The following is a 104,100-nucleotide window of genomic DNA, read 5'->3' as shown; positions in this document are numbered from 1 at the left end:
CGGACACGTCGACGGTCGCGGTGCCGACGTTGAGCAGCTCCACGGCGTCGGGCTGACCGGTGCCGAGCACGTCGTCGTGCACGATCTCGTTGAGCACCACCGTGGGCGCGTCGGCAGGGACGGGCAACGCGGACGACGGCGCGGCGAGCGCCCCGACGGCGAGCACCGCCCCGAGGGCGGCGATCAGCGGGCGACGGCGAGACGTGGGCATGCGAGCGGACTCCCGGGTGCGTGGTGCGTGCTCGCGCTCCCCGGCGCGGGCTCTGTCCGCGATTGCACCGGGCGCCGACGACGGCCCGGTGACCCGTCCGCGACGGGCCGGCGTCCCGGGGGTGAACGGCGAGCGCCGACGAGCCCGGGTGCGCGGCTGGGGAGGGATCCGCCGCGGCACCCGGGCTCGTTCTCAGGGGCTTCACCACCCCCGGTGGGACCAGCGGCCTGACCTCCGCTGATCCGTCCGGACGGGGGCCTGACCTCCACCCGTCCGGAGCGCGGGGCGGGCGGCCTGACCTCCGCCGCCCCGCGAGCTGTGTGTCAGCCGTTGCCTCCCCCGCCGAAGCCCGGCAGCCCGGGGATCTGACCCGACTGACCCTGGTCGGACTGACCCTGGTCGGTCGAGCCCGAGCCCGTCGAGCCCGACGCCGTGTCGGTCTCGGGGCGGACGGCGAGAGAGACGTTGACGTCGATCGCCTCGCCGTTGCGCACCACGGTGAGGGTGACCTCGTCGCCGGCAGAGAACTGCCGGACGAACCCGGTCAGCGACTCGGCGCCGCTGACGGCCTTGGAGTTGATGCCGACCACCACGTCGCCGGCCTTGAGCCCGGCCTCGGCGGCGGGCGTCCCGCTGGAGACCGACTCGATCTTGGCGCCGGCGCGAGTGGTGCCGTCCGCCGTCGCGGTCGCGTCGGAGAGCGTCACGCCGAGGTAGGCGTGCTCCGCGGTCCCGGAGGAGATGAGCTGCTCGGCGACGTCCTTCGCCTGGTTGGCGGGAATCGCGAAGCCGAGTCCGATCGAGCCCGACTCGCTCGACGTCGTGGCGATCGAGGAGTTGATGCCGATCACCTCGCCGCTCGTGTTGAACAGCGGGCCACCCGAGTTGCCCGGGTTGATCGCGGCGTCGATCTGGATCGCGTTCGTCACCACGGGCGCGCTCGAGGCGCTGCTCTCCTCGCCCGTGGTGGAGACGGGCCGGTCGACGGCGGAGACGATGCCGGTGGTCACGGTGCTGGCGAGGCCGAGCGGGTTGCCCACCGCCATCACGTCCTCGCCCACGAGCACCTGCGAGGAGTCGCCCCACTGTGCGGCCTTGAGGTCGCTGGGCGGATCGGTCAGCTTGACGACGGCGATGTCCGTCGTCGGGTCGGTGCCCACGATCGTGGCGTCGAAGATCCGGCCGTCGGCCAGCGTCACGGTGATGCCGCCCGACGTGGCGCCCGAGACGACGTGGTTGTTGGTCACGACGTACCCGTTCCCGGCGTCGATCACGACCCCGGACCCGGCCGCGGTGCCGCCGCTCATCACGACCGTGATGGCGACGACGGAGTCGCGCACCTGCGAGGCGAGGGACTGCCAGTCGACGTCGGTGGTGGTGGACGCGGCCACCTGCGTGGTGGTGCCGAGGTCGGAGTACGCGCTCGGCGCGGCGCTCTGGTCGAACGCGCCGGTGGCCAGTGCCGTCCCGCCCGAGGCGAGGACCGCGGCCAGCATGGCCGCCGCGGCGACGGCCGGCCAGGAGCGGCGCGGCTTCGGGGTGACGGCTCCCGAGGTGGCGGTGGCGACGGCGGGCGCGCCGCTTGCGGCGCCAGGCGCCCCGGCGGCGCCGGGGAAGGCGGCGGACGCCGTGGACTCGGTGTACCCCGGCTCGGCCACGGACACGCCCGGCTGCCAGAACGCGGCGCCCTGCTGGGCCGGCGCCGCCGAGGCGGCGGCGGGGGCGGCGGGGGCGGTCTGCGCGGGGTGGGTGGCCGCAGCGGCGGGGGTCGACGGCGTCTCAGCGGTGGGCGCCGCGGGGTAGGACCCGGCGACGTTCGCGACACCCGGCACGGTGCGGCCGGCCGACAGGCGCACCGGAACGGTGTGCTCGCCCACGCCCGGCGCCTGACCCGGCGCCTGCTCGCCGGGGCGCGCCGCCGGCGGGTAGCTGGGTGGCTGCGGGGTGTTCTGCTCGCTCATCGGGCTCTCCGTATCGTCCGTGCGCCGTTCGTGATGGAGACAGTGAAGCGAACGGACCTGGTGCGTCCCTGGAGCAAACCTGTGAGATCTCTGGAGGGGTTCGGAGGCCGGACGTTCCCTCGGCGGGCGCCCTCGCGCAGAAGCACGGGGCGCAGGCCGGCGGGCGTCAGCCCGCGGCCGTGCCCGCGGCGGTGCCCGCGGCGGTGCCCGCGGCGGACCGCAGCCGCTCGAGCAGCCCGGCCCGCCGGGCGGCGGCCCCCACCCGCGAGAGCCGCACCTCGACGATCCCGACCCCGCGCACTGGCGAGCCGAGCACGGTGAGGAGCTGGTGCGCCGTCGTGACCTCGGTGTACGCGGCGCCGACCGCGTGGGCGTACGCGCCGACGTCGAGCGCCTGCGGCGTCGCGAAGACGCGCTCGTGCGCCGCGGCGTGCTCCGGGCGGCCGTGCTCGAGCGTCGCGAAGATCGACCCGCCGTCGTCGGCGAGCACCACGACCTGCAGGTCGATCGGCCGCTCGAGGCGCCCGCGCGCCAGGCCGCCGAGGTCGTGCTGCAGCGTGAGGTCGCCGAGCAGCACGCGGACCGGCCCGGTGGTCTCGGGCCGCGTGCCGGCGAGCGCGTGCCCGACGGCGGTGCTCACCGTCCCGTCGATGCCCGCCACCCCACGGCTCGCCACGACGCGGGCGCCCGCCACGCCCGCGAGGTCGAGCTCACGGATCGCCATGGACGCACCGGCGACCAGCACGCCGTCATCGGCGCGCACCGCGTCCGACACCAGCCGCGCCACGACCCAGCCCTCGAGCGGTCCGCCGGCCAGCGCGGCCGCGACCTCCGCGTCGAGCGCGGCGTCGACGGCGAGCCCGGCCGCCACCCACCGCTCTCCCCACGCGCGGTCGCCCCCCTCCCCGAGGGGAGCTCGTCCGCCGGCCTGCGGCGCCTCGCCGCCGGGCGTGACGTGCATGGCGTCTGGCACGTCGAACCACGCGCGGCTGGGGGGATCGACGATCGTGACCGCGACGTCCTCGCGGGCAAGCAGCCGCGTCACCTGCCGCGACAGCGTCGGCCGGCCGAGCACGACGGCGTGGCGCACCTGGGCGCCCAGCACGTCGAGCAGGACGGGGGTCGCCGGGAGCGGGCGCGCGGCGTCATTCCCCGGCCAGCCGGCGGCACGCGGCACACCGCCGAGCGGCCCCCGCGCGCCGGACGAGGGCTCCGCGAGCAGCGGTGCGTCGAGCGCGGCCGCGAGCTCGCGGGCCTGCGGGCCGGCGCCGTCGCCCGCGACCACCACCGTGCCCGGCGCGGCGACGACCGGGGCGAGCGCCGAGACCGAGGCGGCGCTCGCCGTCGGGCGCTCGTGCGCAGTGCCGTCCCCGCGATGCGCCGAGAACGTCTCGGCGACGGAAGCCCTCGGGACCAGGGGGTCGGCGAAGGGGACGTTGAGGTGCACCGGACCGGGCAGCGGGCCGAGGGCGCGTTCCAGCACGCGCCCGACGGCGGGCCCCGCCTCGCCCGGGTCGCTCACCTCGACCACGGCGCGGGGGCGCGAGACGCCGCCTGCGGCACCACCGGCGTCGCCGAACATCCCGACGTGCTCGGTGGTCTGGCTCGCGGCCTGCCGGACGAGCGCGGCCGGGCGGTCGCACGAGACGACGACGAGCGGCACACGCTGGTGGCCCGCCTCGACGAGCGCGGGGTGCAGGTTGGCCACCGCCGAGCCGGAGGTCACGACCACGGGGACCGGGCGCCGCGTCGCGACCGCGAGCCCGAGCGCCTGGAACCCGGCGCTGCGCTCGTCGACCACGACGTGCAGCCGCAGCGCGCCGGCCTCCTCCGCCGCGAGCAGCGCGTAGGCCATCGGAGCGCTGCGCGAGCCCGGCGCGAGAACGACGTCGCGGACGCCGCCGGCCACGAGTGCCGCGACCACCGTCTCGGCCAGGGCCTGCGCCACCGGGCGGTCCTCGGCGTGGCTCACCCGCCCACCGCCGCGAGGCGCGCCTCCCAGCGCGCGCGGGTCTCGCCGTCGGCCCCGAGGCTCGCGCCCGGGCGCGGCGCGACCTCGCCGGGTCGCGGCACCGGCAGCGCGCCGTCCACGGGCAGCAGCGGGTGCGCCGACACGTCGCGCGCGAACAGGTGCACGGTCGCGAGCCCGCACGCGTACGGCAGCTCGGGCAGCGCACCCGCGAGCGCCAGCCCCGCCGCGATGCCGACGCTGGACTCCAGCGCCGAGGACACCACCACCGGCAGCCCCACGGCCTCGGCGAGGTCGAGGCCCGCCCGCACGCCGCCGAGCGGCTGCACCTTGAGCACCACGACGTCCGCCGCCTCCGCGCGCCGCACCGCCATCGGGTCCTCGGCGCGCCGGATCGACTCGTCGGCCGCGACCGGCACCGACTGCCGCCGCCGCACCCAGGCGAGGTCCTCGACGTCGGCGCACGGCTGCTCCGCGTACTCCAGCCCGCCAGCCGCGCGGTCCAGGCGCGCGAGCGCCGTCACGGCCTCCTCGCGGTCCCAGCCCGCGTTCGCGTCGACCCGGATGGCGCCGTGCGGGCCGAGCGCGTCGCGCACCGCCTCGAGCCGGGCCTCCTCCTCGCGCAGGGTCTGGCCGCGCTCGGCGACCTTGACCTTCGCCGTCGTGCACCCGCCCGAGGCGAGCACGATCGCGTGGGCGCGCTCCGGGTCGACCGCAGGCACGGTCACGTTCACGGGGACGCGCTCGCGCACGGGCTCGGGCCAGCCGCGGTCGGCGGCCTCGAGGGCCGCGGCGAGCCAGGGCCGGCTCGTGCGGTCGTCGTAGTCCCAGAACGGGGAGAACTCCCCCCAGCCCACCGCGCCGCGCAGCAGCACGCCGTCGCGCACGTCGAGGCCGCGGAAGCGCGACGTCAGCGCCGTCGCGTAGACCAGCACGTCCCGGGGCACCCGGCCACCTTAGGACGCCGTGCCCGACGGCGAGCCCGCCGCCTCGCCGTCGGCCGCCGGCGAGGCGGGGGTCGAGGTCGCGGGGGGCCGGGCCCCGGAGGCGGACGCCGCTGCGGCGGGCGCGGGCGCGGGCTCGGGCTCGGGCTCGGGCATCTCGCTGCCGTCCTCGACGGCAAGCAGCCGGACCTCCTCGATCCGGTGCCCGTCGACGGCGGTCACCTCGAGGTCGTGCTCGACGCCGTCGGGATCGGCGACGCGCACGACGTCCCCGACCACGGCCACCCGGTCGAGGCGGTCCATGACCAGGCCGCCGACCGTCTCGTACGGCCCGTCCGGCAGCACGACGCCGGTGCGGTCCTCGACGTCCTCGATGGTCAGCCCGCCGCGCACCGTCACCGGGCCGCCGGCGGCGTTCGCCGGCTCGACACGGGAGCGGTCGTGCTCGTCGTCGATCTCCCCGACGAGCTCCTCGACGAGGTCCTCGAGCGTCACGATCCCGTCGGTGCCGCCGTACTCGTCGATGACGACGGCGATGTGGATGCGCCGCCGGCGCAGCACCGAGATCGCCGGCAGGAGCGCGTTCGTGCCGGGCAGCACGACGATCTCGCGGGTGAGGTCGCGCACCGTGCGGGCGGGCTCGCCCGCGACGTCCGCGACGAGGACCGCTCCCGCGTCGTCGTCGCCGCTCGTGCGGACCGCCTCGAGCGCGGGCGACGCCGCGTCGACGGCCGCGAGGAAGAGGTCGCGCACGTGCACGAAGCCGAGGATGTCGTCGACCCCGCCATCGCGGACGGGGTAGCGCGAGAACGGCTCCTGCGCCACGACCGTGACCGCCTGCGCGATCGTGAGGTCGGCGTCGAGGAAGACGACCTCGTGCCGCGGGCGCATCACCTCCGTGAGCGAACGCTCCGACGCCTCGAAGACGTCGCGCAGGATGGCGCGCTCGACGTCGGGCAGCCCCTCGTGGGCCGTGACGATCGAGCGCAGCTCCTCCTCGCTCATCTCCTCCCCCGACCGGCTCGGGTCGCCGCCGAGCAGCCTCACGAGCGCGTTCGTCGAGACCGACAGCAGCCAGATCACCGGCCGCATCAGGGTCGCGAACGAGTCCAGCGGAGGCCCGACGGCGAGCGCCAGCTGGGAGGAGCGCTGCAGCGCGAGGCGCTTGGGCACGAGCTCGCCGAGCACGAGCGAGAGGTAGGCGATGACGAGCGTGCACAGGATGAGCGCGGTGGTGCTCGCGGCCCCCGCGCTCAGCCCGAGCGCCTCCAGCCCCGGCGCGAGGTCCGGCGCGATCGTCGAGGCGCCGTACGCGGCGGAGAAGAAGCCCGCGACGGTCACGCCGATCTGCACCGCGGCGAGGAAGCGGTTGGGGTCCTCGGCGACGGCGGCGACGCGCTGCCCGCGGCGTCCCTTCCGCGCGAGCTGCTCGATCTGGCTCTCGCGCAGCGAGACGAGCGCGATCTCGGTGCCGGCGAAGATCCCGCCGACGAGGATGAAGATCAGGACGAGCCCGATGTTGGCCCAGGTCTCGGCGTCCATCAGCGGGCCGCCGCCGAGGTCGACCTGGGCGGGTGATGTCGGGGGTTGTCCATCCCTCCATTCGACGGCATCGGCGGCACGCTGCGCAACCGCGCCGACCCGAGCGCGACCGGGCCGGGTGCGGCGCTGGGTAGGTTGGCCGCGTGACCGACCAGCTGCCGACCCGCGTCTCCGACACCTTCGACCCGAGCCGCTGGCGCGTCGTCGAGGGGTTCGACCTCACGGACGTCACCTACCACCGGGGCGTGGACCGCTCGGGCGGGACGGTGCGCGACCTGCCCGTCGTGCGGATCGCGTTCGACCGCCCCGAGGTGCGCAACGCGTTCCGCCCGCACACCGTCGACGAGCTGTACCGCGTCCTCGACCACGCCCGGATGACCTCCGACGTGGGCACCGTCATCCTCACCGGCAACGGCCCGTCGCCGAAGGACGGCGGCTACGCCTTCTGCTCGGGCGGGGACCAGCGCGTGCGCGGCCGAGACGGCTACCGCTACGCCGTGACGGACGACGGCGGAGCGCCCGTGGGCGAGACGCGGGAGTCGGTCGACCCCGCCCGGGCCGGGCGCCTGCACATCCTCGAGGTGCAGCGACTGATGCGCACGATGCCCAAGGTGGTGCTCGCCGTCGTGAACGGGTGGGCCGCCGGCGGCGGGCACTCGCTGTTCGTCGTCGCGGACCTCGCGATCGCGAGCCGCGAGCACGCCGCGTTCATGCAGACCGACGCGAACGTCGGGTCGTTCGACGCGGGCTACGGCTCGGCGCTCCTGGCGCGGCAGGTGGGCCAGAAGCGCGCGCGGGAGATCTTCTTCCTCGCGCGGCGCTACAGCGCCGAGGACGCCGAGCGGTGGGGCGCGATCAACGAGGCCGTGGACCACGCCCGCCTGGAGGACGTGGCGCTGGAGTACGCCGCGACGATCGCGACCAAGTCACCGCAGGCGATCCGGATGCTCAAGTACGCGTTCAACCTCGCCGACGACGGCCTGGCCGGGCAGCAGGTCTTCGCGGGCGAGGCCACGCGGCTGGCGTACATGACGGACGAGGCCGCCGAGGGCCGCGACGCGTTCCTCGAGCGGCGCGACCCGGACTGGTCGGGCTTCCCGCACTACTACTGAGGCCCGCGGAGCCCCCACCGGGGCACCACCAGGCCACCGCGCCGTCCTGCGCAGCGCCGGGCTCAGCTGATCGTGACGTTCCCGCCGGCGTTCGGCACGAGCTCCACCCAGCTGTTGCCCGGGGCCAGCAGGATCGGCGTGCCGTCCTCCGCGGTGAGGACCACGGGGTCCTTCGTCCCGCCCTTGGACCACGTGCCCTTGACCGCCTTGCCGCCGCCGAGGACCCAGACCTCACCGGTCCCCTCGAGCACCGTCTCGGGCACCGGGGCGCCGGCCGGGTCGACCGTGCCGGTGTCGCGCACGTCGACCCGCATGATCACGACGTTCGTCGCCGAGAGCCGGACGCCGTCGGCCGAGATCGCGGCGTCGCCGATCTCGTTGCGCACCCACTTCCCGGTTCCGGCGTCCCAGTCCCAGCTCGGCTTCGCGGCCGGGAAGGTCGCGTCCACGTGGCTGGCGGGGGCGCCGGCGACCTCGGCGGAGGACTCGGCCGCGGTGGGCGCGAACACGAACTGCTGTGGCGGCGGGGCGGTGCGCTGGCCGTCGTCGGCCGCGTAGAAGTCGGCCATCGTGCCGTAGACGTTGTGCGGCGCGCGGCGGTCGCTCGCGCGGTACATCCCGTCCGCGCCCTCGTCGTTGCTCAGCACCTGCAGCCCGGCGTCGCGCATCTCCTGGACGAAGCCGCCCTGCCCGCCGGAGAACACGATCATCCCGCCGAGCGGCCCGGCGATCGCGGCGTCCATCGGACGCACCGAGCGGATCGGGCCGACGGTCGTCGGGATCGTGGAGTGGAACACCGCGTTGAACCGCGTCTCGCCCCCCTCGACCATCTGCTCCCAGACGACGTCCGCCTGCTCGAGCCCGATCTGGGGGCGCGCCTGGCGGGAGTTCTCGATCTTCACCGAGATCGCCGGCCGCACCTCCTGGCCGCCCTCGACACCGGTGAGCGGCCACGTGGGCGGGATCACGGGCGCGGGCGCCGCAGCCTTGTCGACCACGACGACCGGCGGCACGGTGGTCGCGGGGTCGGTCGGCCGCACCTGTTCCGCGGGGCCGCTGCACGCGGCCAGCAGAAGCGCGCCCACGGCGGCGAGGGCGCTGATCGGAAGTCTCACTCGCACGGCGCCCACTGTGCCACGGCGCTCGCGCCGCGCCTCCTAGGCTGGCCGCGTGCCTTCGTTCTCCGCGCCCGGTTCGGCGCACCGGGCGGACGGCCTGTCCGACGGCGAGCTCACGGCCGCGCTGGACGGGGACCGTCCGCTCGTGCTCGGGGACGCGGAGGTGGCCGCGCCCGGCACCGGTGCCCGTGGCCTCGCCCGCGCCCTCGGGGCCGCCGCGCTCGTGCCCACGTCGGGCTCGACGTCGGGCGTTCCCCGGGTCGTGGCGCTCACGACGGCGAACCTGCGCGCCTCCGCGAACGCGACGCACGAACGCCTCGGCGGCGCCGGGGCGTGGCTGCTCACGGTGCCGGACACGCACGTCGCGGGCCTCATGGTGCGGGTCCGCGCCCACCTGGCCGGGACACCGGTCGTCCACGCCGACGGCCCGTTCCGCCCCGAGGGTCTCGTCGCGGGGGTCCGGCGGCTCGCGGCGGTGGCGCCGGGCGGGCGCCGCTACGTCTCCCTCGTGCCCACCCAGCTGCGCCGGGTGCTCGCCGACCCGGCCGCCACCGAGGCGCTCGCCACGTTCGACACCGTCCTCGTCGGCGGCGCGGCCACGCCACCGCCCCTGCTCGACGCCGCGCACGCGGCGGGCGTCCGCGCCGTCACCACGTACGGCATGACCGAGACCGCGGGCGGGTGCGTGTACGACGGCGAGCCCCTGCGCGACGTCGACGTGCGACTCGGCGCCGACCAGCGCGTGCTGATCGACGCGCCCCAGGTCGCCCTCGGCTACGTCGCCGGAGGCGTCCTCGAGCCGTTCGACGGCACGTTCGCGACGGCGGACCGCGGCCTCCTCGCGGACGGTCGCCTGTGCGTGCTGGGCCGGCTCGACGACGTGCTCGTCTCGGGCGGCGTCAACGTGGACCCCGCGCAGGTCGAGGCCGTCGTGGCCGGGCTCGACGGCGTGGCCGAGGTCGCCGTCGTCGGCGTGCCCGACCCGGAGTGGGGACAGGCGGTCGTCGCCGTGGTGGTCCCGACGACCCCGACCCCCGGAGACCGCAGGGACCTCGCGGAGGCGGTGCGCGCCGTCGTGCGCTCGTCGCTGCCGCCGGGCTGGGTGCCGCGCCGCGTCCTGGTGCGCGATTCGCTCCCCCTGCGCGGACCGGGCAAGATCGACCGCCGGGGCCTGGCGGCCGAGCTCGCCGACCCCGCCTGACGAGAGGGGACGCGGATGGCCACGGCCAAGGACTGGGTCGAGGGCGCGCGACCGAAGACGCTGCCGGCGGCGATCGCGCCGGTCCTCGCGGGGACCGGGGCCGCGGCGGGCGTCGGCGGGTTCGACGGCGTCGCCGCGGTGCTGTGCGCGCTGCTCGCGCTCGCGCTGCAGGTCGCCGTCAACTTCGCCAACGACTACTCCGACGGCGTGCGCGGCACCGACGACGTGCGCACCGGGCCGATGCGGCTCGTCGGCTCGGGCGCCGCGACGGCCGGGCAGGTCAAGCGCGCGGCGCTGCTCACCGGCGCCGTGGCGGCCCTGCTCGGGGTGGCGCTGTGCGCGTGGACGGGGCGGTGGTGGCTGCTCGCCGTCGGCGCGGCGTGCCTCGTGGCCGCGTGGGGCTACACCGGGGGCCGGCGACCGTACGGCTACCTGGGCCTCGGCGAGGTCATGGTGTTCGTGTTCTTCGGGCTCGTCGCGACGGCGGGCACCACGTACGCCCAGGCCGGCACCGTGACGGTCGGCACCTGGTGCGCGGCCGTGGCGGTCGGGTCGCTCGCGTGCGCGCTGCTCATGGCCAACAACCTGCGCGACCGCGCGGAGGATGCGGTCGTGGGCAAGCGCACGCTCGCGGTGCGCCTCGGCGAGGACCGCTCGCGCCGCGTGTTCGGCGCGATGGTGCTCCTGCCCTACCCCGCGGCCGCGGTCGCGGCGCTGGCCGGGCTCGGCACGCCGGGTCTGCCGATGGCGCTCGCGCCGCTGCTCGTGCTGACGTCCCTACCGGTCGCGCTCGCGCTCGCCCGGCTCGTCCGGCACGGCGTCGCCGGTCCTGCGCTCATCGGCGTGCTGCGCGACGTCGGTCGGCTCGAGCTCATGGTGGCCGTCGCGTTCGCGCTCGGGCTGTGGTGGGGCGGCAGCGGCGGCTTCGGCAGCGGGTTCGGGGTCGGCTGAGTCGGGGCCGGCCGAGACGGGGCCGACTGAGTCGGGGCCGGCCGAGTCGACCACCGCGTCCTCGACCGACTCGTCCACCCCGGCGACCAACGGCTTCGCGGGACGGTTCGCCCGCTCGGCGAGCGCCCGGGCCGCCGCGTCGCGTGGACGCGCGAGCAGCAGGTAGGACACCGCCGCGGCCACGATCACCGACACGAGCAGCCACACCCAGCCACGCAGACCGACGAGGTACAGCACCGCGAGGCTGGCGACGAGGGTGAGCAGACGCAGCAGCGAGTAGCGCAGGAGGGGCACCGAGCCAGGGTAGTTCTCTGCCCGGCGACGTACCCTGAGGAGATGATCCGCCTGCTGATGTTCCTGGCTGTGACGGCGGCGGTGGTCTACGGCCTGGTGTGGCTCTCCCTCCGGCTCCGCGCCCGCGGCGCCGAGCCCACGCCGAGCCGCCCCGCACCGGACGACGACCCCGAGTTCCTCGCCGAGCTCGACCGTCGGCTGCGCCAGCAGCGCCGCGAACGGGCGCGCGCCGAGCAGGCTGCCGCCGAGCGCGGGTCCCGGACGGACGCGACGCACGACGGCGAGGCCGACCACGCGGGCACGGCGGGCACGACCGACGCGCCCGGCACCACCGGCACGGCGCACGCGTCCGGGACGGCAGGCGCGACGGGCACGGCAGACGCGACGGGCACGACGGACCCCGGCGAGGCGGACCGCGCGGACCGCGCGGACCGCGCCGACCACCCGGGCCACCCCGGCCACCCGGGCCGGCCCGACGACGACGCCACCGGCACCGCCCCCGGCGCGACCGGCGGCGACCCCCGCCCCGGAGTGTCCTGACGGGCGGCATCGGGGAGCTCGCCGAGAGCCCGCTGCACGCCGCGCTCAAGCGCGAGCTCGCGGGTCCGGGGTCGCGGTTCGAGGTGCCCGTGCAGCGCTGGGTGATCGACCTGGTGCGCGCCGACGGCGAGCTCGTCGAGGTCCAGACCGGCGGCTTCGGTCCGCTCGGCGACAAGCTCGACGCCCTGCTCGACACGCACCGGATGCGCATCGTGCACCCCGTGCCGGCTCGGCGCTGGGTGGTGCGGACCGACGCCGACGGACGCGTCCTCTCCCGCCGCCGCTCACCCCGACCCGCGGCCGCCACCGACCTGTTCCACCCGCTCGTCGCGATCCCCACGCTCCTGGGCCACCCGCACCTCGTCGTCGAGGTGCTGCTCGTGGAGGAGGAGCACGTGCGCGGCCCCGCGCCGGTCCGCACCTGCCGGCGGCGCCGCGACCCCGGCGAGCGCCGGCTCGTCGGGATCCTGGACCGGCACGAGCTGCGCGAGCCCGAGGACGTCCTCGCCCTCCTCGGCCCTCGCCTGCCCGCCGGCGAGTTCACGACGGCGGAGCTCGCCGTCGCCCTGTCCGTCCCCCTGGTCCTCGCGCAGCGCATCGCGTTCTGCCTGCGCTACCTCGAGCTGGCCGAGCAGGTGGGGCGCCGCGGGCACGCGCCGCTGTACCGGCGCTCCAGGACGGCTCCCGCTGCGCGACCGCCCTTCTGACCGTCCGAACCGGCTGCTCGGAACCGGCGGGTCAGACTCCGGAGTAGCTGTGCAGCGAGCTGAAGAAGAAGTTCACGACGTAGTAGTTCACGAGGATCGAGACGAACCCGATGATCGAGAACCAGGCGGCCCGCCGGCCCTCCCAGCCGCGCGTGGAGCGGGCGTGCAGGTAGGCGGCGTAGACCACCCAGATCACAAAGCTCCAGACCTCCTTGGGGTCCCAGCCCCAGAAGCGGCCCCAGGCGTGCTCGGCCCAGATCGACCCGGAGATCAGCACGAAGGTCCACAGCACGAACCCCACGGCGTTGATCCGGTAGGACAGCCGCTCGAGCGAGTCCGCCGTCGGCAGCTTGGCCGCGAGACGTCCCGCGGTGCCGCGGTGCTCGGCCCGGTCCTTGACCAGCTGCAGGACCGAGGTCGTCGCGGCGACGGCGAACACACCCATCGCGCTGGAGGCGATCGACACGTGGATCGCGAGCCAGTAGCTCTGCAGGGCGGGCTGCACGGCGGCCGGGTCGGTGTAGAGCACCGTGAGCGCGAGGAAGAGCGCCAGCACCGCGAGCAGCGAGATGAAGGTCCCGAGGTAGCGCACGTCGCGGCGCCGCTGAATGCCGAGGAACAGTGCGCTCGCCACGAACACCGCGACCATCGTGAACTCGTACATGTTCGCCCACGGCACGCGCCCGGCGGCAATGCCGCGCAGCACGATCCCGATGAGCAGGAACAGCGCACCGAGCACGAAGGTCGACATCCCGATGGCGGCGGCCCGACGGCGAACCTGCGTCGGCCCCGCGGCGTCACCCGAGCCCGTGGCCGGCTCGGCCGCACCGCCCGCGTTCGTCCTCGCCGCGCCGTTCACCGGCGTCGCGGGAGGCAGCGCGGCCGCGTCGGCGGTCGCGCTCCCGGCTGCCTCGGCGGGCGCACCGGCCGCGACGAGCTGCGGCTCGCGGACCCGGGACGGCGCGCTCGCGACGCGACGCGAGAGGTCGATCGCGAAGGTGACCGTGGCGATGAGGTAGCACGTCATCGCTGCCGTGACGAGGTAGAGGCTGAGCTGGCCGAGCTCGGTCATGCGGTGCTCCCAGGGGACTGCGTCGGCGGGGCGTCCCCCGAGCCGGGCCCGCTGCGCAGCGGCGTCAGCACGCGCTGCAGCTCACGGTCCAGGCCGGGGTCGTCGCCACGCGCGAGCGCGGCGGCGGTGACCACTGTACGGCCCGCGTCATCCGCGCCGACACGGACGAACACGCGCCGACGCGGCAGGAACAGCGAGCCCGCCAGCCCGCCCAGCGCGAGCAGCGCGAACGTGAGGACGAAGCCGAGCGTCGGGTCGTAGCGCAGGTCGAGCCCGACGTAGCGGGGCAGGTCCTCGAACGTGATCGTCCCGAGCCCGTCGGGCAGGTCCACGGTCTCCCCCGGGCGGACGACCACGCGCACGGGCTCGGTCGTCTCGGTGCCGTCGTCCGCCGTCGTCTGCTGCGTCACCTGGGTGAGTCCGTCGGTGTCGAGCTGGTAGACGTTCTGGGGCACGCCGTCGTCCAGGCCGAGGTCGCCGGACCAGACGTCGAGCACGAGCGCCGGGTCGTCGGGGTAGGGCGAGATCGAGAACGCGTTGGCGTCCGCGTCCACGACCGCCGTGGGCAGGAGCCAGCCGTTGAGGCCGATCTGCGTGCCCGTCGTCGTGTCCGCGACTTTGATGACGCCGCGGGACTCGTACGTCGCGTCGTTCTGCGGGATGAACGGGACGGCGCCGGAGAACGCAAGCGCGCCGCTGGCGTCGCGCACCTGCACCCGCGGCGCGAACCCGTTGCCCATGAGGTAGACGTTCGCGCCGCCGACCCGCAGCGGGTGGTTCACCTTGATCGTCGCGGCCGTGGGCTCGCCGTCGGGCTCGGTCACGGTGACGGACGCGGTGAAGTCCTTCGCGGCGCCGGTCGTCTCGTCGAACTCGGCGGTGAAAGAGTCCAGCTGCATCCGGAACGGGTCGAGGGAGTCCGCCGCGAACCACGTGCCGGCGTCGAAGGAGTCGTAGGCGATCCGTGAGTTCGCGAACGTCTCCCCCTCGACCACGATGACCTGCCCGCGGTAGTGCACGAGCGAGCCGTACGCCACCGAGACGAGCAGGCCCACGAGCGCGAGGTGGAACGTGATGTTGCCGGCCTCACGCAGGTAGCCGCGCTCGGCCGACAGCGTGACGACGCCCCTGGCCTCCTCGCGCCGCACGCGGTAGGGCTTCAGCGCCGTCGTCGCGGAGGCCACGACGTCGTCGCGCGTGCTCGTCGTGACGAACGCGTCCCGCACCGGGAACCGCGAGAAGCGGCGCGGCGCCCGGGGCGGCGGCTCCCGCAGGGTGCGCACGTGATCGATCGCCCGCGGCACGATGCAGCCCACGAGGCTCACGAACAGCAGCAGGTACACGGCCGCGAACCACGGCGAGGCGTAGACGTCGAAGAGGCCGAACCGCTCGAGCACGGGCGCGAGGTCGGGGTGGTCAAGGTAGTACTGCGCCACCTTCTCCGGCGTCTGCGGCCGCTGCGGGAAGAACGCACCGGGCAGCGCCGCGACGGCGAGCAGCAGCAGGAGCAGCAGCGCCACGCGCATCGACGTGAGCTGGCGCCACATCCACCGCAGCCACTCGCGGGCGCCCCACCGGGCGAGCTGGTCGCCCGTGGCGGTCGCGGTCGGGGTCAAGGTCGCGGTGGCGGTGTTGCTTGCAGGGGCAGACGGCGCTGCCGTGGCCGAGGCGCGCGCCGCCTCGCCGTCGCGAGCCTCGCCGTCGCGGGCTGCGCCGTCGGGCGTGCCGTCCTCGCCCGACTCCTCCACCTCCGGCTCGCCGGCCAGTCCCTCGGGGCGGTAGCGCATCACACCACCGTCCCGTACTGCGCCACCCACGAGCCCACGACGCCGATGAGTCGCCCCCACAGCCCGGTCACCAGCGCGAGACCCACCAGCACCAGCAGCGCGCCGCCGATCCGCATGATCGCGAGGCGGTGCTCGCGCAGGAACCGCATGGCCCGCGCCGAACGCCGGAACGCCAGTGCGATGAGGACGAACGGCAGCCCGAGACCCGCGCAGTAGGCCAGCGCGAGGATCGCACCGCGCGCGGGCGAGCCGGTGGGCAGCGCGAGGATCGTGATCGCCGCGAGCGTGGGGCCGATGCACGGCGCCCAGCCGAACCCGAACGTCACGCCGAGCAGCGCCGCGCCGCCGATGCCGGCGCGCGGGCCGACGTGCACGCGGGCCTCCCGCTGCAGCCACGGCAGCCAGCCGAGGAACGCCAGACCCATGAGGATCACGACGACGCCGAGCACGCGCATCACGACGTCGAGCCACGGCGTGAGCGCGGCGCCCACCTGCACGAAGACGAGTCCGAGCGCGACGAACACCACGGAGAAGCCCGCGACGAACGCCAGCACGCCGGCCAGCAGGCGGCCCCGCGCGGCGCCGGTGACCTGGCCGAGGTCCTGACCCGTCATCCCGCTCACGTACCCGAGGTAGCCGGGCACGAGCGGCAGCACGCACGGCGAGGCGAACGACACGAAGCCCGCGAGGAGCGCGACCGGGAGTGCCACGAGCAGCGGCCCGTTCAGCACGGTCTGGGCGAAGGCGTCGCCGATGCCGCTGAGGTCCATCAGCTCTCGGCGAGCGTGTCGTCGATGAGCCCGCGCAACGTCTTCCCGTCGGCGAGCCCCATGATCCGCGCGGCCGGCCGACCCTCGCGGTCGAGCACGACCGTGGTGGGGTAGGCGCTGAGCGGCACCACGCCCTCGAGCGCGGCGACGGCAGTGGCCGAGGAGTCCTGCAGGCTCGGGTACCCGACGCCGAAGCTCTCGTTGAAGGCCTCGACCCGGGCGGCGTCGTCGCGCGCGTTCACGCCGAGCACCTGCACGCCCTGGCCGGTGTAGTCGGTCGCGATCGCCGCGAGGTCGGGCGCCTCGACGCGGCACGGCGGGCAGTCGGCGTACCAGAAGTTGAGGACCACCACCTCCCCGCGCCAGTCGGCGAGGTCGACGGCCTGGCCGTCGAAGGTCTCCCCGGTCAGCTCGATCGCGTTCTGGCGGTCGGCCGGGGCCCAGGTGGTGAAGGAGCCGTCGCCCGCGTCGTAGCCCGCGTCCGCCACGGCCGGGGTGTCCGACCCCTGGGCCGAGCAGCCGACGAGGCCGCCGGCGAGGAGAGCGCCCACGGCAAGCGCGGCGAGCGCCGCCCCGCGCGGGTGTGCCGTTCGCCCGGCACGGGCCGTGCGGCTACGCACCGGGCACCGAGGAGGCACCGGGCAGGAGCGCGGCGGCGGGCTCGGCGTAGTCGTGCCCGACGAGGCGCGCGTCCTCGAACGTGAGGGAGGTGACGGACGCCAGCGAGCACTCCCGCGAGCGGGGGTCGTGCCACAGCGGCCGGCCCTGCAGCGAGCGTCGGACGGCCCAGATCGGCGACTGGTGCGAGACGAGCACGGCCTCGTGGCCGTCGGCCAGTCGGCGCGCGTCGGCGATCGCGGCGAACATGCGGTCGCGCTGCTCGGTGAACGGTTCGCCCCACGACGGCCGCAGCGGGTTCCACAGGTGCCGCAGCACCGACGGCGTCAGGAGCTCCCGGCCGCCCGCACCGGCGAGTCGGCGGCCCTCCAGCAGGTTGGCGGCCTCGATGAGGCGCTCGTCGGTCTCGACGTCGAGCGCGAGGGTCGCGGCGATCGGCGCCGCGGTCTCCTGCGCACGCTGAAGCGGGGAGGAGATGACGTGCGTCACGTCCGCGCCCGCGAACGCCTGGGCGACCGCATCGGCCATCGCGGCGCCCCGCTCGGACAGGCGGTAGCCGTCGAGCCTGCCGTAGAGCACGCCGTCCGGGTTGTGGACCTCCCCGTGGCGCACGAGATGGACGATGGTGCGGGACATGCTCCCTAGTGTCGCAGACGTCCCTGGGTGCTCCGGCCGGGTCGCTCCGGCCCGGTCGCTCACGGCTGCAGCACTCATGCCGAGCGCAGGGCGACGCACCGAGCGAGGACCCGACCGGTGTCGTTCCCGAGCGCGGGCCACCCAGCCACCCGGGTGGTCCGGTGCGCTAGCAGCCGGCGTTCCTGCCACTCCCACCGTCGACGCCGGCACCCTCGGCCCAGGCACCCTCAGTCCCAGCACCCTCACCTCCAGCACCCTCGGCCCCACCCGGCAACGCGTCGATCCCCGCGGCCTCGAGCACGGCGCGCATCGCGCCGCCGAGGTCGCGCAGCTGCTGCGCCGAGAGCACGTCGACGAGCCGGGCCCGCACCGAGGCCACGTGACCGGGCGCCGCCTCCTCGAGGCGACGCATGCCGCGCTCGGTGAGAGCGGCCTCGACCCCGCGGCCGTCCTTCGCCGCGGGGCGGCGGGCCACGAGCCCGGCGCTCTCGAGCCGCGCGACGGTGTGCGTGACGCGGCTGCGAGAGTGCGCCACCGAGTCGGCGAGCTCGGACATCCGCACGCGGTGCTCCGGGGCCTCGGACAGCCGCACGAGCAGCTCGTACTCCGCCATCGACAGCCCGCTCGCCGTCTCCAGGTCGGCCGAGAGCGCGCGCATGAGGAACGAAGCCCCCACGATGGTCGCGCGCCAGTCGCGCTGCTGCTCGGCGGTGAGCCACCGCGGCTCACCCGCCGTTCCCGACGCGCTCACCGGCGCTTCCTCGCCGTCGCGCGGGGTGTTCATGAGCCGATGGTACGGAGGTGGCGAGCCGTCTCGGTGCGCGATCCGCTCGCCGCGATTACTTGTCGAGACAAGCACATCTGTGATAGAAGTTGAGTGTTCAACCAACCAGACGTCTCACCTTGGAGCACCTCATGGGCATCCCCACCGGCACGTACGCCATCGACGCCTCGCACAGCGAGGTGGCCTTCACCATCCGTCACGCGGGCATCGCCAAGGTGCGCGGGCGCTTCACCGAGTTCTCGGGCGCCGTCGTCGTGGCCGACAACCCGGCCGACTCCACCGCGAACGCGACCATCGTCGCGAGCAGCGTGGACACCGGCAACGCGCAGCGCGACGGCCACCTGCAGTCCTCGGACTTCTTCAGCGTCGAGACCAACCCCGAGTGGACCTTCACCTCGACCGGCTTCGCCGGCGCGGGCGAGGACTTCACGCTCAGCGGCGACCTCACGGTCAACGGCATCACCAAGCCGGTCGAGCTCGAGGTCGAGTACAACGGCGCCGGCGCCGACGCGTACGGCAACGAGCGCATCGGCTTCTCGGCCAGCACCGAGATCTCCCGGACCGACTTCGACATCACCTGGAACGCGCCGCTGGAGGCGGGCGGCGTGCTGCTCGGTGACAAGGTGAAGATCCTCATCGAGGTCTCGGCCGTCAAGCAGGCCTGACCGCGCTGCGCCCGAAGGCGCGACAGCACCGCCGTGAGGGGCGGGTCCCGCGGGACCCGCCCCTCACGCGTGTCCGGACGTTCGCCGTCGCGCACGACGGCGAGCCGACGGCGCGGCACCCTGACCCGGCGTACGCCGTCACCGCGCGCGCACGACGGCGAGCTCGCCCCGCCCGGCCGCCTCACCCCCGCAGGGCCGCCAGCACCCGGGTGGCGTCCAGGCGCCAGTGCCCGCGCTCCGCGCCGTCGACGAGCACGACGGGCACGAGCTCGCCCCACGCCTCCTGCAGCTGGGGTGACGCGTCGACGTCGACGCTCACCCACCGCTCGCCGCTCGCCTGCGCGACCTGGCCGAGCACCTCGTGGGCCTCGGCGCAGAGGTGGCAGCCGGCGCGCTCCAGCAGGATGATCCGCACGTCGCTCATGACCACAGTCTGCGGCAGAACGCAACCCCTGCCCGAGCCCGGCACCTGGTCGCATAGATCACCCGGCGCATGAACTTTCCCCGCGACACGCAGGATCTTCACATCCTGCCGCGCAGATATCTCACCCGGTGGTTACGATCGTCCCCATGACGACGACACTCGGCGACACCCCCCTCGTGGCGATCGGCACGCTCATCCGCGGCGCGCGCCAGAACAAGGGCCTCACGCAGGCCCAGCTCGCCGAACGACTGTCCACCTCGCAGAGCGCGATCGCCCGCATCGAGCAGGGCAGCCAGAACCTCTCGGTCGACATGCTCGCCCGCATCAACGCTGCACTCGAGGCCGACCTGCTCCCGATCTCCTCCTCCCCCCGCCCCACGCACCTGCGGGTGAGCGGTGGGCACCGGCTCTCGGGCACCATCACCGTCAACTCCTCCAAGAACGCGGCCGTCGCCCTGCTGTGCGCCTCGCTGCTCAACCGCGGTCGCACCGTCCTGCGCGGCGTCGCGCGGATCGTGGAGGTCGACCGGATCGTCGCGGTGCTGCAGTCGATCGGCGTCCAGGTGACGTGGTCCCAGGACGGCCGCGACCTCGAGATCATCCGCCCGGCGGACCTCGACCTCTCGGGGATCGACGACGACGCCGCGCGCCGCACCCGCAGCATCATCATGTTCTTCGGCCCGCTGCTCGGCCAGGAGCCGACGTTCGAGCTCCCCTACGCCGGCGGCTGCGACCTCGGCACGCGCACGGTCGAGCCGCACATGATCGCGCTGCGCCCGTTCGGGCTGGACGTCACGGCCACCTCGGGCGAGTACCACGCTCGCGTGGCGAAGGACACGGGCGCGCCCGTCTACGTCGTCCTCACCGAGCGCGGCGACACGGTCACGGAGAACGCGCTCATGGCGGCGGCCGGCCGGGACGGCGAGACCGTCATCCGCAACGCCTCGCCCAACTACATGGTCCAGGACCTGTGCTTCTACCTCGAGCTGCTCGGCGTCTCGATCGAGGGCATCGGCACCACGACGCTCCGGGTGCGCGGACGCCGCGTGATCGAGGCGGACGTGGAGTACCACGTGAGCGAGGACCCGGTCGAGGCGATGAGCCTGCTCACCGCCGGCATCGTGACCGGCTCGGAGATCACCGTGGCGCGCGTCCCGATCGAGTTCATGGAGATCGAGCTCGCCGTGCTCGGCGAGATGGGGCTGCGCTACACGCTCTCGCCCGAGTACACCGCGCTCAACGGCCGCACCAGGCTCGTCGACATCACGGTCTCGCCGAGCGACCTCAAGGCGCCGATCGACAAGATCCACCCGATGCCGTTCCCCGGGCTCAACATCGACAACCTGCCGTTCTTCGCGCTGATCGCGGCGTGCGCCACGGGCCACACCACGATCCACGACTGGGTGTACGACAACCGCGCCATCCACCTCACCGACCTGACCCGGCTGGGCGCCGACGTGCGCCTGCTCGACCCGCACCGCCTCGACGTCACGGGCCCGACCCGCTGGTCCGGCGCCGAGGTGAGCTGCCCGCCCGCGCTGCGGCCCGCCGTCGTGATCCTGCTCGCGATGATGGCCGCCAAGGGGACGAGCGTGCTGCGCGGGGTCGACATCATCGCGCGGGGCTACGAGCAGCTGGCCGACCGGCTCATCGAGCTGGGTGCGCACATCGAGACGTTCCGGGACTGAGGGCGGTGCCGGGGCGCCCACGGGCGTCCCGGCACTCCGGACGCACGAAGGGCCGCCACCCGATCGGGTGGCGGCCCTTCACCGCGTCAGCGGACGCGACTCACTTCTTGTTGCGACGCTGGTGGCGCGTCTTGCGCAGCAGCTTGCGGTGCTTCTTCTTGGCCATCCGCTTGCGGCGCTTCTTGATGACGGAACCCATGGTTCACCTCGCTCGTTGATCGGATCGGGTCTCCACCGCGACGTGGAGCCCATCGATGAGCGTCGCGTGGAACGAAATCCCGGACAGTCTACTCCCGCGCCGAGCCGCGCGCTCACCAGCTCGGGTCCAGGCCGTGCAGCGGAAACACCGCGGTCCGGGTGGCGAGGATCGTGCGGTCGACGTCGTCGGCCGGGTCGTACCCCTCGGCGAACCGCTTGAGCTCCACCGCGAGACCGTCGCTCCAGTGCTGCGGCGCCGCGATCCGCAGCCGGCTCTCGACCTCCTCGACCCAGGCCCGTGGCAGCTCGGCGTCCAGGTCGGGCGCGGCGCCGGCGGCGATCGCGGTGAGCCCCGCCCAGACCCGCGGCACCACCTCGACGACGGTGTAGCCCCCGCCGCCCGTCGCGATCCACCGGTTCCCGGCGTGCGCGGAGGCGAGGTCGCGCATGAGCGCGGCGGCGGCGAGCTGGTGGTCCACGCTGACGCGCAGGTTCGTCATCGGGTCACCCATGTGGGAGTCCGCGCCGTGCTGGCTGACGAGCACGTCGGGCGCGAACTCCGCGAGGAGCGGGGCCACGATCGCCTCGACGGCGCGCAGCCACGCGTTCCCCCGCGTGCGCGCCGGGAGCGCGACGTTCACGGCGTAGCCCTCCGCGCCGCTGCCGCCGACGTCGGAGGCGAATCCCGTGCCGGGGAACAGCGTGAGGCCCGACTCGTGGACCGAGATCGTGAGGACCCGGGGGTCGTCCCAGAATGCGCGCTCCACGCCGTCGCCGTGGTGCGCGTCGAGGTCGACGTAGGCCACCCGCTCGGCGCCCTGCGCGAGCAGCCAGCGGATCGAGACGGCGACGTCGTTGTAGACGCAGAACCCCGACGCGCGGTCCGGCATCGCGTGGTGCATCCCGCCCGCGACGCTCACGGCGTGCGGCCCGGCTCCCGACCACACCCAGCGCGCGGCCGCGAGCGTGGAGCCGACGGTCCGCGCCGCGGCGGCGTGCATCTCGGGGAACATCGGGGTGTCCTCGGTGCCGATGCCGCGGGCCTCGTCGGGCTCGCCGCGCGCCCCGGCCTTGACGGCCTCGACGAACGCGGGGTCGTGCACCAGCGTGAGCAGGTCGTCGTCGACGTCCTCGACGCCGATCTCGACGACGTCCGGCAGCGCGAGCGCGCGCACGAGGTCGCGGGTGAGCTCGATCCGCACGGGCGCCATCGGATGGCCGGGGCCGAAGTCGTACCAGAGGAGGTCGTCGGACCACACGAACGCGGTCGGCCCGTCGGGGGCACGGTGAGCGCGGGGGGCCTCCGCCACGTCCTCACCTCCCTGTCCGACGCGCTCACCCTAGTGCGCACCCAGGCCCGGGAAGGGCGCTTCGGCCGGCGGGAGCTCCGGGCCGGCGCACGGCGCGCGATGTCAGCGATCTGTGCCGCACCCACGCGCGATGCCAGCGATCTGTGCCGCACCCACGCGCGATGCCAGCGATTCGTAGCGGCTTTCGACGCCCACCCGGCACGAATCGCTGGGTCCGCCCGCTCGACCGGGACACATCGCTGGCTCCACCGCACTAACCGGCACACATCGCTGGCGTCGGCTGGGGTCGGCCGGCGTCGGCCGGGGTCGTCTGGCGTCGTCTGGCGTCGTCTGGCGTCGGCCGACCAGCCGCATCCGAACCGGCGTCAGACCGACCCGTGCGTCCCCACGCGGACGAGCTCCTCGCCGTCGGGCGTGCGCACGCTCGCGGTGACGCCACCCTCGCCGGTGAGCGTGAGCTCGACGTCGAGCGCGCCGCCGTCCGCCGCGCTGCGGTAGACGAGCCGGTCGGCGGCAACGTCGAGCACCTGCGTGCGCGCACGCACGAGCCACGGGTGCCGCCGGCGCAGCGCGACGAGCGCGTGGTAGGCGCGCCAGAGCATCGGGTCGGAGCCCGCGACGCCCGGCAGGTAGGCCGGGTCGGCGGGCAGCGCGGGCCGCACCGCGTCGTCACCGCCGAGGCGGTCCTCCTTGACGCCGCGCCAGCCGAGCTCGTCGCCGTAGTACACGGTCGGCACGCCACCAAGCGTCATCAGCACGGCGGCCGCGACGGCGGCGCCGTCGGAGCCGACCTGGGAGGCGATCCGCGTGACGTCGTGGTTGCCCACGAACGTCGCGGGGACGAAGGAGTCCAGCAGCGCGTCGTGCCGGCGCAGCGTCCAGTCCAGCTCGTGCGGGTTGCGCGAGGCGAGCGAGGACCAGGTCGCCTTCCACAGCTCGTACTCCGTGACGGAGTCGATGCCGGAGTCGCGCACGTACGCCGCGTAGTCGCCGTGGATCATCTCCCCGACGATCCACGCGTCCGGGTGCGCCGCGCGCACCCGGGGCAGCACCGCCGCCCAGAACGCGGGGTCGACGGCGTAGGCCGCGTCCAGCCGCCAGCCGTCGGCGCCCGCATCGAGCCAGTGCATCATGACCTCGGCGACGTAGTCCTGCACCGCCGGGCTGGAGTGGTCGAGCGCGACGAGCGAGCCGTGGCCCTCGAAGTCGGCGAACCTCGGGCCGTCCGGCGCGTCCCAGTCGATCCGGAACCAGCCGGCGACCTCGCCGTCGGGACCCTCGGCCAGCGCACGGCGGGCCAGCGGGTGCTCGCGCGAGACGTGGTTGAAGACGCCGTCGAGCAGGAGCCGCACACCGCGGTCGCGGCACGCCGCCACGAGCGCGTCGAAGTCGGCGCGGGTACCCAGCCGCGGGTCGATCGCGAGATGGTCGAGGGTGTCGTAGCCGTGCGTCGCGGAGGCGAACACGGGCCCGAGCGCGAGGCCGTTGAGCCCGAGCTCCACGACGTGGTCCAGGTACCGGGCGACGTGCGCGAGCCCCTCCCCCGGGCCCGCGGGCACGTGGGGCCCCCGCACGTCCCGTCCGTCGATCCCGAGCGGGTAGACCTGCCACCACAGGGCGTGATCGATCCACGACATCGCCTTCTCCTTACCGAGCGCTTACTGAGCCTGACTCAACGACGCTCACGATACCTCGTTGAGCCAGACTCAACAAGGGGGTGGGAGCGCGCGCGACACACGGTCTATGGTGAGCGACGTGACGGACGGGCCCGGGGAACGCCGTCGGCGCCTCGCCCCCGAGGAACGACGCGCCGGCATCGTGGCAGCAGCAGCAGCGGCGTTCGACCAGGAGTCCTTCGACCGCGTCGCGGTCGCCGACGTCGCTCGGGCCGCGGGCACCTCCGAGGCGCTCGTCTACCACTACTTCCCCTCCAAGGCCGACCTGTACGCCGGCGCCGTCGGCGCACGGCTCGGGCACCTCGGCGACGCGGCCGAGGCCGCGGTGGCCGCACTCGGCCGCGACGCCTCCGCGCGCGACCAGGTGCGCGCCGTCGTGCTCGCCCACCTGGACCACGTCGCGAAATACCCCGCCGCGTGGGCGGGCGGCCTCGACGGCGTGGGCGCCGAGCCGCCGGGCGGCGTGGCCATCCGCGAGGCGGCGCGCCAGCGGCGGCTCGACCTCCTCGCCGAGCTGCTGCTCCCGGACCCCCGGCCCGAGCGGCACTACGCGCTCGCCGGGCACGTCGCGCAGGTCGACGGGCTCTCGCGCGACTGGGTGCGCCGCGGCCGCCCCGAGGAGGAGCGCGCCAGCATCGTCACCGTCGCGCTCGGCGCGCTGCAGGGCGCGCTCGGCGACTGGGGGCGGTGAGCCATGGAGCTGCCCACCCCCATGGTCGCCGCACGCGACCTCGTCGACCGCATCGCCCGGCGCTCGCCGGCGCGGCTCGCCGTCGCCGTCTTCGCCACCGTGGTCGCCGTCGTCACGCTGCTGCTGTTCCAACCGGCCGCGACCGCCTCGGGCGAGCGCCCGACGCTCGTCGAGGCGTTCTTCACCGCGACGTCCGCGGTGTGCGTCACGGGACTCACGGTGGTCGACACCGCGACGTTCTGGTCGCCGTTCGGGCAGGCGGTCATCCTCGTGGCGATCAAGGTGGGCGGCCTCGGCGTGATGACGCTCGCCTCGATCCTCGGCCTCGCCGTGTCGCGGCGGATCGGCCTGACCCAGCGGCTGCTCACCGCGAGCGAGACGAAGACGAACCGGCTCGGCGAGGTCGGGGGGCTCATCCGCGCCGTCATCGTCGCCTCGGTGACGCTCGAGGTGGCCCTCGCGCTCATCCTTTTCCCGCGGTTCCTCACGCTCGGCGTCCCGGTCGGTCGCTCGGCGTGGGAGGCCGTGTTCCTCGCGGTCTCGATCTTCAACAACGCCGGGTTCGTCATCATGCCGGAGGGCATGTACCCCTACGTGGGGGACTGGTGGATGTGCCTGCCGATCGTGGTCGGCACGTTCGTCGGGGCGATCGGCTTCCCCGTGATCCTCAACGTGTGGGTGAACCGCCACTCGCTGCACCGCGTCGCGCTGCACACGCGCCTCACCGTCGTCACCAGCGCGCTGCTGGTCGCGCTCGGCACCCTGTTCATCGGCGCGTTCGAGTGGTTCAACACGAAGACCTTCGGCCTCCTGCCCGTCGGCGACCGCATCCTCGCCTCGCTGGTCGCCGGGGTGACGCCGCGCTCGTCGGGGTTCTCCACCGTCCCGATCGGCGACATGCGCGAGGCGACCTGGTTCCTCACCGACGCCCTCATGTTCGTCGGCGGCGGCAGCGCGTCGACGGCGGGCGGCATCAAGGTGACGACGCTCGCCGTGATGGTGCTCGCGATCGTCGCCGAGGCCCGCGGCGATCGCGACGTCGAGGCGTTCGGCCGGCGCATCGACCCACCGACGCTGCGGCTCGCCGTCGCGGTCGCGTTCATCGGCGCGACGCTGGTCGGGATCGCGACCCTGCTCCTGCTCACGATGACCGACCTCACCCTCGACGTCATCCTGTTCGAGGTGATCTCCGCGTTCGCGACCTGCGGACTGTCCACCGGCATCACGCACACGCTCCCCGAGGGTGCCCAGGTCACCCTGGCAGTGTTGATGTTCTTCGGCCGCACCGGCACGATGACGCTCGCCGCCGCCCTCGCCCTGCGCAACCGCCGCCGGGTCATCCGGCTGCCCGAAGAGAGGCCGATCATTGGCTGACATGCCGTACCAGCCCGAGACCCCCCGCAAGCGCCAGGAGGTGGACCCCGAGGCGGTCCTCGTGGTGGGGCTGGGCCGGTTCGGCAGCGCCCTCGCCACGACGCTGGACTCCCTGGACCGCCGCGTGCTCGCCGTCGAGCGCGACCCCGACCTCATCCGCACCTGGTCGGGCCGGCTGCCGCTCGTCGAGGCCGACGCGACCAACCCCGAGGCGCTCGAGCAGCTCGGGGCGCGCGAGTTCCACACCGTCGTCGTCGGCGTCGGCACCGCACTCGAGGCGAGCGTCCTCATCACCGGCAACCTCGTGGACCTGGAGATCCCGCAGATCTGGGCCAAGGCGATCTCTGCCGCGCACGGGCGGATCCTGCGCCGCATCGGCGCGCACCACGTGGTCTACCCCGAGTACGACGCCGGGCAGCGCGTCGCGCACCTCGTCTCGGGCAAGATGCTCGACTTCATCGAGATGGAGGACGGCTTCGCGATCGTCAAGATGCGCCCGCCGCGCGAGCTGCACGGGTTCACGGTGGCGCAGGCTGCGGTGCGCAAGCGCTACGGCGTGACGATCATCGGGGTCAAGGCGCCCGGCGTGCCGTTCCAGTACGCGCTCGACGACACCCGGATCGACGCCGAGGACGTGCTCATCGTCTCGGGCGACGCCACGCTGCTCGAACGGTTCGCCGCTCGCCCGTAGGCGGCGTGCGCGCCCGGGGCCCGACGGCGAGCAGCAGCTTCGCGCGCCCGCTCGCCCTCGCGGGCGGCACAGGCGCGAGGGCGCGCGCTACGGCTGCGGCGGGGTCGGCAGCGGCCACCAGCTCGCCGCGCCGACCAGCCCGAGCACGAGCAGCACGACGACGGCGACGGCGAGCAGCGCCACCCACACCCGCGTCGCCGTGGGGCCCGGCGCCGCGACCCACCAGAACGCCCGCGCCCCGGTCCGCGTGGGCTGGGCCACGGGGACCCACCACGCCGCAGTCAGGCCCGCGGCAAGCGCGACCGGGGCGACGAACGGCCCGAGGTCGTCCGGCACGTTCCCGACGAGGTCCGTCGTCACGAGGGTCGTCCCGATCCACCACGTGCTCGACGTGACCACCGTGCCGATGAGCAGGGGCAGCAGCGCGGTGAGGGCACCGAGCGGGAGCAGCGGCAGCGCCCACCCGGCGGCCACCCAGCCGTCCGAGCGCCGCGGCCCCGCGGCCAGTCGCCGCCGTCGTGTGCGGCGCTCCATCAGTCCGAGCGTGGTGAGCAGCACGAACGCCCCCGCGGTGGTGACCACCGCGAGTCCCGGCCAGCGCGACGCGAGGGCCGCGGCCGCGGCACCCGAGAGCGTGACGAGTCCCGCGCGGGGCGGCGGTGGTGCGGCCCAGGGCGGCGGCGCCGCGGGCGCGAGCCCGGGCTGCGCGCCGTACCCGCCGGCGCGCGGGTCCGGCGCCAGCGGCAGTGTGGTCTCGGGGACCGATGACGGCGAGGCGGCCGCGGGCTCGGCGCGTCCGAGCGGACGGGGCGGATAGCTCACGGTCGCGGCCGTCGCCTGGCCCGCCGCTCCGCCTCCCGGGCCGCTCGCGCCCGGTGCCCCGCCCGTCGTGGCACCGGCCGCGGTCCCGCCCGAGGCCGCGCCGGACCGTCGGGCCCGCACCCGGGCCCAGACCCCGCCGGCCGTGGGCTCGACCGGCGCAGCCGCTCCAGCCGCTCCGGTCGATCCGGCGGCCTCAGCCGGCTCGGCGGGCTCAGCCGACCCCTGCGCAGGCGAGCCCGTCGGCCCGACCGCAAGCCTCGCCGTCAGGCGCGGCGGAACCGCCGGGACGACCACGGTGGCCTGCGGCGGCAGCGTGGGCAGCCCCTCCGCGCTGAGCTCGAGCACGTCGAGCAGCGCCTGGGGGTCCGGCCGTGCGGCGGGCTCGACCGCGAGCGCCGCGCGGAACGCCGCGGCCACCCCCGGGTCGAGCCCCTCGACGTCCGGGGCGCCGGAGGTCATCCGGGCGATCACCGCCTCCATCCGGCCGCGCCCGAACGGGGGCCGGCCGGTCGCCGCGAACAGCAGCACGGCCGCCCAGCCGTACCAGTCGCCCGCGCGGTCGGGGGCGCCGCCGGCGATGGAGGCGGGGTCGAGGTAGCCGGGCGTGCCGGTGACGAACCCGGTGTGGGTGAGCCGCGCGTCGTCGAGCAGCTGGGCGATCCCGAAGTCGATGAGCACGGGCCCGTCGTAGGTGACCATGACGTTGCCGGGCTTGATGTCGCGGTGCAGCAGCCCGACGGCGTGCACGCCGCGCACCGCGTCGGCGAGGCCGACCGCGAGCGGGTGCAGGTCGACCGGGTCGAACGCGCCCTCGCTCGCCACGGACTCCTCGAGGCTGATGCCGTCGACGAGCTCGGTCGCGATGAACGCGACCTCGTCGTCGATCTCGGCGTCCAGCACGCGCGAGACGCGGGCGCCCTTGAGCCGGTGCAGGTTCGCGACCTCGCGCGCGAGCCGGGCGCGCGAGTCGGGGTCGGCGTTCACCCCGGGGTGCAGCAGCTTGAGCGCGACGACGACGCCCGCGCCGTCGCGCGCCTCCCACACCGTTCCCATGCCGCCCGAGCCGAGGCGGCGCACGAGGGTGTACCCCGCGACGACGTCTCCCTGGCCGGCCACGTCCGTCAACCTAACGCGGACCCGGCCGCGGGGCCGGGACCGCACGCCGTCGAGGCGATGCCCCGCGGTCACGGCGGGCACGCTTCCTCCCCCGATGCTCGCCCGCGCGACCGCCTGGGGACCGCCCGCGCGACCGCCCTCGCGACCGCGCCGAGCGTTCACCCGGGCGTGTCTGCCGCCCGGCGGCAGGCTCCCGTACGGTGGAACGGTGAACTCCGCCGAGCCGACCGACCGCCCCGCCGCCCCGCCGACCGAGCCGGAGCACGACGCGCCGGACGACGGCGCGGACCTCGTCGTCGTCGCCAACCGGCTCCCGGTGGACATGACGGTGGAGAGCGACGGCACCCGCACGTTCACCCGTTCCCCCGGCGGCCTCGTGACGGCGCTCGCGCCGCTCATGCGCAAGGAGGACGGCGCCTGGGTCGGCTGGGTCGGGACGCCCGACGTCGAGCTCGAGCCGTTCGAGGAGGACAGCATCGACATCGTCCCGGTGACGCTGTCGGCCGACGAGGTGGAGCTGTACTACGAGGGCTTCGCCAACGGCACGCTCTGGCCGCTCCTGCACGACGCCGTCGTCGATCCCGAGTTCCACCGCACCTGGTGGAACGCCTACGTGGCCGTGAACCGGCGCTTCGCCCGCCGCGCGGCCGAGGTCGCCGCACCGGGCGCCACCGTGTGGGTGCAGGACTACCAGCTGCTGCTCGTGCCGAACCTCCTGCGCGCACTGCGGCCGGACCTGCGGATCGGCTTCTTCCTGCACATCCCGTTCCCCCCGGTGGAGATCTTCGCGCAGCTGCCGTGGCGCAAGCAGGTCCTCGAGGGCCTGCTGGGCGCCGATCTCATCGGGACCCAGCGCGCGAGCGACGCGGGCAACGTGCTGCGGGCCATCCGTCGCCTCACCGACGTCACCACGCGCGGCCAGGTCGTCACGGTCGGCTCGCGCTGGACGCGCCCCGAGCGGCACGTGCGCGTCGCGGCGTTCCCGATCTCGATCGACACGGCGGCGATCGCCGAGCTCGCCGCGACGCCGGAGATCGAGCAGCGCGCCCGGCAGATCCGCCACGACCTGGGTGACCCGGACGTCATGCTGCTCGGGGTGGACCGGCTCGACTACACCAAGGGCATCCGGCACCGCCTCAAGGCGTTCGGCGAGCTGCTCGCCGACGGCAAGGTCGCCGCGCCGGACGTCACGCTCGTCCAGGTCGCCTCGCCGTCGCGCGAGGCGGTCGAGCGCTACAAGGTGCTGCGCGACGAGGTCGAGGTGACCGTCGGGCGGATCAACGGCGACCACGGCGCCCTCGGCCGCGCCGCGATCCACTACCTGCACCACTCCTACCCGCTGGAGGAGATGGTCGCGATGTACCGCGCGGCGGACGTCATGCTCGTCACCGCGCTGCGCGACGGGATGAACCTCGTGGCCAAGGAGTACGTCGCGGCGCGCGTGGACCTCGACGGCGTTCTCGTGCTCTCAGAGTTCGCGGGCGCGGCGGACGAGCTGACCCAGGCGGTCATCGTCAACCCGCACGACATCGACGGCATGAAGAGCGCCATCCTCGAGGCGATCGGGATGAACCCGCGCGAGCGCCGCCGTCGGATGCGCGCGCTGCGCCGCAAGGTGGTCGACTCGGACGTCCAGCACTGGGCCTCCTCCTTCCTCGGCACGCTGCAGGCGATGCCGCGCCGGGACACGCATGTCTGACGCACCCGGTGCACCCGCCCCGCTCGAGGTGCACGACGGCGAGCAGGACGACGCGCTCGCGCTCGCCGTCGCGCGCCTCGCCCCCGCGAGGCACGTGCTGGTGGCCCTCGACTTCGACGGCACCCTCGCCCCGTTCGCCGACGACCCGATGGCCGTGCGTCCCGTGGCGGGCGCCGCTCAGGTGCTCGACGGCGTCGCTCGCGGCGCGCGCAGCACGCTCGCGCTGGTCTCCGGCCGCCGGCTCGCGGACCTGGCGCGGCTCGCGTCCCCGCCGCCCGGCACGCTGCTCGCCGGCAGCCACGGCGCGCAGGTCGGCCGGATCGACGCGGACGGCGCGCTCGTCACCGAGCCCGACGAGCGCACCGAGGCGGAGGAGCAGCTGCTCGCGATGCTGACCGCCGACCTCGAGGCGATCGTGGCCGGCGCCCCCGGCGCGTGGATCGAGGAGAAGGCGTTCGCCCGCGTGCTGCACACGCGCCGGTGCGCACCGGCCGAGGCCGAGCGCGCGACCCGCGCCGCGGTCGACGGCCCCGCAGCCCGCCCGGACGTGCACCCCATCGTCGGCAAGGCGGTCGTCGAGCTCGGCGTGCGCGCCACGACGAAGGCTGACGCCGTCGCACGGCTGCGCGCCCAGGCCGCAGCCGACGCCGACCTGCCCGAGGCGAGCGTCGCCGTCGTGTTCGCGGGCGACGACACCACCGACGAGACCGCGCTCGCCTCGCTCGGCCCGGCCGACCTGGGGATCAAGGTGGGCGACGGCGAGACGGCCGCCGCGATCCGGGTCCCGGACGAGGCCGGCGTGGTGGCGTTGCTGCACGGGCTCGCGGCCGCCCTCTGAGCGGGAGCTACAGCGCCCGCACCCGGCGTCGCTCGTGCAGCACGTGACCGGGCAGGAACCGGGTGTCCTCGAGGGTCGCGCCGTCCTCGTGCCAGCCGTGCCGCTCGTAGAACCGTGCGGCCCGGTCGTTTCCCTCGAGCACCCAGAGCTCGGCGCGAGCGAAGCCGGGCCGGGACGGACGGCGAGGGACATCGCGTCAACCTACTCGGGTGTGAGCTCGGGTGTGAGAAGGACCACCTCAGCGGGTGCTTCCGTGTGTCACACTTGTCCCGTCCCGCGACCCTCGTGGCCGGGGCGTGTCAGCGCAGTCGCTGCTGTCACTCTTCACAACGGATCGTCCGGCACGTACCTGCCGGTGAAGGGATCGACCTACCCATGGCTACCGTCACCTACGACAACGCCACCCGGATCTACCCGGGCTCCACGCGCCCCTCGGTTGACCAGCTCAACCTCGAGATCGCCGACGGCGAGTTCCTCGTCCTCGTCGGCCCGTCCGGCTGCGGCAAGTCCACGTCGCTGCGCATGCTCGCCGGCCTGGAGGACGTCAACTCCGGCCGCATCCTCATCGGCGACCGCGACGTCACGGACGTCCAGCCGAAGGACCGCGACATCGCGATGGTGTTCCAGAACTACGCGCTGTACCCGCACATGTCGGTCGCCGACAACATGGGCTTCGCGCTGAAGATCGCCGGCAAGTCCAAGTCGGAGATCCGCGAGCGCGTCGAGGAGGCTGCGAAGATCCTCGACCTGACCCAGTACCTCGACCGCAAGCCGAAGGCCCTCTCCGGTGGTCAGCGTCAGCGCGTCGCCATGGGTCGTGCGATCGTGCGTCAGCCCCAGGTGTTCCTCATGGACGAGCCGCTGTCGAACCTCGACGCCAAGCTCCGCGTCCAGACGCGCACCCAGATCGCCTCGCTGCAGCGTCGTCTCGGCGTCACCACGGTCTACGTGACGCACGACCAGACCGAGGCCCTCACCATGGGCGACCGCATCGCGGTCCTCAAGGACGGCCTCCTCCAGCAGGTCGGCACGCCGCGCGAGATGTACGACACCCCGCAGAACGTGTTCGTCGCCGGCTTCATCGGCTCGCCCGCCATGAACATCGGCGAGTTCAACATCCAGGACGGCCACGCCCAGCTCGGCCGCGCGATCATCCCGCTCTCGCGCGAGACGCTCGCCGCGGTGACCGACGCCGACAACGGCAAGATCCAGGTCGGCTTCCGTCCCGAGTCGCTCGACCTCAGCTCCGAGGGCAGCGGCGGCGCGTTCCCGGTCGAGGTCAACCTCGTCGAGGAGCTCGGCTCCGACGCGTTCGTGTACGGCCAGCTCGCGGCCGGCACCGAGGGTGCGGCGCACATCAGCTCCGGCGCCGGGGAGTCGCAGATCATCGTGCGCGTCGACCCGCGCCAGGTGCCCGAGAAGGGTTCGCACGTGTGGGTCTCGATCCGCGCGGGCGAGCAGCACAACTTCTCCGCCTCGACCGGCGAGCGTCTGCCCAACTGACGTCCGCCACACGGCACAGACCAGCACGTCCCGCGAGGGCGGCCCCGTCCGGGGCCGCCCTCGCGGCGTTCTCCGGTCGTCGTCGTGGGGGAGAATGGGGACCATGGCAGCACCCGGTGACCCGATCCTCACAGCACGCGACCTCTGGGTCTCCTACGGCTCCGAGCCCGTGCTCCGCGGCATCGACCTCACGCTCGTCGAGGGCGGTGCACCGGTCGGCGTGATCGGCCCGTCCGGAGCAGGCAAGACGACGCTCGTGCACACGCTGCTCGGCACCGTCACCCCCAGCCGCGGCTCGGTGACGTTCCGCGGGCACGCGACGCACCGCCTGGGCCGGCGGGACAAGAAGGTGTTCCACGGCGCAGTCCGGCACGTCTCGCAGTACGGGGTGCCGACGCACGACCCGCGGCTCACGGCGCAGCGCTACCTCGACGGCGCGCTCAAGGACGCCCGCCGCGCGGGTCGCACCCACCCCACGACGGTGGACGGGCTCCTCACGTTCGTCGCGCTCGACCCGGCGTACGCCGCGCGCAGCGTGGTGACGATGTCCGGCGGTGAACGCCAGCGCCTCGCGCTCGCCCACGCCCTTGCGACCCGGCCCGACCTCATCCTGCTGGACGAGCCGCTCACCGCGATCGACCCCGGCCTGCGAGCCGAGGTGCTGCGCCGCCTCGCCGGCCTCACCGCGGACCTCGGCATCGCCGTGCTCCTGGTCAGCCACGACCTGGAGTCGATCGAGCGGCTCTGCTCCGAGGTCCACGTCCTGGCCGACGGCGAGCTCGTCGCCTCCGGTCGGCTGCGGGACGTGCTCGCGACGGCGAACCACCCCGCCGTCGTCGACCTCGCCGAGGCCGCACCGCTCACGGCCCAGCGCCTACGCTGACCTCCGCCGACCGCCACGCACCCCACCGGACCGCCGGTCCCACAGCCCGTCATCGACCCGATCGGACGCAGTCCCATGGCCGAGCCGAACCGCCTCCAGATCACCGCCGCGTCGCCGGACCCGGCGCTGCTCACGCTGCCGTGGCACCTCCCGCTGGAGGAGTGGCCCGACTCGGTGCTCGCCGCGCTCCCGCGAGGCATCTCCCGGCACGTGGTGCGGTTCGTGCGGCTGTCCGGCCGGGTGATCGCCGTCAAGGAGATCGGTGAGACCGTCGCGCACCGCGAGTACGAGCTGCTGCGTCAGCTCTCCCGGATCGACGTCCCCTCGGTCGAGCCCGTCGGGGTGATCACCGGCCGGCGCTCGCTCGACGGCGAGCCGCTCACCCCCGCGCTCGTCACCGAGCACCTGGCGTTCTCGCTGCCCTACCGCGCGCTGTTCAGCCAGTACCTGCGGCCCGACACCGCGACGCGCCTCATCGACGCGCTCGCGGTCCTGCTCGTCCGGCTGCACCTGCACGGCTTCTACTGGGGCGACGTCTCGCTGTCCAACACCCTGTTCCGCCGCGACGCGGGCGCCTTCGCCGCCTACCTGGTCGACGCCGAGACCGGCGACCTGCACGACCGGCTCTCCGACGGGCAGCGCGCCTACGACCTCGAGATCGCCCGGGTCAACGTCATCGGCGAGATGATGGACCTCGAGGCCGGCGAGATCCTGGACTCCCCCATCGACACCATCACGGTCGGCGAGATGCTCGTGGTGCGCTACGAGGAGCTGTGGCAGGAGCTCACCACGTCCGAGTGGTTCGAGCCCGGTGAGCTGTGGCGGGTCGAGGCGCGGATCAACCGCCTCAACGACCTCGGGTTCGACGTCGGCGAGCTCGACATGTCCACGGACATCGACGGGACGAGGATCCGGATCCAGCCGAAGGTCGTGGACGCCGGGCACCACCACCGACGCCTCATGCGCCTCACAGGGCTCGACGTGCAGGAGAACCAGGCGCGCCGCCTGCTCAACGACCTCGACTCCTACCGGGTGGAGTTCGACCGCCAGGGCGAGGACGAGGAGTTCGCGGCCCACGACTGGCTGACGAACGTGTTCGAGCCCGCGATCCGGGCCGTGCCGCGCGAGCTGCGCGGGAAGCTCGAGCCGGCCGAGATCTTCCACGAGCTGCTCGAGCACCGCTGGTTCAAGTCCCAGGAGGCCAACCGTGACCTCCCGATGAACGAGGTCGTGCGGACCTACGTCGACGAGGTGCTGCGGCACCGGCCGGACGAGCAGGCCGTGCTCGGCCTGGACACCATGACGCTGCAGGCCATCTCCGACGAGGACGACGAGCTCATCGGCTGAGCCGACGCCGTCAGGCGTGACCGCGGCGCACGCCGTCGGGCGTGACGGCGAGCCACGCCGTCGGGCGCGACGCTCATCCACGCCGGGCGAACGCCGCGCGCGGCGCTCACCCACGCCGTCGGGCGCGACGGCGAGCCACGCCGTCGGGCGCGGCGCTCACCCACGCCGGGCGAACGCCGCACGCGGCGTCAGAGCGTCGCGGTGATGCGCACTGTCGCGCCGGCGGGCGCGTACGGGACGCGGTTGCCCTCGACCGGCACGCCGTCGACCTCGAGGCGCGCGCGGACGCCCTCGGCGCCGGAGTTGCGCACCGTCACCTCGTAGGTCGCGCCGCGCAGCACCCGGCGGACCGTGAACTCGGGCACGTCAGGGCCGATCTGCGGGTCCACGACGAGCGCGTCGTAGTCCGGCCGCACCCCGAGCAGGTACTGCGAGACCGCCACGAAGTTCCAGGCCGCGGTCCCGGTCAGCCAGGAGTTCTTGGCCTCCCCGGCGCGCACCGCCTCCTTGCCGGCGATCATCTGGGCGTACACGTACGGCTCGAGCCGGTGCACGTCGCTGATCGCCTCGCGGTAGGCGGGGGTGATCCGGCGGTAGTAGTCGAACGCGCGCTCACCGCGACCCAGCACGGTCTCGGCGATGATCACCCACGGGTTGTTGTGGCAGAAGATGCCGCCGTTCTCCTTGTAGCCGGGCGGGTAGGTGGAGACCTCGCCCAGCTCGACCCGGTAGGTGGTGTAGGCCGGGCTCTGGAGCACGAGCCCGTGCGGGGTGCCGAGCATCTCGCCGACCGAGTCCAGCGCGAGCACGGCGCGCGAGTCGGGCAGGACGCTGCCGTCCTCGCCGCGCTCGACGCCGACGCCCGCCATGACGGCGAACCCCTGCGGCTCGATCCAGATCTTGCCCTCGTCGTCGGCGTCCGTCCCGACCGGGTTGCCGTAGTAGTCGAACGCCCGCAGGAACCAGCGCCCGTCCCAGCCGTGCTCCAGCAGCGCCGCGCGCACGCCGTCGACGGCGGTCCTGGCCGCCTGCGCGACCTCGGTGAGCCCGCGACGCTCGGCGAGGGCCGCGTAGTCGGCGCCGTACAGCACGAGCTGGGCGGCGATGAAGGTCGACTCGGCCGCGCCGCCCGTCTTGTTCTCGGTGGTCTGGAAGGACTCCCCGGGCTCGGTGGAGAAGGCGTTGAGGTTGAGGCAGTCGTTCCAGTCGGCGCGGCCGATCAGCGGCAGGCCGTGCGGACCCAGGTGCGAGACGACGAAGTCGAACGAGCGCGTGAGGTGCTCGAACAGCGGCACCTCGGTGCCCGGCGCGTTGTCGAACGGGACCGGCTCGTCGAGGATCGTGTAGTCGCCGGTCTCCTTGAGGTAGCCGGCGACGCCCGCCACGAGCCACATCGGATCGTCGTTGAAGCCGGAGCCGATGTCGTCGTTCCCCCGCTTCGTGAGCGGCTGGTACTGGTGGTAGGCGCTGCCGTCGGGGAACTGGGTCGAGGCGATGTCGATGATGCGCTCGCGGGCGCGCTCGGGCACGAGGTGGACGAAGCCGAGGAGGTCCTGGTTGGAGTCCCGGAAGCCCATGCCGCGGCCGATACCGGTCTCGAAGTAGGACGCCGAGCGCGACATGTTGAACGTGACCATGCACTGGTACTGGTTCCAGACGTTGACCATCCGGTCCAGCTTCTCGTCGCTCGAGGACACGGTGTACGTGGCGAGCAGGCCGGTCCAGTGCTCGCGCAGCGCCTCGTGCGCGGCGTCGAACGCCGCCGGCGTGGCGAACCGCGCCAGCAGGGCGTGCGCGCCCTCCTTGTTCACGATCTGGTGGGCCTCGTCCGCCCACTTGTGCTCGACGTCGTTCTCCAGGTACCCGAGCACGTAGACGAGCTCGTGGCTCTCGCCGGGAGCGAGCTCGAGGTCCACCGAGTGCGAGCCGATCGGGTACCAGCCCGAGGCGACGGAGTTCGCCGACGCCCCGGACCTCGGCACCGCCGCGTCCGCGAACGACGCGAACGTCCCGCCGAGGAACGTCTCGCGGTCGGTGTCGAAGCCGGCCGCGCGCTCGCTGACGCCGAAGACGGCGTAGTGGTTGCGGCGCTCGCGGTACTCCGTGCGGTGGTAGATCGCCGAGCCGCCCGACGGCGTGTCCTCCTCCACCTCGACCTCGCCGATCGAGAGGTTGCGCTGGTAGTTCGTCTGGTCGTCCTGCGCGTTCCACAGCGCGAACTCGACGAACGAGAACAACGAGACGCGCTTGGGGGCGTCCGAGACGTTCGTGATCGTGACCTTCTGGACCTCGGCGTCCTCGCCGAGCGGGACCAGGAACGTGGTGGCGACCCGCAGGCCACCCCGCTCGCCGGTGATCGTGGAGTAGCCCAGGCCGTGCCGCGCCTCGAAGTGGTCCAGCTCGGCGCGCACCGGCTGCCAGGTGGGGGTCCAGACGTCGCCGTCGTCGTGGACGAACAGGTACCGGCCGCCCTCGTCCGTGGGGATGTTGTTGTAGCGGTAGCGCGTGAGGCGGCGCATCTTGGCGTCGCGGTAGAAGGAGTAGCCCCCGCCGAGGTGGGAGAGCAGCGAGAAGAACCGCTCCGAGCCGAGGTAGTTGATCCACGGGTACGGCGTGAGCGGCGTGGTGACGACGTACTCGCGCGCGTCGTCGTCGAAGTGGCCGAACTGCATGGCGGTGTCCTCCTGGCTGGCGTGGTCGGCGCGCGAGGGCACGGGTCGTTCCGCGTGTGCATGCCGGCCGGGTCAGCGTAGCGGGATCTGCGTGGAAGCGCTACCACGCTCGGCGGCCCGCCAGGTTTGGCGGTGCCAGCGGTTCGTGCCGGATGCTCGCCCGCCCGGTGCCAGCGGTTCGTGCCGCCACCCCATCGACGCTTTGCGGCAGAGCGACAGTCCCTCACGCCACAGCGACTCACCGCGCACGCGCCATCGGCCGCATGCCCCTGACCAGCACCGACGCTCCGCAGAGATCCGGCGTGGCGGCGGCGAGTCGCTCTCCCGTCACGCACAGTCGCTGTGGCGTCACGGGGGCGGCGCGCAATCGGCGAACCCGGGGCCCGGGCGCCCCGATGCAGGGAACGAGGGCGGCGCGCAACCCGCGCTTCCCGCTCCACCCCGGCGAAGCCCGCCAGGGCAGAGCGGGCGCGCGAGTCCAGCAGTCAGCGCGTGCGGTGCTGCGAGACCTCGTACAGGGCGCGCGAACCCAGCAGTCAGCGCGTGCGGTGCTGCGAGACCTCGTACAGGGCGAGCGAGGCGGCCACGGACGCGTTGAGGCTCTCGACCGACGACGCGATCGGGATCGCGGCGATGAGGTCGCAGGTCTGGCGCACGAGGCGGGACAGCCCCTTGCCCTCCGACCCCGCGACGAGGACCACGGGCCCGTCGGCCACCTCGAGGTCGCCGATCGCCGTCGGACCGTCGCCGTCGAGGCCGACCACGAAGCAGCCCGCCTTCTTCAGCTCCTCCAGCGCGCGCACGAGGTTCGTCGCGCGGGCGACCGGAACCCGGGCGGCCGCGCCGGCCGACGTCTTCCACGCCGCGGCGTTGACGCCCGCCGACCGGCGCTCGGGCACCAGCACGCCGTGCGCACCGAACGCACCCGCGGACCGGATGACCGCACCGAGGTTGCGGGGGTCCGTCACGCCGTCGAGCGCGACGACGAGGGCGGGCTCACCCGCGTCGAGCGCCGCGTCGAGCAGGTCGCCCGGCTCGGCGTAGACGTACTCGGACACCGTGAGGACCACGCCCTGGTGCACCGAGCGGTCCGAGAGCACGTCGAGGTCGGTCTTCGTGGTCTCCACGAGCGGAAGGCCGGCCTGGGTGGTGAGCCGTACGATCTCGCGCACGCGGTCGTCCGCCTCGATCCGCGAGGCGATGTGCAGCGAGCGTGCCGGCACACCCGCGCGCAGCGCCTCGACGACGGCGTTGCGCCCCACCACGACCTCGTCGCCCTTGGCGCGGGCGGACCCGGGCCGACGGTCCTGCCGGCCCTGTCCGCTCTTCGCGCCACCGGGTCGCTGCTGCTCGCGCTTGGTCGCGGCCGCCGCCCGGCGCGCGGCCGGGTGACCGGTGCGCGCCTCGGCGGGTGGCGTCGGCCCGCGCCCCTCGAGCCCGCGGCGGCGGTTGCCCCCGGACCCGACGGTCGCGCCCTTCTTCGACCCCGGCTTGCGCACCGCTCCGCGGCGCTGGCTGTTGCCTGCCATGTCAGCTCATCCCTTGATCGTCCAGCGGGCTCCGCCCGCACCGTCCTCGACGACGACGCCCGCGGCCGTCAGTCGGTCCCGCAGCGCGTCGGCGCGGGCCCAGTCCTTATTCGCCCGAGCGGCTGCTCGCTCCTCGAGCACGCCCGCCACGAGCACGCCGAGCGCGTCGTGGGTGGCGTCGGTGCCGGCGGCCGAGCGCCACGGCTCCGCGAGGGGGTCGAGGCCCAGCACGTCGAGCATGCCGCGCACGCGCAGCGCCGCGACGCCGGCTCCCGCGTCGTCGCCCGCGGCGAGGGCCGCGTTGCCGCGGCGCACCTCCTCGTGGACGCTCGCGAGGGCGGCCGCCACGTTGACGTCGTCGTCGAGCGCCGCGACGAAGGTGTCGGGGAGTTCGCCGTCGGACACCTCGCGGGCGTCGGCCTCGCCGGCGACCTCCGCGGCGCGCACCACGAAGCCGGACAGCCGCTCCCAGGTCGCGGCCGCCTCGGCGAGCGAGGCGTCGGAGAACTCCACGGTCGAGCGGTAGTGGGCACCGACGAGCGCGAGCCGCACCACGGGGGCCGACGCGCGCTCCAGCACCTGGTCCACCGCGAGGTAGTTGCCGAGCGACTTGCTCATCTTCTCGCCGTCGCTCGTCACCCACGCGTTGTGCAGCCAGTACCGCGCGAACGGGTAGCCGGCCGCGTGGCTCTGCGCCTGCTCGTTCTCGTGGTGCGGGAAGCGCAGGTCGATGCCGCCGGCGTGGATGTCGAACTCCTCGCCCAGGTAGCGGTGCGCCATGGCCGAGCACTCCAGGTGCCAGCCCGGCCGGCCGGGGCCGAACGGCGTGGCCCACGCGGCCGTGGCCGGCTCGCCGGGCTTGGCCGCCTTCCACAGCGCGAAGTCGTGCGGGTCGCGCTTGTCGGGGGCCGGATCGGGGTCCGCGAGCATGTTGTCCAGCGCCTGGTGGGTGAGCGAGCCGTAGTCGGGCAGCGACCGCACGTCGAACCACACGTTGCCGCGGTCGCCCGGGTAGGCGTGCCCGCGCGCCACGAGCCGCTCCATGAGCGCGACCATCTCGGGCACGTGCCCGGTCGCCCGGGGGGAGTACGTGGGCGGCAGCACGCCGACGGCCGCGTAGGCCTCGTCGAAGGCGCGTTCGAACCGGTACGCCCAGGCCCACCACGCGACGTCGGCCGCGGCGGCCTTGGCGAGGATCTTGTCGTCGACGTCGGTCACGTTCCGCACGAGAGTGACGTCGTGGCCGCTGCGGCGCAGCCAGCGGACGAGGACGTCGAACGCGAGCGCGGACCTCAGGTGACCCACGTGCGGCTCGCCCTGCACGGTGGCGCCGCACAGGTACATCCCGACCCGGCCGGGCTCGAGGGGCACGAACGCGCGCGGGGCGCGCGCAGCGGAGTCGTGGAGGTGCAGCGTCACCGGGTCAGCCTACCGACGCCCGCTCGGGGCGTCCGGCCCGCACGGGCCGCGGCCGGAGTTGCGCCCGCGGTCGCTCGGCGCGCTCCTTCGCACACCAGCGCACGACGGCGAAGCCTCCGACACCGGCGACGTCACCGGGGCGGCAGGAGAGTCGATCACGACCCGCCGTCGCCGACCAGCGCCGACGACAGCGGGAGTCGCGATCAGGAGGCGAGGACCTCGTCGAGGATGGCCTCGGCCTTGTCCTCCTCGGTCTTCTTCGCGAGGGCGAGCTCGGAGACGAGAATCTGCCGCGCACGCGCGAGCATCCTCTTCTCCCCCGCCGAAAGGCCACGGCCGGCGTCGCGACGGGACAGGTCGCGCACCACCTCGGCGACCTTGATCACGTCACCCGACGCAATCTTCTCGACATTTGCCTTGAACCGACGCGACCAGTTCGTGGGCTCCTCGGTGTACTCGGCGCGAAGCACCTCGAACACCTTGTCGAGCCCGTCCTGACCCACGACGTCGCGGACGCCCACGAGGTCGATGTTCTCGGCGGGAACCTCGATGATGAGGTCGCCCTGGGCCACTCGAAGGGTCAGATACACCTTCTCCTCCCCCCGCATCACGCGAGTGGAGATCTTCTCGATGAGGGCCGCACCGTGGTGCGGATAAACAACAGTCTCGCCGACCTCGAAGGACATGTAGGGCACTCCCCTTTCCAGAGGCAATCCTACCATGGCATTCACGCACACCCTGTTCACATCCCGTCCATTTGCGCAGGTCACCGCCACGCGGGCGGGCGCAGGGGGATCCGCGCGGGTTCGGGTCGGGGTGCGGGTCGGCGCGTGACGAAGCCCGTCGGGGTGTGGTCGCTGCTCGATCGGGTGCTCGTCCCTTCCTCGTGAGCCCTCGTGGGGCGCTCGCCGGGGACGTCGTCCGGTGCGGGAGATGACGCGGAGTCGGTACGGTGGGACCACTCACGCACTCCCGGAGGATGCATGTCCCGCACCGTCACCCGTGCCGCCGGCGCACTCCTCGCCGTCGCCGCGCTCACGGCCTGCTCACCGGTCCTCACCGACGAGCCCTACGCGTCGTCCGACGGCGTGCAGCTGCGCTGGGGCGAGAACGCCTCCGTCAAGGGCGAGAACATTCTCGTGATCGCCGACGCGGTGGGCGGGGACGCCCGCGTGGTCGGCGGCCTCACCAACAACGGCACCGAGGACGCGCAGATCACGTTCGGGTTCACCGACGGCGACACGACCCGGGTCACCGTGCCCGCGGGCGAGACCGTCCTGCTCGACCCGACCAGCGGCGAGGACGTCGTCCTCGCCGACGTCCCCGTGCAGCCCGGCGCCGTCGTCGACATGACGTTCGACACGCCCGGCCTCGGCACGCAGTCGATCGCCGTGCCCGTGCTCGACGGGACCCTCGCGGAGTACGCCGACCTCGTGCCGTGAGGCGCGCGTGAGGTGACGTCCGAGCGCGCCGCGGGGTGCGCCGTCGGGCCGGGTCGGTGCGGCGGATCCCGGCGGCGCCGTGCGCCGGACGACGAGGCCGGCGAGACTCAGCGCAGCCCAGCGCGCCTCAGCGCGCGGGTGAGACCAGCTTGTAGCCCAGCCCGCGCACCGTGACGATCGCCTCGGGCACGCCCGGGTCGCGCTCGACCTTCGCCCGCAGGCGCTTCACGTGCACGTCCAGCGTCTTGGTGTCGCCCACGTAGTTCGCGCCCCAGATCCGGTCGATGAGCTGCCCGCGGGTGAGCACGCGGTCGGCGTTGCGCAGGAGCATCTCGAGGAGCTCGAACTCGCGCAGCGGCACCGGCACGACCTCGCCGTCCACGCGCACCTCGTGCCGGTCCACGTCCATGGCGATGCGCCCCACCTCGAGCACGTCGGCGGTCACCTCGGCCTGCGGCTGGGCGCCCGCCTCGCCTCGCCGGCGCAGCACCGCGCGCACCCGGGCCAAGAGCTCGCGGTAGGAGTACGGCTTCGTCACGTAGTCGTCGGCGCCGAGCTCGAGACCCACGACCTTGTCGATCTCGTCGTCCTTCGCCGTGAGCATGATGACCGGCACGTCGCTCGTGCGGCGCAGCTCGCGGCACACCTCGGTGCCGTCCATCCCGGGCAGCATGAGGTCGAGCAGCACGAGGTCGGCCCCCTCGGCGTCGAAGACCGCCACCGCGTCCGGACCGGTCTCGGCCTGGAGCACCTCGAACCCCTCCTTCTCGAGGCGGTACGCCAGGGGGGCGCGGTAGGACTCCTCGTCCTCGACGATCAGGATGCGGGTCACGCGGTTCCTCCGGTGGGTGCGGCCGGTCCGCCGGAGGTGCTCTCCGGACGGGGGGTGGTCAGGGTGTCGGTGCGGCGCTCGCCGCGGGTCGAGGTGCTCGCGCCCGAGGCGCGCGTGGCGCCACCGGTGCTCGCGGCGGCGTTGCGGGCGCCCGATCCGGGACCGGCGCCGGGGGCGGGGCCGTTCTCCGGCGCGGCCGCCGGCGCGGCAGAACCTGGCCCTGCAGAGCCTGGTCCTGCAGAGCCCGCCGCTGCGGCCGCCGGTGCTGCGGCGGCCGGCGCTGCGGCGGCCGGCGCTGCGGCGGCCGGCGCGGCGGGGGCGGCGGCGGCTGAGTCACTGGTGGGAGAGTCGGCGCTGGGCAGGCGCAACGTGAAGGTGGATCCACGGCCCGGCTGCGACCACACGGTGACCTCGCCGCCGTGGTCAGCCGCGACGTGCTTGACGATCGCGAGCCCGAGCCCGGTACCGCCGGTCTGGCGCGAGCGGGCGGCGTCGACCCGGTAGAAGCGCTCGAAGACGCGCGGCAGGAGATCGGCGTCGATCCCGATGCCCTGGTCGATCACGGCGATCTCCACGAGCCCGTCCCGGCCCGAGCGTGCCGCGACCGTGACCCGGGTCCCGCCGTCGGAGTAGCGCAGGGCGTTGTCGACGAGGTTGCGCACGGCCGTCACCAGCAGGGCCTCGTCGCCGAACACCTGCAGGCCGCTGCCGCCGGGCGCGGCGATCGCGATGTCGCGGGCGCGCGCCTCGACCTCGTTGCGCGAGACGGCCTCGGTCACCACGGCGTCGACGTCGACGACGCGCGAGTCCAGCAGCGCGTCGGCGTCCTGCACCCGGGAGAGATCGATGATGTCCTGGACCAGGGCGCTCAACCGGCGCGCCTCCTGGGCGAGCCGACGCGAGAACTCCCGGACGACGTCGGGCTCGTCCGCGGCGTCCTCGAGCGTCTCGGCGAGCAGCGCGATGGCGCCCACCGGGGTCTTGAGCTCGTGCGAGACGTTCGCGACGAAGTCCCGACGCACCTCGTCCAGCCGCACGGCGGCCGTGCGGTCCTCGGCGAGCAGCAGCACCCGCTGCCCACTCAGCGCGGCGATCTGGGCGTGCAGGATGAGGCGCCCGGCGCCGGCGACCGGGCCGCGCGGCAGCGTGAGCTGCACCTGCCGGATCCCGCCCTCGCGGCGCGCCTCCGTCACGAGCTCCACGAGCTCGGGGTGCACGAGGTGTCCGCCGCGGGCGAGTCCGAGCGCGTAGGCCGACGGGGTCGCGCGCACGACGGCGTCCTCGGCGTCCAGCACGACCGACGCGGTCCGCAGCACCGAGAGCAGGCGGACGAGGTCGCCGTCGAGCTCCTCGCCCGTCGTCGCGGGCGGCGTCGGGCGCTGCTGGCGCTCGCTGACGCGGAACGCCAGGACGGAGACCGCGATCACGAGGAGCCCGAGCAGCACGGCCGACACGACCTGCACGTTGTCTCCCACGCGTCGAGCGTAGGCTGCTCGCCGAAGCGCACGGCACCGCAGCGGGGCGTCTCGCCGCCCGTCCCCGCCGAGTTCATCGGCGGCTCACCGGCCGTTCACCTCGTCGTGGAATCGTCGCCTCGAACACATGCCCGCCCGGCGGGCACCACGACCCAGATGGGGGAAAACGTTGCGAGAGATCTTCCAGCAGGAGCTGGAGCAGGTCGCGGACGACCTCGCCGCCATGGCATCGCTGGTTCGCACCGCGATGCAGGACGCGACGACCGCGCTGTTCACCCAGGACCTGGGGCTCGCCGAGACCGTCATCGAGCGCGACCGGCGGATCGACGCGCTCCAGGACGGCGTCGACCAGCAGTGTGTGACGCTGCTGGCCCGTCAGCAGCCGGTGGCCACCGACCTGCGGGTCGTCGTGAGCGCGATGCGGATGTCGAGCACGATCGAGCGGATGGGCGACCTCGCCCGGCACATCGCCTCGATCGCGCGCGGTCGGTTCCCGGACCCGGCCCTGCCCCCGCTCGCCGAGCCGCTCTTCCGCTCGATCGCGGACGCGACCAACGCCGTCGCGAGCGACGTGGTGGACCTTCTGGAGTCGCGCGACGTCGAGCTGGCGCACCGCGTGATGGCGGACGACGACGAGCTCGACCGGCTGCACCAGGAGACGTTCCGCATCATCCTGTCGCCGTCGGCGGACGCCACCGCCTTCACGCCGCAGCAGATCGTCGACATCACGCTGCTGGGCCGGTACTTCGAGCGTTTCGGCGACCACGGCACCTCGGTGGCGCGCCGGATCCTGTTCCTCGTCACGGGCGAGACCGTGTCCTCGACCGCCGGGGTGCGCTGAACAACCCGCCCCGCACGCCCGCGGCCCCCGACCTGACCCGGTCGGGGGCCGCGTGCCGTCCGGGCCGGGCTTTGCGGGCGCGTGGGGCGGGACGAGCGCACCCCCCGACCTCGTGAGGTCGGGGGGTGCGGGGTGCTGCCGGCTTCTCGCGTCGCGGAGCGGCCGGTCTCAGCGCCCCTGGTTGGCGACCGCGGCGATCGCGTCCTTGGCCGCCTCGGGGTCGAGGTAGGTCCCGCCGGCCGTCACGGGCTTGAGGTCCTCGTCGAGCTCGTACACGAGCGGGATGCCGGTGGGCACGTTGAGGCCGGCGATGGTCGCGTCGTCGATGCCGTCGAGGTGCTTGATGATGGCGCGCAGCGAGTTGCCGTGCGCGGCCACGAGGACGGTCTTGCCCTCCTTGAGGTCCGGGACCACGGCGCTCTCCCAGTAGGGCAGCGCGCGCACGAGCACCTGCGCGAGGGCCTCGGCGCGCGGGATCGGCTCACCGGAGTAGCGCGGGTCGCCGTCCTGGGAGAACTCCGAGCCCAGCTCGATGTCCGGCGGCGGGACGTCGTAGGAGCGGCGCCAGAGCATGAACTGCTCCTCGCCGTACGTCTCGAGCGTCTGCTTCTTGTCCTTGCCCTGCAGCGCGCCGTAGTGACGCTCGTTGAGGCGCCAGGACCGCTTGACCGGGATCCAGTGCCGGTCCGCGGCGTCGAGCGCGAGGTTCGCCGTCGTGATCGCGCGGCGCAGGAGCGAGGTGTGCACGACGTCGGGCAGCACACCGTTCTCGGTGAGCAGCGTCCCGCCGCGCTTGGCCTCCTCGACACCCTTCTCGGACAGGGCCACGTCGACCCAGCCGGTGAAGAGGTTCTTGGCGTTCCACTCGCTCTCGCCGTGGCGGAGCAGTACCAGGGTGTAGGTCATGTGCTTATCATGACGCACTCGCGTGACCTGGTGGGGGCCGTTGGGCCCACGACCGGTGGCCGGGACACGGCGCGACGAAGGGCCCGGACCAGGCGGTCCGGGCCCTTCGGGCGTGCGTCAGAGCGCGCGCGAACGCGTCAGTTCGCGGCCTCGTACGCGGCGCGCACCTCAGCCGGGATCCGGCCGCGGTCGCTCACCGTGTGACCGTTCTCGGCGGCCCACGCGCGGATCACCGAGGCGTCGGACGCCTTGCCCGAACCCGACGACGAGCCACGGCCCGAGCGGGCCGGGGTGGTGGTGCGGCGACCCCCGCTGCGCCTCGCGGCGCCGACCCAGCCGGCGAACTCCTCCCGCAGCTTGGCGGCGTTCTCCGCCGAAAGGTCGATCTCGTAGGTGACGCCGTCGAGCCCGAAGGTGACCGTCTCGGCCGCCTCCTTGCCGTCGAGGTCGTCGATGAGCAGCACGCTGACTCGCTGTGCCATGGAATTCCTCCTGGGTGTCGCCGTTGCTCGTGAAACATCAGAGCAGTGAGGCAAGAGTGAATGAGAGCGCGGGACATGTCAACAAAGAAGTGCCGCAGCCGGTTGTTCCGATGGCGACCGACCGCGTTCGAGGACTTACTCAACTCTCGTGAGGAATGTCTCACGAGACGGTGAGTTCGCCGTCGCGGGATCTTCAGGAAGAGGGCGGCCCCATTCGTTCGCGCCGCTGCGCCTCCTCGGCCAGGCGCTTAGCGCGCTCGCGGCGATCCGCGAGAACGATCGCTCGCACCACCACCAGAAAGAGCGCCAGAACGCCGATCGAGGGCACGAGCGCGCCGAGGTTCTCCCACATCCTTCGACCCTACGCCTGCGGCCGGACGAGCGGGAACAGGATCGTCTCGCGGATGCCGAGACCCGTGAGCGCCATGAGCAGGCGGTCGATCCCCATCCCCATGCCCCCCATCGGCGGCAGCGCGTGCTCGACGGCGCGCAGGAAGTCCTCGTCCACGCGCATCGCCTCGGGGTCGCCCGCGGCCGCGAGCAGCGCCTGCGCCTCGAACCGCTCCCGCTGCACGACCGGGTCGACGAGCTCGGAGTAGCCCGTGCCCAGCTCGAACCCGCGCACGTACAGGTCCCACTTCTCCACGACGCCAGGGGTGGATCGGTGTGCGCGGACCAGTGGCGAGGTGTCGACCGGGTAGTCGTGGACAAATGTCGGGGCCACGAGATGGTCCCCCACGAGGTGCTCGAAGATCTCCTCGACCACCTTTCCGGGTGTGAGCGCACGCACACCGTCGAGATCGATATCGAGTCGCTGGGCGACGGCGAGCAGCGTCGCCATCGGGGTCTGGGCGGTGATCTCCTCACCCAGCGCGTCCGAGACCGATCCGTAGAGGGAGAGCCACGGCCACTCCCCGCCGATGTCGTAAGGAGAACCGTCGGCCAGGGTGACTTCGGTGGTGTCGAACACCGACAGCGCGGCCTCCTGGATCAGCTCGCGCGTGAGGGTGGCAATCCCGCGATAGTCGGTCCACGCCTGATAAGCCTCGAGCGAGGAGAACTCGGGGCTGTGCGAGGAGTCGACACCCTCGTTGCGGAACTGCCGACCGATCTCGAACACGCGCTCGACGCCGCCGACCACGGCCTGCTTGAGATAGAGCTCGGTGGCGATCCGCAGCGAGAGGTCGGCGTCGAACGCGTTCATGTGCGTGCGGAACGGCCGCGCGCTGGCACCGCCCGGCTGGGACTGCAGGATGGGCGTCTCGACCTCGACGTACCCGCGGCGGTGGAAGGACTCCCGCAGCGAGCGCACGACGCCGGCACGCACCCGCACCATCCGGCGCGCCTCGGGCCGGGCGATGAGGTCGAGGTAGCGCCGCCGCACGCGCGTCTCCTCGCTCGTCTCCTTGTGCAGCGTGGGGAGCGGACGCAGTGCCTTCGCCGCGAGCTGCCACGAGTCGGCCATGATCGACAGCTCACCACGCCGCGACCGCACGACCCGGCCGTGCGCGAACAGGAAGTCGCCCAGGTCGACGTCGGCCTTGAAGTCCGCGAGGCGTTCCGCGCCCACCTCGGCGAGGGAGAGCATCACCTGGAGGGTCAGCCCGTCGCCGTCGGCGATCGAGACGAAGCACAGCTTGCCGGTGTTGCGCAGGTGCATGACGCGGCCCGCGACGCCCACCACGTCGTCGGTCTCGGCGCCGGTCTCCAGGTCCGCGTGCGTCGCGCGCACCTGCGTGATCGTCGTGGTGACGGGGACGGCGACCGGGTAGGGCTCACGGCCCGCCTCGAGGAGGCGCTCGCGCTTCTCCTTGCGGACCCGGACCTGCTCCGGGTCCGCCTCGAGCACCTCGGCGTCGAGCGCGTCCTGGTCGACGGCGTCCTGGTCGACGGCGCTGGCCGCTGCGGTCTCGGGGGCGGCACCGGTGACGTCGGCGGTCACGTCACGCGCGGGGGTGGGGTCGATCGGTTCTGGCACCCGGCGAGTTTACCGGCGGGCGGCGAACGGCACCGCGCCGGTGTCGATGAGGCGCACGCCCTCGACGACGGCCGCGACGACGTAGCGCGGCTCGGCCGCGCCGGGTCCGGCGTTCGTGCCGACCTCGCCTGGCCCGCCGGTCGCGCTCGGCTCGCCGGTCTCGTCCGCGTCGCCGACTTCCCCGGGCTCCACCGGCTCGAACGTCACCGGCTCGAACGTCACCGCGTCGACGATCTCGGCGTAGTCCACCTCGACGCCCTCGACGTCGAGCTCGGCCCGCGCGGCCGCCAGCGCATCGGTCGGGCTCGCGCCCGCGGCGCCGAGCCGCGTCACCGCGGCCACCGAGCGCGACAGCGCGAGGGCGCGCTCGCGTCCGTCCGCGCTCAGCCGGGAGTTCCGGCTGGACAGCGCGAGCCCGTCCGCCTCGCGCACGGTCGGCACCGACAGCACCCACAGCGGCACGTCCAGGTCGGCCACCATGAGCCGCACGAGCGCGAGCTGCTGCGCGTCCTTCTCCCCGAACACCGCGACGTCGGGCTGAACGAGGTGGAACAGCTTGCTCACCACGGTGAGGACTCCGGAGTAGTGGCCGGGTCGCGAGGCCCCCTCGAGCCGGTCCGCGATCGGCCCGGGGTCGAGCGTGATGCTCGTACGGCCGCGCGGGTACATCTCCTGCACGGAGGGCGCGAACACGACGTCCGGCGCGTCGGCACCGAGCGCGGCCAGGGCTGCGACGTCGGCCTCGAGCGTGCGGGGGTAGACGGCGAGGTCGCCCGCGTCGCCGAACTGCGTCGGGTTGACGAACACCGACACCACGACATGCCGTGCGGCCTGCCGCGCCGCACGCACCAGCGCGAGGTGGCCGGCGTGCAGCGCGCCCATCGTCGGCACGAGGGCGACCTCGCCGACCATCCCGCGGCGCGCGGCGCGCAGCTCGGCGACGGTGTGCACGACGGCGGGCCTCGCCCCGGTCGTCGCGGCCGGGACGGTCTCGGGCCGGGCCGCGAGGGCGCGCCGCAGGTCCGTCGCCGCGGCGTCGTCGATCCGCCGCGCGCGCTGCGCCAGCGCCGTGGTCGCCAGCGCCATCGCGCGGTAGGTGCCGCCGATCTCGCCCGCGCCGGCTCGGCCGTCCGCTGGGTCGACAGCAGCACCGAGCCCCGGCTCCACGTCGACGAGCCCGCCGGCGTCGAGCGCGTCGAGCGCCCGCAGGTGCGCCGCCACGGTCCCGACGTCGCCACGGCTCACCGGGCCGGTGAGCGCGGCCGGGCCGCGGGTCAGCGCACCCTCGAGCGCGGCACGGGTGACCGGGCCGAGCAGGCGGCCGGCCCCCTCGGTCGGCGACGTCCCGGGCTCCTCGCCCGAGGCGTCGGCGAGCACGGTCTGCGCCTGCGACACGAGCGTCACGAGGTGGTTCGCCGCGTGGCACAGGGCCGCGTGGTAGGCGGGCCGGGCGGCGTCGGCGAGGAGCACGGGCTCGCCACCGAGCTCGACGACGAGCGCCTGCCCGATCGGCTGCACGGGTGCGGGCGCGGTCACCGCGAAGGGCGTGCCCTCGAGCCGCGCGAGGTCGAGCGAGGTCCCGGTGAACGTCATCGCGGGGTGCACCGCGAGCGGGATGGCGCCTGCGGCGACGGCCGGCGCGAGCACGTCCGTGCCGTGGCTGCCCGAGGGGTGCAGCACGATCTGGCCGGGGCGGAAGCCGCCCTGCGCCGCGACCCAGCCGACGACGTCGGCGATCGCGTCGTCGGGCACGCCCACGATCACGAGATCCGCCGCGCGCGCGACGTCGACCATGTCGAGCACCGGCACCGCCGGCAGCAGCGTCTCGATCCGGCTCAGCGTCTCCGGCGAGCCGCCGCTCACGCCCACCACCTCGTGCCCGACGGCGCGCAGCGCGCTGCCCAGCACCGCGCCGACCCGGCCCGCCCCGATGATCCCGACGGCGAGCCGTCCCGGCTTTGCACTCACCGGTCCATCCTGCCCGACGCCGCTCCTCCTTCGGTCGGCAGCAGCACGGTGAAGGAGGTGCGGCCGGGGACGGAGTCGACGGCGATCCGGCCCCCGTGCGCGGAGACGATCGCCTCGGCGATCGCGAGCCCGAGCCCGGTCGAGGCGAGCTCACCCTGACCGCGTCCGCGCGCGGTGTCCCCCCGGGAGAACCGGTCGAACAGCGTGGGCAGCAGCGCCGGGTCGATGCCCGGCCCGTCGTCGGTCACGGTGAGGACGACGACGTCGCCGAGCTCGCCGTCGTGCCCCGCGCGGACCGAGGTGGTGACCGTGGTGCCCGCCGGGGTGTGCACGCGGGCGTTGCCGAGCAGGTTGACGAGGACCTGACGCAGCCGGGGCTCGTCGCCCGGCACGGGCGGCACGCCGTCCTCGGGCACGTCGAGCCGCCAGCGGTGGTCACGGCCGGCGGCGTGCGCGTCCGAGGTCACGTCCACCGCGATCGCCACGAGGTCGACGTCGGCGTGCGTGAGCTCGCGGCCGGCGTCCAGGCGCGCGAGCAGCAGGAGGTCCTCGACGAGGGCCTGCATGCGCTTGCCCTCGGCCGCGACGCGTCCGACGGCGTGCTCCGTCTCGGGGCTCAGCTCGCCGGTCGAGGCGCCGCGGCGCAGGACGAGCTCGGAGTAGCCGCGGATCGAGGCGAGCGGCGTGCGCAGCTCGTGGCTCGCGTCCGCGACGAAGGCGCGCACCGTCGTCTCGCTCTCGTGGCGCGCCGCGAGCGAGGACTCCACGTGCCCGAGCATGCGGTTGACCGCGGCGCCCACCTTGCCCACCTCGGTGCGCTCGTCGGTGTCGCGCGCCGGGACGCGCTCCGCGATCGCGACGTCGCCGCGGTCCAGGGGCAGCTCGGAGACGCGCGCGGCGGTCTGCGCGACGCGATCCAGGGGTCGCAGCGCGCGGCGCACGAGCACGGTCGCCGCAGCGGCGGCGAGCACGACGGCGAGCGCGCCCACCAGGAGCTCGACGACGAGGTAGCGCTGGAGCGTCTCGGCGCTGTCCGCCCACGGCAGGGCCGTGACGAAGCGGGTACCGTCGCTGCGCTCGGTGGCCATCGCGCGGTAGGTGCCCAGGCCGTCGAGCGTCACCCACTCCGGTGCGGTCCCGACGTCCTCCAGGTCCGCGACCTGCGCGTCGTCGAGCTGGACGACCTGGGCGTCCTCGTCGATGTAGGCCCCGGAGGCGACGCCGTCGGACACCTCCACGACGATCGTGCCGGCGGCCTGACCGAGAACGCCGAGGCCGAGCGGGGGCGTGTCGCCGCCGGCGCCGCTGCCCTGGCCGGAGCCGGCGCCGTCGGAGCCGTCGGTCGGGGGTGGGGTGGGCGCGGGGCCGTCGCCGCCCCACGAGCCGTCGCGGTCCGGCGCCATCCGGCCGCGCTCGGCCGATGCCTCGAGCGAGCGGTCCACGCCGCCCACGAGCTGCGCGCGCAGCGACAGCGAGGACACGGCGCCGAGCAGGACGGCGATCGCGAGCGCCACGCCACCGACGACGAGGATGAGCTGGGTGCGCAGGCGCAGCGGGCGGCGCGCGGCGTCCCCCCGGGACTCGGCGCGTCTCGACCGCCCGCCGACGTCGGCAGCCGAGCCGGCGGCTGCGGAGACGCTCCCGGAGCGCTCGGGCGTGCTCGGCTCGGGCGTGCTCGGCTCGGGCGTGCTCGGCCCGGTCACGACGCGGGCTTGAGCACGTACCCCGCGCCCCGCAGCGTGTGGATCATGGGCTCACGGCCCGCATCGATCTTGCGCCGCAGGTAGGAGATGTAGAGCTCGACGATGTTCGCCTGACCGCCGAAGTCGTACTGCCAGACGCGGTCGAGGATCTGCGCCTTGGACAGCACGCGGCGCGGGTTGCGCATGAGGTAGCGCAGGAGCTCGAACTCGGTGGCGGTCAGCTGGATCTCGTCGCCGCCGCGGCGCACCTCGTGGGAGTCCTCGTCGAGCGTGAGGTCGCCGACCTCGAGCACCGCGTCCGGCCGCTGGGCGAGCGCGCCCGAGCGCCGCATGAGGGCGCGGAGCCGGGCCACGACCTCCTCGAGGCTGAACGGCTTGGTCACGTAGTCGTCGCCGCCCGCCGTGAGGCCGTGCACGCGGTCGGCGAGGGAGTCGCGCGCGGTGAGGAACAGGACCGGGACGCGGTTGGTCGCGCGGATGCGGCGGAGCACCTCGAGGCCGTCGATGCCGGGCATCATGACGTCGAGGACGACCACGTCCGGGTCGAGCTCCTTGACGACCTTGAGCGCCTGGTGGCCGTCGGCCGCCGTCTCGACGCGCCAGCCCTCGTACCGCAGCACGGTCGCCAGGAGCTCGCGCAGGTTCTCCTCGTCGTCGACGACGAGGACGCGCAGGGGGGACCCGTCCGTGCGGGTCAGGACCTCGGGGGTGGCCGCAGCCGGGTTCGTCATGACGCTCATCATCCGCGCGCGCGATGTGTCGACGCTACGGCGTGGCTGTGACATGTCTGTGAGTCCTCGATCAGCGCACCGAGCGCCCGCGGTGCGCCGGGCGGACTGCGTCAGGGCTCCGCGTGGCGCATCCACTGCTCGGGACCCGCCACGCGCCGCGCGGCACGTGCGCGCTCGGCCTGGTCCGCCATCAGCGCGGCCGCGACGGCGGCGTCCACGTGCGGCAGCGTCGGGGAGATCCCGCCCGACGTGTGGGCCGAGAACGTCACGACCCGCAGCCGACGGTCGATGGGGCCCTGGCTGACCCCGAGCGACTGCGTGCGCTCGTGCGGCACGAACGTCAGCTCGCGCCAGATCCGGCCCCGCCGCAGGGCCAGCGCGGCGCCGAGCACGCGGAAGGCGTTGCGCCGCCAGGCCAACGGGTCCACCCACCGGGCGCGACGTGGAGCGGGCACCCACCCCTCGGCGTCGCCCGAGCCGACGAGGCCCGCCACGACGGCGTCGTACTCCTCCGCGTGCAGGTCGGGCAGGACGAGGCGGAGCATGACCGCCACCTCCTCGCGGGTGCCCACCGGGAGCAGCGCGTCGGTGAGGGCGTCGCCGTCGGAGCCGATCCCCACGTTCGCCAGCGTCACGCGCAGCCGCCACCACCCGGCCAGGCGCCAGAGCGGACCCTGGTGGACCGCGACGGCCTGGACCCGCCCGGGCGGGATGGTCTTCGCCTTCGTCTCGAGCAGGCCGGCGCGCACCCGCAGACCGTCCGGGGACACCGCGACGCGCGTGTTGAACTCGCTGGAGAACCGGCCCCACACGAAGCCGACGACGCCGAGCAGCGCGAAGATGCTGCCGAACAGGGCCTCCCACGACCCGGTGAAGACGCCGAACCCGACGACGCCCACGATCCACAGCAGGAGCACCACCGTCGCGCCGTGCAGGAGGAGCGACCCGACGAGCCGACCCGGCGCGAGCTGGAACACCTGGTGCTCGGGCGCCTCGGGCGCGAGCCGCCGGGCGAGCCCAGCCGGCAGGGGACGCGGCGTCGTGGCATCGAGCCCCGTCGAGGCGTCGGGGCGGCCGTCGGGGCCGACGGCGCCGTCGCGCCCCGCACCGGGCGCACCGGACGCTCCAGGCGCACCCGGTCGGTTCACGACGCCGTCCTCGGCGTCCGGGCCGCCCACGCTCGCCGCGGCGTCGGCGCTCTCGCTCGCTCGCACGACGTCGGCGACCGAGTCCTGCCCGGCGTCGATGGCGGCGAGGTCGAGGTCGTCGACGTCGACCCCGGCCGCCCGCGCGAGGACCTCGTTGCGCACCGCCTGCGCCTCGTCCTGGGTGAGGTAGGCCAGCGAGAGCACGGCGTCCGCGCCGCCGGCGCTCTCGACCTTGACCGCGGCGAAGCCGAAGATGCGCCCGAGGATCGGCTGCCCCACCTCGACCGCCTGGATGCGGGTGAGCCGCGCGACGCGCTCGCGCCGGAACAGCACGCCGCTGCGCAGGACCACGGCCTCCGACGTGATCGCGTACTCCATCCGCCGCCACGCGAGGTAGCTGTAGCCGAGCGAGACGAGGATCGCGAGCAGGATCACGCCGGCCACGAGGCCGATCACGGCGAGCACGGGCAGCGGGATCCGGGCGAGGTCGTCGAAGGACTGGAAGAGCGCGATCGCGACGAGTGCCGCGGCCATCTTCCAGGCGGTGAGCAGCGGGGTCACGCGGTGCACCCTCCGCCACTGCGTGGTCGGGCCGACGCCGTCGCTGCTTGCGGCGCCCGCGCTGGCCGCACCGCCCGCGCCGCTCGCGACGCCTGCCCCGCCCGGATCGCCCTGGCTCACAGGCCCGCCAGCGAAGACTCGCCGAGCTGCGTGAGCCGGTCCTTCAGGCGTGCCGCCTCGGCGGCCTCGAGGCCGGGGACGGTCGCGTCGGTGCTCGCCGACGCGGTGTGCAGCTGCACCTCCGCGATCCCGAGCGCGCGGGTCAGCGGCCCGGAGGAGACGTCGGTGAACTGCATGCGCCCGTACGGCACGACGACGAGCGACCGGAACAGCACCCCCTTGCGCACGAGCAGGTCGTCCGCGCGCTCCGCGTAGCCGTACGCGCGCACCTGGCGCGGCACGAGCCACGCGATCCAGGCCATGAACGCCGCAACGGCGAGCGGCGCCGCCCACACCCAGCCGCCGAACACGATCGCGAGCACGAGGCCCGCGACGAAGGGAAGCGCGAGCCAGGCAGCGGCGGTGACGAGGCGCGCCCGGACGAGGCGAGGCGAGACGCTGCGCCAGGTCACGCCGTCGGGCGCGAACGGGTCGGTGCCGGACGTCGACTCACCGCCGACGGCGTGGCCCGGCTCCGGGAGCGGGGCGGGGCCGGGCTGTGCGGACGAGGCAGGGCCGGACGCGGGGTCGGTCATACGCCCATCGTGCCAGGGCGGCCCGTCCCGAGGGCCGAGAGTCAGGCCGGGTCGGCGGGCGGACCGCCGCGCCGGCCGGAGCCGCGGGGGTCGTCCGGGTCGTCCGGCACGCGGCACCAGTGCTGCACGAGCAGGCCGGCCGCCACGCACAGGAGCGCCGCCACCAGCGTCGCCGACCCGACGAGCACGTCGCGCCGTGCCGCCGGGGCGTCCGCGACGGCGGCCACCGCGGCGATCTGCGCGGCTCCCGCGCCCACCATGGCGGCGCCGACGAGCGCAGCGGTCACGGCCAGCGCGGCGACCCGCGCCGCCGCGATCGCGTCCATCGTGCCGCGGCCACGCACGAGCTGGCGCACGCGCCAGCCGAGCGCGAGCACCACCACGGCGCCCACCAGGAGCAGGATCGGGACGACGAGGGGCGCCGGCACGCTGGTTCCGCGGCTCGAGGCCCACTGCAGCACCAGGAACACCACCGTGAACCCGATGAGCGCCGCGACGATCAGGCCCACCGGTCGGGCGCGGACCACGTCAGGTCAGCCAGTCGAGCGCGAGCCAGCGCACGGCGTCGCGGTCGGGCGCGGTCTCGGCCAGCACGACGACGCTGCCGCCGCCGAGCCCCTCGAGCACGGCACGCGGGTCGAGCTGCGCCCAGGGCACGAGCACGGCCGCGGACGACGCGGCGCCGGGGAGCGGCAGCTCGACCCCGTCGACCTCACCGATCAGGCCCTCGACGGCGAGCACCTCGGCCGTGACGCCGACCGCCGCCGCGCCCTCGGCCGCGTCGCGCAGCGCGTCGGGCGGGAGCGTCGTCGTGATGGCGACGACGGCGGTGTGCAGGTCCGCGCCCGACGTGGCGGTGCGGGCGAGGGGTGAGACGTCACGCACATCGATCCCGGCCGCGGCTCGCAGGCCGTCGACGCTGCGTGCGAGGTCGCCGCGGGCGTCGTGGGTCGATGCCGAGAGCACGAGCAGTGCAGGCAGCGGCGCCTCCGCGCTGGGGCGGCGCACGGGCGGGCGGGCGGGCACGGCGGACGACGACGGCGGCGCGGGCTGCGGCGCAACGACGGCCTCTCCGGCTGCGGCGACGGGAGCGGGTGCGGGCGGCACGGCGGGCAGGCCCCACTGTCCGGGTGCAGCGTCAGGCTCGGCCTCGGCGTCTGGCCCGGGCTCGACCTCGGCGTCGGGCTCGGCCTCGGCGTCGGGCTCGGCCTCGGCGTCGGGCTCGCGTTCGACGTCGGGCTGCGACTGGCCGACGTACGGCGCCTCGTCCGCGGGTTCGCCGGCGGGCTCCGGCTCGCCGTCGAAGGGCTCCTCGTCCAGGTGCTCGCCGGCGTCGGGCCGGTGGTCGGGTACCGCCTGGCCGTCGAACGGCGCCTCGCCGTCGAAGGGCTCGTCGTCGAACGGCGCCTCGCCGTCGAAGGGCTCGTCCGCGCGCGCACCGTCGGCCGGACTGCCGGGCTGTGCCTCGCCGTCGAACGGCTCGTCGCCCTCGCCGGGCGCGGCCTCGTCGTCGGCGACGCCGAGGCTGTGCCGTGGCTCGCCGTCGGGCGCCTCGTCCGCCACCGAATCGCCGGGGCTGTCGAACGGGTTGTCGCTGGGTCGACCGTCGCGGCCCGCCGCGGCTGCTGCGCCGGCGGCCGCCACCGCCGCGGCGGCGAAGCCCGCAAGACCGGGCGGCACCGCGAGCCCGGGAACCGGGGGCGCTGCGGACTCGACCGCGGCGGGCAGCGCCGCCGGCGCCACGACGGGCGCGACCACGGGGCCGGCCGCAGGGTGCGCGACGGGCGGGAAGGCGGCCGCCGCACCGGGGGCCGGCTGCGCAGCGGCGGGGTCCGCCGGACCGCCGGAGGCGTCCACCCCGGCCGGGGCCGCGGCGCCGGCGGGCGCGGAGCCGGCTGCACCGCGCCGCAGCGTCACCTCGACGCCGGTCACCGGGACGCCGAGGGCGACCTCGGGCTGGTGCACGGTGACGCTCACCCAGGTGGCGCCGGCGTCGAGCACCGCCGAGGCGATGGCCTGCGCGCGTGCCGTGAGGCTCGCGGCGGGCCAGCCCAGTGACTCCGCGGCGGCCTGGGCGAGGCCGGGAAGGTCGGGCTCGCCGTCGGCGCCGAGCTCGAGGTCGACCAGGAAGGGCTCGAACTGCTCGGAGCCGTCGACCGAGGCGACGGCGCCGCGACCAGCGAGCCCGAGGATCCGGTAGGTGTCGGTCACGGCGTCAGCCTACGGCGCGGGGTGCGCGAGCGCCCGAGCCGCGCGCGGCCGACGGCGAACGGTGCCGCCGGTCCGCGAGCTCGCGCACCGAGCCTCACGCGTGCGGGGTCTCCCCCGGCGGGACCTCCTCGACGACGACCGCGGGGTGCTCCGGGTTCGCGGCCGCCGCCTGGTCCTGCGGGGCGAGGACGGGCAGGTCCTGCGCCACCTCGAGCGGGGAGCGGACCGGCGGGCGGTTGCTCACCGGACGGGCCGGGGAGGAGTGCCAGACCGGGCGCGGCTCGCGCTTGACGACCGGCTCGAAGACCGCGGCGAGCTCGCTCTCGTTGAGCGTCTCCTTCTCGAGGAGCTCGAGCGCGAGCGCGTCCAGCACGTCGCGGTAGGTCGTCAGGATCTCCCACGCCTCGTCGTGCGCGGCCTCGATGAGGCGGCGCACCTCCTCGTCCACGATGCCCGCGATGTCCTCGGAGTAGTCCCGCTGGTGGCCGTAGTCGCGACCGAGGAAGACCTCACCGTCGGCCTGGCCGAGCCGGATCGCGCCGACCCGCTCGCTCATGCCGAACTGCGTGACCATCTTGCGGGCCGTGGCGGTGGCCTTCTCGATGTCGTTGGAGGCGCCGGTGGTCGGGTCGTGGAACACGAGCTCCTCGGCCACCCGGCCGCCCATCGCGTAGGAGAGCTGGTCGAGCAGCTCGTTGCGGGTCGTGGAGTACTTGTCCTCGGCCGGCATCACCATCGTGTAGCCCAGCGCCCGACCACGCGGCAGGATCGTCACCTTCGTCACGGGGTCGGTGTAGCGCAGCGCCGCGGCGACGAGCGCGTGGCCGCCCTCGTGGTACGCGGTGAGCTTGCGCTCGGACTCGTTCATCACCCGGGTGCGCTTCTGCGGACCGGCGATGACGCGGTCGATCGCCTCGTCGAGCGCGCGGTTGTCGATGAGGTGGGCGTGCGAGCGCGCGGTGAGCAGCGCCGCCTCGTTGAGCACGTTCGCGAGGTCCGCGCCGGAGAAGCCGGGCGTGCGCTTGGCGACGGCCTTGAGGTCGACGTCCGCCGTCATGGGCTTGCCCCGCGCGTGCACGTTGAGGATCGCGAGCCGGCCCTTGAGGTCGGGCGCGTCCACGGTCACCTGACGGTCGAACCGGCCCGGGCGCAGCAGCGCGGGGTCGAGGATGTCGGGGCGGTTGGTAGCCGCGATGAGGATGACGCTCTGGTTCTTCTCGAACCCGTCCATCTCGACGAGGAGCTGGTTGAGGGTCTGCTCGCGCTCGTCGTGACCGCCGCCCAGACCGGCGCCGCGGTGGCGCCCGACGGCGTCGATCTCGTCCACGAAGATGATCGCCGGCGCGCTGGCCTTGGCCTGCTCGAACAGGTCGCGCACGCGGGAGGCGCCGACGCCGACGAACATCTCGACGAAGTCGGAGCCGGAGATCGAGAAGAACGGCACGCCTGCCTCGCCGGCGACCGCCTTGGCCAGCAGCGTCTTGCCGGTACCAGGGGCGCCGAAGAGCAGCACACCCTTCGGGATCTTCGCGCCGACCGCCTGGTAGCGCGCGGGGTCGGCGAGGAAGTCCTTGATCTCCTGCATCTCCTCGACGGCCTCGTCGACGCCCGCGACGTCGGCGAACGTGACGTCGGGGTTCTCCTTGTTGACCTGCCGCGCCTTGGACTTGCCGAAGCTCATCATCCGCGAGCCGCCGCCCTGCATGCGCGACATCACGAACCAGAACACGCCGACGAACAGCGCGAGGAGGAAGAAGGTCGACAGCAGCGAGGACCACCACGGCGTGGACGGGACCACGGAGTTGTAGCCGTCGGCGGGCGCCGCCGAGGCGACGAGGTCGACGACGTGCTCGCCCTGGGGCGCGACGTACACGAACTGCACGTCGGTGCCCTTGTTGACGCCCTCGCCGTCGGTGAACGGCTCGCTCAGGGTGAGCTCGACGCGCTGGTAGCCCTCGGTGATCTCGGCGGACGTCACCGTGTCGCCGCGGAGGAGCTCCATGCCCTCGGAGGTCTTGATGGTCGTGACGCCCCCGCCGCGCAGCAGGCTGAGGCCCAGCATGAGCACGAGGACCGGCAGGAGGATCCACAGCAGCGGGCCGCGGAGCAGCTTCTTGGCATTCATGTGCGGGGCCGCGCGGCCCACCCTTCTCGTCGAGACACCTGGGGCGACGGTATACGACCAAGGCGCCCCGTTAGCCCGCTGTTCGCCGACGGCAGGACGCCGCGGCGCTTGACGGGCCTCGTCGGTGCACCCGGAGGGACTGCACGAGCCTCCGACGCACCGACAGGTGACAACGCCGACGGCGCGGCGTCGGTTCCCGATCGCGTGCCCGACGGCGAGCTCCCGTGCGCGGTCGGCTCACCTCGCGCGTCGCGCGCCGTCGCGGGGCGACCGTTGCCACGACGGGCCCGCGCCGGCACCGCGCCGGCCGACGTCGGCCCACGCCGGCCCGCGCCGGTCCACGACGGCCCACGTCGGCCCACGCCGAGGCGCCGGCGGTCTCACGCCGGACGCTGGTCGAGGGCACAGGCGCGTCCCAGGCGCCGCGCCGAGGCTCGGCGCATGACGACCTCCACCGACACCCCGTTCGTCCCGTCCCCGCAGCCGGGCTCGGCGCCGACCCCGCCGCAGTCCGACCCGGCGGCGACGACGGCGCCCGAGCCCACCGCCCCGTCCGCGACCCTCGCGGCCGCCCAGGCCGACGACACCCGCCCGCTGCCGCCTCCGCCGTCGGGCGTCGAGCTGGCCGAGGGCGCTGTCCCCCCGCCCCCGGCGCCCGGTGCCGAGACCGCTCAGGAGGTCCCGCCGTCGACCCCGTTCCTGCGCCGGACGTGGGTGCGCGTGGCGGGCGCGGTGCTCGCCGTCGTGCTCCTGTTCGGGTCGGGCTTCGCCACGGGCTACGCGGTCTCCTCGGCGCGACTGCCGCTGCGCGGCGCCGGGACGAGCGACGTCCAGCCCGGCGGCGCGGGCGGACCCGGCGGCGGGCCGGGCGGTGACCAGGGCGGGATGCCCGGTCAGAACGGGCAGCAGAACCAGGGCCAGGGCGAGGACTCCGGCGACACCGGGTCGGGCACCTGAGTCGGCGCGGCGGCCGCCACGCCGACGGTTCCCTCGGCGGTCAGCCGCCGTAGACGTGCGGGGCGAGCACCGCGACGAACGGCAGCTGCCGGTAGCGCTCGGCGTAGTCGAGGCCGTACCCGACGACGAACTCGTTCGCCACGTCGAACCCCAGGTACCGCACGTCGACCTGGACCTTCGCGGCGTCCGGCTTGCGCAGCAGCGTGGCGACCTCGAGGCTCGCCGGCCCGCGCGAGCGCAGGTTCGACAGCAGCCACGAGAGCGTGAGGCCCGAGTCGATGATGTCCTCCACGATGAGCACGTGCCGCCCGGTGAGGTCGGTGTCGAGGTCCTTGAGGATCCGCACCACACCGGAGGACTGCGTGCCGGCGCCGTAGGAGGACACCGCCATCCAGTCCATCGCCACGTCACCGTGCAGATGGCGCATGAGGTCCGACATGACGAACGCGGCGCCCTTGAGCACACCCACGAGCAGCAGCTCGCTCCCTGCGTAGTCCTCGTCGATCTGCGCGGCGATCTCGGCCAACCGTCGCTGGATGTCCTCCTCGGACACCACGACACGTACCAGGTCCTGCCCCAGCTCGGGGTAGCGCCACTCGGTCACGGGTCAAGCCTGACACACGGCTCGGGCTGCGGGGTCACGCCGATCGGCAGGTCACGCGGGATCGGCGGGTGCGTCCGCTGCGCCGTCCCCCGCCGGCTCGTCGTGCGGCGCCTCGCGGTGCACCGGCCGGGCGGGCGTGCGCTCGAGCAGGAGCCGCTCGCCCTCCCGGCGCACCCTGAGCCCGCCGGGCACGTCCACGCCGACCTGGCCGCGCCAGCGCAGCAGCAGGTCGTCCACGCCGTCGACGTGCCGCGCGGCAAGCGACCCCGCGGGGGCGCCCGCCTCGACGAGCCAGTAGCGCACGGCGCGGCGCCGGATCGGCCCGGGCGCCGCGGCCAGACCCGCGACGTCGACGGCGGCGGGCCAGCCCGGCCGGCCGGGGACCTCCGCCGTGCCGACCACCGAGCGCGCGAGCAGCGCCCACCCCTCGTCCTCCAGGTACCAGACGTCCTCGCGCAGCTGGTCGGCCGTGCGCGCGAGCGCGGGCACCGGGTCGGCCCCGAGCGCCCGCGTGAGGGCGGGCAGCACGACGTCGCGCACCGCCGCACGGGGCAGGGGCTCGCCGTCGGCCCGGCGCAGGGGTCCGTCGGCCGCGTTGCCGGGGTCCTCCCACCACTCCAGGTCGAGCGCGCGGCACGCGGCACGCAGCTGCGCGCGGCGCAGGCCGAGCAGCGGCCGCCGAATGATGTCGGCCACCGGTTCCATGCCGACGAGGGAGCGTGCGCCGCTGCCGCGCGCGAGGCGCAGCAGGACGGTCTCGGCCTGATCGTCCATCGTGTGCCCGAGCAGGACCGCGACCGCGCCGGTCTCCTCCCGCACGGCCTCGAGCGCGCCGCGTCGGGCCGCACGCGCGGCGCCCTCGACGCCCCCGGTGTCCGCGACGGCGACCTGCCGCACCTCGACCGGGTCGAGCCCGAGGTCGCGGCACTGCTGCGCGGCGCGCGCGGCGATGCTCGCCGACGCGGGCAGCAGCGCGTGGTCGACGACGACGGCGCCCGCCCGCAGGTGCAGCCGCGGCGCCACGAAGGCGGTCGCCGCGGCGAGCGCGAGCGAGTCGGCGCCGCCCGAGCACGCGACGAGCACCAGCGAGCCCGGCGCGAGGTCGGCCAGCGCCGTGCGCACCGCGAGGCGCGTGCGGGCGACGTCGGGATGCGGTCCGCTCACGGCGCGCTCACCCGTGGACGCGGGTGACCCAGGCCGCCGGGTCGGCGATCTCCGCGGGCGTGGGCAGCGCCTCGGGGCCGGACCACACGGCGTTGAGGCCGGCGTGCCCGACCTGCTCGCGCACGCCCCGGACGAACGCCGCGCCGTTGCGGTACTGCAGCAGCTTGGCGTCCATGCCGAGCAGCCGCCGCATCACCAGCGTGCTCAGCGTGCGCTCGTCCCGGCGGCGCTCGAACGCCTCGCGGATCGAGCGCACGGTCGGAATCGCACGCGGGCCCACCTCGTCCATCACGACGTCGGCGTGCCCCTCGAGCAGGGACATCACGGCGATCGCGGCGGTCAGCTGCTCCTGCTGCTCGCGCGGCAGGATCGCCTCGAGCAGGCCGGGCACCTCGGGGGTGCCCGAGCGCGTCGCGCCCGTGAGCCGGCTGAGCAGTCCGGCGAGGCCGCCGCCGCCGGCGTCGGCCTGGTCGTCGTCGGGGGGCTCGGCGCTGTCGGCACCGTCCGGGACGAGGCCGTGCTCGCCGTCGTGCTCGCCGTCGTCGTCCCCGCCGAGCTGGCTGCGCAGCACGTCCTGCAGGACGCCGACGAGGTGGTCCCCCAGCCAGGGCGCTGCGGCGAACTGGACGGCGTGCGTCTGCTCGTGCAGGCACACCCAGAGGTGGAAGTCGGCGGCGTCGGCGTCGAGCTGGCGCTGCACCGCGAGCACGTTCGGCGCCACGAGCAGGAGGCGGCCGTCGCCCACGTACGGGTCGTACTGGCCGAGGATCCGCGTGCTGAGCAGACCGAGCGCCCAGCCCAGCTGCTCCCCCGCCACACGCGCGGCGCCGGGCACCCGGGGAGTGGGCAGCGCCTCGCCGGCCATCGCGCGGAAGGTGTCGGCGGCCGCGGCCGACCAGCGAGCGCGGTCCACCACGAGCACCCGACCGTCCGCGGCGCGCTCGGCCGCCTCGGTCAGGCCGGTGACGTCGGCGACGTAGGCGGGGGCGTCGACGGCGGAGGACCGCAGCGACCCGACCAGGGCCTCGAGCCCGGGACGGTCGATCGGCGGACCCGCCTTGACGACCCCGGCGGCACGGCGAGCGGCGTGCTCCCAGTCGACCGCGCCCTCGGTTCCCCGTGCCATCGCCCCAGCCTACGTCGGTCGGACGCGCGTTCCGGGCGGTTGCGCCGCCTGTGCGGACGGGGTCACGAGCAGCCGCACGCGGTCAGCGAGCGGACCCACGCGTCGATCTCGAGGCGGGCGGCGTAGCTGCCCGCGGTGGGCACGCCGTCGGCGATGACGGCGAACACGAGGAGGCGACCGTCCGCCGTGGGCGTGTAGCCGGCGAGGCTGACGACGCTCGGGAGCGTTCCGGTCTTCGCGCGGACGAGGCCGTCGTCGAGGCTGCGACCCGCGAGCGTGCCCTCGAGGCCGGCGACGGGCAGCGCGACGACGAGCGGACGCAGCTGCGGGTCGGTCGCGGCCTTGACGAGGACGTCGGCCAGCAGGCGGGGCGAGATCCGGTTGAGCGAGGACAGGCCCGAGGTGTCCGCGAGCGACGTCCCGGTCACGTCGATCCCGAGGTTCGCGACCGCGTTGAGCACGCCCGACGCCGCACCCTCGAACGTCGCCGGCAGGCCCGCGTCCAGCGCGACGAGCCGCCCGAAGACCTCCGTGAGGGTGTTGGAGGAGTCGGCCATCGCGAGGTCGAGCAGATCCACGAGCGGTGCCGACTCCACCCGCGCGACCTCGGTGGCGCCGTCCGGGACGAACGAGCGGGAGGGACCCTCGCCAACCTCGATCCCGCGGTCGCGCAGCGCCTGCGCGAACGTCTCGGCGGCGGTGTCCGACGGCGTGGAGTCGCGCCGGACCTGGCCGTCCACCACCCCGAGCATGATCCCCATCGCCTGGATCGGCGCGACGAAGCCGCCCGAGAGGTCGATCTCGGACCAGCCCTGCGCGCGGGGCGTGCGGTCGAAGAGTGTGTCGTCGAACCGCAGCGCCACCGACGTCGTGCCGGCGGCCTGCAGCGCGGCGACCGTGCGGTCCGCGAGGTCGCCGAGGCCCGCACGACCGAGCACGGCCGAGGGGTCGCCCGCGCCGGCGGCCAGCGCCATGTCGCCGCCGCCGACGAGGTAGAGCGTGTCGCCGTCCAGGCGCGCCGTGGTCGGCAGCGTGGCCTCGAGGTCGAGCGTGCTCACGGCGGCCGCCGCGGTGAGCACCTTGGTGGTGGAGGCGGGCAGGCGTGCGGCGTGGGCGTCGGCGTCCGCGAGCACGTCGCCGCTCGCGGCGTCGACCACGATCAGCCCGGGTGGGGTGCCCACCTCGGGCCGGGCGCGCAGCGCGGCGACGGCGTCGGCCAGGCCCGCCGCGGTCGGCACCGGCGCGGAGTCGTCGAGGGACGGCAGCACGGCGGCGGCCGGCAGGGGCGTCGAGATCGTCGGGGTCGGGAACGGCTCGGCCTCGGGCCAGGGCGCGTCGGTGGTGAACGGACCGGGCACCATCCCTCGCGCGTCCGCGGCCACGTACCCGGTCACGAGACCGACCGCGACGAGGGCGCCGACTCCGCCCACCAGCACCCGCCTGGTCCGCACGAGCGAGCTCCTCCTCCGGGTGTGACCACCCCGACACGTGTTCGGCCCTCCGGTGCGCCACACTGTGACCCGTACTGCACGAGGTCTGGACCGGGGGTTCATCCGACGGTCACCTGACCGAGACCCACACAGTAGGTCACCGGGCACGCCGCCGTGGTGAGCGCACGCGAGAGGACACGACGTGAAGTTCGACGTGACGATCGAGATCCCCAAGGGCCACCGGAACAAGTACGAGGTGGATCACCTGAGCGGCCGGATCCGACTGGACCGGATGCTGTTCACCTCGACCCGGTACCCCGACGACTACGGATTCATCGAGGGCACCCTCGGCGAGGACGGCGACCCCCTGGACGCGCTGGTGCTCCTGGAGGAGCCGACGTTCCCGGGCTGCCTCATCGAGTGCCGTGCGCTCGGGATGTTCCGGATGCGCGACGAGGCGGGCGGCGACGACAAGGTCCTCTGCGTGCCGGTCGGGGACCAGCGCGCGTCGTGGCGCGACGACATCGACGACGTGTCGGAGTTCCACCGCCTGGAGATCCAGCACTTCTTCGAGGTCTACAAGGACCTCGAGCCCGGCAAGTCCGTCGAGGGCGCGCACTGGGTGGGACGCGAGGAGGCCGAGGCCGAGATCGTGCGCTCCTTCCAGCGGGCCAAGGACGCGGGCCTCGAGCACGGGCACGGGTCGCACGGGCCGGGGCACTGACGCCTGCCGGACTGGGGCTGACCTGCGGTGACCGCGGCTGACCTGCCCGGACCGTGGCTTGACCGCGGCTGACTCGCGCCGACCTGGCTTGCCCGCTGCTCGCGGACTCGGGCAGCCATCCCGGGTCACCGACGACGAACGCCCCCGCCGACACGGCGGGGGCGTTCGTGCGTCTCGGCGGTGGACCGCCCGAGTGGCGGTGCCGATGTCCGAGCCGGAGCGGTGGACCTGGCTCAGCCGGCGTGCTTCTGGACGAGCGCCGCGAGCTTGGGCAGCGCGCCCACCATCACCTTGGCGATCTGGCCCTTGAACTTGTCGAACATGGCCCGCTCCTTGCCGCCGGCGGGCACCTCCGACTCGATCTTCGCCTGGAGCGCGGCGCCGACCTCGTCCTGGTGCGCCGTCACGTAGGCGGGGAAGTCGCCGCCCTCGGCGTTGCTGCGCTGCCAGAAGGGGTCGAGGGCGTCGGCCAGGGTGCCGAGGTAGGCGGCGGAGCCGCGCTGGACGACGTCGGGCTTCTGCTTCTTCGCCGCCGAGAAGGCGGCCTTCGCCGCGATCCCCGTCAGGCCGCCCATCCCCGCGACCTCACCCTCGATGAGCGTGGTGAGGTCGGCGACGACGGCGGGCTTCTTGTCCGGGGCGGTCAGGGTCTCGCGCAGCGTGGTCATGGTCCGATGCTAGGCGCCGATCCCGACACGAGCGCCAGCGCTCGGCGCCGGGGCGCTGCGGCAGGGCTTGAGGACGGCCCTCCGGCCGGCGCTCAGGACGTGCGCACGGCCGGCGCGACCTCGCCGAGGAACGCCGCGACGATCGGCCCGAGCGTGTCGAACTCGATGAGGAACCCGTCGTGCCCGTAGTCGGAGTGCATGACGTGCAGGTCCGCGTCGGGGATGCCCCGCGCGATCCGCGCCGAGTGGGCGGGCAGGAAGAGCCGGTCGGAGTCGACGGCGATGACCAGCGCGCGCGCCGTGACGCTCGCGAGCGCCGTCTCCACGCCGCCGCGGTCGCGGCCGATGTCGTGCGTGATCATCGACTGGGTGAGCGCCACGTAGGAGCCGGCGTCGAACCGCCGCGCGAGCTTGCTGCCGTGGTGGTCGAGGTAGGACTGCACGGCGTACCGGCCCGAGCCGTCGAGCGGGTTCTCGGCGCGCTGCGGGATCCGGCCGAACCGGGTGTCCAGCTCCCGTGCGGACCGGTAGGTGGTGTGGGCGATCTGGCGCGCGATGGCGAGCCCCGCCGTCGGGCCCTCGCCGTCGGGCGCGTCGTAGTAGTCCCCGCCGCGGAAGGCTGGGTCGGCGCGGATGGCGCCGAGCTGGGCGTGCGCCCAGGCGATCTGGTCGCCGCTGGTCTGAGCTGCCGTCGCAATCGCGGCGAGGCCACGGACCCGGTCGGGCGCCGTCACCGCCCACTCCAGCACGCGGTGGCCACCCATCGACGCGCCGATCACGAGCGCCCACTGGGTCACGCCGATCGCGTCGGCGAGGCGGATCTCGGCCTCGACCTGGTCCCGCACGGTGAGGGCGGGGAAGCGCGAGCCCCACGGCGCGCCGTCGGGCGCCGGCGAGGCGGGACCGGTGCTGCCCTGGCAGCCGCCGAGGACGTTCGGGGCGACGACGAAGTAGCGGTTGGTGTCGATCGGGCGACCCGGGCCGACCATCGCGGGCCACCAGCCGGGCGTGGGGTGCGCCGGCCCCGCCTCGCCGACGACGTGGGAGTCGCCCGTGAGCGCGTGGAGCACGAGCACGGCGTTGTCGCCCCGTGCGTTCAGCGTGCCCCACGTCTCGTACGCCATCCGCACGCCGGGCAGCTCGCCGCCGCCGTCGAGGTCGAGCGTGCCGACGTCGACGAACTTGCGGTCGCCCGCCGGTCGTCCGGGGCGCCACGCTGCGCTCGCGGGGAGCACGCTCACCTCGGGGGTGCGCACCTGGCCGCGCGCCGCGGGGGCGACGGTCCGGCGGGCGCGCCGAGGCTGGCTGGTCACCGGCACATCGTAGGGCTCGGGCACGACGCCCCCTCCTCTCGTCCCCGCGTGCCCGCGGTGACACCCGGCCGGGCGGCCGGGCGTCACCGCGGGCGCGAGCAGCTCTCAGTCGGGCCCGTTCGGGCCAGTCGGGTCCCGTCAGGCCTCGGTCGGGCCTTGGTCGGCCAGACCCGATCAGGCCTCGACGGCGACCGGGACGTCCCCGGCGGCGTCCACCTCACCGGGCTCACCCGTGGCGACCCGGGCGGCGGCCGCGAAGCCGTGCTCGAGGTCGGCGAGGATGTCGTCGATGTGCTCGAGCCCGACGGCGAGGCGCACCAGCCCGGGCGTCACACCCGAGTAGAGCTGCTCCGCCGGGGTGAGCTGGCTGTGCGTCGTCGAGGCCGGGTGGATGACGAGGGAGCGCACGTCGCCGATGTTGGCGACGTTGGAGTGCAGCTCGAGCGCCGAGACGAACGCCTGCCCGGCCGCGGCCCCGCCGTCGAGCTCGAAGGCGAGCACCGCGCCGGCGCCCTTGGGCGCGTACTTGAGCTGGTTCGCGTGCCACGGCGAGGACTCGAGTCCCGCGTAGTGAACGCGGACCACGTCCTCGCGCGCCTCGAGCCACGCGGCGACCTTCTCGGCGTTCGCGACGTGCCGCTCCACGCGCAGCGACAGCGTCTCGATGCCCTGCGCGATGAGGAACGCGTTGAACGGGCTGACGGCGGCGCCCAGGTCGCGCAGCAGCTGCACGCGCGCCTTGAGGATGAAGGAGAGGTTGACGCCGAACGCGCCCCCGACGCCGAGGTCGCGCGCGTAGACGAGGCCGTTGTAGGACGGGTCCGGCGTGTTGAAGTTCGGGAAGCGCTCGGGGTGCTGCGCGTAGTCGAACGTGCCGCCGTCGACGATCACGCCCGCGATCGAGGTGCCGTGGCCGCCGAGGTACTTGGTCGCCGAGTGCACCACGACGTCGGCGCCCCAGCGCAGCGGGTTGACGAGGTACGGCGTCGCGACCGTGTTGTCCACGATCAGCGGGACGCCGACCTCGTGGGCGACACCGGCGACACCCTCGATGTCGAGCACGTCGGTGCGCGGGTTCGGGATCGTCTCGCCGAAGAACAGCTTGGTGTTCGGGCGCACCGCGTCGCGCCACTCCTGCAGGTCGTGCGGGTCGGAGACGAAGGTGGTCTCGATCCCGAGCTTCGGCAGCGTGTAGTGCAGCAGGTTGTAGGTCCCGCCGTAGAGCGAGGACGAGGCGACGACGTGGTCGCCCGCCTCGGCGACGTTGAGGATCGCGAGCGTCTCCGCGGCCTGCCCGGACGCGACGAGCAGCGCCCCCACGCCGCCCTCGAGCGCCGCGACGCGGTTCTCCACCGCCTCCTGCGTGGGGTTGGTGATGCGCGTGTAGATCGGGCCGAGCTCGGCGAGCGCGAACCGCGCCGCGGCCTGCTCCGCCGACTCGAACACGAACGACGTCGTCTGGTAGATCGGCAGCGCCCGCGCGCCGGTCGCCGGGTCCGGGACCTGGCCGGCGTGGATCTGCTGCGTCTCGAACTTCCAGTCGGTGCTGCTCATCGCGTACTCCTCGCGTGTGTGGCGCGGCGCCCCGTCGACGTCGCCTGGTTCCCCCGGGTCCGGCGCCCTGCGGCGCTGCCAGAACGGTAGGCAGGGCGCGCCGGAACCACCCCTCGTGGTCGCGCTCGTCTCAGCATCCGGACTCTGGGTCCCGTCGACGAGGACACCCGCGCGCGACGGCGAACTACACCCGTGTGATTATTGGTCGGCCCCTTTCCCGCGTGTCGCGTTGACAAGACGAGGTGCGGAACTCTCAAGCCTCACGCTATGGTCGAGACCAGAACGTGACCTTCGCGGTCCGGACACCACTCGTCCACACCGCTTCACCACCTGATGGGAGAGCCCCGTGACATCGACGTCGAGAGGTCGTGCGCGCAACCGCGCCGGCGTGCTCGCGGGCTCGGCGCTCGCCGTCGTGGTGCTCGTGGTGCCGCAGTCCGGGGCGAGCCCGCTGCCCTCGCAGGCGGACCGCGACGCGGCGTCCGCCGCGGTGGACGGTGCGGAGGGGCGGGTCGCCGAGCTGGAGGCCGAGCTGGCCGCTGCGGACGCCAGCGCCGACCAGGCGGAGACCGACGCGCAGATCGCCGCCGAGCACGCGCTCGAGGCCCAGGTCGCCGCCGACGACGCCCGGGCGGCGCTCACCGACGCGCAGGCTGCCGCGGACGCCGCGGAGGCCGAGGCGGCCACCGCGCTCGACGACCTCGCGGCTGTCGCGATGGACACCTACCGCAGCGGCGGTCGCGCCGCGAGCGCCGCGGAGGTCTTCGTCGGAGCGGACGGGTTCGAGGACGTGCTGCGGCGCTCCACCGCCTACACGATGGCGAGCAACGCGGCCGGCGACGCCGCGCGCACCGCCGAGGAGGCGCAGGACGCCGCCGATGCCGCACGGACGGCCGCGACGAACGCGCAGACCACGTACGACCGGCGCGAGAAGGACGCCACCGAGGCGGCGAGCGCCGCCGACGCCGCGGCCAAGGAGGCCATCGCCCAGCGTGACGCCCTGGCCGCGACCATGAGCTCCGCGGTCACCGAGCTCGCGCAGCTGCGGCAGACCAGCGAGGAGCTCGAGCGCCAGTACCAGGAAGGTCTCCTCGAGCAGCGTCGGGCGGCGCAGGAGGCACAGGCCCGGCGCGACGCCGAGGCCGCCTCGCGCTCGTCCGCCGCCTCGGGCGGGGGTCCGGCCGCGTCGACGACGGCGAGCGGCGGCTCCGGCGGATCGGGCACCTCGGGCGGATCTGCCGGCTCGTCGGGTGGGTCTGGCACGTCGGGCGGCTCGAGTGCGTCGGGCGGCTCGGGATCCTCGGGCGGCGCAGCCCCCGCACCCGCCCCCACGACGGCAGCCCCGGCGCCTGCGCCCGCTCCCGCGCCCACGACGGCGGCGCCCGCCCCCGCGCCGGCCCCGGCCCCGGCCCCCGATCCGGCACCGGCGCCGGCGCCGGCGCCGGCGCCGAGCAATCCGCTCGGCCAGCGCGCCGTCGACCTCGCGCTCACGCAGACCGGCAAGCCGTACGTGCGCGGGGGCGCGGGCCCGGACACCTACGACTGCTCGGGTCTCGTGCAGTGGACCTACAAGCAGCTCGGCGTCAGCCTGCCGCGCACCACGAAGCAGCAGTGGGCCGCGACCACCCGGGTCAGCTCGTCCCAGCTGCAGCCGGGCGACCTCATCTTCTACTCGGACAACGGCGCCGCGAGCGGGATCTACCACGTCGCCATCTACACCGGACCGGGCATGCGGGTGCACGCTCCGAGCCCCGGCAAGAGCGTCGAGCACGTGAAGATCTGGAGCACCAACATCGTCGGGTACGGCCGGGTCTCCTGAGGCGCGGGCCCGCCGCGTCTCCGGTGCGTCGTACGCTCGGGCCATGACCGACATCGCCGTCGACCCCGTCTTGCTGGACGCCGATCTCGCCGAGTCGTGGGACGCCGTCATCGATTGGCTGCGCTCGCTCGACGACGAGGTGTTCGACGCCGAGACCCCCCTGCCGGGCTGGCGCGTGCGCGACCTCGTGACCCACCTCGGGCTCTCCATGCGCGTCCTCGCGAACGCCGAGCCCGCGGACCCCGCCGACGGCACGACGCAGCGGCACGACCTCTGCTCCTACCTCGCGGCCTACTCCGCCGACGCCGACGGCATCCGTGAGGCCGCGCGCACCGGCGAGGACGACACCGCCGACCCGGTCACCCTCGCCGAGGAGCGCGGCGCGGCCGCCCTGGCGACCCTCGCCCGGCTCCGCCGCGAGGGCGTGACCCGGGTGCTCACGCGCCGCGGGGTCATCGACCTCACGACGCTCGTGCTCACCCGCCTGGTGGAGGTCGTCGTGCACGGCGACGACCTCGCGCGCTCCGCGCACGTGCCCACGCCCGTCGACCCGACGGCGCGCACCACGGTGGCGCAGGCGTTCCTGTCGATGGTGAACCGGCGCTCGGGCTACGACCTCGAGGTCGGCGACGAGCGCGCGTGGATCCGCCTCGCCGCCGGGCGCATCGGCTGGGACCAGCGAGGCGGAGCCCTGCGCTCGGGGAACCTGGCCGAGGGCCTGCCGGACCTGCGCGAGTGGCTCCCGGTGGTCGGCTGAACCCGGTCTCTGCGTCAGAGCGACGTCAGAGCGACGTCAGAGCGGCGTCAGAGCGGCGTCGCGTGCAGCCAGACCACCCCGTGCGCCGGCAGGTCGACCCCGCGGCGCAGGTCCACGTCGGTGGAGCCGATCAGCTCGCGCGCGACGTGGTCCACCCCCGAGAACGTCATCGCGTCGACGTGCACCGCGTCGTCGCCGACGTTCGCCAGCACGATCACCCGCGGGAAGTCGTCGGTCCACCCCGGCCGCTGGAACGCGACCACCGAGCGCAGGCCGGTGTGGAACGGCAGCAGGCGTCCACCGCCCAGCTCGGGCGTGCGCCGTCGCACCTCGATGAGCTCGCGCAGGCGCGAGAACACCTGGCCCGACGCCGTCGTGACGTCCTCGCGGTTCGCGTAGGCCTCGGCGGGACGGAAGGGCCGGTGCACCCAGCGGGAGTCCCCGGCCTCGTCCGGGCGGTCGCGGTAGCCGTAGTCGTTGAGCTGCGCGACCTCGTCCCCGAGGTAGAGCAGCGGGATGCCACCGGTCGAGAGCGCGATGGCATGGGCCAGGACCACCCGGTCCACCCCGCCGGCGTCCCCGGCCTCGACCCCGGCGAGCGACGCCGTCGTGCCCGCGATCCGGCAGTCCCCGGTCCGCGGGTTGTCCTGGAAGGGGACCCCGCGGGAGAACGAGCCGGGCACCCGCCCGACGTAGAAGTCGTTGAGGAACCGCCGGTGCGGGTAGCCCTCGATGCCGAGCTCGGCGGCGTCCTCGTCGGCGAACGTCCAGCCGATGTCGTCGTGGCTGCGCACGTAGTTCACCCACGCGGTGCCCTCCGGCAGCGCGTGCCGGCGCTCGAGGGCCTGGTTGAGCAGGCGTGCGTCGCGGGTCGCGAGCGCCTCCCACGTGAGCGCCATCTGCAGCGGGTTGTAGGAGACCTGGCACTCCTGCGGCGAGACGTAGCTGACCACCTCGTCGGGGTGCACGATCGCCTCGGACTTGAACAGCAGCGCGGGCGCTGCGATCCGGAGCACCGCGTTGAACGCCTGGAGCAGCAGGTGCGCCTGCGGCAGCGACTCGCACGTGGTGCCGAGCTGCTTCCAGATGAACGCGACGGCGTCCATCCGCAGGAGCTCCACGCCCTGGTTGGCGAGGAACAGCATCTCCCCCGCCATCGCGCGGAAGACCCACGGGTTGGCGTAGTTGAGGTCCCACTGGAAGTGGTAGAAGGTCGCCCAGATCCAGCGGCCGTCCGCGAGCTGCACGAACGAGCCGGGATGGTCGTCCGGGAAGATCTCGCGCGTGGTGCGCTCGTAGGCGTCCGGCATCGTACGGTCGGGGAAGATGAGGTAGAAGTCCTCGTACGCGACGCCGTCGACCACCTCCCCCGCCACCGCGCGCCGGGCCCACTCGTGCTCGTTGCTCGTGTGGTTGAAGATGAAGTCGACGACGAGGCAGATGCCGTTGTCGCGCAGCTCCCGGGCCAGTGCGGCCAGGTCGCGCATCGAGCCGAGCGCGGGGTTCACGTCCCGGTAGGACGACACCGCGTACCCGCCGTCGGAGTTGCCCTCCGGCGAGGCGAACAGCGGCATGAGGTGCAGGTAGGTGAGCCTCAGCTCACGGAAGTAGGGGATCTGGCGCCGCACTCCGTCGAGGTTCCCGGCGTACCGGTCCACGTAGCAGACCCCGCCGAGCATGCCGTTCGAGCCGAACCAGAACGGGTCGCCCTCGCGCCGCGCGTCCAGCGCGCGCAGGTCCTCCGGACGCTCCCGCCACGACGTCGCCGCGAGATCCACGACGGCGAGCAGCGCCTCGAGCGCGTCCGCTCGCGTCCCGTAGACCTCGCCGAAGAGGCGGTGCAGCGTGGGGAAGTGCTCCGCGAACCGGGCGGCGAGGACGGGGTCGTACCCCGCGTCACCGGGTCGGAGCGCGGCGATGCGCTCGCGGGCGGTGTCGGCGTCGACGAGGACCGAACGGCTCAGCGCGGTCATCTGGCTCTTCCCTTCGTGGCGGTACCGGCGCCGGTGGCTGGCCTGGCCTGCACCGGTGCTGTCCGACGGCCGTCTGCGTCGGTCGGCGGCGCGACGTCGGGCGGCGTCGGTCGGCGTCGGTCGGGAGCGCCGCGACCGGGCTGCGACGGGCGAGCCGGCCCAGCGTCAGTCGATGCTAGCGGGACCGGTCGCGGCACGCGCGGGTTCTTCCGGAGATCTGGCCACGGGCGCCGCCGTGGCGCCACACTGGCGCGATGTCAGAGGCGTCGTTCCAGGGGATCCTGCTCCAGACGGGCAACAACACCGGGATCGAGGTGCCCCTCGAGGTCATCGAGGCGCTGGGCGGCGGGAAGCGCCCGGCCGTGACGGTCACCGTCAACGGGTTCACCTTCACCTCGACCGTCGGGGTGATGGGCGGCCGGTCCCTCGTGCCGTTCTCCGCGGAGAAGCGGCGGGCGACCGGGCTCTCCGGCGGGGACCCCATCGAGGTGACCCTGGCGCTGGACACGGCGCCGCGCACCGCCGAGGTGCCCGACGACCTCGCGGCCGCGCTCGACGCCGCAGGCGCCCGGGCTGCGTTCGACGCCCTCTCCCCCAGTCGGCGCAAGGCGCACGTCGACGCGGTCACCGGCGCCAAGGCTGCCGCCACGCGGGAGCGGCGGGTGGCGGCCGTGGTGGCCGGGCTTGCCAGCTGAGCGCCCGGACGGCCGAACGCCGAGTCGTGGTCACGCGGCACCACCGAACGCCGAGATGTGGTCACCACGGCCCCCCTCCATGACCACGACCCAGCGCTCGCACGCGCCAGGACCCGGACTCGGCCCTGATCATCGCGGGCTGAGCCGTGTCGGAGCCCGGCGCTAGGGTGCCGCCATGTTCGATCACGTCGGTGTTCAGGTGAACGACCCCGCGGCGACGACGACGGCACTGCTGGCCGCCTTCGCCCCGATCGGTCTCGTGGAGATGGTGCGGCACGACAGCCCGGGCGGGCTCGTCGTCGGGCTCGGCGACCGCCAGCTCGGCGACCGCCCCGGATCCGGCCCGTACCTCTGGCTCTCGGCAGCGCCCGAGGGCGGGGTGCGGCACGAGGCCCACATCGCGCTCTCGGCGCCGTCGCGCGAGGCGGTGGAGTCGGTGCACGAGGCCGCGACGGCGGCCGGGCTCGAGATCCTGCACGCGCCGCGCGAGTGGCCGGAGTACCACCCGGGCTACTACGCGGTCTTCTTCCGCGACCTGGACGGCAACAACGTCGAGGCGGTCCACGCCGGCAGCTGAGCGCCGCCCGGCGCGGGAGCGCGAGAAGGCCGGCGCCCCGACGCGGGGGCGCTGCGCCCAGGTGGCGCCGCAACGCGCTGCTGCGACTCGCGCGCGGATTGGGCACGATGGGCGTATGAGACTCCCGGGGCGCGCGGTCCGCAGCACCGGTCCGCTGGCCGGGCTCCCGCCCCGCCCGGCGCTGCCCGCGCTGCCCACCATCCCCGCGCTCGCCGCGCTGGCGGCCGCCCCGCCCCGGGGTTTCGTGCCCGAGCACCAGCCCGACGCAGACGGCGTGAGCCCCTTCGACGCGATCCCCGCGCCGCCCCCGACCGACGCCTGGGCGCCCGACGTCCTGGGCAGCGGCCACGAGGCACGCACCCTTCCCCTGGCGGACGACTTCGAGGGCGAGGTCGTCGCGACCCTCGTGCGCTACCGGGCCGAGCTCGACCCGGCCGCGCCGGAGGGTGCGACGGACGCGGAGCCGCGGTACGCCGTCGTGTACCTGCACGGCTGGAGCGACTACCTGCTCAACCCCGAGATCGGGCCGTTCTGGGCCGGGGTCGGCGGCGTGTTCTACGGCGTCGACCTGCGCAAGTACGGTCGCAGCCTGCGGAGGTACCAGACCCCGGGATACATCGACGACCTCGCGACCTACGACGAGGACATCGAGGCCGCGCTCGACGTCGTCGAGGAGGAGCACCCCGGGTTGCCGGTCGTGCTGATGGCGCACTCGACCGGCGGGCTCACGGCCAGCCTCTGGGCCGACCGCTTCCCCGGCCGAGCAGCCGCGCTCGTCCTCGTCGCGCCGTGGCTCGAGACGCAGGGCTCGACCCTGGTGCGCTCGGTGTCCACGCCCGTGGTGACGGAGGTCGCGAAGGCGTTCCCGCTCCGGGTGATGCCGAACGTCGACCTCGGGTTCTACAACCGCACGATCTCCGACGCCCACGACGGCGAGTGGCCGATCGTCGGCGTCTGGCGCCCCGAGCACTCCTTTCCCGTGCGCTACGGCTGGCTCGCCGCGATCCTGCGCGGCCACGGCCGCGTGGCCCAGGGGCTGGCGGTCGACGTCCCGGTGCTCGTGGTGCGCTCGGCGCGGACGTTGATCAGCCCCATGTGGGACGACGCGATGGCCTCGAGCGACATCGTGATCGACGTCGACGTCGTCGCCCAGCGCGCGCTGCGCATCGCCCCGACGGTCACGGTCGCCACCGTCGAGGGCGCGCTGCACGACGTGCTTCTCTCCCGCCCGGCGGTGCGGGCGCGGGCGTACGCGGAGATCGCGCACTGGGGCCGCGCGTACCTGCCCTGAGGGGCGATCGTTCGCGGCGCATGCCCGGAGAGAGTCGGGCGTTCGCGGCGTACGTCGGTGCCGCGGCGCGCGCGGGGTGTCAGCGGCGCACGGCGCGCCGTCCGCGGCCGCGTGGCCGCGGACCGCTGAGCGCCTCCTCGAGCGCCTCGCCGAGGTAGGGGCCCTCGGCCCCGAAGCGCCACGCCAGCCAGCCGTCGGGCACGTCCCGGCCGAGCGCGGTGGCCGCGGCGGCACCCGGATCGGCGAACTGCCTCCCCGCCGTCACGATGACGCCGTCCTCGGCGAGCAGCGCGGGCTCGGCGGCAGGGTCCTCGGTGAGGACCAGCTCCGCCTCGCCGACGAGGTCCACGACGGCGCGCAGCGCGCCCCGCGGAGCGGGCGCCGGCGCCGGTCGGCGGCGACCTCGGCGGGACGCTCCGTCGAGGCGGGCCTCGGACTGCTCGGCAGGATCGGGGGCGTCCAGCTCCGTCGCTGACTCCTCGGGCCCCGCCGGAACCTCAGGCTCCTCGGACTCCGTCTGGGGCTCGGGCGCGGGCTCCGCCGGAAGTTCAGACTCCTCAGACTCCTCAGGCTCCTCGACCTCCGCCCAAGGCTCGGGCTCGGGCTCGGGCTCGGGCTCGGGCTCGGGCTCGGGCTCGGGCTCGGGCTGCACGCTCGCCGCCTCGACGAGCGCCGGCCCGACCCCGCCGACGAGTGTCACGCCGTCGGAGTCCGCCTCGAGCACGACGTGGCGCGGCAGGAGCCGCGCGCTCACCGGCTCGACGGACAGCATCGGCTGACCCTCGTGCTCGCCCAGGCCGACCTGGTGCACCGCGACCGTGGCGCCGTCGAGCACCTCGACCGCCGAACGCACGCCGTCCGCGAGCGCCGCGGACACGATCATGAGGCCGGGCGCCGCCTCGCCCCGCGGCGGGATGGACTCGCGGAAGTCGGCCCAGTCCTGGCGCAGCGCGTCGGGCCCGTCGGGGTACCAGGTCGCCACGTCCCGCCACGGCGCACGGCGCACGACGGCGGAGCGAGCCAGGGCGGCGACGAGGGCCTCGCCGTCGAGCGACTCCCGGACGACGACGACGACGGCCGCGCCCGTCGAGTCCAGCGCGACGAGGTAGTCGCCGAGCACCTCGTCGTCGTCACGCCAGGCGATCGGGAGCAGGGGGACACCGACGACGTCGAGCACCGCGTCACGCAGGTCCGTGGCCACCTGCTCGGACCAGGCGTCGACGGAGCCGGTCGGCCGAACGGGGAGGGCGCGGCCGTACGCGAGGGCGAAGAGCGGCATCGGTACTGCACCACCTGGAGGGGAAGGACGTGAGCGGCGGCCGCGGAGCGCCCGGCCGGGGCCGGGCCGCGACCCGGTCTCCTATTCTGCCACGCGCACCTGGGCGTGCCCCGGGTCGTGGCCCTCCACCAGGACCTGCGCGAGCGACCGCCCGTGGACCCCCGCGAGCTGCTCCGCCTGGGTGCGACAGGAGTACCCGTCGGCGAGGAACACGGCCCCCTCGGGGGCCTCGCGCAGCGCCGGCAGCAGGCCGTTCTCGGCGACGGCGACGCTCACCTCGTAGTGCCCCTTCTCCATCCCGAAGTTGCCCGCGAGGCCGCAGCAGCCGGCGAGCTGGCGCACCTGCGCCCCGGCGCGCCGCAGCAGGGCCGCGTCCGCCTCGTACCCCATGACGGAGTGCTGGTGGCAGTGCGGCTGCGCGATCACGGTCGTCCCGGTGAGGTCGGCCGGCGGTCGCCAGTCCGCACCCGGCCCGAGGTCGGGATCGGTGAGCAGCTCGGCAAGCGTCCGGGTCGCGGCTGCGACCTGCGCCGCGCGCGGGTCGTCGGGCAACAGCTCGACGAGGTCGCTGCGCAGCACGGCGGTGCAGGACGGTTCGACGCCGACGATCGGCACGCCCTTCGCGGCCGCCGGGCCGAGCACGTCGAGGACGCCGCGCAGCCGCGTCTTCGCCCCGTCGAGCTGGCCGGTGGAGATCCAGGTGAGCCCGCAGCACGCCGGCTGCTGCGGGATGCGGACCGTGTACCCCGCGTCCTGCAGCAGCCGAACCATCGCCTGCGCACCGCGCGGGTCCAGGTGCTCGGAGAACGAGTCGGCCCACAGCAGCACGTCGCGCACAGGCGTCGACCCGGCGTCGCCCCACTCGACCGACTCGACCGACGCCCCGGCCCGCCGGGAGAACCACCGCGAGAACCGCTGCGTGGTGAACGACGTCATCTCGCGTCGGGCGTCCATCCCCAGCAGCGGGAACAGCACCCGGCGCAGCGGGGCCCAGCCCAGGACGAGGTTCGCGAGACCCGCGACGGCGGGGATCGCCGTCGTGATCCTCGCCCACCGCGGCAGCCAGCCGAGCACGTAGTGCTGGACGGGGCGCACCTTGCCCTTGTACCGGCGGTAGGTGACCTCGGCCTTGTAGGCCGCCATGTCGACGCCGGCGGGGCAGTCGTGACCGCACGCCTTGCACGAGAGGCACAGGTCGAGCGACTCCGCGACCTCGGGCGCGTCCCAGCCCTTGACGAGCGTCCCGTTCGCGAGCTCCTGCAGCACGCGGGCGCGGCCGCGGGTGACGTTGCGCTCGTCCTTGGTGGCCTGGTAGCTCGGGCACATGAAGCCGCCGGCGGCGGAGCTGTCGGCGCGGCACTTGCCCACCCCGACGCACCGGTGCACCGCCATGGTGAGGTCGCCGCCGTCGTGCGTGAACGCGAAGCCCTTCGCCCCGAGGGGGCGCGCCGCGGGCCGGCGCAGGTCGGTCGTCACCGCGGCCGGCCGCACGAGCACGCCGGGGTTGAGCGTGTCGGAGGCATCGAAGAGGCCCTTGACCTGCTCGAACAGCTCCAGCACGGCGGGCGGGTACATGTGGTGCAGCAGCCCGCTGCGGGCCCGCCCGTCGCCGTGCTCGCCGGAGAGCGACCCGCCGTAGCGGCCCGCGAGCCGCGCGGCGTCGTTCATGAAGCCCTCGAACTGCGGGACGTCCGCGCGGCGGGTCAGCGGCAGGTCGATCCGGGCGTGGATGCACCCGTCGCCGAAGTGGCCGTACGCGAAGCCGTCGACGCCGTACTGCGCCAGCAGAGCGTCGAAGTCGCGCAGGTAGGCGCCGAGGTGCTCGGGCGGCACGGCCGCGTCCTCCCAGCCGGGCCACGCCTGGGTGCCGGCCGGCGTCCGCCCGGCCAGGCCCACGCCGTCGGCCCGGATGCGCCACAGCGCAGCCGCGGTGGCGCGGTCGGTGGTGACCATCGAGTCCACGCAGCCGCCCGCGGCCACGAGGGCGGCCGCGTTCGCGAGGGCCTCGGCCTCGTCGGCGCCGCCGACCTCGCAGAACAGCCAGCCCGCGCCGCGCGGCAGGTCCGGCACCGTGCCGTGGTGACGACGCACGACGTCGACGAGTCGGGCGTCCATGCCCTCGACGGCGAGCGGGCGCAGCGCGACGAGCGGCACCACCGCATCGGCCGCGCTGGGCATGTCCGGGTAGCCGAGCACGACGAGCACCGGCGTGGTGGGCAGCGGGACGAGCTCCACCGTCGCCTCGAGCAGCGTGACGAGCGTGCCCTCGGTGCCCACGAGCATCCGCGCGAGGTTGCTGCCGCGCTCGGGCAGGAGGTGCTCGAGCGAGTAGCCCGAGACCTGCCGCGTGAAGCGGCCGAGCTCGGTGCGGATCGTCGCGAGGTTCGCGGCGACGAGGCGCTCGAGGCCGTCCACGGCGTCCAGCGCGCCACGTCCCGCACCCGCGGTGAAGCGCCGGCCGGCGCCGTCGACGACGTCGAGCGCACGCACGTTGTCGGCCGTGCGGCCGTAGGCGAGCGCGTGCGGACCGCACGCGTTGTTCCCGATCATCCCGCCGAGCGTCGCGCGGTTCTGCGTGCTCGGGTCGGGGCCGAACCACAGCCCGTGCGGCCGCGCCGCCTGCTGCAGGCTCGACATCACCACGCCGGGCTGCACGACGGCGGTGCGCGCCTCCGGATCGATCTCGCCGATCGCGTTCAGGTGGCGGGAGAAGTCGATGACCACGCCGGGTCCGACGGCGTTGCCCGCCACGCTCGTGCCCGCACCTCGCGCCGTGATCGGGCTGCGATGGCGGCGCGCGACGTCGAGGATCGCGAGCACCTCGTCGGTGTGCCGGGGGAACGTGACGACCTCGGGGACCACGCGGTAGTTGGACGCGTCCGAGGAGTACTCCGCGCGGCGGCGACGCGAGGCGTCCGCCTGGGTCACACGGCTGAGGTCGGCCAGGAGCGCCGCGGCCGCCTCCGCCGCGTCGTGGCCCGTCCCGGCGGGCGGCGCGAGAGTCGTCACCGGGGAAGTCTCGCACCCGGATCACGGGGGGCGCCGGGACGTCCGGCCCGTGGCCGGGACTCCGGTCGCGACGATCGGGGCAGACGGCGCGGGTGGAGGCTGTCCGGGCGTCCGAGAGGCGTCAGCCGGTGCTGACGATCCAGCCCATGGCCACGGGGCTCGCGGCGGCCGGCAGGCTCGCGGAGCCGAGCTCGCCGATGGTCACCGGGGTCTCGGCCGTGGTGCTCACGCCGCTCGGGGCGTCGAGCGTGGTCGTGGCGGGCGCGAGGTCCATCGTGCAGACGGCTCCGCCGGCCTGCGTCAGCTCGACCGTGACGCCGGTGCCGTCCGCCTCGAGCCCGGTGGCGACCAGCGGGCAGGTGCTCGAGCCGAAGGTCGTGACGAACAGCTGGGTGCCGTCGCTGCTCCAGCCGACACCGGCGACGGCGTCCGCGGGCTGGTCGGTGCCGTCGGGCAGGCCGCGGACGAACGTCACGCCGTCGGGCAGGTTGGTGATCCCGCTCGCGTCGGCGGTGCCGCTGCCACCGGCGGTGGCCGAACCCGTCGGCTCGGCGGAGGCGGTGGCCGAACTGGTCGGCTCGGCCGAGGCCGAGGCGGTGGGAGCGCCCGCGTCACCCTGCGGCGACGTGCACGCCGTGAGCGACAGCGCGGCGACGGCGGCGGCGAGGCTCGTGAGAACGAGCGGGCGGATCGAGCGTGGCATGCGGGCTCCTTCGGTCGGGCGCCAACGTACCGCGGACGGTCGGCGTCAGGACGCCGACGCGGCCGCGCGTGCGGCGATCCGCTGCTGCACCTCGGGACGCCGGAGCGGCGGCACGGTCTGCGGCGGCTGCCGACGCTCCGGCAGGTCCTCCAGCAGGTGGTGGGTGATGTGGGCGATCTCGGCGACCGCCTTCTCGAACGCGTCCGCGGTGCGGGCGCTGGGATGGGTGATCCCGGAGACCTTCCGCACGTACTGGCGGGCGGCGGCCTCGATCTCGTCGTCGGTGGCGGCGGGGGCGAGCCCGCGGAGCTCGGTGATGTTGCGGCACATGCGACCACGGTCCGCCCCGTGCGTCGTCCCGTCAACGCCTGCCCCCACGAGAGCGCGGGAGGTCCGTGCGGTGACGGCACGGACCTCCCGCGTCGGGGCTCCATCCCCCCGGCGTCGCCGTCGGTCTGCTACGAGGCGGACGTGAAATCGAGGTCGGAGTCCGCGACGGCGATCACCGAGTAGGTGACCCCGTTCGCGTCCGCGAACTCGTAGGCGGGCACGAGGAGCACCGCGCCGTCGTCACGCCAGACCTGGGCGAGGCCGAGGCGGACCGACACCAGCTCGACGGTGGTGACCGGCCACGGGACTGCACCGGTCTCGGTCGGCGTCGCGGGAGCCTCGGTCGGCGTGGGAACACCCACCGTGACCGGAAGGTCAGCGCCTGCGGCGTCCCGCGCCGCCATCGGCCACATCACGTTCTGCGGGCCGAATCGAGGGTCGTTCAGTCGGTCGGCCGCTGCGTCGACGCTCACGATGGGGTACTCCCCCACTGCGACCGGGGTCGCGAGGGATCCGGAGGCGTAGGTCAGACCGTCGCCCGTGATCTCGACGGAGATCGCGAGCTGGGTGCTCTGCCCGTCGACGACCCTCGTCGCGGTGGCGCCGCGCGTGACCGCGCCCTCATAGGTCTCGGTCGGCGCGATCACGTAGTCGGCGGGATCCCGGCCGAGCGTGCCGAGCAGGTCGGTCAGGGTCGTCACCGCGGCGTCCTCGGCCGGCAGGGCTGCGGTGAGCCCGTCGATGCACGCCTGGTAGGCGTCGTTGTACTCGTTCCACGCCTCCTCGTCGGCGCCGTCCGAGGGGGCCGTCGGGACGTCCTGGCTGCACTGGGACCACGGGTCGAAGGCACCGTTCGCGTACCAGAAGTTTGCTGTGCCATCGAGGTTGACCCACAGCTGCAGCGCGGCACCGTCGTTCCCTCCGACCTGCCAGCTGCCGTTCTCGAGCGTCGGTGTCCCAGCCACGCCGAGCGCCGCCGCGAGTGCCGCGACCGCGTCCTGGCTCGTGGCCGACCGCGCGTCCAGGCCGTAGGCCGTCGCGGACTCGATGCCCAGGTCCGCCCCGGGCGGGGCGGTGAACACCATGCGCCCGAAGGCCGGGTAGATCGCGGCGTCCGAACCGCCAGCGCTGTCCGTCGCCGAGCCGGCAGAGTCCCTCGCCGCCTCGGCCCCGGGCGCTTGTGCGCCACCCAGGGAGATCGGGGCCGGGAGGGCGCTCGCGGGCGCCGCGGCATCGTTCGCGCTCGCGCCCCCACCGGCGCCGACGGCGTAGCCCGCGACGCCCACGAGGGCGGCGGCCGCGCCGGAGGCGACCCACGTGCGCACGCGGTGCCGACGGCGCGCACGCGCCGCGGCGAGGTCGAGGACGGCGGGGGGCTCGCCGTCGGGCGACGACGGCGACGCCGTCGGGGACGACAAGGGCGCGGCGACGTGCTCGCCGTCGGGCTCGTCCGTGCTCGGCGAGGCGGACGACTCGGGCTCGTTCCGGGCCGCGAGCACACGCGCGACGAAGCCGGGGGTGGGCTCGACGTCGTGCGCGGGGTCGGCGACGCGCAGGCGGGCCAGCAGCTCCTCCTGCACCGCGTCGGTCTCGTGGCTGACCTCGAGGTCGTCGGCGTCCGCCTCGTCAATGCGATCACCCGAGGCAGGCTCGGCGCCCGCGGCGGGCTCGTGCGTGGCGGCGTCGTGCGCCGTGTGCTGCGCGGTGTCGCCCGGCACCCCCTGCTCCTGCCGGGTGTCGTCCGTGTCGTCGGTGTCGTGCTGGTTGATCTGGTCGTGCGGGTCCTGCGGGTCCTCGACCCGGTCCGCACGGTCGCGCTCGTCGTTCATGGCGACCTCCTCTCACCGCTGAAGTGTCTGGTCGGGGGCGGGTCTTGCAGCGGCGTGGCGTGCGCCACGGCCGCTGCGGCGCGTCTCAGACGCTCAGCCGCTCGCCCCACGCCTGCCGCAGCCGCTTGCGTGCGCGCGACAGCGCCGCGTCCGCTCCCGATCTGCTGATCCCCAGGACCTCGGCGAGCTCGGCGCCGTCGAGCCCCTCCCACGCGTGCAGGAGCAGGATCTCGCGGTCCCGCCCGGACACCGTGGCCAGGGCGCCGCGCAGCTCGGCGTCGAACAGGGCCGAGATCTCGGGATCGGTGCCCACCCGGGGGTCCGTCCCGCGGTCGGGCAGGTGCTCGACCGGCTGGTCGACACGCTTGCGGCGGTGGTTGGCGAGCACGTACCCGGCGGTCGTGTAGAGCCATGGCAGCACGGCCTCACGGGGCACCACGTCGCGCCGTCGCCAGCACGTGAGCAGCACCTCCGCGGCCAGGTCCTCGGCGTCCTGCACCGGCGCGCGCCGGGCGAAGTAGCGCACGAGGGCGCGCGCATGCGTGCGCGTCACGTCCTCGAACCACGCGTCGTCGTCGTCCATCCGCCCCTCCCGGCCCGTCCCGACAGTCTGCCCGGGCAGCCGCGGGCGCGGCGTGACCTCGGCATCACACCCCGGTCGTGTCGCGACGCGGCCCGATCTTGCACGTCGGTCCCGTACCCGCGCTCGCACGCACCACGCCGCCCCGTGCGCTTGACTGTGCCCATGGACGCGCACCGCCCCCGGCGACGGCCCGGCGCCGAGTTCGTGCTGCTCGCCACGCGCGCCGACGAGACGGTGGCGGACGCGGAGTACGAGGCGTTCGCGCGGTTCATGGGCATCGGGCAGGAGCGCCTGCGCCGCGTGCGCCTGGAGGCCGTCTCGATGCCCGCGCTGGACCTCGACGCGATCGCGGGCATCGTGGTCGGCGGCAGCCCGTTCACCTCGAGCGACCCGTTCGGCTCAAAGTCGGCCGTGCAGGTGCGGGTCGAGACGGAGATCGCGGCGCTGCTGACGGACGTGTGCGAGCGCGACGTCCCGTTCCTCGGCGCGTGCTACGGCGTCGGCACGCTCGGCACGTTCCTGGGCGGCACCGTCGACACCACGTACGGCGAACCGGTCGGCGCCGTGCCCGTCACGCTCACCGACGCGGGCCGCGCCGACCCCCTGCTCGCCGGCATCCCCGACACCTTCCAGGCCTACGTCGGCCACAAGGAGGCGCTGAGGGACGTCCCACCCGACTGCGTCCTGCTCGCCTCCTCCACGACGGCGCCCGTGCAGATGATGCGGTTCCGCGAGAACGTCTACGCCACGCAGTTCCACCCCGAGCTCGACCGCCAGGGCATCGTGGACCGGCTGCTCGCCTACCGCTACGAGGGCTACTACGACCCCGCGGAGGTAGACGAGGTCGTCGCCCGCGTCCGCGCCGCCGACGTGCGGCACACCGGCCAGGTCCTGGCGGCGTTCGCCGCGCGCTACGGGTAGCCGGCCGCGGATCGCTGGTCCGCCGTCGTGCCGGCCGCGGAACGCGCGCCCGACGGCGTGCCGCCCGCCGCGGCCGTGTCACCCGCCCGCAACGTGGGCCGGGCAGGATCGGCCCTCGTGACCGACTCCTCCGCTGCGCTTCCGACCGCCCTCGTGCTGCGCCACGCCCCCGACATCGGCCTCGGGAACGTGGCCGGGACGCTCGCGGCGCACGGCTACGCCGTCACGACCCTCGACGCCCCGACCGCCGACCTCGACGGGCTCGACGTGCTCGCGCCGGACGTGCTCGTGGTGCTCGGCGGCACCGAGGGCGCCTACCAGGGCGAGATCTACCCCTACCTCACAGCCGAGACGGCGCTGCTGCGGCGGCGGGCCGACGCGCGGCGTCCGATCCTCGCGATCTGCCTCGGCGCGCAGCTGCTCGCGCAGGCGCTCGGCGCGAGGGCGTGGCGCGGCGAGGTGCACGAGGTCGGGTTCGTGCCGATCGACGTCACCGCGGCGGGCGTGAGCTCGCCCGTGCGGCACGTCGCGGGGGTGGCGATGGTGGAGTGGCACCACGACACGTTCGCGGTGCCCGACGGCGCGGAGCTGCTCGCGACCACGCCCGCCTACCCGCAGGCGTACCGGATCGGCCCCTGGCTGCTCGCGGTGCAGTTCCACCCCGAGGTCGACGAGGAGATCCACCGCGGGTGGGTGCGGCAGTGGGCGGACGAGATCGAGGACGGCACCGCGGAGCAGCTGACGGCGGACCGGGCGCGGTTCCTCGACGGCGCGCAGGCGGCGTCGCGCGCGATGGTCGGGGAGTGGCTGACGCAGCTGGGCTGAGTCGCGGTCGACCGGGTCGGCGCGCACGGCGGACCCGACGACGGCGCCGATCGTGCGACTCGTCGGCCCGGTCGACCGGTCCCCGGTCTGCCCGGAAGGGCAGCAGACGTGCACGCGCCGCGCTGTCCCGGCCGGCGGCCGATCACGGATGCTGAGGCATGCGGACCTCGCGGCGCTCGGCGGACGCATGACCCGTGCAGCCGCGCACGAGGAGACGACCCCCCGGCGCCCGGACGCGCCGGTCCGCCGACCGGCACCGGCCGCGGCTCGGGACCAGGTCGACGCCGCACCTCCCCCGGCTGTGCTGCGCTCCCCCGCCGCCCTCGTCGCGCTCCAGCGCGCTGCGGGCAACCGCGCGACCGCGGGCCTCGTGGTGCAGCGGGCACTGGTCAACGACGCCTCGTGGGATCCCGTCGACCCGGTGACGGGGCAGGGCACACGGGTCGAGGCGGTCGTCGGTCCGGGCTACACGTACGGCTCGGGTCCCGGCACGCAGGTCGGCTTCCGGCCCTACGACTACACCCACCTGTTCAGCTCGGCCACGGCGGGCGCCATGTACTGCCAGGGCCACCTGCTCAACGACAACCTCGGCGGGCCGGGCAACCCGGGTCACGCGAACGCCGCGCAGAACCTCACGGCGTTCCCTCAGCAGCCGACCAACGGCGACCACAAGAACCTCATCGAGAAGTTCGTCAAGACTGCGGCGAAGACCGCCTGGTTCCGCTACACCGTCCAAATCACCTACGGCACCGGGTCCGGGCCTCGCCTGCGGCACCGGCTGCACGGCAACCTCGCGCCCGCGACGGCTGCGGGACTCGGCCCGACGGCCGCCACCTTCGGGTACGCCAACAGCCTCACGGCGACGTGGGAGGAGCTCCAGGACGGGCCGGCCGTGACCAATGCCGGGGCGATCGCCAAGGTCGGCGGCGCCGCGGGCTCGCTCGTGATCCAGATCCCCAGCCCGCTGTCGTACGTCGCGCCCGCCAAGCAGGCCGACGAGTACCCGGGCGGCAAGGGCGCGAGCTGGAGCCACCTGCCCTCGTTCAAGGAGCACCAGCAGGGGGCGACGGGCGGGGCGCTGCCGCCGACCAGCGCCAAGACACTCCCCCCGACCCTCGCGCGCCCGCACGTCATCCCGCAGCGCTGGCACGGGATCGAGGCCGCGCGGGCAGGCATGGGGGTCGCGGGCGGGGCGAACGCCGCGTGGCAGGCCGGGCACCAGCACTACCTCGACGGCGTGACGGCGTCCCGGAACGGCCCGGCCTCGGCGACCCGCCTGGGGCGCGGCTACACCACCGGGTACGCCGACTTCGAGGCCGGGATCACGCACGGGCGGGCCAACCCCCTGGCGTCGCCGCCCGCGAGTCCGCCCGCCGCGATCGTCTCGCACGGCGAGTACTGGACCGGTGTGGGCAAGGGCCGCACGACCCCGCTCGCGACGCCGCCCACGACGGGGCGCGCCGAGATCGCGGGCCACGAGGACTTCTGGGCCGGCGTGACGCACGCGAAGAGCCATCCTCTCCTCGCCGCTCCGGCGGGCAACCGCGGTCAGGCGGAGGGACACCGCGACTACTGGGGCGGCGTGACGCACGCCCGGGCGAACCCCCAGGGCGTCGTCCCGCCAGGCAACCTCGGTCAGGGCGGCGGGTACGACGACTACTGGACAGGCGCGGGAGCGGCGCTCGCCGACCCCACCTCGGCGACCCCCCTCGTGCTCGGCGCCGCCGCCGGGCACGCCGACGTGCTCGCGGCGCTCACCCACGCGCAGGGCAACCCGCGCGGGACGGCACCGGCCAACGCCACGACGGTCGCGCAGCTGGCCGTCGCCGCGTACTGGGCGGGCGTGGACTTCGCCCGCAGCCGGCCCGTTGGTGACGCGTTCGTGGCGGCCCCGCCCGCGGCGGGGATCGGCGTCGCCGGGGTCCGAGCCTTCCGCGACGCCCTCACGCTCGTCGCCCACGACCTGCCGTCCCTCGCGGTGGTCCCGGCGGGGGGTGGCGCGCGCGAGGCGGCCGCGGACTACCGCACCGGGGTCGAGGCACACCTCAACGGGACGCCCGCGGACCACGCGCGCACCGCGCACGCCCTGGGCTGGCAGGCCGCGGCGGACGGGGAGTCCGCCGGGCGGGCCGGCACGCCCGCCACACGCACCGACGCCGGGTACCTCGCGGGCTTCCACCACGGGTCAGGAGAGGCGGACGCCCGCTCGGACCGTCCCGCGGACGTCGCGGTGGGCGGCGGCGGCGACCTGTCCCGCGCCGGTCACTCGGGCTACCTGGCCGGCGAGGCCGCGGCGCGCGCAGACCTGTCCTCGGCAGCGCCCGGCCGCCCGAGCGAGTCGCGCGGGCACGCCGAGTACCTCGCGGGCGTCGCGCACGCTCGCGGGCACGCCCGGGGCGTCGCCGCTCCCGGCGGCGAGGCCGCCGCAGTGCGCGCCGTCGCGGAGTACTGGCAGGGCGTCGACCACGCCCGCACGACCCCGGGCCCGTACCCGACGGCGGTGTCCGCCGCCCGTGCCGGCACCGAGGACTACGCGGCGGGCGTGGCCGACGGCGAGGCCACGCTCGCGGCGACGCTCGCCGTCGGGCCGGTCGGCGGTGGGCGCGGCGAGGGACTCGCGGACTACCGCGACGGCGCGACGGCGTGCCGCGCCGGGCTGCCGGCCGACCCTGCACGCTCCGGCGCGGCCACGGCGTGGCAGGCGTGCCAGGACGGACTGACCGCGGGAGCCGCGGCGCTGGACGCCACCAGCCAGCCGCCACGCACCGAGGGCGCCTACCTCGTCGGGTTCCTGCACGCCTACGGCGCGGTGCACGCGCGGGCCGGACGAGCCGTTCCCACGCCGGGAGCGGGCGGTGACGGCGTGGCCGCCGAGGGGCACGGCGCGTACGGCGCCGGCCTCGCGTCGGCGCGCAACGACCTCGCGGCGCCGCCCCCCGCGGGTCCGGTCGAGGGGCTCGGGCACGCGGAGTACCTCGCCGGGGTCGCGGCCGCGCGGAGCGCCGACCGGAGCAGCCCCCCTGCCGCGGACAGCCAGGCGCGCACGGCCGCGTGGTCGGAGTACTGGCTCGGGGCCGACGCGGCGCGGACGGTCTTCGACGACGCCGGGGCCGCGGCGTCCGCCGGGCGCGCCGGTGCGGCGGACTACCGCGCGGGCGCCGACCACGCGGCGAGCACGCTCGACGCTCTCGCCGACGTCGAGCCCGCGGGAGGCGCTCGTCACGAGGGGTTCGTCGACTACCGCGACGGCGTGGAGGCCTGCAAGGCGGTCGGCCCGCCCGTGCCGAGCCGGTCCGGCCACCAGCGCGGGTGGCAGGCGTGCGCGGACGGGATGCCGGCGGGCGACGACGTCGCGGGCACCCCGGCCCCCCTGCGCACCGACGCCGGGTACCTGAGCGGGTTCCACCACGCGCGGGGCGGCGCGCTCGCCCGGTCGGGGCAGGCCGACCCCGGCGGTGCCAGCGCCGCGGAGCAGCTCGGCAGCGGCGGCCATGCCGAGTTCCTCGGCGGCGCCGTCTCCGCACGGTCGGACGCGGCCGGCGCCGCGCCGGCGCGCGTGCTCGCCGCCCGCGGACACGCGGACTACCGCACCGGCGTGGCGGCCGCCGCGAGCCACCCCCGCGACGCCGACGCGCCGACGGACTCGACGGCGGCGGCGCAGGGCTGGCGGGACTACTGGGCGGGGGTCGACCTCGTGCGGGCGAACCCGACGACCGCCATCGCGACCGCCGCGACCCATGGCGCGGGCGGCGCCCAGGGCGCCGACGACTACCGGGCAGGGCTCCTCCACGGGGCGGCCCAGGCCGCGGGCGCCCTGCCGGCTCAGTCGGGTGCGGTTGAGGGGGCGCAGGACGTCTGGGCCGGCGAGCAGGCGACCGTCGCGGCTCAGCCGGGGACGGCACCTCCGGGATGGTTGACCCCCATCGGTCAGACGGTCTTCGCCGCGTACTGGACCGGCGTGGCACAGGCCCGGTCGAGGCTTGCGGGGTTCAAGGGCGCTCCCCCGACGGGTCGGGTGACCCTGCTCGGGTTCGCGACCTACCGCGACGGCGCGCTCGCGGCGGCCCGTGAGGAGGTGAACGACCTCACGCGGCCTGCGTTCGCGCTGGGCTGGGCCGACGGCGACGCGGGCCGCCTCGACGCCCGCAACGGCGTGGCGCCGGCGCAGCCGCACGGCGGGTACCTGCGCGCGCACGAGATCACGCCTCGCGCTCCGGTCAAGCGGTCGGGCGATCCGCTCGAGAGCGATCGCCACGGGCCCGGCGACCAGTGAGACGGTCCGCGACCGCGTGACCATGACGAAGGCCCGGAACACGTGGATTCCGGGCCTTCGATAGAGCCGCCTAAGGGAATCGAACCCTTGACCTATTCATTACGAGTGAATCGCTCTGCCGACTGAGCTAAGGCGGCGACGCTGACCGAGGATCGCCCGGGCAGCGGCGTCCACTGTACCCGAGCCTCGGCGAGGCGCCCAATCGGCGTCAGCTCGCGGCTCGCGCGACCGCCTCGAGCACCGGGAGCACGCCGCCCACCACGTCCCACTGCCGGCGCAGGGTCGCGGGCTGCGGGAGCACCGCGGCGATGACGGCGGCCACGTCGCCGCGCGAGATCGGCGCGGGCTCGAGGTCGACGCCGAGCTGGACGTGGCCCGTGGGCTCGTCGTCGAGCAGCGCCGCGGGGCGCAGGATCGTCCAGTCCAGCTCGCTGCGGCGCACGGCGAGGTCGGAGACCTTCTTCGCCGCGACGTAGGCCTGCCAGACGGGCGAGGAGTCGGCGGACGGCGGCTGGTCCACCCCGATCGCCGAGACCTGGACGTAGCGCCGGATGCCCAGCTCGGCGCACGCGGCGAGCGTGGCCAGCGTGCCGCCGAGGTCCACGGTGCGCTTGCGCTCGACGTTCCCGTCCGGCCCGCCGCCGGCCGCGAACACGACCGCATCCACGCCGTCGAGCACGGGCAGGTAGTCCACGACGCCGGCGCGCTCGATGTCGAGCAGCCGCGGCTCGGCGCCGAGCGCCTCGAGCTCGCTCGCCTGCTCGGGTCGGCGGACGAGCGGCACCACGGTGCAGTCGTCGGCGAGCAGGAGCGGCAGGAGGCGTCGCGCGACCTTGCCGGCGCCGCCCACGATCGCGATGGTCCGGGGCCCCGCAGCTCGCTCCGTCATCCCCCCATCCTGCCTCGCGTCCTCGTGTGACGCACGTCACACCCCGGCCGGCGTCAGATCTGCCGTGCTCGTCCGTCGAGGTAGGTGTCAGGACATCGGGGGTTCGGGTCCGGCGCCGCAGGGGGGCGCAGGACCCGGACCCGATGACCCGGCCAGCTCGAGCTTCCAGAGTCCGGCGCCGCAGGGGGGCGCAGGACTCCGGAACCACCAGGGTCCGGCGCCGCAGGGGGGCGCAGGACCTCGGGACCAGCGAGCTCGCGTGGGGGACGCGAACTCGCGAGAGACCAGCGGGACGGCGGCGCGGAGGGCGCGTCGCCGTCCCGCTGCCTTTCCGGGCCCCTGCGGCGGCGCACAGGCCGAGTGGACCCGCGCTCAGCCCTCCGTGACGGTCGGCACCGGCGCAACGGGCTGCAGCATCGGCGGTGAGTCGTCGCAGCCCGAGAGACCGACGGCGAGCAGCGCCCCCGCCAGCCCGGTGACGACCACGCGCACCGTCACGCGCACCGCAGTCCCGACCCTCATCGCCGCGCCCCCTCGCCCTGCGGTCGCAGCGCGACCGTCATCGCCTCGACGGCCAGCAACGGCGCGACGTTCCCGGCCAGCCGCGTGCGCGCCACACCGATCGCGTCCATCCGCGCGAGCGTCCCCTCGGGCGTGCTGGACGCGGCGACCGCGCGGACGTCCGCCGCCTGCGCCTCGTTCACGAGCGAGACCTCCGCGCCCAGCTGCACGACGAGCACGTCGCGGTAGAACGAGAGCAGGTCCGTCATCGCCCGGTCGAGCCCGTCGACCACGGCGCGCTTCGCCCGCCGCTTCTGGTCCTCTTCGAGCTGGCGCACCTGCGCCCGCACCGTCGGCGGAAGGGTGGCCTCGCCGTCGGCCCCGAGCGCCCGCAGCAGCGCGGCGCGCTCCGTGGCGTCACGCTCGGCTGCGCTCGCCGTCGCCTGCGCCGTGGCGACCTCGACGAGCTCGCCCGCGGCGAGGATCGCGTCGCCCACCCCGCGGACCCGGCTGGCGATCTCCAGCACCCGGGCGCGCCGCGCCCGAGCCTCGGGGCGCAGCGCGAGGCTCGTCGCAAGCCCGATGTGGCTCTGCGCCGCGCGCGCCGCCAGCAGCGCCTCACCGCCGTCCACGCCGTGCCGCCGCACGAGCAGCCCCGCCACCGCCTCGGCGGTCGGCACGCGCAGCGTGACGTGCCGGCACCGCGAGCGGACGGTGGTGATGACGTCCTGCTCGCTCGGCGCGCACAGCACCCAGACGGTGCGCGGCGGCGGCTCCTCGATGGCCTTGAGCAGCGCGTTCGCGCTGCGCTCGACGATCCGGTCCGCGTCCTCCACGACGATCACCCGCCAGCCCGACTCCGCCGGGGAGCGCTGCGCGAGCGTCACGAGGTCGCGCACCTCGGCGACCGTGATGACGGTCTTGTCCGTCGCGACGACGTGCAGGTCCGGGTGCACCCCGCGCAGCACCCGCTCCGCGGCCCCCGCACGCGCGACGGCGAGCTCACCGCCGGAGGTCGGCTCGCCGTCGGACCGGGGCGTGCTCGAGGCGATGAGGTCCGCGGCGAACGCGCGCGCGGCGACCGAGCGGCCCGATCCGGGCGGCCCGGTCAGCAGCCAGGCGTGCGTCATGGCCGTCGGGTCGGCCACGGCGTGGCGCAACACGGCGACGGCGTCCTCCTGGCCCACGACGTCGGCCCAGATGTCGAGCGGCGCCGCGGCCTCGGGGCTGGTGCCGGCACTCATGCCGGCACCACCGGGGACACGCGGCCGAGCAGGGGCGCGACGGCGAGCCGCACCTCGGTCTCGAGCTCACCGACGCTTCGCGAGGCGTCCAGCACGCGCCACCGCGCCGGCTCCTCGGCGGCGAGCGCGAGGTAGGCCGCGCGGGTGCGGCGGTGGAACTCCTCGCCGGCGCGCTCGAGCCGGTCCGGCGCACCCGTGAGCCGCTGCGGCAGGAGCGCCGGGTCGAGGTCGAGCAGGATCGTCATGGCGGGCAGTAGACCACCGACCGCCCACATCTGCAGGTCGCGCAGCTCGGCCATCCCCAACTCGCGCCCCCCGGCCTGGTAGGCGAGGGAGGAGTCGAGGTAGCGGTCGGTGAGCACCACCGCGCCGCGCTCGAGGGCGGGCCGCACGAGCGTCGCGACGTGGTGCGCGCGGTCGGTCGCGTACAGGAGTGCCTCGGTGCGGGCGTCGACGTCGTCGCCGTGCAGGACGAGGGTGCGCAGCGTCCGGCCCAGGTCCGTGCCGCCCGGCTCGCGGGTGCGGACCACCTCGAGCCCGTGCTCCTGCTCGAGCCAGTCCGCGAGGTGCGTCAGCTGCGTCGACTTACCGGCGCCGTCGCCACCCTCGAAGGAGAGGAACAGCCCGCCGGGCAGGCGAGTCGCGGCACGGGTCACCGGCCCAGGGTAGACGGCGCGGCCGGTCACTCCCCCGGGAAGACCACCCCGAGCTGGGCGCGCGCCTCGTCCATGAGCTCCATGACCTCGACGCTCGCCTGCCACGACATGAGCGGCGAGCTCGTCTCCCCGGCCGCGACCCGACGCGCGACCTCGGCGGCCTGGAACTGGAACCCGCCCTCGTGCTGCACCGGCAGGCGCCAGGAGGCGCCGTCGTGCGTGGACAGCGCGACCTCGACCGGCGTGTAGAAGCTGCCCGCCAGGTCGATCCGGCCGTGGGTGCCCGCGATCGTCGCCTCGTTCGCCATCGCCGTCTCCAGCGAGGCCTGCGCCACGGCCACGGTGCGCTCGCCGTAGCGCAGCACGACCGTCTCCCCCGTGTCCACCCCGAGCTCCGACAGCGCGCCGAACGCGTGCACCTGGTCCGGGACGCCGAGCAGCGCGTGCGCGAACGACAGCGGGTACACCGTGAGGTCGAGCATCGCGCCGCCGGCGAGCGCCGGGTCCCAGAGCCGGTGCTCGGGTCCGAACACGAGGTGCTGACCGTGCTGGGCGGTGACGGTCAGGACCTCGCCGATCGCGCCGTCGTGCACCGCGTCGACCACCGCGCGGTAGTGCGGCAGGAACCGCGACCACATCGCCTCCATCGCGAACAGCCCGCGCGACGCGGCGAGGTCGAACAGCTCCCGCGCCTCGGCGGCGTTCCGGGTCAGCGACTTCTCCACGAGCACCGGGCGGCCCGCGGTCAGCGCGAGCGAGGCCAGCTCGAGGTGGGCGCTGTGCGGCGAGGCGACGTACACGGCGTCGACCTCGCCGTCGGCCACGAGCTCGGCGTACGAGCCGTACGCCCGGGGGATGTCGTGGTCGGCCGCGAACGCCTCGGCCCGGCCGAGGTCACGGGACCCGACGGCGACCACCCGCGAGGCGGTGTAGCGCGGGATCTCGTGGGCGAACCGCCGTGCGATGCCGCCGGGCGCGAGGATGCCCCAGCGCAGCGCAGGAGCGTCGGCGGGATCGGGGTAGGCGTCCGCGGGACGCAGCGGGCTGGGGGCGGTCGACGCGTCGGGGTCGGTCACGCGGTCAGCCTACGGGCGGTGCGTACGCTGACCCGCGTGACCACGGTGCGCGCCGCGCTCGCCTCACCGCGCCGGCTGCGGGCCGAGGTGCTCGGCGGGCTCGTCGTCGCCCTCATCCTCATCCCCGAGTCGATCGCGTTCTCCGTGATCGTGGGCGTGGACCCGCGGGTCGGCCTCTTCACCACCGTCACGATGTCGATCGCGATCGCGTTCACGGGCGGCCGACCCGCGATGATCTCGGCGGCCACCGGCGCGGTGTCGCTCGTCGTCGCACCCCTGGCGCACGCGCACGGCGTCGACTACCTCGTGGCGACCGTACTCCTCGCGGGCGTCGTCCAGGTCGTGGTGGGCGTGCTCGGCGTCGCGCGCCTCATGCGGTTCATCCCGCGCTCGGTGATGGTCGGCTTCGTCAACGCGCTCGCCTCGCTCGTCTTCATCTCGCAGCTGCCGCAGCTCGTCGGCGTGCCGTGGCTGGTCTACCCGCTCGTCGTCGCGGGCGTCGTGATCATCTGGCTCACACCCCGCCTCACGACGGCGATCCCGCCGCCGCTCGTGGCCGTGGTGGTGCTGAGCGTCGTGGTGCTCGTCGGGCACCTCGCGGTGCCGACGGTCGGCGACCAGGGCGCGCTCCCGACCTCGCTGCCCACCCTCGGGCTGCCCGACGTCCCCCTCACGTTCGAGACGCTGCGGATCATCGGGCCGACCGCCGTCGCGATGGCGCTCGTCGGCCTCATGGAGTCGCTGCTCACCGCGAAGCTCGTCGACGACCTCACCGACACCCCCTCCTCCAAGACGCGTGAGGCGTGGGGTCAGGGCGTGGCGAACGTCGTGACCGGCCTGTTCGGCGGGATGGGCGGGTGCGCCGAGATCGGACCCACGATCGTCAACGTCCGCCAGACCGGCGCGCGCAGCCGGGTGTCGACGTTCCTCGCCGGCGCACTCCTGCTGGGCCTGGTCCTCCTGCTCGGCGACGCCGTGGCGCGGATCCCGATGGCGGCGCTCGTCGCGGTCATGCTCATGGTCGCGTTCACGACGTTCGAGTGGCGCGCGATCGCGCCGCGCACCCTGCGCCGGATGCCGAAGTCCGAGACCGCCGTGATGCTCACCACGCTCCTCACCACGATCGTCACCCACAACCTCGCGATCGGTGTGATCCTCGGGGTGCTCGTCGCGGGCGTGCTGTTCGCGAACCGGGTCGCGCAGGTCACGACCGTCACCCGGGTCGCTCGGGTGACCCGGCTCGGGGACACGGACGAGGCGCGCGACGGCGAGCACACCTCCGACGGCGAGCGCACCTGCGAGCACCCCTCCGGCAACGCGTCCGACGGCGAGCAGACGTACGCGATCGAGGGCGAGCTCTTCTTCGCCTCGGCGAACGCGGTGATCGAGTCCTTCGACTACACCGGCGACCCGGACCGGGTGGTGCTCGACCTCACCGGCGCGCAGGTCTGGGACGCGTCCGGCGTCGCGGCCCTCGACGCCGTCGTCGAGAAGTACGCCCGGCACGGCACCCGGGTGCGCATGGTGGGGCTCGGCGAGCGCAGCGCGGCGCGGCTGGAGCGCCTGCGCGGGCACCTCGGCGGGCTCGGCCAGTAGCGGCCGTCGCTCCCCAGGCGGTCCACATGCGGCGGCGGCCGGGTTGCGCGGACGTCGGCGAGCCGAGGTATGGTCCGCCACGAACGACCGCGCCGATCCGGCCCGTACGGAGGCGACGCGGGCCCCCACTTTCGGAAGGCCGCTCGTGCCCACCAAGACCCCGACCAAGCTCGTCATCGTCGAGTCGCCGACGAAGGCGCGCACCATCACGCCGTTCCTCGGCGCGGGCTACGAGGTCGAGGCGAGCGTCGGGCACATCCGGGACCTGCCGCAGCCGAGCGAGCTGCCCGCGGAGATGAAGAAGGGGCCGTACCGCAAGTTCGCCGTCGACGTCGACAACGGGTTCGACCCCTACTACGTGGTCGACGCGGACAAGCGCAAGAAGGTCGCCGAGCTCAAGAAGAAGCTCAAGGATGCCGACGAGCTCTACCTCGCCACCGATGAGGACCGCGAGGGCGAGGCCATCGCGTGGCACCTGCTCGAGGTGCTGCAGCCGAAGGTGCCGGTCAAGCGCATGGTGTTCCACGAGATCACCCGCGAGGCGATCCAGCGCGCCCTGACCGCCACGCGCGACCTGGACACCCGCCTCGTCGACGCCCAGGAGACCCGCCGCATCCTCGACCGGCTCTACGGCTACGAGGTCTCCCCCGTGCTGTGGCGCAAGATCGGCCCCGGCCTGTCCGCGGGTCGCGTGCAGTCGGTCGCCACCCGCCTCGTGGTCGAGCGCGAGCGCGAGCGGATGGCGTTCGTCGCGGCGTCCTACTGGGACGTCACCGGCACCTTCACCGGCGGCGGAGACGCGGCCGAGCCCGGGTCCGGCACCACGTTCACCGCGCGGCTCAGCGCGCTCGGCGGCACGCGCGTGGCCACGGGTCGCGACTTCGACGACACCGGCGCCCTGCGCACGCGGGCCGGGTCGGTCGTGCACCTGGACGAGGCGGCGACCACCGCGCTGGTGAGCGCGCTGGACGAGGCGAGCTTCGCCGTCGTGGGCGTGGACACCAAGCCGTACACGCGCCGCCCGGCGGCCCCGTTCACCACCTCGACGCTGCAGCAGGAGGCGAGCCGCAAGCTCCGGCTCAACTCCCGCGCGACCATGCGCACGGCGCAGGGGCTGTACGAGAACGGCTACATCACGTACATGCGCACCGACTCGGTGACGCTGTCCACCGAGGCGATCGCGGCGGCGCGGCGCCAGGCCGCGGACCTCTACGGCGCCGAGTTCGTGCCCGAGAAGCCGCGCGTCTACGCCAACAAGAGCAAGAACGCCCAGGAGGCGCACGAGGCCATCCGGCCCGCCGGCGACCACTTCCGCACGCCGGCGCAGGTCGCCGGGGAGCTCTCGGGCGATCAGTTCCGCCTCTACGAGCTCATCTGGAAGCGGACGGTCGCCTCGCAGATGGCCGATGCCCGCGGGTCGACCGCCACGCTGCGGATCGGCGCGCCGACGACGGCGGACGTCGCCTCCGAGCGCTCCGGCGCGCATCCCTCGGGCACGGTCGCGGAGTTCTCCGCGTCCGGCACCGTCATCACCTTCCGCGGGTTCCTCGCGGCGTACGAGGAGGGCCGCGACGCCGGCCGGTACGACGCCGAGGCCAGCGAGGCGCGCCTGCCCGACGTCAGCGAGGGCGACGCCGTGACGAAGGAGAACCTCGAGGCCGCGGGCCACGAGACCTCCCCGCCGCCGCGCTACACCGAGGCGTCGCTCACCGCGGCGCTGGAGGAGCGCGGGATCGGCCGCCCGTCCACCTACGCGGCCACGATCGGCGTCATCACCGACCGGGGCTACGTGCTGCGCCGCGGGCAGGCGCTGGTGCCGTCCTGGCTCGCGTTCTCCGTGGTCCGCCTCCTCGAGGACCACTTCGGCTCGCTCGTGGACTACGACTTCACGGCCGCGATGGAGTCCGACCTGGACCGCATCGCGAGCGGCGAGCAGGACCGCGTCGCCTGGCTGCAGGAGTTCTACTTCGGGCCGTGGACCTCGGGCTCGCCCGGGCTGCAGTCGCTCGTGGACGACCTCGGCGAGATCGACGCTCGCGACATCAACTCGATCCCGGTCGGCAACGGCATCACGCTGCGGGTGGGCCGGTACGGCCCCTACCTCGAGGGCACCGGCCCCGACGGCGAGGCGCTGCGCGCCTCGGTCCCCGAGGACGTCGCGCCCGACGAGCTGACGCCCGAGCGGGCGCTGGAGCTGCTGACGACGCAGTCCGACGGCGACCGCGAGCTCGGCACCGACCCCGCCACGGGCTACCAGGTCGTGGCGCGCAACGGCCGGTACGGGCCGTACGTCACCGAGGTGATCCCGGACGACGCGCCGGCCGCCGCCGACGAGAAGGGCGCCGCGGCCGGGGAGACCGGCACGACGGCGACGGGTACGACGGGTACGACGGCGAAGAGCACCGCGGCGAAGGGCCGCAAGAAGGCGCCGGCGAAGGTGAAGCCGCGCACCGGGTCGCTGCTGAAGTCGATGTCGCTGGACACCGTGACGCTCGAGCAGGCGCTGCAGCTCATGTCGCTGCCGCGCGTGGTCGGCACCGACCCGGAGTCCGGCGAGGAGATCACGGCGCAGAACGGCCGGTACGGGCCCTACCTCAAGAAGGGCACCGACTCGCGCTCGCTCGAGACCGAGGAGCAGATCTTCGACGTCACGCTCGAGGAGGCGCTCGCGATCTACGCGCAGCCCAAGCAGCGGCGCGGTCAGCGCGCGGCCGCCTCGGCGCTGCGCGAGCTCGGGAACGACCCGGTGAGCGAGAAGCCCGTGCTCGTCAAGGACGGCCGGTTCGGTCCGTACGTCACGGACGGCACCACGAACGTCACGATCCCGAAGGCAGAGTCCATCGAGTCGCTCACGCCCGAGCGGGCGTACGAGATGCTCGCCGAGAAGCGCGCCAAGGGGCCGGCGAAGCGCCCCGCGGCACGCGGTCGGGCGTCGACGACGTCGCGCAGCTCGACGACGCGCTCCCGCGCGGCGGCGCCCAAGGGCTGACCGAAGGCTGCTGCGGCGTGTGCTCACCGGCGGGCCGCCGCGCGCTCTGCTCCTCGCACGGTCGCCGGCTGCGCGGTCCACGCCCCGGCGGGCCGCCGGCGGGATGCTGCCCGGCGGTCTGCCGCCCGGCACAGGATCTCCGCACGACCGCGACGCGGCGTCGACAGCACTCCCAGGTCCCGCTGAGCCGGCCGCCTACCGTAGGTTCATGACCATGGTGACGCCTCCGGGCGCCGGCGCGCAGCCGGGCAGCGCGCCCGGCGCCCTGCCGGGCCCGCCGGCCGGTCCGCCCGGTGCACCCGGCGCTCCCGCGCCCAACCCCTACGCCTCCGGTACGCACGCGCCCGGACCGCACGCCCCCGGCCCGTACCCGCCCGGCCCGTACCCGCCCGGCCCGCACGCGCCGGCACCCCGCCCCACCCGAGCCCAGACCCGCTGGGTCTGGTGCCTCGTCGGCTCGCTGCTCGCCGTCGCGAGCATCGTCTGGATCTGGGCGTTCTTCGAGGTCGACGCGCGCGGCCGCTACGCCGACCAGCTGGCGTTCCTCGGCTCCGAGCGCGGCCGCGAGCAGATCGCGGGCATCAGCCGCCTGATCCTCGGGGTCGTGTCCCCGTGGTTCCTCGTCGCGGCCGTGACGCTCGCCGTCGCCGTGGCGCTGATCCGACGCCGCTGGGGCGACGCCGTGCGCGCGGCCGGAATCGTCGCGGGCGCGAACCTCACCACCCAGATCCTCAAGGGGCTGCTCGAGCGACCCGTCGACGACGGCCTGCTCGGCTGGGCCTCGGACAACTCGCTGCCGAGCGGGCACACCACGGTCGCCGCCTCGGTCGCCGCCGTGGCACTGCTCGTCGTCCCGCGCGCGGCACGACCGGTCACCGCGATCCTCGGCGCCGCCTACGCCGCCGCGACGGCCGTCGCCACGCTCGCGCTCGGCTGGCACCGGCCCGCCGACGTCGTCGCCGCGTTCGCCGTCGTGAGCGCCTGGACGCTGCTCGTGCTCGTGCCCAGCAGCGGACGCGCCGCCGACGGCGAGCCCGGCACCGCGGGCCGCATCCTCGCCGCGTGGCTGCTCGGGCTCACGTCCGTCGTCGGGATCGGCGTCGGGTTGGCCGTGCTCGTCATCCTGCTCGCGGGCGTGGACGCGAGTGCGATCCCGCAGGTCAACGGCACGATCACGACGGCGTCGACCACCGCCTACGTCGGGGCCTCGTTCGGCGTCGTCGGCAGTGCGGCGCTTGCGTCGTGGGCGCTGCTGCTCGCTCGCCGCTGAGCGGCCGTCCCGGTCGGGTCGTCGGCATCGCGGCGCTTGCGTCGTGGGCGCTGCCGCTCGCCCGCCGCTGAGCGGCCGTCCCGGTCGGGTCGTCGGCAGCGCGGCCCTCGAGTCCTGGGCGCTGCCGCTCGCCCGCCGCTGACCTGCGGCTTCGCCGGGTGGCCCAGTCTGGTCAGTCGGAGACCTGGCCGGACCAGCGCGCGGCGCGGAGCACGCCGTCGGGCGTCCAGGAGTCGAAGGTGACCTCGCCGACCACGGTCGGCTCCACCCAGACCGCGACGCGCGCCTCCTCGCGCGGCACCGCGGCGAACGGCGAGGTCGCGCGCCGCAGGGGCGACAGCTCGGTGAGCAGCCGGTCCAGCTCGGCGTCGGAGAACCCGGTGCCGACCTTGCCGACGTAGCGCAGGTCGCCGCCGGGCTCGCGCACGCCGAGCAGGAGCGACCCGATGCCGCCCTCGCGGCGGCCTTGCCCCGGCCGCCATCCGCCGATCACCACGCGCGCCTCGCCGTGGTGCTTGACCTTGACCCACGCGCCGGTGCGCTTGCCCGGCAGGTACGGGGAGTCCGCGCGCTTGGCGAGGACACCCTCGCCGTCGGCCGCCGCGTCGGCCGCGAGCGCCTCGACGAGCGTGCCGTCGTGCACGGGCGAGACGAACCAGCCGCCCTCACCCTCACCGATCCCGGCGCGCGGGTCGGCGACCGGCAGGTCGAGCGCCGCGAGCACCGCGCGGCGCTCGGCCAGCGGCCGGGTGACGAGGTCGACGCCGTCGAGCGCGAGGACGTCGAACACCACGAGGCGCAGCGGCGGCTTCGGCGGACCCGCCCGGTTCTGCAGGCGGTGGAAGCTCGGCCGCCCGTCGTCGTCGAGGGCGATGATCTCGGCGTCGAGCACGGCGTCGTGATCCTGCAGCGCGTCCGGCGCGTGGGCGAGGTCGGCGAACTCGGGCGTGAGGTCGCGACCCGAGCGGGCGGTGAACCACACGGCGGCGTCTGGATCACCCTGGGCGCCGTCGCCGTCGCCGTCGTCCGCCGCCAGCACGCTCACGACGGCGCGGTACCCGTCCCACTTCGTCTCGAACGTCCACCGCGGCAGCTCGAGGTCGCCGTGCGTGATCGGGTCGTAGGTGCTCGCGAGCATCGGCGGCACGCTCGTGGGCCGACGGCGAGCGGTCGCTTTCGCGGTCGCGCGCGGGGACGGCGCGGGCGGGGCCGGGGGCGGGGCCGCGGACCGTGCCGGCGTCGTGGACCGTGCCGGCGACCCGGCCTTCCTCGCACGGGGGGTGTCGCCGTCGGCCTTGCCGTCCAGCGTGCCGTCATCCGAGGTGCCGACCCCGCCCGGCCCGTCCCCGACGTCGTCGCGCGCGACCTCGCCGGCCGCCTCACCGGGCGGCAGCAGCGGGGCGAACGCGTCGCCGTCGAGCACGCGCTCGAGCACCTCCGCCATCCGCAGGTGCCGCAGCGAACCGGACCCACCCTCGCCCCCGCCTGACGCCCCCTCCTCGATCTCCGCCCACGTGCGCGGCGCCGCGACCCACGGCTGGAGCCGTCCGCGCACGGAGTACGGCGACACGGTCGTCTTCGCGGGGTTGTTCTGCGTGTGGTCGACGAACACGCGGCCCTCCCGCAACGACCGCTTCATCTGCGTGATCGCGAGCGCGGGCAGCTCGGCGGCGAGCGACTCGGCGAGCTCGGCCGCGAACGCGCTCGCGCCCGCGGCACCGACGCCCTCGAGGCGCGCGTACAGGTGCAGGCCCTTGCTGCCCGACGTCACCGGGACGCACACCAGGCCCATCCCGTCGAGGAGCTCGCGCGCCGCGAGCGCCACCTCGCAGCACTGCGCCAGGCCCACGCCCGGGCCGGGGTCGAGGTCCACCACGAGCCGGTCGGGCGCCGCCGTCGCGGCGTCGAGGGAGTACGGCCGCCGCCCGGCGAGCACGTCAGCGGGCAGCCGCCACTGCGGCACGTGCAGCTCGATCGCGGCCATCTGCGCGCACCACACGAGCGTCGCGACCTCGTCCACGAGCGGGTAGTCGACGGTCCGCTCGTGGTGCACGACGGCGGCGCGCGGCACCCAGTCCGGCGTGCCGGAGTCGAGGTTCTTCGTGAAGAACGGCTCGGCGCCCTCGCCCGTTCCGTGTGGCCAGCGCTTGCGGGTCACCGGTCGGCCGGCCAGGTGCGGGAGCAGGACCGGCGCGATCCGCCAGTAGTACTCGACGAGCTCGGCCTTCGTGGTCGGGCCGATGCCGGCGTCCGGGTCGCCGGGGAAGAGCACCTTCTCCGGGTTGGTGAGCCGCACCGTGCGCTCGCCGACGCGCACGAGGCGCGCTACGCCGTCGGGCACTACGAGGCCTCGCGGGCCTTCTTGCGCGCCTCGACGCTCTTGCGCAACGCGGCGACGAGGTCGACGACGTCGGTGGGCTCCTCCTCCTTCTCCACCGCGGTGAAGGACTCGCCGCCGGAGAGCTTGTCGTCGATGAGCTGCTTGAGCTGCGCGGTGTACTCGTCGGTGAACGCGGTGGGGTCGAAGTCCTCGGCCATCGACTCCACCAGGCTCGCGCTCATCGCGAGCTCCTTCTTGCTGATGGTCGGCTGCTCCTCGAGCGCCGCGAACTCGGCCGCGCGCACCTCGTCCGGCCAGATCATCGTCTGCACCACGAGGACGTCACCGCGCACCCGCAGCGCCGCGAGGCGCGTCTTGCCGCGCAGCGCGAAGTGCACGACGGCGGTGCGGTCGGTCTCCTCGAGCGTGCGGCGCAGCAGGGCGTACGCCTTGGGCGAGCGGGAGTCGGGCTCGAGGTAGTAGCTGCGGTCGAGCAGGATCGGGTCGATCTGCTCGCTCGGCACGAACTGCAGGACCTCGATCTCGTGCTTGGCCTGCGCGGGCAGGGAGTCGAAGTCCTCGTCGGTGAGGATGACACGCTGGCCGTCCTCGGAGTCGTAGGCCTTGGCGATCTGGTCGTAGCTGACGACCTCGCCGCACACCTCGCAGCGACGCTGGTAGCGGATGCGGCCGCCGTCCTCGGCGTGCACCTGGTGGAAGGCGACGTCGTGATCCTCGGTCGCGGAGTACACCTTGACCGGCACGTTGACCAGGCCGAACGCGAGTGAGCCCTTCCAGATGGAGCGCATCTGGGCATCATCCCCTGATTGAAGGTTCCTGGGAACCCACGCCCGCCCACCCGTTCGCGAGAGGAAGTCCGTCCTTTCGCGAGAGGAAGTCCGTCCTTTCGCGAGAGGAAGTCCGTCCTTTCCCGAGGCGATCTCCGTTGGCGCCAGTAGCGGTGATACCGTCGTGATACCACTCTGCTCACCTCGGAGGACGCCATGGCCATGACTCTGCGACTCGACGACGAGCACGAGGCTGCGCTCGCGCTCCTCGCGGCGGCCGACGGCGTGAGCAAGCAGGAAGCCGTACGGCGAGCCGTGCTCGAGGCCGCGTCCCGGCGCGCCCACAGCTCCGCCGTTCGCGACCTGGGCGAGCGCGGGATCGAGCGTTACCGGGACCTGCTCGACCGGCTCGGCGAGTGACCTGCTGTGACGCTGTTCCTGTCCAGTGAGGACCTGAGCGACCTGACCGACTTGCTGAAGGTCGGGCCGGTCCGAGACCGCGGCCTG

88 protein-coding genes, 1 tRNA gene and 1 pseudogene are annotated in these 104,100 nt (G+C 74.7%); 31 read left to right on the top strand and 59 right to left on the bottom strand.

Annotated elements, in window-relative coordinates:
• The 5 genes from FH969_RS02470 to FH969_RS02450 form a co-directional block, all read right to left on the bottom strand.
• Window positions 1-211: hypothetical protein (locus FH969_RS02470; RefSeq protein ID WP_425462443.1), on the bottom strand; the 211-nt coding region annotated here is incomplete at its 3' end.
• Window positions 212-534: 323 nt separating this feature from the next.
• Complete coding sequence (locus tag FH969_RS02465) at window positions 535-2,172, bottom strand: S1C family serine protease (protein ID WP_139985859.1); 1,638 nt, start codon at window positions 2,170-2,172, stop codon at window positions 535-537.
• Window positions 2,173-2,338: 166 nt separating this feature from the next.
• Complete coding sequence (gene menD / locus FH969_RS02460) at window positions 2,339-4,144, bottom strand: 2-succinyl-5-enolpyruvyl-6-hydroxy-3-cyclohexene-1-carboxylic-acid synthase (protein WP_218975238.1); 1,806 nt, start codon at window positions 4,142-4,144, stop codon at window positions 2,339-2,341.
• Complete coding sequence (locus FH969_RS02455) at window positions 4,141-5,088, bottom strand: o-succinylbenzoate synthase (RefSeq protein WP_139985857.1); 948 nt, start codon at window positions 5,086-5,088, stop codon at window positions 4,141-4,143. The genes menD and FH969_RS02455 overlap by 4 nt, the downstream gene beginning before the upstream one ends.
• Before the next feature lie 9 nt (window positions 5,089-5,097).
• Window positions 5,098-6,627, bottom strand: a complete 1,530-nt coding sequence (locus tag FH969_RS02450; RefSeq protein ID WP_108719127.1) for a hemolysin family protein — start codon at window positions 6,625-6,627, stop codon at window positions 5,098-5,100.
• Window positions 6,628-6,770: 143 nt separating this feature from the next.
• Here FH969_RS02450 and FH969_RS02445 point away from each other — a divergent pair, with 143 nt between their 5' ends.
• On the top strand, window positions 6,771-7,739 hold the full coding sequence (locus FH969_RS02445) for a 1,4-dihydroxy-2-naphthoyl-CoA synthase (RefSeq protein ID WP_139985856.1): 969 nt from the start codon (window positions 6,771-6,773) through the stop codon (window positions 7,737-7,739).
• A 62-nt stretch (window positions 7,740-7,801) separates the two neighbouring features.
• Here FH969_RS02445 and FH969_RS02440 read toward each other — a convergent pair whose 3' ends face one another.
• Window positions 7,802-8,854 (bottom strand): DUF3048 domain-containing protein, encoded by a 1,053-nt coding sequence (locus FH969_RS02440; RefSeq protein ID WP_246071654.1) that lies wholly within the window; start codon window positions 8,852-8,854, stop codon window positions 7,802-7,804.
• 55 nt (window positions 8,855-8,909) lie between these two features.
• On the opposite strand from FH969_RS02440, the gene FH969_RS02435 reads away from it, so the two are divergent.
• Window positions 8,910-10,058: an AMP-binding enzyme gene (locus FH969_RS02435; protein WP_139985854.1), complete on the top strand. Its 1,149-nt coding sequence runs from the start codon at window positions 8,910-8,912 to the stop codon at window positions 10,056-10,058.
• Between the two features lie 15 nt (window positions 10,059-10,073).
• Window positions 10,074-11,009 carry a 1,4-dihydroxy-2-naphthoate polyprenyltransferase gene (locus FH969_RS02430; protein ID WP_139985852.1) on the top strand — a complete coding sequence of 312 codons (936 nt, stop codon included), beginning with the start codon at window positions 10,074-10,076 and terminating at the stop codon, window positions 11,007-11,009.
• 114 nt (window positions 11,010-11,123) lie between these two features.
• On the opposite strand, the pseudogene FH969_RS15915 reads toward FH969_RS02430, so the two are convergent.
• A pseudogene (locus FH969_RS15915) lies at window positions 11,124-11,303 on the bottom strand (DUF4229 domain-containing protein); the annotation flags it as partial.
• A gap of 42 nt (window positions 11,304-11,345) precedes the next feature.
• Here FH969_RS15915 and FH969_RS02420 point away from each other — a divergent pair.
• A complete protein-coding gene (locus FH969_RS02420; protein ID WP_139985850.1) occupies window positions 11,346-11,843 on the top strand; it encodes a hypothetical protein in 498 nt (165 codons plus the stop codon).
• Window positions 11,840-12,550, top strand: a complete 711-nt coding sequence (locus FH969_RS02415) for a DUF8091 domain-containing protein (RefSeq protein WP_484203790.1) — start codon at window positions 11,840-11,842, stop codon at window positions 12,548-12,550. Before FH969_RS02420 ends, FH969_RS02415 begins: the two co-directional genes overlap by 4 nt.
• A 31-nt stretch (window positions 12,551-12,581) precedes the next feature.
• On the opposite strand, the gene ccsB is transcribed toward FH969_RS02415, so the two are convergent.
• The 6 genes from ccsB to FH969_RS02385 form a co-directional block, all read right to left on the bottom strand.
• Window positions 12,582-13,622 (bottom strand): c-type cytochrome biogenesis protein CcsB, encoded by a 1,041-nt coding sequence (ccsB, locus tag FH969_RS02410; protein WP_139985848.1) that lies wholly within the window; start codon window positions 13,620-13,622, stop codon window positions 12,582-12,584.
• Window positions 13,619-15,409 (bottom strand): cytochrome c biogenesis protein ResB, encoded by a 1,791-nt coding sequence (gene resB, locus FH969_RS02405; RefSeq protein WP_139985847.1) that lies wholly within the window; start codon window positions 15,407-15,409, stop codon window positions 13,619-13,621. Before resB ends, ccsB begins: the two co-directional genes overlap by 4 nt.
• Window positions 15,409-16,179 (bottom strand): cytochrome c biogenesis CcdA family protein, encoded by a 771-nt coding sequence (locus FH969_RS02400; RefSeq protein ID WP_108719119.1) that lies wholly within the window; start codon window positions 16,177-16,179, stop codon window positions 15,409-15,411. Before FH969_RS02400 ends, resB begins: the two co-directional genes overlap by 1 nt.
• Window positions 16,179-16,730, bottom strand: a complete 552-nt coding sequence (locus FH969_RS02395; protein ID WP_108720187.1) for a TlpA family protein disulfide reductase — start codon at window positions 16,728-16,730, stop codon at window positions 16,179-16,181. Before FH969_RS02395 ends, FH969_RS02400 begins: the two co-directional genes overlap by 1 nt.
• Before the next feature lie 61 nt (window positions 16,731-16,791).
• Window positions 16,792-17,433, bottom strand: coding sequence for a histidine phosphatase family protein (locus tag FH969_RS02390; protein ID WP_139985845.1), 642 nt, complete (start codon window positions 17,431-17,433; stop codon window positions 16,792-16,794).
• Window positions 17,434-17,599: 166 nt separating this feature from the next.
• Window positions 17,600-18,217 carry a MarR family winged helix-turn-helix transcriptional regulator gene (locus FH969_RS02385; RefSeq protein ID WP_108719117.1) on the bottom strand — a complete coding sequence of 206 codons (618 nt, stop codon included), beginning with the start codon at window positions 18,215-18,217 and terminating at the stop codon, window positions 17,600-17,602.
• Between the two features lie 131 nt (window positions 18,218-18,348).
• Between FH969_RS02385 and FH969_RS02380 the strand changes: the two genes are divergently transcribed.
• The gene (locus FH969_RS02380) at window positions 18,349-18,882 is read left to right on the top strand and encodes a YceI family protein (protein WP_139985843.1); all 534 of its coding nucleotides are present in this window, start codon (window positions 18,349-18,351) and stop codon (window positions 18,880-18,882) included.
• 181 nt (window positions 18,883-19,063) lie between these two features.
• On the opposite strand, the gene FH969_RS02375 is transcribed toward FH969_RS02380, so the two are convergent.
• On the bottom strand, window positions 19,064-19,306 hold the full coding sequence (locus FH969_RS02375; protein ID WP_108719115.1) for a glutaredoxin family protein: 243 nt from the start codon (window positions 19,304-19,306) through the stop codon (window positions 19,064-19,066).
• A gap of 146 nt (window positions 19,307-19,452) precedes the next feature.
• Here FH969_RS02375 and FH969_RS02370 point away from each other — a divergent pair, with 146 nt between their 5' ends.
• On the top strand, window positions 19,453-20,994 hold the full coding sequence (locus FH969_RS02370; protein WP_139985841.1) for a UDP-N-acetylglucosamine 1-carboxyvinyltransferase: 1,542 nt from the start codon (window positions 19,453-19,455) through the stop codon (window positions 20,992-20,994).
• A 100-nt stretch (window positions 20,995-21,094) separates the two neighbouring features.
• On the opposite strand, the gene FH969_RS02365 is transcribed toward FH969_RS02370, so the two are convergent.
• From FH969_RS02365 to FH969_RS02355, 3 genes are all read right to left on the bottom strand, one after another.
• Window positions 21,095-21,193 (bottom strand): 30S ribosomal protein bS22, encoded by a 99-nt coding sequence (locus FH969_RS02365; protein WP_003792170.1) that lies wholly within the window; start codon window positions 21,191-21,193, stop codon window positions 21,095-21,097.
• 112 nt (window positions 21,194-21,305) lie between these two features.
• Complete coding sequence (locus FH969_RS02360; RefSeq protein WP_246071653.1) at window positions 21,306-22,502, bottom strand: acetoin utilization protein AcuC; 1,197 nt, start codon at window positions 22,500-22,502, stop codon at window positions 21,306-21,308.
• Between the two features lie 365 nt (window positions 22,503-22,867).
• Complete coding sequence (locus tag FH969_RS02355; protein ID WP_108719113.1) at window positions 22,868-24,139, bottom strand: alpha-amylase family protein; 1,272 nt, start codon at window positions 24,137-24,139, stop codon at window positions 22,868-22,870.
• Window positions 24,140-24,257: 118 nt separating this feature from the next.
• Between FH969_RS02355 and FH969_RS02350 the strand changes: the two genes are divergently transcribed.
• Genes FH969_RS02350 through FH969_RS02340 form a run of 3 tightly spaced genes read left to right on the top strand, consistent with a single transcriptional unit; the run spans window position 24,258 to window position 26,934 of the window.
• The gene (locus FH969_RS02350; RefSeq protein WP_159096535.1) at window positions 24,258-24,869 is read left to right on the top strand and encodes a TetR/AcrR family transcriptional regulator; all 612 of its coding nucleotides are present in this window, start codon (window positions 24,258-24,260) and stop codon (window positions 24,867-24,869) included.
• 3 nt (window positions 24,870-24,872) lie between these two features.
• On the top strand, window positions 24,873-26,243 hold the full coding sequence (locus tag FH969_RS02345) for a TrkH family potassium uptake protein (protein ID WP_108719111.1): 1,371 nt from the start codon (window positions 24,873-24,875) through the stop codon (window positions 26,241-26,243).
• A 1-nt stretch (window position 26,244) separates the two neighbouring features.
• Complete coding sequence (locus tag FH969_RS02340; RefSeq protein ID WP_139985839.1) at window positions 26,245-26,934, top strand: potassium channel family protein; 690 nt, start codon at window positions 26,245-26,247, stop codon at window positions 26,932-26,934.
• Between the two features lie 87 nt (window positions 26,935-27,021).
• Here FH969_RS02340 and FH969_RS02335 read toward each other — a convergent pair whose 3' ends face one another.
• Entirely contained in the window at window positions 27,022-28,872 is a 1,851-nt protein-coding gene (locus FH969_RS02335) for a protein kinase domain-containing protein (protein ID WP_180359630.1), read from the bottom strand.
• A gap of 322 nt (window positions 28,873-29,194) precedes the next feature.
• On the opposite strand from FH969_RS02335, the gene FH969_RS02330 reads away from it, so the two are divergent.
• Together FH969_RS02330 and otsB are read left to right on the top strand one after the other, a co-directional pair.
• Window positions 29,195-30,571, top strand: coding sequence for an alpha,alpha-trehalose-phosphate synthase (UDP-forming) (locus FH969_RS02330; protein WP_180359631.1), 1,377 nt, complete (start codon window positions 29,195-29,197; stop codon window positions 30,569-30,571).
• Complete coding sequence (gene otsB, locus FH969_RS02325) at window positions 30,564-31,409, top strand: trehalose-phosphatase (RefSeq protein ID WP_139985834.1); 846 nt, start codon at window positions 30,564-30,566, stop codon at window positions 31,407-31,409. The genes FH969_RS02330 and otsB overlap by 8 nt, the downstream gene beginning before the upstream one ends.
• A gap of 7 nt (window positions 31,410-31,416) precedes the next feature.
• Here the strand turns inward: otsB and FH969_RS15910 are convergent, their stop codons facing one another.
• Window positions 31,417-31,551: a hypothetical protein gene (locus FH969_RS15910; RefSeq protein ID WP_281285317.1), complete on the bottom strand. Its 135-nt coding sequence runs from the start codon at window positions 31,549-31,551 to the stop codon at window positions 31,417-31,419.
• Between the two features lie 233 nt (window positions 31,552-31,784).
• On the opposite strand from FH969_RS15910, the gene FH969_RS02315 reads away from it, so the two are divergent.
• The 3 genes from FH969_RS02315 (at window position 31,785) to FH969_RS02305 (ending at window position 35,142) form a co-directional block, all read left to right on the top strand.
• A complete protein-coding gene (locus FH969_RS02315; RefSeq protein ID WP_139985832.1) occupies window positions 31,785-32,912 on the top strand; it encodes an ABC transporter ATP-binding protein in 1,128 nt (375 codons plus the stop codon).
• 103 nt (window positions 32,913-33,015) lie between these two features.
• Complete coding sequence (locus FH969_RS02310; RefSeq protein WP_139985830.1) at window positions 33,016-33,795, top strand: ABC transporter ATP-binding protein; 780 nt, start codon at window positions 33,016-33,018, stop codon at window positions 33,793-33,795.
• Window positions 33,796-33,870: 75 nt separating this feature from the next.
• Complete coding sequence (locus tag FH969_RS02305; protein ID WP_139985828.1) at window positions 33,871-35,142, top strand: DUF4032 domain-containing protein; 1,272 nt, start codon at window positions 33,871-33,873, stop codon at window positions 35,140-35,142.
• Between the two features lie 188 nt (window positions 35,143-35,330).
• Here the strand turns inward: FH969_RS02305 and FH969_RS02300 are convergent, their stop codons facing one another.
• The 4 genes from FH969_RS02300 to FH969_RS02285 form a co-directional block, all read right to left on the bottom strand.
• Window positions 35,331-37,814, bottom strand: a complete 2,484-nt coding sequence (locus tag FH969_RS02300; RefSeq protein WP_139985870.1) for a glycoside hydrolase family 94 protein — start codon at window positions 37,812-37,814, stop codon at window positions 35,331-35,333.
• Window positions 37,815-38,350: 536 nt separating this feature from the next.
• Window positions 38,351-39,343 (bottom strand): 23S rRNA (guanosine(2251)-2'-O)-methyltransferase RlmB, encoded by a 993-nt coding sequence (rlmB, locus tag FH969_RS02295; RefSeq protein WP_108719104.1) that lies wholly within the window; start codon window positions 39,341-39,343, stop codon window positions 38,351-38,353.
• 6 nt (window positions 39,344-39,349) lie between these two features.
• The gene (gene cysS / locus FH969_RS02290) at window positions 39,350-40,762 is read right to left on the bottom strand and encodes a cysteine--tRNA ligase (RefSeq protein ID WP_108719103.1); all 1,413 of its coding nucleotides are present in this window, start codon (window positions 40,760-40,762) and stop codon (window positions 39,350-39,352) included.
• Between the two features lie 203 nt (window positions 40,763-40,965).
• Window positions 40,966-41,448 carry a CarD family transcriptional regulator gene (locus tag FH969_RS02285; RefSeq protein WP_108720183.1) on the bottom strand — a complete coding sequence of 161 codons (483 nt, stop codon included), beginning with the start codon at window positions 41,446-41,448 and terminating at the stop codon, window positions 40,966-40,968.
• Window positions 41,449-41,745: 297 nt separating this feature from the next.
• Here FH969_RS02285 and FH969_RS02280 point away from each other — a divergent pair, with 297 nt between their 5' ends.
• Entirely contained in the window at window positions 41,746-42,204 is a 459-nt protein-coding gene (locus tag FH969_RS02280; protein ID WP_108719102.1) for a hypothetical protein, read from the top strand.
• 127 nt (window positions 42,205-42,331) lie between these two features.
• Here the strand turns inward: FH969_RS02280 and FH969_RS02275 are convergent, their stop codons facing one another.
• Together FH969_RS02275 and FH969_RS02270 are read right to left on the bottom strand one after the other, a co-directional pair.
• Window positions 42,332-43,036 carry a response regulator transcription factor gene (locus tag FH969_RS02275; RefSeq protein ID WP_108719101.1) on the bottom strand — a complete coding sequence of 235 codons (705 nt, stop codon included), beginning with the start codon at window positions 43,034-43,036 and terminating at the stop codon, window positions 42,332-42,334.
• Complete coding sequence (locus tag FH969_RS02270; protein WP_246071651.1) at window positions 43,033-44,511, bottom strand: sensor histidine kinase; 1,479 nt, start codon at window positions 44,509-44,511, stop codon at window positions 43,033-43,035. Before FH969_RS02270 ends, FH969_RS02275 begins: the two co-directional genes overlap by 4 nt.
• 169 nt (window positions 44,512-44,680) lie before the next feature.
• Between FH969_RS02270 and phoU the strand changes: the two genes are divergently transcribed.
• Entirely contained in the window at window positions 44,681-45,352 is a 672-nt protein-coding gene (phoU, locus tag FH969_RS02265; protein ID WP_139985826.1) for a phosphate signaling complex protein PhoU, read from the top strand.
• Window positions 45,353-45,520: 168 nt separating this feature from the next.
• Here phoU and FH969_RS02260 read toward each other — a convergent pair whose 3' ends face one another.
• The 12 genes from FH969_RS02260 to ftsH all read right to left on the bottom strand — a co-directional run bounded on the left by FH969_RS02260 (window position 45,521) and on the right by ftsH (window position 59,860).
• Window positions 45,521-46,258, bottom strand: a complete 738-nt coding sequence (locus FH969_RS02260) for a phosphoglyceromutase (RefSeq protein ID WP_139985825.1) — start codon at window positions 46,256-46,258, stop codon at window positions 45,521-45,523.
• A gap of 137 nt (window positions 46,259-46,395) precedes the next feature.
• Window positions 46,396-46,740, bottom strand: coding sequence for a histone-like nucleoid-structuring protein Lsr2 (locus FH969_RS02255; RefSeq protein ID WP_108719097.1), 345 nt, complete (start codon window positions 46,738-46,740; stop codon window positions 46,396-46,398).
• 193 nt (window positions 46,741-46,933) lie between these two features.
• On the bottom strand, window positions 46,934-47,092 hold the full coding sequence (locus tag FH969_RS15085; RefSeq protein WP_180359629.1) for a hypothetical protein: 159 nt from the start codon (window positions 47,090-47,092) through the stop codon (window positions 46,934-46,936).
• A gap of 9 nt (window positions 47,093-47,101) precedes the next feature.
• Window positions 47,102-48,589, bottom strand: coding sequence for a lysine--tRNA ligase (lysS, locus tag FH969_RS02250; RefSeq protein ID WP_218975241.1), 1,488 nt, complete (start codon window positions 48,587-48,589; stop codon window positions 47,102-47,104).
• Between the two features lie 138 nt (window positions 48,590-48,727).
• Entirely contained in the window at window positions 48,728-50,686 is a 1,959-nt protein-coding gene (panC, locus tag FH969_RS15570) for a pantoate--beta-alanine ligase (protein WP_180359628.1), read from the bottom strand.
• Complete coding sequence (locus FH969_RS02240) at window positions 50,683-52,389, bottom strand: sensor histidine kinase (RefSeq protein WP_246071650.1); 1,707 nt, start codon at window positions 52,387-52,389, stop codon at window positions 50,683-50,685. The genes panC and FH969_RS02240 overlap by 4 nt, the downstream gene beginning before the upstream one ends.
• Window positions 52,386-53,129 carry a response regulator transcription factor gene (locus FH969_RS02235; RefSeq protein ID WP_199916606.1) on the bottom strand — a complete coding sequence of 248 codons (744 nt, stop codon included), beginning with the start codon at window positions 53,127-53,129 and terminating at the stop codon, window positions 52,386-52,388. Before FH969_RS02235 ends, FH969_RS02240 begins: the two co-directional genes overlap by 4 nt.
• Before the next feature lie 101 nt (window positions 53,130-53,230).
• Complete coding sequence (locus tag FH969_RS02230) at window positions 53,231-54,949, bottom strand: PH domain-containing protein (protein WP_218975237.1); 1,719 nt, start codon at window positions 54,947-54,949, stop codon at window positions 53,231-53,233.
• The gene (locus FH969_RS02225) at window positions 54,946-55,524 is read right to left on the bottom strand and encodes a PH domain-containing protein (RefSeq protein WP_139985821.1); all 579 of its coding nucleotides are present in this window, start codon (window positions 55,522-55,524) and stop codon (window positions 54,946-54,948) included. Before FH969_RS02225 ends, FH969_RS02230 begins: the two co-directional genes overlap by 4 nt.
• A 41-nt stretch (window positions 55,525-55,565) precedes the next feature.
• Window positions 55,566-56,051: a DUF3180 family protein gene (locus FH969_RS02220; RefSeq protein ID WP_139985820.1), complete on the bottom strand. Its 486-nt coding sequence runs from the start codon at window positions 56,049-56,051 to the stop codon at window positions 55,566-55,568.
• A gap of 1 nt (window position 56,052) precedes the next feature.
• Window positions 56,053-57,735, bottom strand: a complete 1,683-nt coding sequence (locus tag FH969_RS02215; protein WP_139985818.1) for a hypothetical protein — start codon at window positions 57,733-57,735, stop codon at window positions 56,053-56,055.
• A gap of 94 nt (window positions 57,736-57,829) precedes the next feature.
• Window positions 57,830-59,860, bottom strand: a complete 2,031-nt coding sequence (gene ftsH, locus FH969_RS02210) for an ATP-dependent zinc metalloprotease FtsH (protein ID WP_139985816.1) — start codon at window positions 59,858-59,860, stop codon at window positions 57,830-57,832.
• A gap of 441 nt (window positions 59,861-60,301) precedes the next feature.
• Here ftsH and FH969_RS02205 point away from each other — a divergent pair, with 441 nt between their 5' ends.
• Complete coding sequence (locus FH969_RS02205; protein WP_139985814.1) at window positions 60,302-60,817, top strand: hypothetical protein; 516 nt, start codon at window positions 60,302-60,304, stop codon at window positions 60,815-60,817.
• 40 nt (window positions 60,818-60,857) lie between these two features.
• Here the strand turns inward: FH969_RS02205 and hpt are convergent, their stop codons facing one another.
• The 4 genes from hpt to dacB all read right to left on the bottom strand — a co-directional run bounded on the left by hpt (window position 60,858) and on the right by dacB (window position 65,162).
• Window positions 60,858-61,397, bottom strand: coding sequence for a hypoxanthine phosphoribosyltransferase (hpt, locus tag FH969_RS02200; protein ID WP_199916605.1), 540 nt, complete (start codon window positions 61,395-61,397; stop codon window positions 60,858-60,860).
• Window positions 61,398-61,472: 75 nt separating this feature from the next.
• Window positions 61,473-62,585 carry a tRNA lysidine(34) synthetase TilS gene (gene tilS, locus FH969_RS02195; RefSeq protein WP_139985812.1) on the bottom strand — a complete coding sequence of 371 codons (1,113 nt, stop codon included), beginning with the start codon at window positions 62,583-62,585 and terminating at the stop codon, window positions 61,473-61,475.
• 7 nt (window positions 62,586-62,592) lie between these two features.
• Complete coding sequence (locus FH969_RS02190) at window positions 62,593-63,711, bottom strand: zinc-dependent metalloprotease (protein WP_139985810.1); 1,119 nt, start codon at window positions 63,709-63,711, stop codon at window positions 62,593-62,595.
• Between the two features lie 62 nt (window positions 63,712-63,773).
• Window positions 63,774-65,162 carry a D-alanyl-D-alanine carboxypeptidase/D-alanyl-D-alanine endopeptidase gene (dacB, locus tag FH969_RS02185; protein WP_180359627.1) on the bottom strand — a complete coding sequence of 463 codons (1,389 nt, stop codon included), beginning with the start codon at window positions 65,160-65,162 and terminating at the stop codon, window positions 63,774-63,776.
• A gap of 181 nt (window positions 65,163-65,343) precedes the next feature.
• On the opposite strand from dacB, the gene FH969_RS02180 reads away from it, so the two are divergent.
• Entirely contained in the window at window positions 65,344-65,865 is a 522-nt protein-coding gene (locus FH969_RS02180; protein WP_108719085.1) for an inorganic diphosphatase, read from the top strand.
• A 233-nt stretch (window positions 65,866-66,098) separates the two neighbouring features.
• Here the strand turns inward: FH969_RS02180 and FH969_RS02175 are convergent, their stop codons facing one another.
• The 3 genes from FH969_RS02175 to FH969_RS02165 form a co-directional block, all read right to left on the bottom strand.
• Window positions 66,099-66,533, bottom strand: coding sequence for a DUF6918 family protein (locus tag FH969_RS02175; RefSeq protein ID WP_139985807.1), 435 nt, complete (start codon window positions 66,531-66,533; stop codon window positions 66,099-66,101).
• A gap of 92 nt (window positions 66,534-66,625) precedes the next feature.
• Entirely contained in the window at window positions 66,626-67,846 is a 1,221-nt protein-coding gene (gene metX, locus FH969_RS02170; RefSeq protein WP_425462442.1) for a homoserine O-acetyltransferase MetX, read from the bottom strand.
• 174 nt (window positions 67,847-68,020) lie between these two features.
• Window positions 68,021-69,400, bottom strand: a complete 1,380-nt coding sequence (locus tag FH969_RS02165; RefSeq protein ID WP_139985804.1) for a bifunctional o-acetylhomoserine/o-acetylserine sulfhydrylase — start codon at window positions 69,398-69,400, stop codon at window positions 68,021-68,023.
• A 346-nt stretch (window positions 69,401-69,746) separates the two neighbouring features.
• Between FH969_RS02165 and FH969_RS02160 the strand changes: the two genes are divergently transcribed.
• Together FH969_RS02160 and FH969_RS02155 are read left to right on the top strand one after the other, a co-directional pair.
• A complete protein-coding gene (locus tag FH969_RS02160; protein ID WP_139985802.1) occupies window positions 69,747-71,219 on the top strand; it encodes a C40 family peptidase in 1,473 nt (490 codons plus the stop codon).
• A gap of 43 nt (window positions 71,220-71,262) precedes the next feature.
• Window positions 71,263-71,976: a maleylpyruvate isomerase N-terminal domain-containing protein gene (locus FH969_RS02155; RefSeq protein ID WP_139985801.1), complete on the top strand. Its 714-nt coding sequence runs from the start codon at window positions 71,263-71,265 to the stop codon at window positions 71,974-71,976.
• 47 nt (window positions 71,977-72,023) lie between these two features.
• Here the strand turns inward: FH969_RS02155 and FH969_RS02150 are convergent, their stop codons facing one another.
• Window positions 72,024-73,949, bottom strand: coding sequence for an alpha-amylase family protein (locus FH969_RS02150; RefSeq protein ID WP_139985799.1), 1,926 nt, complete (start codon window positions 73,947-73,949; stop codon window positions 72,024-72,026).
• Window positions 73,950-74,203: 254 nt separating this feature from the next.
• Between FH969_RS02150 and FH969_RS02145 the strand changes: the two genes are divergently transcribed.
• The 3 genes from FH969_RS02145 (at window position 74,204) to FH969_RS02135 (ending at window position 76,512) form a co-directional block, all read left to right on the top strand.
• Window positions 74,204-74,644 carry a YdeI/OmpD-associated family protein gene (locus tag FH969_RS02145; protein ID WP_139985797.1) on the top strand — a complete coding sequence of 147 codons (441 nt, stop codon included), beginning with the start codon at window positions 74,204-74,206 and terminating at the stop codon, window positions 74,642-74,644.
• A 175-nt stretch (window positions 74,645-74,819) separates the two neighbouring features.
• Complete coding sequence (locus FH969_RS02140) at window positions 74,820-75,221, top strand: VOC family protein (protein WP_139985795.1); 402 nt, start codon at window positions 74,820-74,822, stop codon at window positions 75,219-75,221.
• Between the two features lie 115 nt (window positions 75,222-75,336).
• Window positions 75,337-76,512 (top strand): alpha/beta hydrolase, encoded by a 1,176-nt coding sequence (locus FH969_RS02135; protein ID WP_139985794.1) that lies wholly within the window; start codon window positions 75,337-75,339, stop codon window positions 76,510-76,512.
• 79 nt (window positions 76,513-76,591) lie between these two features.
• Here FH969_RS02135 and FH969_RS02130 read toward each other — a convergent pair whose 3' ends face one another.
• The 6 genes from FH969_RS02130 to FH969_RS02105 all read right to left on the bottom strand — a co-directional run bounded on the left by FH969_RS02130 (window position 76,592) and on the right by FH969_RS02105 (window position 84,245).
• Complete coding sequence (locus FH969_RS02130) at window positions 76,592-77,791, bottom strand: hypothetical protein (RefSeq protein WP_139985792.1); 1,200 nt, start codon at window positions 77,789-77,791, stop codon at window positions 76,592-76,594.
• A gap of 81 nt (window positions 77,792-77,872) precedes the next feature.
• Window positions 77,873-80,800 carry an FAD-binding and (Fe-S)-binding domain-containing protein gene (locus FH969_RS02125; RefSeq protein ID WP_139985790.1) on the bottom strand — a complete coding sequence of 976 codons (2,928 nt, stop codon included), beginning with the start codon at window positions 80,798-80,800 and terminating at the stop codon, window positions 77,873-77,875.
• 121 nt (window positions 80,801-80,921) lie between these two features.
• Window positions 80,922-81,503, bottom strand: a complete 582-nt coding sequence (locus FH969_RS02120) for a hypothetical protein (protein WP_108719073.1) — start codon at window positions 81,501-81,503, stop codon at window positions 80,922-80,924.
• Between the two features lie 45 nt (window positions 81,504-81,548).
• On the bottom strand, window positions 81,549-81,833 hold the full coding sequence (locus FH969_RS02115) for a DUF2277 domain-containing protein (protein WP_108719072.1): 285 nt from the start codon (window positions 81,831-81,833) through the stop codon (window positions 81,549-81,551).
• Window positions 81,834-81,961: 128 nt separating this feature from the next.
• Window positions 81,962-83,662: a hypothetical protein gene (locus FH969_RS02110; RefSeq protein WP_139985789.1), complete on the bottom strand. Its 1,701-nt coding sequence runs from the start codon at window positions 83,660-83,662 to the stop codon at window positions 81,962-81,964.
• A gap of 85 nt (window positions 83,663-83,747) precedes the next feature.
• Entirely contained in the window at window positions 83,748-84,245 is a 498-nt protein-coding gene (locus FH969_RS02105; RefSeq protein ID WP_108719070.1) for an RNA polymerase sigma factor, read from the bottom strand.
• Window positions 84,246-84,407: 162 nt separating this feature from the next.
• On the opposite strand from FH969_RS02105, the gene FH969_RS02100 reads away from it, so the two are divergent.
• The 3 genes from FH969_RS02100 (at window position 84,408) to FH969_RS15075 (ending at window position 90,264) form a co-directional block, all read left to right on the top strand.
• Window positions 84,408-85,166, top strand: coding sequence for a glutamine amidotransferase (locus FH969_RS02100; RefSeq protein WP_139985787.1), 759 nt, complete (start codon window positions 84,408-84,410; stop codon window positions 85,164-85,166).
• A gap of 117 nt (window positions 85,167-85,283) precedes the next feature.
• On the top strand, window positions 85,284-85,991 hold the full coding sequence (locus tag FH969_RS02095; RefSeq protein ID WP_180359626.1) for a glutamine amidotransferase-related protein: 708 nt from the start codon (window positions 85,284-85,286) through the stop codon (window positions 85,989-85,991).
• 187 nt (window positions 85,992-86,178) lie between these two features.
• Complete coding sequence (locus tag FH969_RS15075; protein WP_180359625.1) at window positions 86,179-90,264, top strand: hypothetical protein; 4,086 nt, start codon at window positions 86,179-86,181, stop codon at window positions 90,262-90,264.
• A gap of 64 nt (window positions 90,265-90,328) precedes the next feature.
• Here the strand turns inward: FH969_RS15075 and FH969_RS02085 are convergent.
• The 6 genes from FH969_RS02085 to FH969_RS02065 all read right to left on the bottom strand — a co-directional run bounded on the left by FH969_RS02085 (window position 90,329) and on the right by FH969_RS02065 (window position 94,630).
• A tRNA-Thr gene (locus FH969_RS02085) sits at window positions 90,329-90,401 on the bottom strand.
• Window positions 90,402-90,472: 71 nt separating this feature from the next.
• The gene (locus FH969_RS02080) at window positions 90,473-91,153 is read right to left on the bottom strand and encodes an SDR family oxidoreductase (RefSeq protein ID WP_139985784.1); all 681 of its coding nucleotides are present in this window, start codon (window positions 91,151-91,153) and stop codon (window positions 90,473-90,475) included.
• Window positions 91,154-91,525: 372 nt separating this feature from the next.
• Window positions 91,526-91,675, bottom strand: coding sequence for a hypothetical protein (locus FH969_RS15070; protein ID WP_159096527.1), 150 nt, complete (start codon window positions 91,673-91,675; stop codon window positions 91,526-91,528).
• A complete protein-coding gene (locus FH969_RS02075; protein WP_139985782.1) occupies window positions 91,672-92,898 on the bottom strand; it encodes a DNA polymerase III subunit delta' in 1,227 nt (408 codons plus the stop codon). Before FH969_RS02075 ends, FH969_RS15070 begins: the two co-directional genes overlap by 4 nt.
• Complete coding sequence (tmk, locus tag FH969_RS02070) at window positions 92,895-93,554, bottom strand: dTMP kinase (RefSeq protein WP_108720181.1); 660 nt, start codon at window positions 93,552-93,554, stop codon at window positions 92,895-92,897. The genes FH969_RS02075 and tmk overlap by 4 nt, the downstream gene beginning before the upstream one ends.
• Before the next feature lie 26 nt (window positions 93,555-93,580).
• The gene (locus FH969_RS02065) at window positions 93,581-94,630 is read right to left on the bottom strand and encodes a Gfo/Idh/MocA family protein (protein ID WP_246071649.1); all 1,050 of its coding nucleotides are present in this window, start codon (window positions 94,628-94,630) and stop codon (window positions 93,581-93,583) included.
• 36 nt (window positions 94,631-94,666) lie between these two features.
• Here FH969_RS02065 and FH969_RS02060 point away from each other — a divergent pair, with 36 nt between their 5' ends.
• From FH969_RS02060 to FH969_RS02050, 3 genes are all read left to right on the top strand, one after another.
• A complete protein-coding gene (locus FH969_RS02060; protein WP_342776984.1) occupies window positions 94,667-96,226 on the top strand; it encodes a SulP family inorganic anion transporter in 1,560 nt (519 codons plus the stop codon).
• 145 nt (window positions 96,227-96,371) lie between these two features.
• A complete protein-coding gene (gene topA, locus FH969_RS02055; RefSeq protein WP_139985778.1) occupies window positions 96,372-99,215 on the top strand; it encodes a type I DNA topoisomerase in 2,844 nt (947 codons plus the stop codon).
• Between the two features lie 208 nt (window positions 99,216-99,423).
• A complete protein-coding gene (locus FH969_RS02050; RefSeq protein ID WP_180359624.1) occupies window positions 99,424-100,485 on the top strand; it encodes a phosphatase PAP2 family protein in 1,062 nt (353 codons plus the stop codon).
• Window positions 100,486-100,657: 172 nt separating this feature from the next.
• Here FH969_RS02050 and ligD read toward each other — a convergent pair whose 3' ends face one another.
• Window positions 100,658-102,826 (bottom strand): non-homologous end-joining DNA ligase, encoded by a 2,169-nt coding sequence (gene ligD / locus FH969_RS02045; protein ID WP_139985776.1) that lies wholly within the window; start codon window positions 102,824-102,826, stop codon window positions 100,658-100,660.
• Window positions 102,826-103,614 carry a non-homologous end joining protein Ku gene (gene ku, locus FH969_RS02040; RefSeq protein WP_108719061.1) on the bottom strand — a complete coding sequence of 263 codons (789 nt, stop codon included), beginning with the start codon at window positions 103,612-103,614 and terminating at the stop codon, window positions 102,826-102,828. The genes ligD and ku overlap by 1 nt, the downstream gene beginning before the upstream one ends.
• A 195-nt stretch (window positions 103,615-103,809) precedes the next feature.
• Between ku and FH969_RS02035 the strand changes: the two genes are divergently transcribed.
• On the top strand, window positions 103,810-104,013 hold the full coding sequence (locus FH969_RS02035; protein WP_139985774.1) for a ribbon-helix-helix protein, CopG family: 204 nt from the start codon (window positions 103,810-103,812) through the stop codon (window positions 104,011-104,013).
• Window positions 104,014-104,100 lie beyond the last annotated feature (87 nt).

It is taken from the genome of Miniimonas arenae (assembly GCF_006351005.1).
Classification (GTDB): Bacteria; Actinomycetota; Actinomycetes; order Actinomycetales; family Beutenbergiaceae; genus Miniimonas; species Miniimonas arenae.
The sequence above is the reverse complement of the archived record's forward strand: the minus strand, read 5'-3'. Positions and strand labels throughout refer to the sequence as shown.

Bases quoted from the DNA above. Each gene is read 5' to 3' on its own strand.
- FH969_RS15085 (WP_180359629.1), bottom strand. From the start codon at position 47,092: ATGTGGGAGAACCTCGGCGCGCTCGTGCCCTCGATCGGCGTTCTGGCG.
- rlmB (WP_108719104.1), bottom strand. From the start codon at position 39,343: ATGGCAGGCAACAGCCAGCGCCGCGGAGCGGTGCGCAAGCCGGGGTCG.
- FH969_RS02420 (WP_139985850.1), top strand. From the start codon at position 11,346: ATGATCCGCCTGCTGATGTTCCTGGCTGTGACGGCGGCGGTGGTCTAC.
- FH969_RS02190 (WP_139985810.1), bottom strand. From the start codon at position 63,711: ATGGCACGGGGAACCGAGGGCGCGGTCGACTGGGAGCACGCCGCTCGC.
- FH969_RS02050 (WP_180359624.1), top strand. From the start codon at position 99,424: ATGACCATGGTGACGCCTCCGGGCGCCGGCGCGCAGCCGGGCAGCGCG.
- FH969_RS02165 (WP_139985804.1), bottom strand. From the start codon at position 69,400: ATGAGCAGCACCGACTGGAAGTTCGAGACGCAGCAGATCCACGCCGGC.
- FH969_RS02370 (WP_139985841.1), top strand. From the start codon at position 19,453: ATGACGACGACACTCGGCGACACCCCCCTCGTGGCGATCGGCACGCTC.
- otsB (WP_139985834.1), top strand. From the start codon at position 30,564: ATGTCTGACGCACCCGGTGCACCCGCCCCGCTCGAGGTGCACGACGGC.
- FH969_RS02300 (WP_139985870.1), bottom strand. From the start codon at position 37,814: ATGCAGTTCGGCCACTTCGACGACGACGCGCGCGAGTACGTCGTCACC.
- FH969_RS02115 (WP_108719072.1), bottom strand. From the start codon at position 81,833: ATGTGCCGCAACATCACCGAGCTCCGCGGGCTCGCCCCCGCCGCCACC.
- FH969_RS02075 (WP_139985782.1), bottom strand. From the start codon at position 92,898: ATGAGTGCCGGCACCAGCCCCGAGGCCGCGGCGCCGCTCGACATCTGG.
- FH969_RS02400 (WP_108719119.1), bottom strand. From the start codon at position 16,179: ATGGACCTCAGCGGCATCGGCGACGCCTTCGCCCAGACCGTGCTGAAC.
- FH969_RS02175 (WP_139985807.1), bottom strand. From the start codon at position 66,533: ATGACCACGCTGCGCGAGACCCTGACCGCCCCGGACAAGAAGCCCGCC.
- FH969_RS02430 (WP_139985852.1), top strand. From the start codon at position 10,074: ATGGCCACGGCCAAGGACTGGGTCGAGGGCGCGCGACCGAAGACGCTG.
- FH969_RS02375 (WP_108719115.1), bottom strand. From the start codon at position 19,306: ATGAGCGACGTGCGGATCATCCTGCTGGAGCGCGCCGGCTGCCACCTC.
- FH969_RS02365 (WP_003792170.1), bottom strand. From the start codon at position 21,193: ATGGGTTCCGTCATCAAGAAGCGCCGCAAGCGGATGGCCAAGAAGAAG.
- FH969_RS02080 (WP_139985784.1), bottom strand. From the start codon at position 91,153: ATGACGGAGCGAGCTGCGGGGCCCCGGACCATCGCGATCGTGGGCGGC.
- FH969_RS02155 (WP_139985801.1), top strand. From the start codon at position 71,263: ATGACCGACATCGCCGTCGACCCCGTCTTGCTGGACGCCGATCTCGCC.
- FH969_RS02355 (WP_108719113.1), bottom strand. From the start codon at position 24,139: ATGTCGTGGATCGATCACGCCCTGTGGTGGCAGGTCTACCCGCTCGGG.
- FH969_RS02330 (WP_180359631.1), top strand. From the start codon at position 29,195: ATGACGGTGGAGAGCGACGGCACCCGCACGTTCACCCGTTCCCCCGGC.
- FH969_RS02225 (WP_139985821.1), bottom strand. From the start codon at position 55,524: ATGACCGACCCCGCGTCCGGCCCTGCCTCGTCCGCACAGCCCGGCCCC.
- FH969_RS15075 (WP_180359625.1), top strand. From the start codon at position 86,179: ATGACCCGTGCAGCCGCGCACGAGGAGACGACCCCCCGGCGCCCGGAC.
- FH969_RS02100 (WP_139985787.1), top strand. From the start codon at position 84,408: ATGGACGCGCACCGCCCCCGGCGACGGCCCGGCGCCGAGTTCGTGCTG.
- FH969_RS02145 (WP_139985797.1), top strand. From the start codon at position 74,204: ATGTCAGAGGCGTCGTTCCAGGGGATCCTGCTCCAGACGGGCAACAAC.
- FH969_RS02305 (WP_139985828.1), top strand. From the start codon at position 33,871: ATGGCCGAGCCGAACCGCCTCCAGATCACCGCCGCGTCGCCGGACCCG.
- FH969_RS02310 (WP_139985830.1), top strand. From the start codon at position 33,016: ATGGCAGCACCCGGTGACCCGATCCTCACAGCACGCGACCTCTGGGTC.
- ku (WP_108719061.1), bottom strand. From the start codon at position 103,614: ATGCGCTCCATCTGGAAGGGCTCACTCGCGTTCGGCCTGGTCAACGTG.
- FH969_RS02130 (WP_139985792.1), bottom strand. From the start codon at position 77,791: ATGCCGCTCTTCGCCCTCGCGTACGGCCGCGCCCTCCCCGTTCGGCCG.
- FH969_RS02110 (WP_139985789.1), bottom strand. From the start codon at position 83,662: ATGAACGACGAGCGCGACCGTGCGGACCGGGTCGAGGACCCGCAGGAC.
- FH969_RS02285 (WP_108720183.1), bottom strand. From the start codon at position 41,448: ATGTCCTTCGAGGTCGGCGAGACTGTTGTTTATCCGCACCACGGTGCG.
- FH969_RS02380 (WP_139985843.1), top strand. From the start codon at position 18,349: ATGGGCATCCCCACCGGCACGTACGCCATCGACGCCTCGCACAGCGAG.
- FH969_RS02035 (WP_139985774.1), top strand. From the start codon at position 103,810: ATGGCCATGACTCTGCGACTCGACGACGAGCACGAGGCTGCGCTCGCG.
- FH969_RS02135 (WP_139985794.1), top strand. From the start codon at position 75,337: ATGAGACTCCCGGGGCGCGCGGTCCGCAGCACCGGTCCGCTGGCCGGG.
- FH969_RS02315 (WP_139985832.1), top strand. From the start codon at position 31,785: ATGGCTACCGTCACCTACGACAACGCCACCCGGATCTACCCGGGCTCC.
- FH969_RS02255 (WP_108719097.1), bottom strand. From the start codon at position 46,740: ATGGCACAGCGAGTCAGCGTGCTGCTCATCGACGACCTCGACGGCAAG.
- FH969_RS02450 (WP_108719127.1), bottom strand. From the start codon at position 6,627: ATGGACGCCGAGACCTGGGCCAACATCGGGCTCGTCCTGATCTTCATC.
- resB (WP_139985847.1), bottom strand. From the start codon at position 15,409: ATGCGCTACCGCCCCGAGGGACTGGCCGGCGAGCCGGAGGTGGAGGAG.
- FH969_RS02280 (WP_108719102.1), top strand. From the start codon at position 41,746: ATGTCCCGCACCGTCACCCGTGCCGCCGGCGCACTCCTCGCCGTCGCC.
- FH969_RS02105 (WP_108719070.1), bottom strand. From the start codon at position 84,245: ATGGACGACGACGACGCGTGGTTCGAGGACGTGACGCGCACGCATGCG.
- FH969_RS02120 (WP_108719073.1), bottom strand. From the start codon at position 81,503: ATGCCACGCTCGATCCGCCCGCTCGTTCTCACGAGCCTCGCCGCCGCC.
- ftsH (WP_139985816.1), bottom strand. From the start codon at position 59,860: ATGAATGCCAAGAAGCTGCTCCGCGGCCCGCTGCTGTGGATCCTCCTG.
- FH969_RS15070 (WP_159096527.1), bottom strand. From the start codon at position 91,675: ATGAGGGTCGGGACTGCGGTGCGCGTGACGGTGCGCGTGGTCGTCACC.
- FH969_RS02340 (WP_139985839.1), top strand. From the start codon at position 26,245: ATGCCGTACCAGCCCGAGACCCCCCGCAAGCGCCAGGAGGTGGACCCC.
- FH969_RS02465 (WP_139985859.1), bottom strand. From the start codon at position 2,172: ATGAGCGAGCAGAACACCCCGCAGCCACCCAGCTACCCGCCGGCGGCG.
- FH969_RS02140 (WP_139985795.1), top strand. From the start codon at position 74,820: ATGTTCGATCACGTCGGTGTTCAGGTGAACGACCCCGCGGCGACGACG.
- ccsB (WP_139985848.1), bottom strand. From the start codon at position 13,622: ATGACCGAGCTCGGCCAGCTCAGCCTCTACCTCGTCACGGCAGCGATG.
- FH969_RS02390 (WP_139985845.1), bottom strand. From the start codon at position 17,433: ATGTCCCGCACCATCGTCCATCTCGTGCGCCACGGGGAGGTCCACAAC.
- FH969_RS02260 (WP_139985825.1), bottom strand. From the start codon at position 46,258: ATGACCTACACCCTGGTACTGCTCCGCCACGGCGAGAGCGAGTGGAAC.
- FH969_RS02205 (WP_139985814.1), top strand. From the start codon at position 60,302: ATGACGACCTCCACCGACACCCCGTTCGTCCCGTCCCCGCAGCCGGGC.
- FH969_RS02385 (WP_108719117.1), bottom strand. From the start codon at position 18,217: ATGAACACCCCGCGCGACGGCGAGGAAGCGCCGGTGAGCGCGTCGGGA.
- FH969_RS02235 (WP_199916606.1), bottom strand. From the start codon at position 53,129: ATGAGCGTCATGACGAACCCGGCTGCGGCCACCCCCGAGGTCCTGACC.
- FH969_RS02345 (WP_108719111.1), top strand. From the start codon at position 24,873: ATGGAGCTGCCCACCCCCATGGTCGCCGCACGCGACCTCGTCGACCGC.
- FH969_RS02150 (WP_139985799.1), bottom strand. From the start codon at position 73,949: ATGACCGCGCTGAGCCGTTCGGTCCTCGTCGACGCCGACACCGCCCGC.